This is a genomic window from Bacillus sp. FJAT-28004, assembly GCF_001280845.1.
GTDB lineage: Bacteria > Bacillota > Bacilli > Paenibacillales > Paenibacillaceae > Pristimantibacillus.
The window spans coordinates 882,006-997,348 of record NZ_LGHP01000001.1 but is presented as its reverse complement, the minus strand read 5'-3'; the positions used below and the strand labels follow the sequence as shown (position 1 = coordinate 997,348).

At 44.7% G+C, this 115,343-nt stretch carries 71 protein-coding genes and 2 pseudogenes (1 of these 73 only partly in view); 10 read left to right on the top strand and 63 right to left on the bottom strand.

The genetic code is table 11. The features are described 5' to 3' along the window. From AC787_RS04075 to AC787_RS04065, 3 genes are all read right to left on the bottom strand, one after another. Positions 1 to 339 carry the 5' end (the start) of an ABC transporter ATP-binding protein gene (locus tag AC787_RS04075; protein WP_054026893.1) on the bottom strand. It extends 345 nt beyond the left edge of the window, so 339 of the gene's 684 nt are visible here — the first part of the coding sequence; it begins with the start codon at positions 337 to 339; its stop codon lies beyond the left edge, outside the window. Positions 340 to 907: 568 nt separating this feature from the next. Further along, entirely contained in the window at positions 908 to 2,899 is a 1,992-nt protein-coding gene (locus AC787_RS04070; protein ID WP_235560895.1) for a glycoside hydrolase family 43 protein, read from the bottom strand. A 175-nt stretch (positions 2,900 to 3,074) separates the two neighbouring features. Further along, positions 3,075 to 4,646 (bottom strand): response regulator transcription factor, encoded by a 1,572-nt coding sequence (locus AC787_RS04065; protein WP_054023616.1) that lies wholly within the window; start codon positions 4,644 to 4,646, stop codon positions 3,075 to 3,077. Positions 4,647 to 4,766: 120 nt separating this feature from the next. On the opposite strand from AC787_RS04065, the gene AC787_RS04060 reads away from it, so the two are divergent. Continuing rightward, entirely contained in the window at positions 4,767 to 5,909 is a 1,143-nt protein-coding gene (locus AC787_RS04060; protein WP_200930694.1) for a glycosyl hydrolase family 8, read from the top strand. A 384-nt stretch (positions 5,910 to 6,293) separates the two neighbouring features. Here the strand turns inward: AC787_RS04060 and AC787_RS04055 are convergent, their stop codons facing one another. The 4 genes from AC787_RS04055 to AC787_RS04040 form a co-directional block, all read right to left on the bottom strand. Further along, positions 6,294 to 7,922 carry a helix-turn-helix domain-containing protein gene (locus AC787_RS04055; protein ID WP_054023614.1) on the bottom strand — a complete coding sequence of 543 codons (1,629 nt, stop codon included), beginning with the start codon at positions 7,920 to 7,922 and terminating at the stop codon, positions 6,294 to 6,296. Further along, a complete protein-coding gene (locus AC787_RS04050; RefSeq protein WP_414730930.1) occupies positions 7,897 to 9,666 on the bottom strand; it encodes a sensor histidine kinase in 1,770 nt (589 codons plus the stop codon). The genes AC787_RS04055 and AC787_RS04050 overlap by 26 nt, the downstream gene beginning before the upstream one ends. Positions 9,667 to 9,750: 84 nt before the next feature. Beyond that, positions 9,751 to 11,463 (bottom strand): extracellular solute-binding protein, encoded by a 1,713-nt coding sequence (locus AC787_RS04045; RefSeq protein ID WP_235560894.1) that lies wholly within the window; start codon positions 11,461 to 11,463, stop codon positions 9,751 to 9,753. A gap of 663 nt (positions 11,464 to 12,126) precedes the next feature. Then, complete coding sequence (locus AC787_RS04040; protein ID WP_054023613.1) at positions 12,127 to 12,921, bottom strand: alpha/beta hydrolase; 795 nt, start codon at positions 12,919 to 12,921, stop codon at positions 12,127 to 12,129. A gap of 459 nt (positions 12,922 to 13,380) precedes the next feature. Between AC787_RS04040 and AC787_RS04035 the strand changes: the two genes are divergently transcribed. Next, positions 13,381 to 13,773, top strand: a complete 393-nt coding sequence (locus AC787_RS04035) for a YmaF family protein (protein ID WP_054023612.1) — start codon at positions 13,381 to 13,383, stop codon at positions 13,771 to 13,773. Positions 13,774 to 13,917: 144 nt separating this feature from the next. Here AC787_RS04035 and AC787_RS04030 read toward each other — a convergent pair whose 3' ends face one another. The 18 genes from AC787_RS04030 to AC787_RS03945 all read right to left on the bottom strand — a co-directional run bounded on the left by AC787_RS04030 (position 13,918) and on the right by AC787_RS03945 (position 45,792). Further along, positions 13,918 to 19,359, bottom strand: a complete 5,442-nt coding sequence (locus AC787_RS04030) for a glycosyl hydrolase family 8 (RefSeq protein ID WP_054023611.1) — start codon at positions 19,357 to 19,359, stop codon at positions 13,918 to 13,920. Positions 19,360 to 20,119: 760 nt separating this feature from the next. After that, positions 20,120 to 21,082, bottom strand: coding sequence for a carbohydrate ABC transporter permease (locus tag AC787_RS04025; protein ID WP_321166098.1), 963 nt, complete (start codon positions 21,080 to 21,082; stop codon positions 20,120 to 20,122). 20 nt (positions 21,083 to 21,102) lie between these two features. Further along, on the bottom strand, positions 21,103 to 22,005 hold the full coding sequence (locus AC787_RS04020) for a sugar ABC transporter permease (RefSeq protein ID WP_321166097.1): 903 nt from the start codon (positions 22,003 to 22,005) through the stop codon (positions 21,103 to 21,105). Next, on the bottom strand, positions 22,002 to 24,551 hold the full coding sequence (locus AC787_RS04015) for a DUF5696 domain-containing protein (RefSeq protein ID WP_054023610.1): 2,550 nt from the start codon (positions 24,549 to 24,551) through the stop codon (positions 22,002 to 22,004). The genes AC787_RS04020 and AC787_RS04015 overlap by 4 nt, the downstream gene beginning before the upstream one ends. Before the next feature lie 12 nt (positions 24,552 to 24,563). Then, positions 24,564 to 26,657, bottom strand: a complete 2,094-nt coding sequence (locus AC787_RS04010) for a YIP1 family protein (RefSeq protein ID WP_054023609.1) — start codon at positions 26,655 to 26,657, stop codon at positions 24,564 to 24,566. Positions 26,658 to 26,678: 21 nt separating this feature from the next. Beyond that, positions 26,679 to 27,560: a carbohydrate ABC transporter permease gene (locus AC787_RS04005; protein ID WP_054023608.1), complete on the bottom strand. Its 882-nt coding sequence runs from the start codon at positions 27,558 to 27,560 to the stop codon at positions 26,679 to 26,681. 5 nt (positions 27,561 to 27,565) lie between these two features. Further along, positions 27,566 to 28,540 (bottom strand): carbohydrate ABC transporter permease, encoded by a 975-nt coding sequence (locus tag AC787_RS04000; protein ID WP_082360620.1) that lies wholly within the window; start codon positions 28,538 to 28,540, stop codon positions 27,566 to 27,568. An 18-nt stretch (positions 28,541 to 28,558) separates the two neighbouring features. Beyond that, a complete protein-coding gene (locus tag AC787_RS03995; protein ID WP_054023607.1) occupies positions 28,559 to 31,501 on the bottom strand; it encodes an extracellular solute-binding protein in 2,943 nt (980 codons plus the stop codon). Between the two features lie 84 nt (positions 31,502 to 31,585). Next, on the bottom strand, positions 31,586 to 32,902 hold the full coding sequence (locus AC787_RS03990; protein WP_054023606.1) for an ABC transporter substrate-binding protein: 1,317 nt from the start codon (positions 32,900 to 32,902) through the stop codon (positions 31,586 to 31,588). A gap of 380 nt (positions 32,903 to 33,282) precedes the next feature. Next, a complete protein-coding gene (locus tag AC787_RS03985; RefSeq protein ID WP_054023605.1) occupies positions 33,283 to 34,719 on the bottom strand; it encodes a response regulator in 1,437 nt (478 codons plus the stop codon). Beyond that, positions 34,709 to 35,872: a sensor histidine kinase gene (locus AC787_RS03980; protein WP_054023604.1), complete on the bottom strand. Its 1,164-nt coding sequence runs from the start codon at positions 35,870 to 35,872 to the stop codon at positions 34,709 to 34,711. The genes AC787_RS03985 and AC787_RS03980 overlap by 11 nt, the downstream gene beginning before the upstream one ends. Before the next feature lie 121 nt (positions 35,873 to 35,993). Further along, positions 35,994 to 37,583, bottom strand: a complete 1,590-nt coding sequence (locus tag AC787_RS03975; RefSeq protein WP_054023603.1) for a DUF4091 domain-containing protein — start codon at positions 37,581 to 37,583, stop codon at positions 35,994 to 35,996. A gap of 30 nt (positions 37,584 to 37,613) precedes the next feature. After that, positions 37,614 to 38,579 carry a metallophosphoesterase family protein gene (locus tag AC787_RS03970; RefSeq protein WP_054023602.1) on the bottom strand — a complete coding sequence of 322 codons (966 nt, stop codon included), beginning with the start codon at positions 38,577 to 38,579 and terminating at the stop codon, positions 37,614 to 37,616. Positions 38,580 to 38,839: 260 nt separating this feature from the next. After that, complete coding sequence (locus AC787_RS03965; RefSeq protein ID WP_235560893.1) at positions 38,840 to 40,444, bottom strand: response regulator transcription factor; 1,605 nt, start codon at positions 40,442 to 40,444, stop codon at positions 38,840 to 38,842. A 78-nt stretch (positions 40,445 to 40,522) separates the two neighbouring features. Beyond that, complete coding sequence (locus tag AC787_RS03960; RefSeq protein WP_054023601.1) at positions 40,523 to 42,250, bottom strand: histidine kinase; 1,728 nt, start codon at positions 42,248 to 42,250, stop codon at positions 40,523 to 40,525. Positions 42,251 to 42,369: 119 nt separating this feature from the next. After that, positions 42,370 to 43,893, bottom strand: a complete 1,524-nt coding sequence (locus tag AC787_RS03955) for an ABC transporter substrate-binding protein (protein ID WP_054026885.1) — start codon at positions 43,891 to 43,893, stop codon at positions 42,370 to 42,372. Positions 43,894 to 43,946: 53 nt separating this feature from the next. After that, positions 43,947 to 44,837 carry a carbohydrate ABC transporter permease gene (locus AC787_RS03950; RefSeq protein WP_054023600.1) on the bottom strand — a complete coding sequence of 297 codons (891 nt, stop codon included), beginning with the start codon at positions 44,835 to 44,837 and terminating at the stop codon, positions 43,947 to 43,949. 37 nt (positions 44,838 to 44,874) lie between these two features. After that, on the bottom strand, positions 44,875 to 45,792 hold the full coding sequence (locus AC787_RS03945; protein WP_082360930.1) for an ABC transporter permease: 918 nt from the start codon (positions 45,790 to 45,792) through the stop codon (positions 44,875 to 44,877). A 287-nt stretch (positions 45,793 to 46,079) separates the two neighbouring features. On the opposite strand from AC787_RS03945, the gene AC787_RS03940 reads away from it, so the two are divergent. Together AC787_RS03940 and AC787_RS03935 are read left to right on the top strand one after the other, a co-directional pair. Beyond that, positions 46,080 to 46,982 (top strand): alkaline phosphatase family protein, encoded by a 903-nt coding sequence (locus tag AC787_RS03940; protein ID WP_063847484.1) that lies wholly within the window; start codon positions 46,080 to 46,082, stop codon positions 46,980 to 46,982. Then, positions 46,975 to 47,943 (top strand): metallophosphoesterase family protein, encoded by a 969-nt coding sequence (locus AC787_RS03935; RefSeq protein WP_054023599.1) that lies wholly within the window; start codon positions 46,975 to 46,977, stop codon positions 47,941 to 47,943. The genes AC787_RS03940 and AC787_RS03935 overlap by 8 nt, the downstream gene beginning before the upstream one ends. 195 nt (positions 47,944 to 48,138) lie before the next feature. Here AC787_RS03935 and AC787_RS35280 read toward each other — a convergent pair. Next, positions 48,139 to 48,265 (bottom strand): annotated as a pseudogene (locus AC787_RS35280) (IS3 family transposase); the annotation flags it as partial. Between the two features lie 172 nt (positions 48,266 to 48,437). On the opposite strand from AC787_RS35280, the gene AC787_RS03930 reads away from it, so the two are divergent. The 3 genes from AC787_RS03930 to AC787_RS03920 are packed head-to-tail and all read left to right on the top strand — an operon-like array spanning position 48,438 to position 52,048. After that, complete coding sequence (locus tag AC787_RS03930) at positions 48,438 to 49,853, top strand: spore germination protein (RefSeq protein ID WP_054023598.1); 1,416 nt, start codon at positions 48,438 to 48,440, stop codon at positions 49,851 to 49,853. Between the two features lie 12 nt (positions 49,854 to 49,865). After that, positions 49,866 to 50,936: a GerAB/ArcD/ProY family transporter gene (locus AC787_RS03925; RefSeq protein WP_054023597.1), complete on the top strand. Its 1,071-nt coding sequence runs from the start codon at positions 49,866 to 49,868 to the stop codon at positions 50,934 to 50,936. Then, entirely contained in the window at positions 50,933 to 52,048 is a 1,116-nt protein-coding gene (locus AC787_RS03920; protein ID WP_054023596.1) for a Ger(x)C family spore germination protein, read from the top strand. Before AC787_RS03925 ends, AC787_RS03920 begins: the two co-directional genes overlap by 4 nt. Before the next feature lie 236 nt (positions 52,049 to 52,284). On the opposite strand, the pseudogene AC787_RS35150 reads toward AC787_RS03920, so the two are convergent. Then, a pseudogene (locus AC787_RS35150) lies at positions 52,285 to 52,422 on the bottom strand (transcription elongation factor GreAB); the annotation flags it as partial. Positions 52,423 to 52,827: 405 nt separating this feature from the next. On the opposite strand from AC787_RS35150, the gene AC787_RS03910 reads away from it, so the two are divergent. Further along, entirely contained in the window at positions 52,828 to 54,987 is a 2,160-nt protein-coding gene (locus AC787_RS03910) for a right-handed parallel beta-helix repeat-containing protein (protein ID WP_054023594.1), read from the top strand. 466 nt (positions 54,988 to 55,453) lie between these two features. Here the strand turns inward: AC787_RS03910 and AC787_RS03905 are convergent, their stop codons facing one another. The 22 genes from AC787_RS03905 to AC787_RS03800 form a co-directional block, all read right to left on the bottom strand. Then, complete coding sequence (locus AC787_RS03905; RefSeq protein ID WP_054023593.1) at positions 55,454 to 59,104, bottom strand: LamG-like jellyroll fold domain-containing protein; 3,651 nt, start codon at positions 59,102 to 59,104, stop codon at positions 55,454 to 55,456. 186 nt (positions 59,105 to 59,290) lie between these two features. Then, a complete protein-coding gene (locus AC787_RS03900) occupies positions 59,291 to 59,656 on the bottom strand; it encodes a glycosyl hydrolase family 95 catalytic domain-containing protein (protein WP_054023592.1) in 366 nt (121 codons plus the stop codon). A 397-nt stretch (positions 59,657 to 60,053) separates the two neighbouring features. After that, positions 60,054 to 65,789 (bottom strand): polysaccharide lyase family 8 super-sandwich domain-containing protein, encoded by a 5,736-nt coding sequence (locus AC787_RS03895; protein WP_054023591.1) that lies wholly within the window; start codon positions 65,787 to 65,789, stop codon positions 60,054 to 60,056. 54 nt (positions 65,790 to 65,843) lie between these two features. Beyond that, the gene (locus AC787_RS03890; RefSeq protein WP_054023590.1) at positions 65,844 to 67,091 is read right to left on the bottom strand and encodes an alpha-L-fucosidase; all 1,248 of its coding nucleotides are present in this window, start codon (positions 67,089 to 67,091) and stop codon (positions 65,844 to 65,846) included. A gap of 34 nt (positions 67,092 to 67,125) precedes the next feature. Next, a complete protein-coding gene (locus tag AC787_RS03885; protein ID WP_054023589.1) occupies positions 67,126 to 68,517 on the bottom strand; it encodes a hypothetical protein in 1,392 nt (463 codons plus the stop codon). Positions 68,518 to 68,605: 88 nt separating this feature from the next. Further along, positions 68,606 to 70,201 carry a hypothetical protein gene (locus AC787_RS03880; protein ID WP_054023588.1) on the bottom strand — a complete coding sequence of 532 codons (1,596 nt, stop codon included), beginning with the start codon at positions 70,199 to 70,201 and terminating at the stop codon, positions 68,606 to 68,608. 73 nt (positions 70,202 to 70,274) lie between these two features. Further along, positions 70,275 to 71,171, bottom strand: coding sequence for a carbohydrate ABC transporter permease (locus AC787_RS03875; RefSeq protein WP_054023587.1), 897 nt, complete (start codon positions 71,169 to 71,171; stop codon positions 70,275 to 70,277). Positions 71,172 to 71,184: 13 nt separating this feature from the next. Further along, on the bottom strand, positions 71,185 to 72,147 hold the full coding sequence (locus tag AC787_RS03870) for an ABC transporter permease (RefSeq protein WP_063847483.1): 963 nt from the start codon (positions 72,145 to 72,147) through the stop codon (positions 71,185 to 71,187). Between the two features lie 156 nt (positions 72,148 to 72,303). After that, a complete protein-coding gene (locus AC787_RS03865; RefSeq protein ID WP_054023586.1) occupies positions 72,304 to 73,965 on the bottom strand; it encodes a helix-turn-helix domain-containing protein in 1,662 nt (553 codons plus the stop codon). Continuing rightward, entirely contained in the window at positions 73,937 to 75,745 is a 1,809-nt protein-coding gene (locus tag AC787_RS03860) for a sensor histidine kinase (protein WP_054023585.1), read from the bottom strand. The genes AC787_RS03865 and AC787_RS03860 overlap by 29 nt, the downstream gene beginning before the upstream one ends. Before the next feature lie 332 nt (positions 75,746 to 76,077). Then, positions 76,078 to 76,557, bottom strand: coding sequence for an RNA polymerase sigma factor (locus tag AC787_RS03855; RefSeq protein WP_054023584.1), 480 nt, complete (start codon positions 76,555 to 76,557; stop codon positions 76,078 to 76,080). 8 nt (positions 76,558 to 76,565) lie between these two features. Then, positions 76,566 to 77,489, bottom strand: coding sequence for an ABC transporter ATP-binding protein (locus tag AC787_RS03850; protein WP_054023583.1), 924 nt, complete (start codon positions 77,487 to 77,489; stop codon positions 76,566 to 76,568). Positions 77,490 to 77,578: 89 nt separating this feature from the next. Continuing rightward, complete coding sequence (locus AC787_RS03845) at positions 77,579 to 80,362, bottom strand: FtsX-like permease family protein (RefSeq protein WP_321166096.1); 2,784 nt, start codon at positions 80,360 to 80,362, stop codon at positions 77,579 to 77,581. Positions 80,363 to 80,367: 5 nt separating this feature from the next. Then, positions 80,368 to 81,426, bottom strand: a complete 1,059-nt coding sequence (locus AC787_RS03840) for an efflux RND transporter periplasmic adaptor subunit (protein ID WP_054023581.1) — start codon at positions 81,424 to 81,426, stop codon at positions 80,368 to 80,370. Further along, positions 81,386 to 82,138: an ABC transporter ATP-binding protein gene (locus tag AC787_RS03835; RefSeq protein WP_082360616.1), complete on the bottom strand. Its 753-nt coding sequence runs from the start codon at positions 82,136 to 82,138 to the stop codon at positions 81,386 to 81,388. The genes AC787_RS03840 and AC787_RS03835 overlap by 41 nt, the downstream gene beginning before the upstream one ends. Continuing rightward, positions 82,138 to 83,637, bottom strand: coding sequence for an ABC transporter substrate-binding protein (locus AC787_RS03830; protein ID WP_054023580.1), 1,500 nt, complete (start codon positions 83,635 to 83,637; stop codon positions 82,138 to 82,140). The genes AC787_RS03835 and AC787_RS03830 overlap by 1 nt, the downstream gene beginning before the upstream one ends. A 153-nt stretch (positions 83,638 to 83,790) precedes the next feature. Beyond that, positions 83,791 to 85,113, bottom strand: a complete 1,323-nt coding sequence (locus tag AC787_RS03825) for a sensor histidine kinase (RefSeq protein ID WP_082360615.1) — start codon at positions 85,111 to 85,113, stop codon at positions 83,791 to 83,793. Continuing rightward, complete coding sequence (locus AC787_RS03820; protein WP_054023578.1) at positions 85,110 to 85,787, bottom strand: response regulator transcription factor; 678 nt, start codon at positions 85,785 to 85,787, stop codon at positions 85,110 to 85,112. Before AC787_RS03820 ends, AC787_RS03825 begins: the two co-directional genes overlap by 4 nt. A 397-nt stretch (positions 85,788 to 86,184) precedes the next feature. After that, a complete protein-coding gene (locus AC787_RS03815; RefSeq protein WP_063847482.1) occupies positions 86,185 to 87,372 on the bottom strand; it encodes a metallophosphoesterase family protein in 1,188 nt (395 codons plus the stop codon). 43 nt (positions 87,373 to 87,415) lie between these two features. Continuing rightward, the gene (locus AC787_RS03810) at positions 87,416 to 88,324 is read right to left on the bottom strand and encodes a fumarylacetoacetate hydrolase family protein (RefSeq protein ID WP_054023577.1); all 909 of its coding nucleotides are present in this window, start codon (positions 88,322 to 88,324) and stop codon (positions 87,416 to 87,418) included. A gap of 44 nt (positions 88,325 to 88,368) precedes the next feature. Next, positions 88,369 to 89,142, bottom strand: coding sequence for an SDR family NAD(P)-dependent oxidoreductase (locus tag AC787_RS03805; protein WP_054023576.1), 774 nt, complete (start codon positions 89,140 to 89,142; stop codon positions 88,369 to 88,371). Between the two features lie 139 nt (positions 89,143 to 89,281). Beyond that, entirely contained in the window at positions 89,282 to 90,031 is a 750-nt protein-coding gene (locus tag AC787_RS03800) for an IclR family transcriptional regulator (protein ID WP_054023575.1), read from the bottom strand. 812 nt (positions 90,032 to 90,843) lie between these two features. Here AC787_RS03800 and AC787_RS03795 point away from each other — a divergent pair. Continuing rightward, entirely contained in the window at positions 90,844 to 92,394 is a 1,551-nt protein-coding gene (locus tag AC787_RS03795) for a stalk domain-containing protein (RefSeq protein WP_054023574.1), read from the top strand. Positions 92,395 to 92,634: 240 nt separating this feature from the next. Here AC787_RS03795 and AC787_RS03790 read toward each other — a convergent pair whose 3' ends face one another. From AC787_RS03790 to AC787_RS03725, 14 genes are all read right to left on the bottom strand, one after another. Continuing rightward, positions 92,635 to 92,916, bottom strand: coding sequence for a hypothetical protein (locus AC787_RS03790; protein WP_054023573.1), 282 nt, complete (start codon positions 92,914 to 92,916; stop codon positions 92,635 to 92,637). Positions 92,917 to 92,924: 8 nt separating this feature from the next. Further along, entirely contained in the window at positions 92,925 to 96,104 is a 3,180-nt protein-coding gene (locus AC787_RS03785) for a right-handed parallel beta-helix repeat-containing protein (protein ID WP_054023572.1), read from the bottom strand. Between the two features lie 165 nt (positions 96,105 to 96,269). After that, positions 96,270 to 98,678, bottom strand: coding sequence for a hypothetical protein (locus AC787_RS03780; protein WP_152970576.1), 2,409 nt, complete (start codon positions 98,676 to 98,678; stop codon positions 96,270 to 96,272). Between the two features lie 131 nt (positions 98,679 to 98,809). Then, positions 98,810 to 100,741 (bottom strand): hypothetical protein, encoded by a 1,932-nt coding sequence (locus tag AC787_RS03775; RefSeq protein ID WP_054023570.1) that lies wholly within the window; start codon positions 100,739 to 100,741, stop codon positions 98,810 to 98,812. Positions 100,742 to 100,806: 65 nt separating this feature from the next. Beyond that, positions 100,807 to 102,234: a hypothetical protein gene (locus AC787_RS03770; protein WP_054023569.1), complete on the bottom strand. Its 1,428-nt coding sequence runs from the start codon at positions 102,232 to 102,234 to the stop codon at positions 100,807 to 100,809. Positions 102,235 to 102,249: 15 nt separating this feature from the next. Continuing rightward, a complete protein-coding gene (locus AC787_RS03765; protein WP_054023568.1) occupies positions 102,250 to 102,897 on the bottom strand; it encodes a hypothetical protein in 648 nt (215 codons plus the stop codon). After that, entirely contained in the window at positions 102,897 to 104,015 is a 1,119-nt protein-coding gene (locus tag AC787_RS03760) for a glycoside hydrolase family 88 protein (RefSeq protein WP_054023567.1), read from the bottom strand. The genes AC787_RS03765 and AC787_RS03760 overlap by 1 nt, the downstream gene beginning before the upstream one ends. A 24-nt stretch (positions 104,016 to 104,039) precedes the next feature. Continuing rightward, on the bottom strand, positions 104,040 to 104,942 hold the full coding sequence (locus AC787_RS03755; RefSeq protein ID WP_054023566.1) for an aldo/keto reductase: 903 nt from the start codon (positions 104,940 to 104,942) through the stop codon (positions 104,040 to 104,042). Between the two features lie 34 nt (positions 104,943 to 104,976). Further along, a complete protein-coding gene (locus AC787_RS03750; protein WP_054023565.1) occupies positions 104,977 to 105,954 on the bottom strand; it encodes a Gfo/Idh/MocA family protein in 978 nt (325 codons plus the stop codon). Between the two features lie 213 nt (positions 105,955 to 106,167). Next, positions 106,168 to 108,015, bottom strand: coding sequence for a heparinase II/III family protein (locus AC787_RS03745; RefSeq protein WP_054023564.1), 1,848 nt, complete (start codon positions 108,013 to 108,015; stop codon positions 106,168 to 106,170). A gap of 81 nt (positions 108,016 to 108,096) precedes the next feature. Beyond that, on the bottom strand, positions 108,097 to 109,611 hold the full coding sequence (locus AC787_RS03740) for an ABC transporter substrate-binding protein (RefSeq protein WP_054023563.1): 1,515 nt from the start codon (positions 109,609 to 109,611) through the stop codon (positions 108,097 to 108,099). Positions 109,612 to 109,712: 101 nt separating this feature from the next. Then, on the bottom strand, positions 109,713 to 110,567 hold the full coding sequence (locus tag AC787_RS03735) for a carbohydrate ABC transporter permease (RefSeq protein ID WP_054026881.1): 855 nt from the start codon (positions 110,565 to 110,567) through the stop codon (positions 109,713 to 109,715). A 108-nt stretch (positions 110,568 to 110,675) separates the two neighbouring features. Beyond that, positions 110,676 to 111,593: an ABC transporter permease gene (locus tag AC787_RS03730; RefSeq protein ID WP_054023562.1), complete on the bottom strand. Its 918-nt coding sequence runs from the start codon at positions 111,591 to 111,593 to the stop codon at positions 110,676 to 110,678. A gap of 185 nt (positions 111,594 to 111,778) precedes the next feature. Continuing rightward, positions 111,779 to 114,085 carry a helix-turn-helix transcriptional regulator gene (locus AC787_RS03725; RefSeq protein WP_054023561.1) on the bottom strand — a complete coding sequence of 769 codons (2,307 nt, stop codon included), beginning with the start codon at positions 114,083 to 114,085 and terminating at the stop codon, positions 111,779 to 111,781. 319 nt (positions 114,086 to 114,404) lie between these two features. On the opposite strand from AC787_RS03725, the gene AC787_RS03720 reads away from it, so the two are divergent. Then, the gene (locus AC787_RS03720) at positions 114,405 to 115,277 is read left to right on the top strand and encodes an AraC family transcriptional regulator (protein WP_054023560.1); all 873 of its coding nucleotides are present in this window, start codon (positions 114,405 to 114,407) and stop codon (positions 115,275 to 115,277) included. Positions 115,278 to 115,343 lie beyond the last annotated feature (66 nt).

The following is a 115,343-nucleotide window of genomic DNA, read 5'->3' as shown; positions in this document are numbered from 1 at the left end:
GCCCGCAACGCGCAGGCCGAATTCCACGTTCTCGTATGCATTCATGAGCGGAATAAGTCCAAATGACTGGAAGACGAGGCCGATTTCTTTGCGTCTCAGAGCACTTCTCTCCTTGCCGGGCATGCGCGTAATTTCTCTGTCTCGGAAAAACACTTGCCCTTCCGTCGGCTCGTCAAGCGCGCTGAGCATATTCAGCAAAGTCGTCTTGCCTGAACCGGACCTGCCCTTAAGCGCAACCATCGATCCGGCTGGTATATCCAAATGGACATCCGATAACGCGGTGACGGCGCCACTGCCTCTACCGAATACACGCTTAAGGCCAACCGCCTTCAGAATCATCCCGCCGATTGCTTCTCCCGGCAATTCTACCTTCGCCAATACCGCTAACCTCCTCATTTGTCCCCGTTATTACTATTTATTTTAACGCTTTCATTTCTGTAGAAGTACCTGTCCATTTCTTGTTCGTTTACCCTATAAACGATAGCTTTGGTTTCGATTAACTATTAAAAAACAACCAATTGAACCCTAAAGCGCAAGCTAAGGCCTCTTTTCGATTGATCCAGGAACTCCGCTAGCAAAAAAGCCTCTGCTTTACATCAAGGTAAACCGGCTGTCACCATTCCTTTGGCGGTGCTGCGCGATTCATGCCGAGAAAATAGAGAGACCGTTTGGCGAAATAATATACTTTCCTATATTTCAAAGAAAAGACTCGCAGCGAAGAGGCTGCAAGTCTTTTTCTGTTCGAGGAAGATGGATGAATTTCACTAAGAGTAATGAAGTAACGTTAGCGAAGCGAGCAAAATAGTCGAATGAGGCTATATATTTCCTCAACAAGGTACTTGATTTATCAATAACAGGCTGTTGGACTGGACGATTTGCACTCAATTAGTAAGAATGATCTATTCGATTATTTGGCAAACTGCCATGCACGAAATGTGAACAAATCCGTATCGGCCTTGCCTTTGAACACAAAATACAGATCGTGAATGCCTTCGGCGCCTTCAACCACCGTATTTACTTCTGTCCAGCCTGTCGATCCGTCTGCCTGTGGAACGGCAAGCGAACCTATCAAAGCGCCATCCGGACTGTCCAAACGAAGCTCTATGACGGCAGCTTCGCTTCCGCCTGCTATGAACGCCGAGAACGTAGAGGCGCCGGCGCCGAAGTCCACGCCTGACACGGCCGTCCAATCGCCGTTGTGAATAGCTCCGATTGCAACCTCTTCTACCGCCGTTCCGTTATCGTCCATCTTATGCGGCAACGCATCGATGCCTGCGCTCCAAGCAAGCGTCCCCGCTTCCACTCGCACGAACGGGTTAAGCTTATCGAGCTGCGGTACGCCTTTCAAGTCGGCTTCAATTTCTAGAATCGAGCCGTCCGCGCCGAAGCTCACTTTGTTCAAATGCGTCGATCGATAGCCTTTCGGTACACCCATCGCCTTTGACAATGTCTGCGCGTGATACGCAATGTACCATTCGTCCTGGAATTGGAACATCGCATGGTGATTATTGCCTCCCACGCCGAAGAAGTGGCCGGGATTTTTCAGAATGGTGCCTTGGTATGTCCACGGACCCATAGGATGCTCGCTTGTCATGTAAGCGATTTCTCCTGCAGGCGGGCTTCCTTCTGGACGAGTGCCGCCGTAGAAATTCGAGCAGTACGTGTAATAATAAGTGCCGCCTGCTTTATTGATGCCAGCATCCTCGAACATGAATGGCGCCGGAATGACAGCGGCTTCGCCGACGACGCTGATCATGTCGTCCCCTAGCTGCATAACGCGAGCCGTATCCGGCTTCTCGTCCTTGCCCTCTGGGATACCCCCGCCGAAGTAAATGTAACCCTTGCCATCGTCATCGACCAGCACGGCCGGATCGAACAGCCATGTCACGCCTTCTGCGGCCGGCGCCGATCTCGCAATTAACGGCTTGCCGATCGGATCGATCCAAGGTCCCGTCGGGCTGTCGCTCGTCAGCACGCCAATGCCACTGGCGTTATTCGCGAAGTAAAGGAAGAACTTATCCTTGCCGTCAATCACCTTATGCGCCGCTGCCGGCGCCCAGGATTGCGTCGCCCACTTCGCCTCCCCTTCGGGACCAGCGGCAACTACGAAACCATGATCCGTCCAGTTCATTAAGTCCGAGGAGGAAACGATCGACAGCCGTTTGATTGATCCGTAAGAGTTATCCTTCACCTCTCCGGCGGCGTCGTATTCTAGTACGTCGTAGGTACTGTAAATATAAACGCGGTCATTATATACGAGAGCATAAGGATCTGCGCCGAATTTATGGGATACGATCGGATTGCCGTTCTGCGGAAGCTTCCCGACCGCGCTGGCAGGCGGCTCATAGCTCAGCTTCGAGGTTGCCCGGAACACGTCATATGCCGTGTTATTATCATTGGACTCCAAGATTTCCAGACTGCTTACCTTCAATTCTTCTTTCATTTTCACAATCAACTCCCGCTTTTGTTTTAATGTAATCGTAGCCAGCGCTTTGCTGCCGTCAAGATTCGTGAATGAAACCTTGGAACCGTCGTCATTGCCGATCCAAAGCTCCAGCCCTTCCTCGGAAGGCTGAAAGGCGACTGTTGCCGCCGAAACATTATTGAGGTTCAGAACAATCGAACCGACTTCGAATGCAATCGGAATGTGAAGCAAGGCGCGAATTTGTACAACCTCCGCCCCGATCGGGAAATCATCCATGAGTAAATCCACTTCATATGCGCTATCCCTCTTCTTGCTAAGCTCTACCGTCTCTTCCTTCAGATAAGCCGACAACTTCACAGCAGGCCGTTGCTCCGATTCATTCCGGTTAACCTGCAATAGGCTGAGAAGGAATATCGCTGTGGCGATCACTGCAAGGGCGGCAATGAGTCCAAAGCGCTTCTTGCTTGTCAACAAGCTTTCACCTCTTTCCCTATTATTGAACATAGTAAGGTTAACCACGGCAAGGAACAACCCGCCAAAGTCTCAGTCATTACCCGTCAAGTTCTAGTTGTTATGCAGATGAATCCGATCACAAAGCGAAATAGCAATTCAAGCAGCACCGCCAACCATCATCCCTTGGTCAAAAAAACTATTGCAGGTTCCATTTATTTCGATATTCGGAAGGTGACATTCGCTCCAGCTTATCGAATTGGGTGATGAAATAATCGGAATTGTTGAATCCGACCCGCTCTGCCACCTCGTATATGCGCAAGTCTTTAATTCTCAACAATTTTTTCGCTTCTTTGATTCTCAGCTGCTGCAGGTATTCATTAAAGTACACACCGTATTTTTTTTTGAAGAGCTGTCCTAAATAAGCCGGATTCAAATAGAATTGACCAGCAATTATTTTCAAACTAATATTTTTGCTATAATTTTGGTCGATGTACGTTTTAATTTTTTGAATTCTCCCCTTTCCGTAGGTTCTGTATAGCATGTTGATCAAATCGCTCGCTTCGAAAACGAACGCATTAAGCAGCCGTTTGATCTCGTCTAACGTGACATTGTAATCATACCAATTAATGATTGGTTCAAAGGACGTCAACTCGGTTTCATCGCCTTCCATGCTTCTAATCGATATACAAATCAATAGCACGCAGTGTACGATGCCTGTTTGAATCGCCTCGGGCGAAAAACGTTTCTCGCGAAATTCAGAAAATATCCGATTAACGACCAGTTTGATGTCATATGAATCGTTCTCCTCGACTGCCTCTACCAACTTCCGACATAGGTCGTCGTCTAATTGTCCGTAAACCAATGTTGTTTCTTTCACTTCGTTATATGCAATGAAACACTCGGCGCTTCTGTAATACTTGCTAGTTACTGCTTCCTTGGCGCTTGCATACGATTCATTGATCTTATCCAATTGCTTGACCGTTGTTCCCGCGTAGGCGCGATACGGAAGCCCATAGCGATCTTCGAGCCGCATTAATAAAAGTCCCATAAACGTCTTTATGCTTCCTCCAACGCCAGCAAGATACATTGAGGGAACGATCAACCCATAGGTTCTTCCGTGCTCGTATATAAACGGCTCTGACGCTCTTGGGACGATTTGCCGTACCGCATCCTGAATGTCTGCCCGAAGTTCCTCCATTAACGGAAATTTCCTTCCGCTCCAAGGATGAACGTTATTCAGCTCAATTAACGTATATGTAAACGCCTCTGATCCGATTGCCATTTCCAGCACTATCTTCTCCTCTTTCGCCGCCCCCGTCGATTCTCCTCTGATTAATGTTTCGATCTGCTTCTGGCTCTTCAGCATGCGTTTTCGCGCTTGAAGCTGTTTTTTCTTCTCCAGCTTGTCGTGCAGCTTCACAAGTACATATACAAGGTCATCTTCGTCGATAGGCTTAAGCACGTAATCCAGTACGCCCAAACGAACGGCCTGCTGCGCATAACGGAAATTGGTATGCCTGCTTATAATAACGAACTCGGTATCGAGCTTATCCTCCTCCGCAGCTTGGATTAAGGCAAGACCGTCCAGTACGGGCATTCGGATATCAGTGATGACAAGATCGGGTTTTTTGTCTCTAATCATTGCAAGCGCGTCCTTGCCATTAGCCGCTTCACCGATCACTTGATAACCGTTGCCCTCCCAATCTATCATTCCAATAAAGTCTTTGCGAAAAAATAGTTCGTCGTCGACAATAATAACGCTATGCATGAGGCAACCCTCTCTTCGAAAATTGGAAAGTGCTATATTTTTTAAAGTAAACGCTATAATTCCTTAAGCATCGACCATGTTATGATATATTCAAAAAAATGTACTATGGAGGTTGTGACAATGTCAGACTCAAACCAAGGTGCTTTCCATACAGGCAGCTACAGAAATCTATTCAAGGAACTTGGGTATTCCTTTCAGGAAATCGAAAGCAAGCTGGAGCAGGCTTGGAACGAGCTGTTCTATGGCGATCCTGAAATGCGCATCTATTACCCTTTGGGCGACGACAAAGGTTATCTCCTAGATACCGGCAATCTGGATGTACGCTCAGAAGGCATGTCTTACGGCATGATGATGGCGGTGCAAATGAACAAAAAGGATGAATTCGACAGATTATGGAACTACGCGAAGACGTTCATGCAGCATAAGGACGGCCGTTACAAGCATTACTTCGCTTGGCATTGCAAGCCGGACGGCTCTCGTATCTCGCAAGGTCCCGCACCCGACGGGGAAGAGTTTTTCGCCATGGCCTTAATTTTCGCCTCGAACCGTTGGGGTAACGGGCCTGTGCCGTTCGATTATTCCGAGCAAGCCAAAACAATTCTGCGCGCATGCATCCATCAGGGAGAAAACGGCGAAGGCGACCCGATGTGGGATCCAGCAACCAAACTGATTAAATTCATACCTGAATCGCCGTTTAGCGATCCCTCCTATCATCTTCCGCACTTCTATGAATTGTTCGCGATTCATGCCGACGAACAGGACAGGCCGTTCTGGAGAGAAGCCGCCGAAGCGAGTCGCGCTTACCTGCATGCCGCCTGCCATCCCGTAACGGGACTCTCCCCCGAATACGCGAACTATGACGGAACGCCTGCGGTACCTCAGCGGCACGGCGACTTTCGGCATTTCTTCAGTGACGCTTACCGCGTAGCGGCGAATATCGGACTTGACTATGAATGGTTCCGCAAGGACCCATGGCAAATCGATCAGAGTAATCGCATCCAGGCGTTCTTCCGCAACATCGATGTTTCCGACTATCGTCGCTATACAATCGAAGGCAAACAATTTGAGGAACCGGCGCTGCATCCGATCGGCCTTCTCGCCACGAATGCAATGGCATCTCTCGCAGCGGATGGACTCGATGCCGCCCACTTTGTCCGCTTGTTCTGGGACACGCCCTTGCGTACCGGCGCTCGGCGCTATTACGATAATTGCCTGTATTTCTTCAGTCTGCTGGCATTAAGCGGCAACTACCGTATTTATTAAACAAATTCACAAGGTGAAACGGCTGTCGCCGTCCTTTGGCGGCGTGGCGCGTTTCATTCCGAGAAATATAAGACTTCTTTATTGTGTAAAACATATAAAGTCTTATATTTTAATAAAGAAGCGGCGATCGTCTCCCTTTCTAACACGTGGAAATGATCGCTGCTTTCTTCATCTTTCATCGATCCTCACGATTGCGATCCGCGGCATCGCTCGGCCTCTCGTTACATCAATTTATCGTCTTCAAGACGTATCCACAACCTGACGAATCATATGTTTTTGCCCCTCAAATTGCAGTACTGCAACAACCGGCTGCGCGCAGAAACAATAAACAAGGCGAAAGGATAAGAGAAACCTTATCCTTTCGCCTTGTTTATTGGAATTCATCTATACGCTGAGGGAATCGCGATACTCTTGGGGCGTCATGCCGGTCACCTTCTTGAAGAAGCGCGTGAACGAATGAGCCGCTTCATACCCGACTGACACGGCAACCTCTCTTACCTTCAAATCGCTGTCATGCAGCAGCTTTTTCGCTTTTCTTGCTCTGCAGGTGTCGATGTATTCGGATAAATTAATGCCCCGTTCCTGCTTGAAGAAACGCGACAGATAGGACGGATTGAAGTAGTGGATTTCCGCAAGCCGTACCAAAGAAAGGTCCTCTCTCAGATGATCGTCGATGTACTGGCAAATTCGGTCAATGACTTGCGAGGTTCTGTCCCGCTCGTCGCTCTGCTTGTATTGGAAAATCGCTTCCGCTGTTTGCTTCAAATACCCGAAACCCTCTTTCATCGAGGCATGGCAGTCCAGTCGCATCAGCTTCCCGTGATCGTCGAGGCGGCTTTGCAGCCCCAGCTTGTTCAAGCACGAGTAGAGCATCAGAGCAACCGAATAATAAGCTTCGATGGATCGCTGCGCTTGCTCGTTGTGAAGCAGCGCCACTCTCGACAATTGCTCCCAATCGGAATAAAACTCTTCCGCGCGGCCAGCCTCCAAATGTGCAGCCATAATCTCTACTTTACGGCTCGGCACGAATGCTTCTTTCCCCGAAAATCCGTCCATATTCTCGTCATGATCCCTTAGAATCATGCAAATGCCGGTTCCGATCCTGAGCTGCTGCAGTCGGCGCAGTCTTTCATATTGCTGGGTGATGGCCGTCCAATCGCAGCTCGCTCCGCTAATTGTCAACGTGATTTCCAGCTTGAGAGAAGAGAGGCAGGCTTCTTGGATAAGCTCGAGCACCCCCTCGATATAACAGGCAAAGTCGACGGCTGGTTTCCCACCACTTTCACTTCCAGGCTGTATGAACCACATAAGGTCGCCATGCCGATCGACAATGCCGATGCTCTCCACATGGTCCTTCAGCAAGGAATCCCATATTGTCCTGGCCGATGCAAGCAGCTTGCTCCTCTCCGTATACGTCATGCCGGACGGGTACGACAACCTAGCAAGCACAAGCATGACGGTTTTCGTTGGGTCCAGTCCGATATTCAAATGGCCGAATTCTACGATGACCTCCTTCTGCTCCGAACAGAGCGAATCGCTCTCTTGCAGCAGTTGCCTCATATAATCGCCTTGCGCCATGAACTCGTATGCATACTTCTGCTCACGCGATTGCTCCAGCAGCATATTCTCGACCGTGCTTCGCTGAATATCGAGCAAGGCGCCCCGGACGGCTTCCGTCACTTTAGCATAGCCTTCTGTCTTCAGCAAATAACGGACATCCGGCATTTGAAATGCCCGGTAGGCAAAATCGAATTCGCTGTGTCCCGTAAGAAAAATGACCTTGCATCTCGGCCAATACGTCAATATTTCTTCAGACAATTCCAGTCCGTTCTTACCCGGCATGGCGATATCGGTCATTACAATATCGATGCGCGTTCGCGACATCCATTCCAGAGCTTCCTTGGCCGAATATGCCTTGCAAACGTCCAATTGATCCGGCATAAGCTTGCTCAACACTTCATAAAGTCCGTCGGTTATAATCTCCTCATCATCGACGATTAACAACCGGTGCATCCCCATCCGCCTCCTTAGAATTTATGCGTATTTCGACTCGTAAGCCACCTAGCTCGCTTCTGGACAGAAACAAGCCGTTTCCTTCTCCATAGGTCAGTATAATGCGACGGTGGATATTGATGATCCCTGTCATTTCATGCGCTTCCCCATTGTTTGCCATTTGACCGTTCAAAGCATCGATTACAGTGTCGTCGATCCGGCTTCCGTTGTCTTCGACGACAATCATGGACTCCGACTCATTCCGCTCAAAGAAGATGCGTAGAAAGCCCTCCTCCGACATTTTCTCAAGACTATGCTCATACGCGTTCTCGATAATCGGCTGAACGATAAGCCTTGGTACGCGTATGCGCTCCATCTCCTTCGGCAGATCGTCGAACTGTACGCTTATTCGTCTGGAGAATCTAAGCTTCTGGATCTCGGTATACATCCTTGCATGTTTGATTTCCTCCTTAAGGAAGACGTTATCCTCCCCGTTGCGCGTAATGAATCTGAAATATTCGCCAAGCATATTGGTGAACAGCTCGATACGGTCCGTATCACCCGTTTTGGCTAGCGAATTAAGGATAAAGAAGCTATTGTAAAGGAAATGCGGGTTAATCTGGGACTGCAGCTGCTTCAGCTCCGCCTTTTGCATCATCAGCTTTTGCTTAAAATCCTGATCGATCAGCGCCTGCAATTTGTTCAGCATGTGATTGAAACGATCATACAAATAACCGAATTCGTCCTGCTTCTCGTGATCGATCTGAATATCCAGCGTGCCGCCTTCCATTCTGCGGAAGCTCTGAACAAGCAGCAGTAACGGTCGATGAACGAGCCGGTATGTCGAGAGAGAATAAACGACGATCGCAAGAATCGACGTACCCGTGAACAGCCAAGCCCATAGATTAAACTTGTTAAGCGGCTTCTTAACCGTCTCCTCCGGTAAATACGTAACGACTGAAAGCCCTAATTCTGGCGAATCGGCTTTATCGACATGATACGTTTGTTCCTTTACTTTCAATAGCAGGGAACTTTTTTCAGAAAGATGAGGTGTTTGCAAATATTTGTCCAAAATAACGCTAGACTTGTCGTTGCCAAGCAGTGTAAAATCCACCTCTTCGGCGATCAGGAAAGAACCACTCTCAGCATAAACGTTCAGTTGATTCAACGATTCCTTCAGTTTCGCCGTATCGAGCTCGATCTGCACGATGTAAAGCGGTTCTTCCCCCTTCCTTCCCCCGAACTTGGAGGCGCTTAGATGGAGCGAATCGCCTTGCCTGATAAGACGCTTCGACCCGTTTCGTTCCGACACGGCACGGATTTGGTCATACCTTCCTTGTTCGAGATCGTGAACGGCATTGCCGAATGAGAGCGTTTTCCCGATGGAGGGAACGTGAACGTATATGTCCTTCATATAAGCGCTGCTGTTTTTAATGGAGGTCAGCCTATGAACCAAGTAGTCCATGCTCTCCTTCTTCTCGACGCTGTCCATCATATCCCACGTTACCGCGATCTTCGTAAGCTCTCCCTCCTGCAGCATATCGAATTGCTGTACCTCCAACCATTCCACCTCGCGGTTCATGTCCTCAAGATACGATGACAGCTGCGCCAAGGTGTTTCTTGAAATGTCCTGGCTCGCGTTGGTGTAGCTCCAATTATATAAATAAACGCCAAGTAGGATAATAGGCAAAATAACGACGAGATACATGATGACAAGCCTTAAAAACAAGGCATGGCGCATGGAATTGACGGGTATCTTGAGCAATCTTACACAACTCCTCGTAATCAGCATTATCCATTGTGGGAACAAGGAATACAAAGGATCGCAATGAACGAACCCACTTCTTTTCTAGGATACACTGTCTTTCTGCGCATACCACTCGTTTACCTCAGCCGTCATCTGCGATCCGCCTAATCGATACCATTCTTCGACGAAGCGGTCAAATTCCTCGATAGGCCGCCCGAGAATAATGTTCATATATGTTTTATGCTTCAAATCGTCCAATATGGATTGCTTCTCGATAATCGCTTGCGTCGGAACGCCGACGAACTTCTCGTAGAGCAGCTGATTGTTTTTTTCATAATCCCTGAAGATGGAGAACGCCCCCTTGGGCCCGTAAGTACGTTCCCACCCCCAGCCGGTTACGCTGTTTTTAGTCAAATACGAATCGATGTTTTTTTTGATCGCTTTAGCCTCATCATGCAGCACCGCTTCGTCTCCCGTGGTCCGGAATTCATCCAACTGCAGAAAAGCCTCATAATTTTTGAGCAATGGCGCGGGAGTAAAAGGCGAAAGCTGCCATGCCGGATATGGAGTGCTGTAGTAGGTTTCGTATTCGGCCGTAACGCCCCAATTTTTCTCCAGATGCAAATTAATCATTTTCACGATCGCTTCGGGGTGCTCGACCCCTTTTTTGACGGCTAAAAACTGCGTAGTCGCGAAGCGAAGCGGTACTTTGGGCAACCGACCGCTATCTGACACAATGGGGTACGGCTGCCAGTCCGCATCGGCATCTTTCTCGTAGCTCGCTTGAACCACGAATGAACCCCATTGCTCTCCGTACATGATGCCGATTTTCCCTTCCGAGATCATCGCCTTCTCTTTGCGACCGTCCTTCAACGCAAATTCCGGATCGATTTGTCCGTCGCGGTACATCTGCTGAAGAACGGCGAGCGCCTTTTTCGCTTCCGGCTGAACGGCTCCATTCATAAGCTTTCCCGTATCATCCTCCAACCAAATGTTTGGGTAAGCGCCGTAACCCGCCATAAAGTCCAATGCCCCCATAACGGGATCCCACAAATATTGCGTGAGCGCCAGCCCGTATGTGTCGTCTTTGCCATTCCCGTCGGGATCATTTTCTGTAAACGCTTTCGAAATCGCGAGCAAATCATTCATCGTCTCTGGCGGCTTTAAATCGAGCCGCTTCAGCCAATCGGTCCGTATCCATAGATATTGGGCGCCTTCGATCGATGCCGACGTTTCTGGTATCGCCATCAGCTTCCCGTCAATCGTTGCCGCCTCAAACGGCCCCGTCCCTTCCTGGTTCAGCACATCCTTGGTGAACGGCGCTGCATACTGCTCGTACACACTGCTTAAATCCTGCATGAGTCCTTCGTTTGCCAATTGCCGTAACTGCTGCGCATTCACTCTAACGATATCGGGTATGTTGCCCGATGCTAACGCAGATCCTAATTTTTGTTGATAGAGATCCCTTTTAGCAGTCCATTCGTACTTAACCCGAATGCCAAGCACATCCTCGTAGAGCTGGCTCCACCGATTGTTATCGAGTGTCTCCCCCGGAAAATTGGCAATCAAATCAGTAAAATCTTCGTCTATTTCCCGTACGAGCGAAATTTCGATCGGAGGATTATATTTGGTTAAGCCTAAATCCGTATACATCGATTGTTCCGCACCGCCTGTATCCGGGTTCTCTGCCGCTTCCTTATTCTCACACGCCGTAAGCGTCTGCATAAACATGAATACGGCGAGCATGAGCGCAGCCTTATTCCATATTCGCTTCTGCAAGTTGACAACCCCATTTCTCGACAACGAATTAATCATGCATGATTATTATTCTCCATGATTGATCACCAAAAAATCAAGAGTCAATCTTTTATAATGTTACCTATTCTTTACTTGATGTAAAAAACGAGGCACAAATCGGAAGCCGATTGCCGACAGCATACAAAAAAACACGCCGGAACTGGCGTGTTTTCATGTAAGCCTATAATTCCTCTCCAAGCTTGCGCACGATTTGGAACGGCGGCACTTGCTCCGTTGTCGCGAAAGACATCTCGAACATGAAGCAGGTATTAGGAATTCTCTATCCCAGGTGATCTCATTTATTAAAAAGTTACCTCTTAACCTGATTTCCAAATATCATCCTCGTTGTCTGTTCTTCGTGTTTCGTCTCCATAGAGCAGACTCGATCTTGATCACTTTTGTCTGTCCGCTTCTATGCACAGATTTCGCCATACGCAGGTAACCTAGCTACGAAGGTAGCTTGGCCCCTCCTTCGGTTGAATGTTCACCAACTAGACGATATGCGCATTGAGATAACCAATACATGACATAACTCCCTTGGAGCACAAATTAAAGTGGAATAAAAATTACAAAAGCATCACCTCACTAAGGTGATGCCCCGATTGTTGAGAATCAAAATGACTATAAAACCATAGTTTTTATTTCAATGGTGTACCTCTAAGAGAACAGTCGCTAGACAGGTTATCTAAAAATGAGTTGGGAAAAATGGTATAAATCGTTTTTCCAAACCGGCCAATCGTGCCCGCCACTTTCCTCGTACCAAATATGGGGCACATGGTTCCTCTCCAAATACGCATGTGTCCGGTCGCTGACATGCTTAAGATTGTCCAGAAGTCCGCATGACAACCAGAGCAAACTCAGCTTAGCCGACGCATCTTCCGGATTCGGGACAAGCAACTCGGGTTCCTTCGTGTTTGGCGCAGAGGAAAAACCTCCAATCCAAGCGAAATGATCTAGATTGCCTAATCCGATATTGAGCGATTGTCCTCCTCCCATCGATAAACCGGCTAGAGCACGGTTCTCTCTCTTCGTCAGAACCGTATAGTTCGATTCCACATAAGGGATGAGATCATAAAGCAAATCGGATTCGAAATCCTCGAACGCCTTTAATTTGTCCGCGTCGAATAAATTGCCCTCCGCCCGGTCGTTCTGCATGGCACGGCCGTTAGGTAGAACCACAATCATGCGCGCAAGCTTGTTGTCAGCATACAAATTATCAAGAATCACTTGCGGACCCGCATGATTGTACCATTCCTCTTCGTTTCCGCCGATACCGTGCAATAAATAAAGAACGTTATATTCCCCTTGACCATCCGGGTAACCTGGAGGGATGTAAATCATCGTTCTACGCTTGCATCCTACTGTTTTAGAGAAATATTCAACCGTTTCAATTTTGCCGTGGGCAATATCTTCCCTGTACTGGTCATACCCGGTCGGAATGGCACGTCTTAGCGAATCATAGTGAATTGGACTCATCCTATTTCCTTCCCCTTCCTGTTTACACCTACTTAACTGCCAAAAGTATAAACTTTCCATACTGAACAAACAACCTGTCAATTGTTACTACTCACTTGTACGTTAAAGTTAGAGTTAGAAGGGTTCCAGAACCATAAGACTGTTTTATGTGGAAGAGATTTTCAAGCAAAAACGCGTATGGAAATGAATGTATAAAATTCAATCTAACGCTTAATTATTGCTAATTCGTAACTCTTCATTGAACCTGTTAGTCTCAGATTTATCCCCACAGGAAGAACTTGAATCTGGCAAGGTATTCAAAGATATTTTTACAATGATTTTAGCCCTAACTATTACATTGAAAATAAAAGCTACGAAAGCTCCCATCATTGTTTTCATTATGGGCTTTAGTCGCTTCCTGACAAACATGGTTCTTCATAGACTAATTCCGTACCTAACTCATTAGGAAGGGAGCAAAAAATGAATATTCCTGTTTCCGGATTTGTGATGAGAACTTCCGAAGAGGACGATAGCCATCATTCGCATAAGCTATATATAACGTCTTGGAATGGAAACCCTGTCCATGTTCATGCCTTTTTCGGTGAAACCTCCATCGATGACGGACATTCTCATCAATATGCGAGTTGGACCGCTGCTGCACCAACCGGGGTGCCTCATATACATGGATATCAAACTGTCACTTCACTGAATAACGGCCATACCCACCTTATTCAGGGAACGACCGGTCCAGCCATCGCTCTTCCCGGTGGAGGACACTATCATTTATTTGAAGGATATACCACTATTGACGGCACTCATCCCCATTCACATGCCTATCGCGGGAGAACTGGCAATGAAGTTAGTAGTATGTAAAAAAATTCACTGGATATAAAGGACATTCTACAATAATTAATAGAATGTCCTTCTTTTTTACCCTTGTATGCTGGGCGCACTAAGACGGAGCCGACTCATAAGGCGGCTCCGATGCAAAGCGTAAATGACTGTAAAACCCAGACATTATTTTTCCAATATTTCTTTCAATTTCAGCAGCACAGTAACCGCTTCAGCACGGGTAGCAACGCCATTCGGTACAAAATTATTACCGCTGCGTCCTAGTACAATACCGTGCTTTTTCGCCGTTTCTGCAGCATTCTTAGCCCATGCAGGAATAGCACTATCATCTGCAAAGCCTGTTTTACCGGTCGCATCTGCGTCAATACCAGTAACTTCTCCGATCATAGTAACCATTTCTGCTCTTGATATGCTTGCACTTGGACGGAAGCTGCCATCCTCATAGCCAGTAATAATACCAGCTTCAACAGCCTGAGCTACTGCCTTAACAGCCCATGCGCCGATTGCTGACTTATCCTTAAATAACAGCTCACTGCCGCTTGTTTGCGGCTTCAGTATTTGCATCATCATCACTGCAAACTCCGCGCGAGTTACTGAGAGGTTCGGCTTGAACGTGCCGTCGGAATAGCCATTAACAAAGCCTTCCGCCACTGCTTTTTGGATGTTTAGCTGCGCCCAGTGACCCTCAATATCCTTGAAGTTCAGTTGATTTTTATTCATAACCATTACAGCAAATTTCGTAAAGTGATCAACTTCAACTTCAATTTTATTGCCAGTCACTTTGCCTCCAATAAGTACCCATTTCTTATTCGTTTCATCGAAGTAGAATATACCAGCCGTTTGATTCTCTTTTAGCAGCGATGAATTAAATTCAAAGACGAGTGTAACTTTCTTGTTGAATTTACCTGAAATATTTTTCAACACTTCAAATACCGAGCTGAGAGGAAGATCATCCTTAGAGAAAAGCTTAGTCGTATCCAACAGCTCTTCAATGGTCAACATAATTTCCTTATCCGTTGCTCCAGCTGGGATAATGACTTTCATTTTCTCAACTAAGCTCACCTTTGCAGAAAAACCAGCAGGTATTGTTGCTTTTCCATTTGTGGATACAATTTCAGTAACACCTGTGCCGCCGCCTGTATTGCCGCCAGTTGACGCTTTAAGTGTAGTAATATTTCTCGCATTGCTGGCCTTTGAGAAATTATTCGTATGATCGAATGCGATTATATAATACTGGTAAGCTGTTTCTGAGTTTAACCCCGTATCGCTATAAGATGTGCTCGTTGTTGTTGCCAGCTCAATTCCATTGCGGAAAACTTTATACCCTGCTACTCCCAAAATGTCAGTAGAAGGTGACCACGTCAAATTAATTTGAGAGCTGGAAACCGCTTCTGCTTTTAAATTCGATGGATCAGAAGGCGCATCGGTATCAACGATGGTCGGTGTCCACCAGTTGCCGGATACGACAATCATGCTGAGCAAACGGAGATTATTGCCAAAATACAAATCATCTTCCGTCTTTACAGCAGTATTATATTCCCATAGTTTATTAAGCCATTCTTGATTGGACGAATCGATCATTGCACTAACCATTAGTGGAGCTGAGAAGGTGATATCTTGATAATCAGCGATCGCTTCCGATCCATCCAATTTATAGCCAGCCATAATTTTTTGCGGATCGTTATCCGTCGTTTTACGAATCCACTCATTTAATGTGCTTAACTGATCTTTTGCACGCTTTTCCCCTGTAATGAGATAATCTGTACCTATACGCCATGGTATACGGGATGAGTTATAGCTATAATCTCCGTCCGTTTCTGATTCCAGGAAGGACGGTGGTGCAGGTATAAAGCTTCCACTGTCTGTATCCTTCATGACAAAGTCTGGAAGCAGACCAGCGTTCGGACTGAAATTCTTATAAAGACTTTCCATCACATTATAGGTTTTGTCTACAACCTGATTCCAACGGCCATCGCCGGAAACAACAGCAAAGTCCTTCATATGCTGCAGCATGAAATCCGAAGGACGCGTAGCATTTTCATACTTACCGCTTGTTGCCCAATCGGCAATTCTTAATACCCAATCCGTTTGGTTGACTTCACTATCCATAATGGCTTTTATTACTTTACGAGCCTGAGCCAAATAATCGATTTCCCCGTCATTGCCCCATTGCTCACTCGCAAGAAGAAGTGCATAGGCAATATCCAAATCTCCATCCGTAGCTGAATCCACACCGTTAATGTCAATAATTGCTTTACCATTATCGGCTTGCTGCCAAGCCATTAGGTCTGGATTGATCTCGCTTGGATGTGCTCTGAAATAACGATACATGCCGTCAAAATACTTCTTCGCATCTCCATCATGACCTGCCATGAGAGCTGTGATCAGCATTCCATAGCCATGAGCTTCAGAAACTGTAATTTCATTCTCTTTAAACCAGTCTCCATCCGCATACCACACATAATATTGGCCTGGTATATATGGATTCTCTTTCAAATATTTCGCTTTCCACTCGTCATATAATCTCGACACGGTATTATCCATATCAGATTGCGTTATATGATTTGGTTTAATGGTGCCCTCCGCATAAGCTGTATGCTGAGGGAAAGCTTTGAGTGGGCCTTCACCCGCAGAGGCTGGCTTCGTCTTCACGCTAATCGAATTGCTTGCAAGCGATTCGGTTCCCTCATGATTATGTGCCTTCACTTCATACTTATAAGTGCTGTTTGCAGCTAAACCTGTATCAGAATAGGATAGCTTCGAGCTTGTTGTTGCGCCAATTTTCAGACCATCACGGTACACATTATAGCCTGTCACCACGATGTTCCCTGAGGATGCTGCCCACGTCAATTCGTTCTGATATGGGGATACGGCTTTACCAGTTAAGCTTGTTGGTGCTGAGGGCGGTTCATTCTCAGCCCCATTTTCAATCGTTGTTACTTCTACCGGAGCAGAGTTGTCTCTCGTTCCAACGGCCTTAACGATAAAATCATATTTCTTATTAGGATTGATGTCTTTAATTTCTAAGCTGTACTCTGTTTGATTTCCAGTCGTTGAAATATATTCGCTCCAGTGTGTTGCTACTTTATCGTTCTTCTCGTAGATTCTAAATCCTCTAACCGGCTCTGTTCCTGTAGAAGGCTTATTCCAAGATAGAATCGCTTTATTTCCGACCAGCTTCACCTTGACGTTCTCTACCTTCTCCGGCTTGGTATCCGTTCTTCTGATTCCGTAATCATCATAAGCTTTCAATCCATTTCCAACTGTATTTTCAGCTTTTTCGTCGGAAACAGCTGCTGTGAATGCGGTAAAAGCAAGCACTTTATCCGAAATAGACACATCCGTAAACATTTTTTTGAATGGTTGTGTGTCAATCTCAGCAAAGTAATCATCATAGGGAATGGGATTGCCGTTCTCATCCTTTATTTCTTGCGCTTCCCCATTTTCATCAATATAATGCTGGTTATTTTTTTCATAAAATTTATTTCCGAACGCATTAGACATCAGGTAGACTGTTCCTTTAGGGTCAATGGCATTGCCATTCTCATCTAATTTAAAATCTTTAATGATCTCATCATTTAACATTTGGAATGATCTCATATACATATGATCATGGGCTTCGAACACCATATCGATTCCCATTTGGTCAAATTCAGGAATGAGATATTTTTTGTAAAATTGAACTCGCTCATCTTCCCATTGCGCTGAATTGTCGCCAGCCCCGTAAGGCCCCTTATGGAAAGTAACAAACTTCCATTTCTTATCACTTTTCGCTACTGTGTTTTGCATCCATTCCACTTGATCCCAGAACTCTTTGTCCGCCCATTCTACATCTTTCCCATTCGCAGCAAGTCCGCCTTCATATTGGGAATTGAATACCATGAAAAGCGCGTCGCCGTACTCGAAGGAATAGACAGAACCTTCATCCGTACCGGCTACCGTTTGCTTTGGCAAGTTGAAGTGGTTATAGAAGTTATTATTAGGCGTCGTTACATCACCGTCATAGTCATTCACTTCATGACCGCCAAGTACAGGCACATAAGGAACATTCGTTAGAGAATCCTGTGCTAAGCCCAGCATCCACTGCCATTGCTCCTCCAAATCTCCATTGTCGACCAAATCGCCTGCGCTGATCAGAAACTTAGGATCGCCAATATAATCGACTGCTTTCCTAAATGTATCTGCCCATGGTTCAAAATTAGATTTATCAGAAGCCTGCGAATCCGATCCTGCAATAAAGCGGAAAGGTTGGTTAGCTGCTGTATCCGTTGTAAATGAACCAATAGAACTCCAGCTGCCCTCTTCTCCATTGCCAACTCGGAATTTATACACTGTACCCGGTTTCAGTTGGTTTGCGATTGCTTTGTGACTGATGAATTTCGTGAATGTCTTGGAATCACGATCACCTTCTGTCGCATAGGTTTGAATTTCCTCCGCCGTTCCCTTATAGTTAGCCGCTCCATCTGCCCAGAAGACATTTCCTGGCATTTTAGAAGCCTCAACGACTTGAACGACAGAGTCTGTCATCGTATCGGTATACCATGCTAGAGCAATACTCGTCTTGGGATCACCGTTAAATGTCATATTGATCATTTTCGGCAAGAAAGGCGATTCTTGTGTGCTAAAGCTCCATGTCAAATCGCGAACCTGAGCCACTTCGTCTGTACCTTTGATCAATGATTTCGGTACAGAAACCGTATACGTTTTGCCATAACTAAAATGAGGATGATTAATCTTGAGCGTGTTTCCACCTACAACTTCCAGTGAAACATCCGCTAAAGGATTATTCTCATTGTCGACGATGCTTACAACAGATGTTGTGTCTAGAGAAATGGCCTTATTAAACTTCACGGTCAATGGAGCATCCAACGATACATTTTCAGTCGTGTCCTTTGGAAGCTTAACCACATCAATAGTCGGTACACTAATGGCCGAGTTATCTATACGCTCCCCTTGAACCAGAATGTTTCTGATTTTGCTGGAGCCTCCGCCTCCAATTCCATCACCATTACCATTTGTGTTCTGTCCCGAGCTAACGACCCATCGAAGATACAGAAGCTCCTGATCATTCGCTTCACTTGGAATAGCAATGTTTTTCAGTTTGCATTCATCGTTAGGCGGGCAAATATAAACTCCTTTTGTCATTTTAACCGCAGTGTTCGGCACATCTGTCCATGTCGCCCGATCCGTGCTCATCTGCACTTTAAAATCACGCGGGCCGGAGCCGGAAGAGGTTTGTTCCGATGACAAGGTTAAATTTTTAAAGCCTTTAGTAGAGATCGTAGCAAGCCAATATTTTTGGCTAAAATCACCGCTCCAGCCTTGATAACTAAGATGCTTGTCGCTCTCGCTGTAGTATTCATAGGTTCCTCCGACATTTTGGAACAAGGAAGCCGCTCCGTAAGCACCGCCTGTCGCTAAGGAGATACCATTATCGCCTCCATTCGGAAATATCCATTCCGCAACCTTCTCTGCTCCATTGCTCACTGTTGATGGTTCATCCGCGGCAGCAGCAAAGCTGGAAAAAGTGGTTGTCAACATCATGAACGTTAATAACATACAAGTCATTACATGAAATGATTTTTTCCATTTCCTTCTGCTATGCATATACTTAACCTCTTTTCTTTTCCATAATGAAAACTAAATGTCAATAAACCTGAAAGTCCGTTTCTTTGAATACGCTGTCAAAAATATTTGATGCAGAATTCAGCATTTCATTTGTATTCACCCTTGGCTTCACCCCCTCATTTAGTGCAACATCCCCTTTCTAAAGTTTAAGCGCTTTAATCTTCAAAAAGAGTTTATCCTTTAAGGCAAACTCTGTCAATCACTTCCAAGGCTGTTTTCTTGATTAATTTAGAAGATATTTACCTGTTTATTTCAAGTTTCTCTCCTTATTTCTCGCTTTTATTCATCATTCCCAGAAGAAAAAGTAATCATATATTAATTTAAGTTAAAGCGTTTAAATTATTGTAAAGATTGAATGGTGTCGAAAAACAAGAAATCCAAGGACATCTTTTTTTAAAAAAAGAGAGCTAGGCTACACTTTAGAGATGATTCCTGCACTGAACGAGGCCACTGAAAAACTTACGTTTTTGTATTCCTGATAGTCTATTCAATAAAAATAGGCAACTTCCGATTCAAAATTGGTCGGAAATTGCCTATTTCTTTACCGTTTATCAGCAACAGATCCGTTAGCATTCCTGTAGAGCGTTAAATATCCGCTTTGCAAAAAAACGAGCGCCTCGGTACGATGGAAGTACGCAACGGGTCATAGCCCTAAAAATTCCATCATCCTCTTATGATGACTTATTCATTGTACACGAAATGGCTTTCCTGATAGGCTGATTTAACCTACCAAGATCATTTACCCTATCAATCCGCTGCGCTCAACGCTTTCTACGAAATAGCGCTGTGCAAACATATACAAGAGTACGATCGGTGCAATAAACAGCAGCTCGCCCGCGTTTTTAACCATATAGGCATAGAGTGGGTCCGTCATAGAGAAGGAAGCCCACATGACAGGCAACTTGGTCGATAGTACATCTGTCGATGTCAGGAATAGAGAGACGAAATAATTGTCATTCCACTGCCACACGAACGAGAACAGGACAACTGTAACGATCGATGGAATGGCATTAGGCAGCATGATGCGGTAAAACGATTGAAAAACGGTACATCCATCAATGTAAGAAACCTCCTCCAGCTCCATAGGAATGCCTCGGAAAAACTGGAGAAAAATGAAGATAAACAAACCGCTCTTTATTCCCATACCGGTAGCAGATTGAAGAATAAATGGCCAATAGCTGTCCAGAAGATTAATCCCCTTTTGTCCGGTGAACAACTGGATAAGACCGAATACATCAAAGTAACGATAATTGAGATAAGTTGTAATCATAATCGTTTGTACAGGCACGATAATAGTAAAAATAACGCCCCCGAATAAGATCTTACTCCCTTTAAAGCGCAATCGTGCAAATCCAAATGCCGCCAGAGAGCAGGAAATCACTTGCAGGAGAGTCGATACTCCCGCAATCGTAAATGAGCTCATGAATGTCTTCGGATAACTGAGCGCCTCATAGGCAATTTTTAGCGTATCCAATGTGAAGTTTTTCGGAATCCAAAGTACGGTTGTGTCATACAAATCCACACGATCCTTAAACGACACCGATAGCTTGAAAAACAGCGGATATAAAATCACAAAGCAAAAACCGATCACGAGTATCGTTCGAACAATCACCCAGCTCCAATGCTTACTCCAATTAAGGAGGCTGAATCGCCTTGCACGTTCTCTCCATGCTGTTGCGCTTGAACGGATGGCCAGCTTCACTGTATTCCCCCCTTTGCCTGTTAATCGTAATAAAATACTTTGCGTGAAACGAGTGTCATGGTCACAAGTAGAATGACGGATACGATAAGAAAGTACACCCAAGCCATCGCTGCGCTGAGGCTGAAATTAAGTGTTTGAAACGCCGTATCCGTTATCATCTGGCTTAATGCGTTTGTACTATAGGAGTCAATAACGGTATACACTATATTCGTCAGTAAAATAGGACTAAGCATCGGGAAAGTGATTTTCCAGAACGCTTCATAGCCGGTCGTCCCCTCAATTTTCGCTGCTTCATACAAAGATGGTGAGATCGATTGGAGCGCTGCAAGGAATATCAGTATCTGCACACCAGATGAGCTGATAATTTCATAAATCCGATCCACAGATCCTGTAATGTAGCTAATAATCCCATTACCTACACCCGCCTCAACCAGCATTCGCTGAAGCTCAAAGCTAGTAAAAGCAAAGCCTCCATCCTCACTTGAAGAACCCGTAATCGTCGAGGCGATGGATGCCATCTCGGAACTGTTCTCCAGTGATAGCACGGGTGCTGCAAGAAGTACCGGAAGAAAGAATACGGCTCGCGCAAATATCCTTCCTCTAAATTTCTGATTAATCAAAGTTGCGACAAATAAACTAAATATCGTAATGGACGGCACATTAATCAAAATATCAGAAATTGCCTCAATCAGCGTTCGATTGAACGTTGGATGCGACATAAATAGCTGCTTATAAAATGAAAATCCTTCATATTTGGTATCGAAGCCGCCCTTACCAAGAGTTAGCGTATTTAAGCTATACAGAAAGGACTTATACAGTGGAATGCTAAATAAGAAAACAAAGCCTAGAAACCAAGGTGTTACGAAAAGAATGCCTAGTCTAGACTTTTTCTGCTGCAGCGTCGGACTTTTACGCTTCATCATAATCCACCGCCGATCACGCGGTAGCCCTGTGCTTCAATAGAAATATCGTCTACTGTAACCGCTGATTTATTGTAGTTCACTATTATTTTTTTGCCTTGTTCAAACGTTGTTTCGAATACTTCATCAGCTAACTTGCGGTGGCCCTTAATCGTCTGATCCTGCACATCTCTTAAGATAGCGTTGGATTCGTTATATAGTTGAACGGCCTCCTCAAACCAATCTCCATAATGCGGAGAATATAAGCTGTTCAGCTTCGTATCACGAATAATAGTAGGCTGTGCGTAAAACCATTGATAAAATACATTGGATCCTGTCTCCAGCGTTTTTAGCAAGGCGGTTCTCTGATCTTGATCACGGCCGAGGTTTATAGGCGTTCCGGCATAGTCCACATATCCGTGCAAAACCATAGAGTAGAAGGGCACATCTTCGTCAGCAATATTAAATTCACTGCTCGTGAGCGGAGCATTTACGATCGTCTTTGCATACGGCAATGTGTAAGCATTCCCTCCGCTAAGCATGATCTTCCCGGTTTCTTCTTTAATCTTCTGCAGATTTTCACCTATAATCCCTATGGCTTCCTGGCGGTTAACGGTTTCATGAGAGGTAACATCACTGTTTAAATCCTCTCCCAAATCACGTAAGGAAACGCCATCGGAGTCAAATGATTCATAGTTCTTCAGAAACTTATCTACCACGCCCGTCAATTTACGAGGTGAGAGCAAATAGTAGAGCATATCTGAAGGATTGGTTGTTACAATATCATCATCAAAGCTTTTAGTAGATTTACGATTAAGGAAGCGCGTGGCATCTTTTGATGCTTTAAAGCCCTTGCCATTTTCATAAACCCTCTGAAAAGCAACGTCCGGATATACCTCGATATTGTTTTCCTCTGCATAATTTAATAATTTCTCAAACTTCTTTTTTCCACCAAGAATAGAATCCAGATTGATCGATGAAGGCAGCCTGTGCTGAACGCCCTTGTTAAACCAGCCTGAATATTTGAGCTGGATTTGGGATATGCCACGTTGCTTCAAAGACTCCAGTATTTCTATCGCCTGTGAATAAGTGGTTACCGCTTCAGTAGATTGATAAGGAATACCTACAAAGTTTTTACGAACAGGAATTGAACCGATTAACTCCAGAACGAATGAAGTGTCACTCCCGCTTTTATGCCGAGTCAAGCCATAGTGCTTAATCAGATAGTCTCTATAGTAATTAGCCATTCCCGTATAATCAGCAGAAGAATCTTCTAAAAAAGCATAGCGAATTTGAAGGCCACTATCATACATCTCCGAATATTTAGGAACCTGCTTGGTAACCGAGCCCGTTCTAAACACAACTGGTTCCATGTCTTTCATTTTAAAAGTGGCACCTACGCGATTATAGCTATTCAGCTTGCCGCTCGTATCCGCCGTTATTGTTGCCTGGGCATCGCCCTGTTCAATAATGGCAAACATAGCGTGATTCTCCTGTTTCATTCCAAAAACAGGAAATCTAGAAACCTGTGTATACTGAACTTGAGTTCTCGAATTTTGCAGCGGTGTCTGATCGATGCCATACAACGGAACCTCATAGGCACGTGCTGCATTGTTGTTATTGTTCAAATAAATGAGTGCTCCTGATCCATCCGGCACAAACATATAACCTTCAGTCCCATTATCAGCAGCTCCGAAAAATGGAAGTAATTGCATCGTATGAAGGGGGAATGCGTCCGAATCAGTCACCTCATCCGTAGCAATTCGTGCAATGAGATTCTCACCCTCAAGCTGATAGATAAGCGGGATAGTAAATCGAGGTGCCACATTTTCCGCCTGATCTCCACTCTCCACCATCTGGATATCCTCTTGTGCATCTTCGGCCGTATAGCCGATGGACTCAAGAACCGCCACGACGTCCTTTACGACATAATCCTGCATTTTTTTGCGCTCATACTGCTGCTTCTCCTCGTTGTAGAAAAAACGAGTACGAAGCTTATTTCTAACTGCTTCATCCGCAATTTTGTTCAAGATTCGTTCTTCAAACCGTTCTTTGCCGACAGCTTTCGGGATAGAACTTAGACCCTTCTCTGAGCTTCCGATTTCGTAAGTGATTTTGACGCCGTTATCAACGAGAGTAATCTCAAACTGATTCTTCTTAATGCTCTCTTCTTCATTGTTCATAAAGGACTCATGCCCTTTGTCATTGAAGTACGAAATAATCAGCTGTGAGGCTAGATTGGTTTTATTAATTGCCGTTGCAATCGTATCTTTGGCATGATCAATTGGATTGGTCGACCATACTTGCCCGTTGCGTTTCTCCCTCACACTGACCTCAGTCGTCTTCTTATCGATAAATAGCTGCAGATACTCATTCTCAGCAATCATACCCATTCCATCGGGAAGTGCGCTCATTTCGGAAGCGATAGTCACTTCGTGGTTATCTTTCTTCATTGGCTGACTCTCGTTCGCAGCCTCCATCTCGCTCCTGAACATGGTTTCGTATAGGCATGATGCTGCGATAAGACAGCATAGCATCATCAATATCGTCCGTTTCTTTCCCTTATTCATGTACGCACCTCCTCACGCTCTTGCCCTGATTTCTGAATAGATTGAAATGACGAAAGTGGTCATCTGCTGCAGTAAACTAAAGCAAAGGATGCATAGAAAAACAATAAAAACCATGACTACAACGGTGAGGAATAAAGTCAGTAGTGTTTTGAAAATAGAGTATTGGTGAATGGTCATCATACCCACGAACAACAACCACAAAAACCAGCAAATAGCTGCAGACTCAATCAAATAATAAAAAGGGGCTTCTTCATGCGTAATCATATTACTGAATACTACTTGCGGCAGGTACAAAATAATTAACGGCAGCAGCGAATAACCAACAGCCGTAATAATCTCAAGAAACTTTCCTTCACCGTCCATTAATGTTGTCAGTGACCAGTTAGCCACACAAAACAAAATAAAAGGCAGCACAATATAGATGAGCTCATCCACGCTGTTAAGCGTGCTTAGCTTATTGAAATTAACAACGAAGCCCGAGTATTGCCGCTTCAAAATCATCGTCACGACAAGAGACAACAGAATAATCAGCGCAATTTTCACTCGACCCTTCTGTTCATACTTCATCTCCCAGAATCCGTTGAAAGGTCTCATCATTGTATAGAAAGGCGCTTTTACAATATTGGTTTCAACAAAGTAGAGCTTCGGCTTTCTTTTGACCCAATAGATACGGATCGCAACGAAGAGCGCGGAAGCGGAAAGTAGAACCGTCATAATGGTACCGAAATGATCCCATACATATTGCTTGCGGTATTGTTTGAAAGCTTCTGAATAATACTTCCTGTTATTTCCATTTTTGAAATAATTCATGGCCATCTTGTTCTCGTTTTTCTTGAGAAACGCTTTGCCCATACTAATATAAGCGATATCGAAATTAGCGTTTAATTGAAGCACCTTATTCCATGAATCAGCAGCTTCATCCACCTTGCCCGCATAATGGGCCTTTACAGCTTGCCGGATTAGTTTGCCATAGCGAGTCGGCGCAAAAATCGTCATCCGGTTCATCTCATTATCCAGAACCGCTATTCGCTCTCCGAGCATTGAAAGGGCAACCGGTTTTTGAAAGTTATTAGCCTGTGTACCTATTCCCCCAAATTGATAGAGCAGGTTTCCATCGCGGTCATAGGTAAAGATGCGGTTGCGAGTGGAGTCTAAGCCGCTATACATGCCACTTTCATCGGATACTACATCAATGAATCTGGAGCTTCCTCTATTTTTGGGGTCAAGCACTACACTCTTTGTAGGGTCAAGACGAATAACCGAGATGTCTCCCATCGGAGGGAAATAGCCTTCACGGCGCAATATGTCCTCCCCACTGGGATTAAACCACTTAATTGGTGTATTCGAATTAGCCTCCGAAGATACGGCATAGATTAGGCCACGATCATCGACATCCAAATTACTGAATTCAACTGGCAGGAATAACTCCATTTTCCCGACTTGCTCCTTGGTCGATAAACGTTTCCACAGCAAGTCAGTTGGATTAAATCTCACTTTGTTCGTTCCGATATAACCTTTAAAACCACCTGAAGCGTCAAGCTCCATAATCCCCTCAAAGGCACCTTGCGCAATCACGTAAATCCGATCAAACTTATCAACGTACAGCTTGAAGGGGAAATATTGAAACCCTTCCGGGAGTATGCTGGACTCAGGAGCTCCAAACGATTCAATGAGAGTTCCATCATTGCTGAGCTTAACGATCCGATTGTTGTACGTATCCGCTACGTAAATATTTTGTGAAGCATCGACAAATACGCCATAGGGCTTGTTGAAGGTTTCCTTCTTGCCGTTATTGTCGAAGCCGTCTATCGTACGAATAAGTTTGCCATTCTCATCTAAGCTGACGATCCGATTGTTTCCTGTATCTGCGATATAAATCTGATGATCCTTGGCAACAAATAAATCCTGCGGAACATTAAAATGGCCAATACCAAGCTCCGATCCGTCCACATGCTTTTCGGCCAGATAAGGATACGGCGCAGGCTCCGCCTCTTCCCAGTAGGAATAGTTGTATCCATGATCAGGCAGAGCATAAGCCGGAACAGCGAAGCCGGTAATGAAGCACATAAGGATAAGAAATGATGCAATGCCCCTTATGGACGCCAATTGCGTTCCCCCCTTTCTCTTTTATTCTTTCAAGCCTGATGTCGACATTGTCTGAATAACGCTGCTTTGCGTCACTATAAAGATTGTGACCGGCACAAGCATCATAATGAGCGCAGCGGCAGCCATCGGACCTGAACGAGCAAATCCTCCGGACAAAATTTGGCTAAAGGCATAATCCATCGTTTTTAACTGTTCACTAAACACATAGGAAGCGCCTTGGCCCCCGCTGCCTGTTCCCCATAAGCCTTTAAAGGAGAAAATAATAAGCGTTAGCCACGCTGGCTTAACCATTGGCATTACTATGGTCCAAAAGATTCGGTACTCGCTCGCACCATCAATCTTCGAGGCTTCGATTATCGCATCAGGGATTTGCTCCATAAATTGCTTCATTAGAAACAAACCCAGCGAAGTTGCTAGAGCCGGGAAAATCAGCGCCCAATAAGAGTCAAGTAAACCTAGCCACGTAATCGTTAAATAGTTGGGAATGGAAGTTACCTGAGAAGCAAACATCAGCGATAGGATAACAATCCCGAATAGGATATTGCCGCCTGGAAGCTTCAGCTTCGCTAACGGATACGCTGCCATGGAAGCTAAAATGACGTGCCCGACCGTACCGGTTAATGCAACAAAGATCGTATTAAACACATAACGAGAAAGCGGTACCCATGAATCAGAAAAAATAAGTAACAAATCATAAAAATTATCCACTGTCGGAGAACGTACAATAAATGTTGGAGGAAACAGGAACATCTCATCCAAAGGCTTTAACGCAGTGCTGATCATGAAAACGAAAGGCACTGCCATGAATGCTCCCGCTCCTGCCAATATTAGAAATAGCGCTATATCAACAGGAAGGGAACGATTGAGTTTTTTCTCTCGACGCAAACGAAAGCTTATATTCATGCTCTCTAGTCACCCACCTTCCGAAGCAATTTCTGCACGACCAAGTTCGAGCCAAGCATAATAGCGAATAATACGGTTGCAATCGCACTAGCATAGCCCATCTCGAAACGTATCGTCCCGAAATCATTCAGATGCGTTACTATTGTATGTCCCGCATACTGCGGGCTTGGGAAGCCGACCAGGCTTGTTGCCACATCTGCGACCGCGAACGAAGATGTAATCTGCATAACCGCGCCAAACATCAGCATCGGACGCAGTGAAGGCAATGTAATAAACCACAGCTCCTGCCAGCGATTTCTTATGCCATCGATCGCTCCAGCTTCAATTAGCGTCATATCCATTCCTTGTAATCCAGCGATAAAAGCCAGAAAGGCTGTACCGAGGCTTAACCAGAGCTGAACCAGCATAATAATCGCCAGCATGTATTTGGGATCCTGCAGCCATTGAATCGGTTCAAGAATAAAACCCCATTTCATCAAGAATGCATTGATATAGCCGAAAGAATCGCCGGAGAAGGCAACTTGCCATATCAAATATACATTTCCTGAAATCGAGGGCGCATAAAATAGAAGCGTAATAACAGACCTTATCTTAGGTGAGAGCTCATTGATGAGCCATGCAAGAAAGAAACAAACGATATAGCTGAGCGGACCGGTTATCGCCGCGAACAGCAGCGTATTTTTCAAAGCAATTAGAAACACTTCATCCTTGACGAACAAGTTGGCATAATTTTCCCAACCCACCCAGCCTGGCGCTTCAAGTACATTAAAATCCGTGAAGCTAAGTCCGAATGCCATAAGGACTGGGAAGGCGGTGAAGATAAAGAAGAGTATGAAATATGGAGCAAGGAGTACATAGCCATGCCGTTTCACACTAATCTCGCCCCGTAGATGAGCAAGCCTCTTCCGCCTCTCGCTAGGCTGCTTCTTCAATCTGCTTGGACCCTGCAATTCAATGCTTGCTTGATTTGGGTCGGACAATACAACCGCCCCCTCTCTCTAGTTTGGCAAGCCGAACTCTTTTCGTTTTTTCACAATTTCCTCATTAATAAATTTCGTATAATGGTCTATCGCTTCACGTGGATCCTCGTTAGAGATAACGACGCTGCGGAACGCATTGTCAAGATGACGGCCAGTGAAATATCCGCCAGCAACCTCAGGCAATCCCTTTGCCCATTTCCACTGCTCCATTAATACGTTGTAATCCTTCACCTGCCAAGGAATCCGAGCCACCGCTTCCAGATTAGCTGTGGAAGTTCTTCCAGCCGGCCCGAAAATGGCTTCAATTTCAAGACTGTACTTCGCCTGCACGTCCGTGCTGGTCCACCAATCTAGAAAGGACCATGCTTCCTCCTTATGCTTACTGTCCTTCAGCATAATAGCAGCGGTTCCAGTTGCAGGCACTTCTCGGTGAATAGTGCCGTCAGCCTGCTCAAGTCCTGGAACAAGAGTAAAATTCCATAGTCCTTTCAGCTCCGGTGCAACGACGTTGATGAGATTGAATCTCGTATAGTCAGCAATCGCGATTGGCATCTCTCCACTGCGGAAACGGTTGACGAAGTCGGTCGTTAACGGCAGCTTATAGGTCGTATATAATTCCGTCCAATCGATAAATGATTTTACGGACACCTCAGTATCTAGTGCGCTGGCTTTATCACCTTTGCGATAAATTTCCCCACCGTTTTGGAACAGCATCGTACCAAAGGTAAAGTTAACCGGCAATGTAGCGTTATCTTGTACGTTCGCCCCCGTTTTCACCAAAACCTGAATAGGGAAGCCGAATAACAGGTTTTGCTTCTGCAGCTCAGGAATGATCTCAAAGACATCATCCCATGTTTGCGGAATCTCCAGATTCATTTCCTCGAGAATATCCTTCCGATAAAATAAAACCGGAAATTGCTGCTCAATAGGCAGTGCGAATGTTCCCTTATTGAATTCATAAGGAACGAATGCGCTCTCATGGAAGCGCTGCTTCACCTTGTTGAACCCAGGATATTTTGATAAATCCTCCACTGCATTCCGTAAGGCATAATTGATTGGCTTATCTTCCGGCAGAGCGAATGAAATATCAGGACCGCGTCCTGCCAGCATGGCTTGCATGAGCACGCCTTCACTGACCACTTTTATGTCGACGGCAACTCCGGTTTCAGGAGTAAATGACTCATCAATAAGTCGCTTCGCAATTTTTGCCTGATCAATACCCTGCGTCATCCACACCGTGATTTTTTTACTGCCTTTCTCCGTCGAACCGAGCACATTGTAATCGGTGAAGAAAGAGAGCATGAACGTGCCTACTTGATGCTTCATTCTTTTGAAAAACTTCGCTTTGACAGCAGGCATTTTCTTATCAGGAGAGGCGATGACAAGATAATCAATCGATAAAGGCATATAATTGATGGAATAAATCCAATCTCCTAATGAGCTCGTATTGGATTTGAACGTCTCTAACCGGCGTGCTATTGTCTCTGGAGCATCTACCATGTCTTGCAGCTGAAAAATGAGCCGATTCAATGTAGCTGTGCGATCACTGCTGCCACCAGATATTTTCTCTACACGCTCAACTATAGATTTCAAGACATCAATTTGTTTGGTGAAGACTTCAATCATCTCTGGAATTTTTTTATCAAGCTGATAATCCCGATATTCATCCGGTACCGTGCCCGTCACCATAATAATGCGCCGAAAAATATAATTTAGATCCAGCACGCTGGACTCTACTGTTCGCAGCAGCAATGCCATTTCTCCGAGTGTCACTTCAAGCTTAATCTCATGCTTGCCTTTCGTTAAATGAAACTGGTACGGACTCTTCCCGTCTCCAAGCTCATTCATTTCCCAGTTCGTTGAGAAACCAAAGGCAATGCCATCAGCCTCCTGAAACGGCAGCTTGCCGTCAATATACATCTTGCGATAAGAAATCATACCTCGTTGAAAGCTTTGTTTGTATTTAATGCCGATATTATAAAGTCCATCTTCCGGCACTTCTATATCCCAAGTCATCCACTGACCGGATTCCGCCCAGTTGAAGCCGCCAATCGTATTGAGTCGGATTTGAGACATATGATAAGGCTCGGTAGACGGGCTGCTGCGATCCATCATCGGATAAAGTACTTGACTTGACTTCAAATCCGCTAATTCCCCTTGAACCTTGATCATTACATCAGAAGCATCTTTATAACCATTCGATTCATATTCAGCGGCAACCGCTTCGTAATCCTTCGCTTGTTCAACTTGGTTCAGCTTGATAGAACTAATCAGCATCTTTTCCTTTGCGGAAACTAAAGTGATGCTGTGCTTCCCTGGTGTAAAGTAATATAAATAGGGTTCATTGTGGCGACCATCCGCACTTTGTGCGTACGTCTCCTGCCACATCGGCAGCTCTACCTGCTGGACATGGGTGTCATTCCCACGCTTATCACGTGCAATTTCCGCTTTGCTCGTCCACACTCTTCCGAACACCAAATTCTTACTCTCAGCAAACGGAGCTTCTCCATCAACCAGCAGCTCACGGTCAATATCCGCACCCTTACCCTCCATTGGATAAAAATGTATTGCAATATTATATAAGCCTTCATTCGTTACATCGAACTCCCATGAGATACTTCCCGTTTCATCCGATTCAACCGCATTGCCCGCCAATCCAGCCATGTCGTTAACGACGTTAGCCTTCATATCTACCACTTTAGAAAAGGTATCTCCTGGGATGATAATCTCTTGCTCAGGCCTAGGCGCATTCTGATGCTTCACCAAATATTGGTCGTATCCGTCCTCACTCTTACTACCGAGCATCTGCTCCGAGATGGCTTCAGAAGTATCAGCAGCATTAGAGGCTGCCTTTACCGTAGACATCCCCTTTGATTGAAAGCTCTGGGGCAGGATACACACAGCAGAAAGCGTCACTAAAAGTACAACCTTGACTATTCCATATTTATTGACATTGGCCATATGGAATCCCCCTTCCCGCTTATGAGCAGCACCCCAACCATAGAAATGAATTGGGGTGCGCGCAGCGTTTTATGCAACCAAATCCTATTTCTTCACAGTCACATCAATTGCAGCCTGAGCAAGCGGTTTAATTCTCGCAAGCTCACTTGCAGGTGTCGCTTTTCCTGTCATGATATTATTAATCGCTTCATTGAAATAGCCCTGGAAGCCATCATAGGCAAAGAACTGCATCACCGTTCCGTTACCAAGCATTTTACGCAGCGTATTGAGGCCCTCTTCACTTCTAAAGTTAGCTTCTTCTCCACGAATTACGCCATCATAGCCTTTTTCAGGGTTTCTCTCATAAAGCTCCTGCCAAACTGTCATAACTGCTTTTGGGTTTTCTACATCAGCCATCAGATGCCACATGTTTACAGTTATTGGAACAACATATTCGGTTGCTTTAGGACCCTTAGGAAAGAATACATAACCCCAGTCATCAGCCAAGCTGCCATTGAAATCTGCTGAAACCCAACGAGCTCCAGGATAGAATAGCGCTTTACCTTCCACAAAAGATCCGCCCACAACTTTATGAACATTGTATAAATCGGAGACAAACTGAATAGCTTCTAATGCTTCCGGTTCCTCGAATGTAATTTGGTCATCTTTCGTTACAGATCCGTTATTGGAGTAAATGAAAGGAAGCGTTAGGCTCGAAGCTGTATCATAGGGAGTTACGCCGAATACACCATCCTTCGTAGCGGCTTTGGTCATCGCTAGAAACTTATCCCAAGTCCATTCGCCCTTTTCCTGCAATTCATAAGGATCTTCTAAACCGAATTTCTGAATTAACGTTTTGTTATAGTAGAATCCATTGCCGTTATTGTCCTTGTCGGTGAAGCTGTACTGCTTCCCGCCGTAGCTACCATTCTTCAACATAACTTGATTCCAGTTAGGGTCTTTCATATCCACTAGGTCGTCAATATTGCGAAGATACCCCTCTTTAACCATCTTCGGAATAGCCCATTCCGTCGGAATCATAATAATGTCGGCAAAAGGCTGCCCTGCTACGGAAGTTGTTACTATTCTTGATTGAATCTCAGCGAAAGGTACGGTTACATACTCAATTTTCACATTGTATTTTTCCTCTGCTTTGCGTTGCATTTCCTTCTCTTCCTCATTCAAATAGTTTTCCATTCCCCACCATTGCCCGATGCGGATCGTTCCGCCTTTGAAGTCAATCTTCTCATCGACTGGCGCAGTTGAAGGTGGCGCTTCAGTTGCCGTCTCATCGACGGCCTCAGTTGTAGGAGCTGGTGTTGGCTCATCCTTAGGCGCATTAGATCCGGAATTTTGTGAGCACCCAGTAAATACCGCAAACATTGCTATAACCAGCATCATCGTAAATAATTTTAGCTTCATTCTTCTTTCCCCCTTGATATCATTTTTTGGATACATTCCTTACTAAACCCAAATGAATGATCGCCTAATGATAAGTATTGGAGTTTTATTTGAAAGCGGTTACATTTGGTTATAATACTAATTATAAGAGATAGGTTTAAAGCGAGGTATCTGTACAAATTCATACTTTTTCTACATAAAAGACCTAAACGATAAGGTCCATCAAATATCATAATAAATAACAATAGATTATCTAAAAATTTTACATACTACTACACCGTGAGCAGGTATACCCTCTAATAAAAGAATCACCCCATCCGTTAGAAACGAATTGGTGCGTTCACATGATTTCAATTTTCACATTGTAATTTTCTTCAGCTGCGGAAAACCGAATAAATGTACTACGCGAGCTTCATCTCCGCACGGAACCTTGATGGCGTGGTACCAACAACTTTTTTGAAAATTTTTGTGAAGTAGAAATAATCCTGATATCCCGCCTTTTCTGCAATTTCACCCACCATTAAATTAGTATTGCCAAGCAGCTTGCAGGCATAGGTAATGCGTAATTTGGCGATATATGCTGTAAACGTCTCACCTACTTCCTTCTTGAATAATTGACTGATATAACTAGGGTTTGTGTAAAACTTGATCGATAAGCTCTGTATCGATATATCTTGAATGTAATTTTGATTCACATAGTTCAGAATAGCTCTAAAGGTTTCATTGCTAATTTCTTGTGAGACGTTTTCGGTTGCTTCAAGAATATATCTGCTTACATATTGACGTAAACAATGAATCATTTCAGATAGGGAGCCAAAAGAAGCAAGCAGCAGTTCATTGCTATATAACATCTTATCGGACAGCTCTATTCCAAACTGGTACATGAATGAAAGTACGATATTATAAAGCTGGAGTGCATGGCTCATAGTCAGACTTCCTTCTCTGAACAGGACGAGTACTTGGTCAAAAGCAACATTCCCCGCAGCTATATCACCTATTCGAATAGCATCATCAATTCTCTTCAGCATTTCGTTAAAAGGTTTGCGTATCGGAGGTTTTTTGCGAAATATCGCTGCTTTTTCAGCAATAAAGTAATGATCAGCTAATGAATTCGCGATTTCAACCGATTCCTTTAGTTTCTCCATTTCTGTTATTTTTTCACTTACGCCAATTCCACGGATCCGATCAGGCATCCCTTTGCTTATTTCATTAATTGTCTCATCCAATTGAGCCCATGCCACGAGATACAGAAACTTTGATCTTCCGATCTTAACCTGCAAATACTTCTCTGAAGCCTGTACTGACTCATTACCGATAGTAGAACAGACGATTAGGCCAACTCCATCTTTAAAACCATCGATTAGGCCATATTGTTCAAGCTTGTGTGTAAGCCTATCGCGATTCGTTTCGTTTGGTTCTTCCAAAAATAATTGAAGTGGATTTTCAGCTGTCTCATGTTGTGCTACATTGTTTTTCTTGAATTTGCTTAGGATCGATATAATATCCTGTTCATCGAACGGTTTAAGGCAATACGCAAGCGCACCATAAGAGAGCGCCTTCTGCGCATAGGCAAATTCTGCATAGCCGCTAACGACAATAAATTGCGCTTTATGCGGAAGCTCGCGTCCTTTTTTGATTAGCTCCAGACCATTCATACCTGGCATACGGATATCGGTGAATACGATATCGGGAAGTATAGCTTCAAACATTGTCAGCGCCTCTGTCCCGTTATGAGCCATTCCTACAACCTCAAACCCATGAGCATGCCAATTAACACTCGCCTTAAGACTTTCAGCTACCCATGCTTCATCATCAACTAGCAGAACCTTATAACACATTCGAAAATTCCCCCTTCGTCGACAGCTTCACCGTTACCCGAGTTCCTTCACCTTCCTTGCTAGCAATATCAAGTCCATAATCTGAACCACAGATCAGCTTGATCCTTACATTCACATTGGCAAAACCGATGCTGTTATCTCCCTCGCCTATCAGCAATCCACTCGGCTCCGAGTTCGACAATGTAGATTGAACCCGCTCCAGTTGAGCTTGATTCATCCCTACCCCATCGTCCTCAATGACGATAATCAAGTCTCTGTACACATCCAGATAAGCACTTATGCTTAATAAACCATGCTTTTCATTTAACTCTAGTCCGTGATAAACCGCATTTTCGACAATTGGCTGCAAAATCATCTTCGGCACATGGCAGTTGCGGGCAAGACCATCGATATCAAATTTCACACTAAAGCGGGTACCAAAACGCAGCTTTTGAATTTGTAAATAGGACTCGACGATAGTTAGCTCCGTGTTCAGGGGAACATTTCCTCCCCCCTTAACGCTGTAATGAAATATACTTCCAAGCAAAGCGGCAGCCTCTCTAATTTCAAGAACCCCTTTTACTGCAGCCATTCCTTTGATCATTTCCAGCGTATTATAGAGAAAATGAGGATTAATTTGGCAGCGCAGGTATGCAAGCTCAGCTTTCTTCTTCTCTAGCTGCATGAAGGAAAGCACCGCATTTGTATCCAGAAGCTCTTTAGCTAAGGAATCGTTCTTCTTAAGCAAAATATTGCTTGTAATAATAGAGAACATTACTGCTACGAAAACAGCTCCAAACACAAATATCCAAATAAAAGAAAAGCGAATCGCGTTCATGTCGCGCATCAGTGCGTCTTTAGGGATCATATCTACAATCGAGCCTTTGAGCTCTGGTAAATACTCTTTGCTAGCGACATACGTATTGCCGTTCCAATCTATCTCGCTCTTGCTTACACCGGCTTGGTCATATCCCATACTCTCAAACTGAATCCCGATTGTCTTTGAGTCACTGCCGGACAATGCCACTCTCATCTGCTTATCGTTAAACTTTAAAAGCGCATTCATTTCGTTTGAAAACTGACTGGTGCAAAAGATGAAAAGTAAGACAAAGGTGATGGATAACGCGATTATGGATAACTGTGAACGAATCGAAAGCTTACGCAGCAAGGACACGTCTATCGCTCCATTCTCATGCGTAGGTTGATGAAAATGATGTGGGGACTCCCCACTAAGAAACTGATAAATAAAAATATCAAGTGCTTAGCAGGAAGTTATGGTGTTAGTAGGGTGTCAATCAGATGGATGCGGCTTCGAGCAATCGTCGATGTACTTGCTGAAATGCTGCTGCATCGGTATTTGCTTCTGTAAAGCTTGTCATGCAGGAGATTACTAGCTCATCCGCTATTTTACGGTCAGCTTGAGCTATCTGTTGAAGCAATTCATAATCCTCAATTCCCATCCTCATCGACTCCAGCCTCATGCTTAGCCAAGGTCCATCCGTACCCGGATAGACGATATGGGTATCGCCGGCAGGCACCCTTTTGCTGTGAACGCCTGGAGCAAGCATGGGATTCGTCAATTCAAATGGATCTTGGCCTTCCAGGTAATAATTCAATCCCCAGTGGAGATAACCATCCATTTTGTATAAGTAATTGCCCCAGTGCAGAAATCTTGTTTTGAGAAGAGGAATATCTAGAAAGCGATTCATATAATGACCGCCTGGATTCCAGCATGTATAAAACCATAACGTATCGCCGCCAGCCTGGATTCTTTCGTAAGCCGATTTGTTACGATCATAGTCCCTATTCGTCGGCACCCAAATATCTAATGCTCCTTCCAGTTCCGTATGAATGATTGCGTCAATAAGTGGAACTCCCGGCATGAACTTTCTAACTATGCCTGCCAAAACCCGATAATCTTGAGCCGACTCTTCAAGCGGTTCATCGGCAATATGCTGTACGGTTAAGCTCAACCAGCCGTTAGTGGCAAGGAACTTGTTCCAGGAAGATAGGTATTGCGATATAAATGTATAGCCTTCCGAGCTTGTTGCTTTTATGTTGGTATCATAGCTTAAAACGAAAAACGAATCGTCCCAGCCTCTTCGACTAGCTATATGCCCGCCTTCTATACGGGTGAAGCCCAGACCTAGAAACATTTTGATTAACGTCTCGGCACGTGAGAAGTCAAATTCATAGCTGCCGCTTCCCGTTTCCTTGATATCAACCAATTCCATGCCGACTAAGAAATGAGTTTGACGAGTCCGGCGCATCGCTTCTCCGTATTGGTAAACCATGTTCCAGAAGGGCTCCGACCATTTTTCGAGGTTATGCCACTTTGCAATATTGCCAAATGAGAACCAATTCGTAATCGACAGCGTTTCCTCTTTTGCAACTTTAGCTTTAAAGACCTCGATTTCAACAGGAATGACATAACTATTGCCATCAATATGAAAACGGAGCTCCCCGACATGCTGATGTGGATTTGCGGATTCGTCCACTTTCCAGCAAACATATAGGGCCTCTTTCTCATCACGCACTTGGAATTCCTCGCCGACCGGCTTTAGAGCATCGTATACACGGAACGGCGCAAGTCGTGTTACATAATCGGCTGGAGTGCCTACAGGTACGGTGGAATAATCAGGCCCTGTATTCTCATTCACCTGAACATCAATTAGTTGATACATGGACGTATTCTTCACAAATTCAGACTCGGCCGAGACATATTCCCATGTTATTTTCGCATTAGAAGGGAGTCCCTCCAACAATATTTGGCAGCCAACATAGGTGCCTCGCGCCGTCTCTAGATTAACGCTTCTCGCCCCTGCATCTGATAATTCAGTATCCGGATAAACCCACTCATTCACATCGAATATTTGCCAATTCATCGACAAGCCTCCTCGCACAAGCTTTTATAATTAGTCGGACTGGTTCGGATGATGCTCAGGCAAAACCGCAACCGTTCCGTCATTTTGGCGAATCCATGTATCGAAATCCCACTCGCCTGCCTTTAATCGGATAACTCTTGCCCCCGTTTGAAAATGATCCTTGCGGACATTATCAACATAACTCACATATCGTGTAGATCGGCCGTAACAAAGGCGGATACCATGCAGCGTTCCGCTAAAGTCATTCGCATGATCATGACCAACAAACGTCCCCATAACATCTCCCATCTCCACCATCGCCGAGAAGAAACCGGAATTTATAATCGGTGCGCTTACTCCATCAAAGCAGTGTCCCAGACAAGTCTGATTATTCCATACCTCTTGATACTCCGGCAGCGGAATATGAAAGAACGCCAATGCTGGTAAGGGCGAATCGTTGTTAAAGGACGACAATTTCTGCGATTCGGAGACATACCATTCAATTTGATCTCTTCGAATCCAGTCATAGCCGCCAACCGAAGGGTTAGAAGAATAATCACCGCTGTCGAGGAAATACAAAGCAGCGGCCGTTTCATCATTTTGGTCAAGAAGAGTAATGATATAATTACCAGACCCGCTTACTTTCGGTGGATCTGCTTCAGCGACACAGTAGCTGTGGGCTAGCTGTTCTTCATGCATTTGCTCACGAGAAACGGCTCCTTCTGAATCATGATTGCCGAATACAGCTGCCCATGGTATGCCGCTCTCCTCCGCTACCGCGACAGCATCGCGTAAAGATTGAATCGGATCATTTCCTCTGGCGCTAGCTGTAACATCACCGGCAAATACGATTAGATCCGGCTTCTCTTGTTTGATAACGCTTTCCATTGTCGCCCTCGTCATGCGATTAAATTCCGGTGTATCCGGGTCATAATCTCCTGCGTCTATAAACTCCACATCGGAGAATTGGACAATGACAAAGGTACCATCCTCACGAAATTTCATTTTTTTGCTCATCCGGCTAATCTCCTTTCATGTGCTAGTCGCCATGACGTACAATCACTCACTTTCTATCCATTTAATCGTACATACTATAAGAGATTTAAATCTTCTTCACTGAAAAGAATGCTGTACTTGAATTGTATGAACACAGCCCATTTCACTCTACCAGAATAATGACTATCTACTAACAGACTGGTGACTTCATTGCTTTCTATAAGCTGCGGCAAAAAAAAACCGCCCAATTAATCGGGCGGTGATGAAAAACAACGAAAAATTTAGCTATTCGAGCTGCCTGACAGCTTCCTAAACTGCTGGGGGTTCGCTTGATAGACACGCTTGAACATTTTAGAGAAGTAGGAAAAGTTACTATATCCTATCGATTGAGCGATCTCTGAAATCGGCATTGTCGAGTTGGCAATCAACGCTTTGGCAATCCGCATCCTCTCGTTAAGCAAATAATCCGTAATACTCATCCCTACCTCCTTTTTAAACAAACGGGAGAGATAAGCAGGATTGAGATGAACGTATTCTGCGAGCATTTCCCGGGTGATATTCTCACTGAGATGATCAGCAATAAATGCTTTAAGACGCGGAATGACTGACTCTTCCTGAAAGAGATAACAATATACCTTTTGAATCAGATTTATACCCCACTCTTCCATCTGCTCGAGCGTACGCGGAGGTGCTTTAATTTGAGGGACGCTAGTGTCTTGAAGCAGTTGATGGGCAGAGAGACCTTTCTTCTGCAGCAGGTAGTGAATCATCTGCAGAAATCCCTGATAATAGGCTTGCAGCGCGTTTGCTCCAAATCGTCGATCCGAAGCCAGCTCCTGAAGACTATTCCTCAGCTGCTGAACCAGTTCTTTTTCTTTGCCGTTTTCGAGCAGCAGCGCCCAAGCCGTAAAGTCAGGCAAGCAGGGATCTGGAACAGGATCTGGACTCTGCTTGCAAAGCCAGTTAAGCTGATTGGACTCACTGAGATTATTGTACTCCATGGACAACAGCGTCTTATACATCACCGTTAGCTCATGCAGTCTCACAGGCTCACCGATGTAGCAGGATACCGTACAGTTTAAGTATTGACTGCAAGCATCAATATACATGTTGCATCTATCACCAATACTATCACGAAGCGTGAACTCCTCTTCCGGTGAGAAGTAGAGGATAGCTAGCGTGACACCGTTCTTGGTCTGAACGACCTCTCCTCGTGAGTCGGCAATCAACAGTTCGGAGGATGATTGACGAATGGCGTACTCCATCACTTCCTCATCCCGCGTGCTGAGTTCCCGCTTCCAATTTTCTACGCTGACTATGACTGGAAGCAGTCGATCATCCGGCTTTAATGTTATGCCGTATTCAGCTGGCAGGCTGCAGTTGTCATTCTCTCTAGCCACAATACGTTCTGACAGCAGATCGTACCAGAAACGTTCGCTAAGCAGCGTCTTTTTTTTGTTCCACAACTCATAATATGGCTTGTATTGTTCGCTCTGTACCAGTTCTGCACTCTTCTTATTCACACTAAGAATAGCTTTCCGGATCGCTTCTTCCAAGACTTCATATTCCACAGGCTTCATCATATAGTCAAAGCTGCTGAGCTGGACGGCCCGCTGCATAAACCTAAAATCGTCGTGAGCCGTCAAGAAGATCGTCTCCGTATTCGGGGAATTCTCGTTTACCCACTCTAGCAATTCAATTCCTGTGTTTTTCGGCATTTCGATATCACTAATCATGATTTGAATTTCTTGCTCCTGAAAGATCTTAACAGCCTCCCTCATGTTATAGGCATCGAATACCGCAGATACACCTAGTGCATCCCAGTTGATTGCATCCTTTATCCCCATGACGGAGTACATCTCATCATCAACAATCAGAACCTGCAAGCTCTTCGCCTCCTGCTATAATGATAAATCTATTGGAATCAAAAACCTGGCTATAATAATCCGAGTCAACGCTATACCCTAATCTACTGGAGCCTCGACAGGAATCTCCAGCTCTATTAGAGCGCCGGAGTCAGCGCAATTATCGAATTCCAAGCGAAAGATGTTGCCGTAAAGAAGCTGCAAGCGATGATAGCTATTCCAGATGCCCAAATGCTGGTCATTTGTTTGATGGAAATAGCGACCACTCCGTAAGGAGTCCAGCAGCTCTTGCGAGAATCCACAGCCGTTGTCAACAATCCGAATGCGGCAACGTTTTTGATCGGTATCTATTATGGCATGAATCTCAATATGAAAAGGATCATCCATGAAGTCGAAACCGTATTTGATTGCATTCTCGATAAAGGGCTGCACGATCAGGGGAGGAATCTGAACCTTCTTTGAGTCCTCATCCATCACAAACCGATAGGTTATCCTCTCGGGAAAGCGGAGCTGCTGAATACGCAAATAACTGTCCATATGTTCCATCTCTTCGGAGAGAGTAACAAACTGCTGGCTCGTTTTGGTCGTAAAGCGAAAGTATTTCACTAGATTAAGGCACATCGCTTGAATTACAGAATAATTTTTGAGCTGAGCAAGGTTATAGACCACATTAATACTGTTGAGTAGGAAATGCGGATTAATTTGCAGCTGTAAATGCTTAAGCTCCGCCTTATGGGCTCGAATATGTTCTTCATAAACGTTAATTTTCAGTTTTTGAATTTGATGCGCCATGTCATTGAAGGTTTCATTGACCATATAAAACTCCCTAGAAGGAGAATTGTTCAGCCTATATGCCCAGTCCCCTCTTTTGAGAGTGCGCATGCCCTTTAATAATTCATTCATCGGCCTGAGAATAATACCGTTAAGATAAATCAAATAGAGAGAGAGCAGCACGACGGCAAATACCGGAATCCAAGCAATAATCATACGAAAACGAGCAAGATTATGAAGCATTCGCTCTTCCGGAATGAACGCAGCCAGCGTAACATCTGTTGAGATAATTGGATTACTGACGACAATGTAGGTATCTTTCTCTCCCATAATCCTCTGGTATTTCTCGTAGAAGTCAATAAGAGGCGGATCGGCGAAACCGCCAACATCGAAGCTTCCGGTGATCAGTTTCCCCTCACTATCCGCGAGAGCAGCAAAGCCTTCTCTTCCAAGCTGAATCAGATCCAGAGGAATCATCAGCTTTTCAAGGCGAACCCATGCTCCCAAGTATACACCCGCGCCCGAATCCACAATGCGTACTAAGCCATGTATGTTACCAGTGCTAACTACCCTCCACCCTGAAAATAATGGGCTGTCAGGCTTTACTGTGTCAAGCAAGTCCTGAAGGCCTTGCTTGATGGCCAAATTTTCATCGTAAGAGGCTGTTTTGATATTGGTATGAATCAGATCAAGGTATGCGTTAGAATAGGCGAACTGAATATCTACAGTGCTGTCAAACCGATTATATCGGCTTAAGCTGTTCAGGATTCGCATCTTGGTCAATGTATATTCATTAGAGTTGTAGACCAACTTGTTCAATGACAGAATATCCACATCAGAGGTTGCTAAATCGTATAGAAAATTAGTTTCTATGCCAAGAGCAGTCTGGATCTGGTTAGAATATAGTGTAATCATACTTTTGTTGGACTCCGCCGCTTGTTCTCGTACGGAATTGGAGGCCGTGTAATTACTGTAAAGCAGCAGACAGACTAGAGGCAACGTAATGGTGATAAAGCCGACAGTTAACTTGAAACGCAAAGAGCCTTTAGGATTCATCGCAGTTCTTCCCCTATTCCTTCATGTCGGTATACCTTCTGCATTTTATTATGGCATATCTCATCAGGTTGGAACAGAAGGAGGAGTTGGAGATTTACTCTCCAACTCCTGCATATAACTTATTTAGTATTCGCTTTGGCCCATTCGTCTAGCTGGCGCTGCTGTTCTTCCAAAATTTTCCGGTATCCCGCAGCATTACGCTTAGCTTTATACTTGGCAAGCGTTCCTTCCACATCATCGATAGCACCTGAGTTCAGAACCATCTGGAACTCTTTATCTACGTTACCGACTGCAGCCTTCTCAGCCTTAACTGGTGCCTCATCGAAGGTAAAGCCAAGAGCGATAGAGCGTTCGGAACTTTCGTTGAACTTCTCGAATTGTTCCCACTTGTCAGAGTCTTCGTTTGCCCACAGGTATGAGATGAACTGATTTCCGAACATCCAACCGCCTGGGCTCGGGTAGCCTTGTGTCTCAGCTGTTACGCCTTCTGGATAATCAATGACGTTGTCTGCTGTTTTAACATAGTGCGTACCTTCAATTCCCCAATCCAGCATATTAAGAAGCTTAGCATCCGTATACAGCATATTAAGGAACATCATTGCTCTCTCAGGATCTTTGGAAGTACGGGAAATCGATAGCAATGCTCCATTTGCTTCACCTGTTGTTGTATAAGGTAGAGCTGTCTCAACTTGTACGAGCGGCAATCCCATTGTTACAGACATTTCTTTATCTTTACCAGGCTTCAATGATGAACCGATTGCAAAGGCTTTGCCTGCTTTCATCATGTTCTCTGCTTGACCGCTTGAATCTGAAGTCATAACATCCTTATCGAACCAACCATTAAGATTCCATTGTCTCATACGCTTAAGAAAATCAATAAATTTAGGATCTTCTAGGTTATCAATAGCTTTCAACTCTTTGCTGTCACGTGAAATAATACCGTTATCGTAATTAGCTGCTCCCCAAGTGTTTGCAAATTTATTACTTACAACGGGTACTATACCTTGTTCTTTTTCTTTAATCACTTTAAACATTTCTTCCATTTCCTCCAGAGTTTTAACTCCTTCAGTATTGAATTTATATTTATCAACCAATTCTTTGTTTAGAAGGAAACCAAAACCTTGTGCGAATTCCTTTTTGGTAGGGACGCCATAAGTCTTGTTGCTAATTTGTGCGCCTTTCATAAAATCATCGCCCAAAATGGTAGGGATATCTTTACCGTGTTTTGCAATAAGATCTGTCAGTTCTACAAATTGTCCTTTGGATACGTCTAATCCATAACCAAACCATCCGGCAGTAAAGATGAGATCAAAGGATTCGCCGGAAATTTTCATCAGGTTAGTCTTGTCTGTCCAAGAGCCCCAATCAATCGGTTTCAATTCGATAGTTGCGTTGATTTTTTCTGTTAAGTATTTACTCATTTCATCCTGAACAAGCTTTAGATCCTTAGGCACAGCACCAGGATAAATCAATGTAATTTTGTAAGGCTTTAGACTTGCAGCATCACCAGTCTCATTGGATGGTGTATTATTAGTATCCTCTTTTGGAGTATTGGAACCTCCTGTTTTGTTCTGTGCGCATCCGGACAGAACTAGCATAACAATGATGATCAGGGTTAATCCGATTTGTAGCTTTTTCTTCAACGTAACCAATCCCTTCTTCTCTTTGTTTTTATCGGAAACCTAGATGCGTATTCTTAACCTTTAACCGCACCGCTGGTGATACCGCTGATGTAGAATTTTTGAAAGAATGGATAAGCGACCAGGAGCGGCGCGACGCCGATAATGGCGAGTGCCATTCGAACACCTTCGGTTGGCATTTTGGAAAGAAGTTCGCCTACCTGACTGGATGTATCAGCCTTCATAATTAGAAACTGTACATTATTTAGCGTTTTGGTCATCAGGTACTGGATATTCATCAAATCTGGTTTATCGATAAACAGCATACAGTTGTACCAGTCATTCCAATAAGCTAACAAATTGAAGAGGGCGACTGTTGCCATAATTGGAGCTGAAAGCGGCACCACTAGCTTCATGAAGATAGTCAGCTCGCTCGCCCCGTCGATAGTGCCTGACTCAACGATAGATTCTGGTATCGTGTTGGCAAAAAAACTACGCATCAACAAAACGTTAAAGGCACTCAGTAACAGATTGGGTATAATCATGCCAAACAGTGTGTTTTTGAGCCCAATCATTGTCACATAGGTGATATACCAGGGCACCATACCTCCACTAAACAACATGGTGAAAAATAGAAGAAATGACATCGAGCGGCGCAGCGGCAAGTCTTTGCGTGATAACGGATAAGCGAAGAGCGCCGTTATAAACAAGCTGACCGTTGTTCCAATAAGAGTTACGAGAATGGTTACTCCATAAGATCTCGCAATCTGACCAAAGTCATTAAATAAGAACTGATAAGAGGCGAAATTAATTTTGCTTGGAAATAAGTTGTATCCGTTCTGGGCAATAGAACTCTCATCTGAAATGGAGACCATGAATACTAGAATGAACGGGAATAGTGACGCTATGCTGAAGAGCACAAAGAACAGATGAATAAGTGGAGATCGTAAACGTGATGTAACTGGCATCTGCTTGATGCCTCCTCTCATTATGAATTTTTATCGATTAGAATAACGCGTCATCCTTGCTGATTCGTCGAACTGCGAAGTTTGCCCCTAAGATCAAGAAGAAGCAGACAACAGATTGATAAATACCAGCGGCAGTCGACATTCCAATGTCCCCACGCTCAATCATTGCTCGGTAGACAAATGTATCGATCGTATTAGTAGTAGGCATTAACGGACCTGAGTTCATCGGCACTTGATAGAATAGACCGAAGTCCGAACGCATAATCGAACTGATCGCTAGCAGCGTCATGATGATAATCATTGGCGAGATGAGTGGCAAAGTAATTCGAGTCATCTGTTTCCACTTGTTAGCACCATCGATGGTTGCCGCTTCGTAAAATTCCTTATCAATACCGATAATGGCCGCAAAATAAATAATTGCCAAATACCCTACATTTTTCCACGCATTCACAATAACCAAAATATATGGCCAGTAATCCGGCTCATTGTACCAAGAGATCGACTCGGCGCTAAACCATTTGTCTAACTGTCTATTGATAAGTCCGCTATCTGTATTTAGAAAACTGTATACCAGATAAGCGACAACTACCATTGAAATGATATGTGGCAGCAAAAACGTGCTCTGGTAAAAACGGGTGATGACTTTATCTTTGATCTCGTTGACCAACAGTGCGACAAGAAGCGCAAAAGTGGTATTCACAACGATGAAAAATACGTTATACATAATCGTATTTCTCGTTATCAGAAAAGCATCGGGAGAACTGAACAAAAACTTAAAGTTGTACATTCCAGCCCAAGGACTACCCCAAATGCCATCTACATAGTTCAGTTCCTTAAAAGCTAAGATAACTCCGTACATAGGAATATAATTGTTTAAAATTAAGTACGCTAGCCCAGGGACCATCATAATGAGTAAAGCCCTGTATTTCTTTATCTTTTTTTTGAAAGTTCGCATTCGGCTACTCATAGTTGTGGATGTATCGTTTGATGCAAACGCCGTCATAAGGCTCACCCTTTCATGTTGTTGTTCTCTGTCTCTCATTATAGTGGGCCGTTAATCTAGTGAACTACTATAATAATGACATATCTTTATCACGCTAATGACTAGTTGTCACAGAGCTTGAATTAGGATATTGACGGTTATAGCGGGTACTCGTATGCTAAAAGCGTGAACTGGTCGTGCCGTTCCCTGTTAATGGAAGACACGTCCTTCACGAGAGATTTAATATGAGGGAGTGAAATATGATGATGCAAGCTAAGGCTGTACAGCGGGTATTTATTCTTGGAATGGATGGTGCGGGTAATTTCGTACAGCAAGCAGAAACACCGAATCTAGATGTTTGGCTTCCACGTGGATCCTACACCTTCGATGCAAAGGCAGAAATGCCGACGATCAGTGCAGAATGTTGGGGATCTGTGCTTCATGGGGTACAGCCTGACAAGCATAAATTAAATAATGAGAAGGCGGCAACACTATCCTATCCGAGTGATTCTCCCTTTCCTTCTCTCTTTCGACTAGTAAGAGAACAACAGCCAGAGGCTAAGCTTGCTTCCTTTAGCAGTTGGAGTCCGATTAACTCCGGTATTATTGAAGATAATCTCGGCGTACATAAAGTTTCTTTGCCGGATGCGGAGCTTGTCTCTTCTCTTCTCGTATACATTGAAGAGAATCAGGACGTTCGTCTGTTATTTCTACAACTGGATGAACCGGATGGCTCTGGACACCGTTATGGCTACGGAGATGATTGTCCGGAGTATTTAGCTGCGATAACTACTTGTGACGAACTAATCGGCAGTGTGTTAAAACGATTAGAGAAGTTAGGTCTTATGGAAGACAGCTTAGTTGTACTTCTCACTGACCATGGCGGAGGCGGAGATAACAAATACAGCCATGGCAGCGCCCATCCAATGGATCGTGACGTATTCTGGGGCTGTATCGGACCTGGGATTAATAGTGGACTTCTAAAAGGACCTGTATCTATTACAGATACAGCTGCAATTGCTGCACTTGCGCTAGGATTAACCTTGACTCAGCAATGGGATGCTCGCTTACCAGAGGGATTGCTTGATGACACATGGGCCTCCAAGAGCATCACTATCGTCGATAACAAAACAGCTGCCGCTGAGGAGTCCCACAATGGCTAAGTCGTTGCGGTTTCGAGAAGATGGGAGCTTCAAAATTGTGCAGTTCACAGATCCCGAATTTTCTTCAAACGAAGCGGAAGAACAAAGGATGGTAGCTATGATGCTATGTATCCTGAAAGACGAGCAGCCTGATCTGGTCGTCTACACAGGAGATGTCATCGCTTCAGCTGGTCACCCTAACCCGGTACTCGCATTTCGACGCGCTTGCTCAGTGCCTGAAAGCTTGAACATCCCTTGGGCTGCTGTGTTTGGCAACCACGATACGGAAGGAACAGTCACGCGGGAGCAGCTTCATGCGCTGCAGCTGACCTACCCACATAATTATGCTAAGCCTGACCCACCTGGCATTCATGGCTCCGGTAATTATGTCCTTACCGTAGAAGGTAAAGAGCGCGAAACGGCCGCAGCCCTTTATTTTCTGGATTCAGGCAGCTACTCTCCGCTGGAATATAGCAGAATGGGCTATTATGATTGGATTCGCCGTGATCAGATTGATTGGTACACTCGTGAGTCCTATCGACTTACCGGAAGCAATGGCGGAACGCCGCTGCCCTCCCTCGCCTTTTTTCACATACCGCTTCCAGAATACAACGATGTATGGGACTTCGGTGTCTGCTACGGAGAGCGTAATGCTCCTTTCTGCTGCGCGCCTTGGGTGAATTCCGGCTTCTTCGCAGCTATGATCGAGATGGGCGATGTCATGGGTACCTTTGCTGGCCATGACCACGGTCACGATTTCTGGGGCGATTGGCATGGCATCCGTCTTTGCTATGGACGGACGACCCGTAACGCATACCTGGATCGGCCCTTTTTAACAGGAGCGAGGGTCATTTCCTTGAAAGAAGGAGAAAGAAGCTTCGATACCTGGCTGCATTTAGAGGATGGAACGGTGCTGTCAGAGCAGCCTAAGCATGAGCCTGAGGGACGTACACCGGAGAATGTTGCTATTTACTTAACCTAAGCAGCACCGATTCGATAAGAAGCTATTTTATGTATTTATAGTCATTAACGAGAGTTGCAATTCATTTAAGGAATTACTGTTTTCTTCCGTCCGGCTGATGTTCGACTTGGTGGCCAATTCAACTGTTATTTATACAGATATTACTCCTTTAAAATGACCCAATAATGGTAGTCAGCTTATTTTATTTGGCGATCGTTAGGCATGAGTTCGGTACTGCACCGAACCCCTGCCTTTTAGTTTTGCTTTAATTAGCTTGTGAATGTAATAATCGATGTATGTAGAAGTGTTCTTGTTTAAAATGTTCGATACTTTCAAATTCCTTTAATGAAGTTCTTAGCTTATTACGCTAAGTTTTTTTCGCTGCTCTCCGTTAAGTGGGAAATAGATATACAAAAGGCGATCGGTAATCTTCCCGATCGTCTGTTTGATTTGGATGATTGTAGCAAAAGATGTGCATACTCAACCTAATTAGAGAACATTCAGGAGGGATTGAGATGGGGACACAACTTGATTCTTTGCTAATCTCCGTTGATTTGGAGACCAATATTCGCAACCTTACCCAGTCTTTCAATGCTCCTGCAGATATACATACCCGGGAATTCTTTTTGCATGGAATCAAAGGCTGTTTGCTTTATCATATTGCGTACACCGATCGGGATATCTTGCAATCCAATGTGCTAAAGCCTCTCCTTAAAGCGACTGAAAAACGTCTTGAAGATGTGCTTCCCATCTTGGATATCGAGCGCGTATACGAGTTGAAGGCGGCAGCTGCAGGGATGCTTAAAGGCAAATGCGCCATCCTTCTTGATCAAAGCACGGATATTCTGCTCGCGGATGTCAGCAGTAGAAACGAGGAAAGCGCCTCCGCACCTCAAAATGAACAAACGATCCGCGGCTCTCACGAGGGATTTGTTGATGATGTGGATTTTAATAAACAGTTGATACGTAGACGATTAAAAACGACCAACCTTGTTGAACGGAATTTCATAATAGGTGCTAAAAGCCCCCATAAAATTTCAATGATGTTTATTAACGATCTTGCCGATCCGAAAGTAGTAGACGAGATTGCAACCAAAATAGCTTCCATGTCCATTGATTTTGTTAAATCTGCAGGACAGATTACCGATTTATTGGAGAGCAGTGTATGGTCGTTATTCCCGCAAATGCTTTACTCCGAAAGAACCGACACCACAGTGTCCCATTTGATGGAAGGAAGAATCGCCGTGCTGGTAGATGGAAATGCATCCGCTATTATTCTCCCTGTAACGTACTTTATGTTTTTTCAGGTCTCGGATGATCTTATTCTGAGATGGTGGAATGGGACATTCCTACGTATTCTTCGGTTTTTTAGCGTGTGGATTACATTGATGCTGCCGTCCTTATATATTGTTATCGTATCGAATCACTTTGATATTCTTCCGATCGATTTGGTTTTTTCTTTGAAAGCATCGGTGGAAAATATTCCATTCACTCCGCTCGCTGAAGCACTGTTTATGATAATCGTGCTGGAGCTGCTTCGGGAAGCTGCCATTCGGCTTCCTAAGCCGATTGCCGCAACCTTGTCCATTGTAGGCGGTCTAGTCATCGGTAGGGAGGTTGTTAGTGCGAACTTAGTCTCCACGACGATGATCGTGGTCATTTCTCTTAATGCCGTCGCTTCCTTTAGTATACCTTCTAATGAAATGCGGATTGCGCTTCGGCTTATTAGCATACCCATCATGTTCACTTCTGCTTTATTCGGTTTGGCCGGACTCGCTTTTAGTTTCAGTCTATTGCTCATGCATTTAACTAAACTCGAAACGTATGGAGTCCCCTATTTTTATCCGCTCTCTCCCTTAAATCCAGCGCAGCTTTTGCCAGCACTTATTCAGCTGCCAAGACGGTTATTCGGCCGGAAGACATCCAAGTAGGAGGGTTTCATTATGTCACGGTTTCAATTATTCGGATTTATCCTGCAAACACAAATCGGGATCGGCCTTCTGGCTTTCCCATATGAATTGCATAATGCATCCGGAGTGGACGGCTGGATCTCGCTCCTTCTGGCCGGAGGGATTATACAGCTATTGCTGCTCGCTTACATTGCTCTTTGCGGACGGTTTCCAAACCGCAATCTATTCGAATTTGCCCCTCTTCTCCTCGGCAAATGGTTCGGAAATTTGGTCACGATCCTATATGTCGTTCATTTTGCATTAACATCCTGCTTCATTCTGCTATTGGAAATGGTATTAATCCAACGATGGATTCTGCCCTACTCGAATCTTTGGCTAATTATGGTTGCAAATGGGGTCATCCTTATCTATTTTGCCAAGGAAAATATTCGGATCATTGCCCGTTACCACACGATGATTTCATTTATCCTCATATCAATGATGGCTCTTCTTTTTATTGGTCTTGATAACTTAGATTACCGGTATATGCTTCCTATCGGTGAGCAGGGCTGGCAGGCTTTAATTGCGGGCATTAAACTTTCTATATTCTCTTTTCTGGGATTCGAACTTTTTCTCGTTGTTAGTTCTGATGTAAAAACGAGCGGAAAAAGCTTGATCGCTCCCATGTTATGGGCAAATGGGGTGGCATATTTCATATATCTCATTGTCGTACTCATATGTTTCCTCAATTTTAGTCCTGAAGCCATTAGTCATGTCCCAGAGCCAGTCCCCTTTTACCTAAACGGTATTTCACTGCCTTTTGTGGAACGATTAGATCTGATTTTTCTATCCATATGGCTAGTGAAGGTAACGGCATCGTTAACGAGCTATGTCTACGCCACGGGCAAAGGTGTGGGCTACTTGTTTCATCGCAATAAGCATCAAAAAGCGATCTATTACGTGGTTCCCCTGATCTGTCTATCCGGATTGTTTTATAAATCGGAATCGGGCATTGAATACCTTACTAAATTAATTAAAATGGAATGCTATGTTGTGTTAGGTTTGCCGGTTGTACTTTTACTACTGGCTTGGTTGACCGGCAGACGGGAGGAACAGCCTGCATGAAGCGATTCATTCTTATTGGGCTAATGGCTGTTATGGTTCTACCGGGTTGCAATCATCGCAATGATTTGAAAAACTTACAACTCATCTATGCAACAGCGCTCGACTTGAATGAAAATAATGAAATTGTGACAACGGTATCGATTCAATCACCAGTCGGTAAGCAGAAAACCTCTCCGACGCAAGAGGTTGTTTCAGCTTCTAGCCCTACAATGGAAAAATCTATATATAAAAAAATCGCCATGCAGTTAGCAGGTCCGTTGAGCTCATCCAAAAATCAAGTCATGTTGATTAGCGAGAAGCTTGCGCGAAGAGATCTGGCCGCTCTTCTGGATTCTGCATTCCGCAATTCTTCTGATACCATGCTTGCATTAGTGGCGATTGTGCCTGGGAAGGCCAATGATCTGATTAGTCTCAAGCGAAGCGGTACGGACACAACAGGTGAATATTTAAGGAAAATTATTATAAGCTCCCGTGATGAAACAGTGATTCCACACGTGACCTTACATACCATTTACCCCGTTTTTTACGATCTGGGACGCGATTCTTTCATTCCGATTATTAAAAAGGTTGGCGAGAGTGCAGAAGTTGATGGCGTGGCCCTGATGCATGATCGAAAGTATACAGGTTTTTCCTTGAACGCGGATCAAACCACCTTATTACTCTTATTAAGCGGAGAACGTGGTGAACTATGCGAGATTATCCGAAAAGTCGAGGAAGAGCATTCTAAACAGGATCCTTCTCAATATATTTCCGTTAACATCGTTGGAATGAAGCGAACCAAACGCGTCTGGATAGACTCGGAAGGGAAGGTTAACGTCCGACTGCATCTCAAGTTGAAAGCTACTATTATTGAATATGGGAAAGATCACTTGACTGACAAACGGATAATTGATCAATTGAACAAGCGTTTATCGGAAATGTTAACCACTGAGACAGAGCAGATTACGAAGATTCTTCGACAATCGCATTCGGATGTGCTAGGGATTGGCCGTGATTTGATCGCTTTTCACCCCAAGTACTGGAAAAACATCGATTGGGAAACCGTCTACCCGAAGACTAATTTTCAAACTTCTATAGAAGTGAAAATTATTTCTAAAGGGATTACGAATTGATTTGGGTGAAGAAGGCCGTCAGAGTAACCTTCTCCTTCGTGTTGGCAATATCGACAAGCTCAGCGGCTTGTGTGGGAGCTATCGTGTCCATGAACTCCGTCGCCACAAAAGTAAATAAACCCCCGACGATAACAAATGCGATAGACGCGCCGCTTTCAAATCGAGTAGGAGGAGGCGCTTCTCACACCACCATACATGCGGGTCCGCATACGGCGATTTCTAAAAGGTTAACAAAGCTACAAATAACGAGAAAGCAGACTTTTCAGCCCTTTCGCTTCCCAGTAGGAAGTTGGAAGGGCGTTGTTTGTGTTTCGAGACATTTCCCACGCTCCTCTCCTGGAATTAGCCATGACAAAGCAAGCCCATTCCGGGACACATTGGAAAAAATCGAATAACATCTCATACAGAATTATCACGTTAATGCTATATAAATTACTACTGTAATAAATGAAATACACTCTACTTTTCCCCCTGTACAATGCCAAAACCACTGTATGCACTGCCTTGCGGATGAGCAATAAAAAATCTGTGTCTACTTTCTTGACCTAATACCATTTCACAAACGGAACCATTGGTAAACTGTAAATTTAATTGAATTGTACAGTTTATTCTCATTTTTACAGTATTACACTCTCTACAACTATGCCATGATTAAATTATCCGGACAAAAGGGGGAATTTTATGCCGCTGGATCGAGATTAAAGTTGGCAGCGTTTTCAATCAACTCGAATGCGGATTTATTTCGAAACCAAGGTACATAGAAGGAGGAAAGAATAATCATGAATAGAAAGATTAACAAGATCATTATCTGGATGGTTTGTTTTACGATTTATCTCTTGACGTTGGTTCCCGGCGTATTTGCAGAAAAGAATGTGAGGGATAAGGAAATGACTTTTATTGTCGCATCTAACGGAAACGATGACAACCCAGGAACGGAAGAAGCTCCTTTTCGAACATTGGAAGCGGCAAGAGACGCAATTCGTCAGCTGAGGAGCGGTTCCGGCTTGCCGAAAGGGGGCGTCAAAGTTTATATTCGTGGCGGCGAATACAATATTGACAAAACGTTTTTGCTAGAAACACAGGATAGCGGGGAGCCGGGAAAACCGATCGTGTATTCCGCTTTTCCGGGCGAAAAGGTACAGTTGATGGGCGGTGCCAATCTTCCTGCAAATTTGTTTGCTCCGGTAACGGATGAAGGAATACGGCAACGATTGCCGGCCGAATCGCGTGATGCGATCGTCCAGCTGCATTTGCCGGATCTCGGGATAACCGAGTACGGACAGATCCGCCAAGGCGGCTTCGGACCATTCAAAAACATCGTCAATCCTGAATTGTTTTTTAACCAGCAATCGATGCAGCTTTCCAGATATCCAAACTCCGATTACGTTAAAGTCGGTAATGTGACTGTTCTTGGCGGAAACCCGCGCAACTTCGCGCCGGACACACCAGGAGGAAGCGATGCCAAGGTTCAGGAAGAATTCCTAAAAGGGCATACGTTCGTTCATAGCGATCCGCGTGTGAACAACTGGATGAATACCGGCGATATATGGCTTGCCGGCTATTTTTACTGGGATTGGGCAGACGGCAACCTGAACGTCTCCAACATCAACAAAACGAATCAAACCATCTCCACGAAGACGGCGAGTTATTACGGTATCCGCGCCGGACAGCGATTCTATTATTATAATATTTTGGAAGAAATCGATCAGCCTGGCGAATGGTATTTGGACCGGACAACGGGAATTTTGTATCTCTACCCGCCATCGGATGTCCAGCAGGCGAAGATTGTCCTATCCTTATTGGATGAACCGTTAATCAAGCTGCAGGGTGCTTCATATATTAAGCTTGAAAAATTGGAATTGGGCTATACACGCAGTTCTGCAATTGAAATGGTTGGCGGTACCGACAATTTGATCGCAGGCAGCACGATTGTTCAAACCGGCGGATTTGCCGTTGTCATCGACGGCGGCACCAATAACGGGGTCATCAGTTCCACGATATCCGACACCGGTATCGGCGGGATTTCCCTGGCCGGAGGCGACCGGATCAGCTTGACTCCAGGGAACAATTATGCAGTTAACAACGAAATCTTCCGTTTTAGCCGTCTCAAAAAAACGTACAGTCCGGCTGTACAATTATCTGGGGTTGGTAACAAGGTCGCAAACAACTACATACATGACGCCCCGCATCTGGCAATATCGTTTGGCGGCAATAACCACCTGATCGAACGAAATGAAATTTACAACGTTCTTACCGAGACAGGAGACGCTGGAGCCATTTATACGGGACGCGATTGGACCGCGCAAGGGAACGTGATCCGTTACAATTATTTGCATAAGCTGAAAAACGACTCGGCCAAAGACCAAGTCGGGGTCTATTTGGACGACATGGCGAGCGGGACGACCGTATACGCCAACCTGTTCGATCAAGTATACCGGCCCATCCTTGTCGGGGGCGGAAGGAATAATGTCATCGATCACAATATTATTCTAAACTCGGTGCGTTCCATCTGGGCAGATGAACGCGGTTTGAACTGGGCCCACTATCATGCGAAGCCCGGCGGAGCACTAATGGTAAGTCTCCTTAAGATCCCTTATCAGACACCACCATGGAGCACATCGTACCCGCATTTAGTCAATATTTTGGAGGATCAACCGGCCACACCCAAATATAATGAAATCACGAACAACTTAATTTACAACACGACCATAAATTTGGAAATCGCGCCGACCGTGACGACATACGGCAAGATTGAAAAGAACTACTTTATCCTGAATGGACAAAGCTTACCGGAGGATGCCGACAAACATTTGTTCTCCGAAACGGTTAAAGTGTTTGCAACCGGCAAAGTCGGACTGTATCCGGACAAGTATCGCAAGCACGTAGAAAACAACAACAACCATTCACTCGTCAAATTGATGAAAGATTTGAAGCCTTAACGGAAACAACGCCACACATAAAACTTCAACAAAAATGAAAAAGCCCTTGCCTCTGCAGCTGGACAGAGGTAAGGGCACTTGCTCTTGCTCAGGGAATCCACGAATAGCAGGATCGAGGTCTGTTCTTACTCCATCGGATCTTCTGTTATCTCAAACCGAATTTCGCATTGAATATCCGGCTTCGGAATTTTAAGATGCAGCAGCAGTCGGTAAAATCTATTTTCGGAATGCGACCAAAGCATAAATCGGGTACCATCCAGCCAATTGGCAGGTATATCTTTCATTACCGCAATAGTTTGGAAACTTGATCTTGTTTACAGCTGTTAGGGAGCAATTTTGTCACGCGGGAGAATCGAATAACAAGATTGTCTTGTGCTCTGCTCAGTATCGCACTTCCTGCAATTCGCCATCTTCTCTCGATGAATCGGGTTACTTCCTTAGTCAGCATTGAGCCTTCTCGAAAGATTTAAAATCCATATTTACTTAACAGATATGCATCTATACTTTGCCGATCTGCATCAGATAGAGCTGAATTGTACACGAACACTTCAGCGATATCGCCGTTTATTGTATTGACATTATTTAACCCTAAACTAAAACCTGTCCATGATGCAGGGTTACTTAATCTCTTAGAGGCAAGTTGTGTTCCATTTTTAAATAATTTAGCGGATCCACTATTAAATACATAAGCAAACTTAGACCAATTATTTGCTACCAGCGTGTTTGCCCCAGGTCCATCTGTTGGCGTAATTCTGGAGCTCGTACTCGTTCCAGTATAGACTTGGCCTGTTGAAGTGGATTGAAATACAAATTGTCCCCATCCGCCGGTTGCTTGGATGGTCTGGTTATAATTCGTCACAGCTTGCGGTCTCAGCACAAATATGACTGTATTGGTATTCATATTACCTGTAACTCCCGAAGATAGGAGACTATCATTTGCCCCATCGAAACGAATAACTGGATTCCCGTTTATAACATTATTAACAAAGGTTGGCTGATACACAGCCGTGTTTTGAATCGCGTTGTTGGTATTACCAGACTGATCGGCCCAAGCACTGACCTTACCGTTGACGTCGGTTGAAATACCTGCATCAGCACTAAGCCATAGCTTGAGGTTTGCACTCGCAGGTGGCGTGAATGGTGTTGGTTTTGGTAATTCAGACTGAACACTTATGTCATCGAAATAAACAGGACCCGTCTCACCACTCCCCCAATAGTCCCCTAATCGAATGACGTTAAAACCCGTTTGAGCCGTGGAAGTTGTAACATGTATTCCATCTAAATATAATTTAACATCCGTGCCAGAACGGTAGTCGAAAGCTAAACTATGCCATCCTGTTGTTCGATCGATAGTGGTCGGGGTGTTCGAACTGCCAACGCGGTAAACATAATAATCCGTTGTTGTAAGGGTATCTACACCCATGCCGACTGGGGTGGATGACGTGCCTTTATCGACAAAAGCCGATGTTCTCAAAGTGTTATCGTCTGCATTATCGTAAAACCACACAACGCCGACTTGATTAGTCGTTGCACCCATCGAATGTTGGATGACATCTATGTCTTGATTTACTTCGTAGCTATTGCTGCCCCCATGCTGTACATAAGTGCTCGTACTTGCAGTACCGCTAACGGTTGTCCAGTTGCTGAAGCCGAGTTCAAATCCGTCAGTGAAGACTGGAGAGGTTGGTGGTTGAAGAACATCTGTAATACTGACATCGTCAAAATATACAGGCCCCGTAGTTCCATTCCCCCACCAATCCCCAAAGTTAATGGTATTGAAGTTGGTCACACCGGTTGGCGAAGAAACCAGTATCCTATCGATATATAAATCGACTTTAGTGCCCGATCTATAGTCCCATGTGAACTCGTGCCATCCCGTTGTCCTTTCTTTCTGAGTTATTGTGTAGGTATCATCAACACGTACGACATAATTTTGCAGCGATGTTGGAGTGTTCACACCAATAGCTCTATAACCCGATGATGTTACGTTGGCAAGTGTTTGCATAGATAGATCGGAACTATCATCATAAAACCAAAGAGATACCACTTTATTATAGTTAGACTCGAATTTTTGCCTAATCACATCCGTGTCATCATCTAATACATAACTGTAACTGCCTGAATGTGCTTTAGTTGTACTTATTGCTGCATTGCCAGCCTCTGGAACCCAATTCATTAGACCGTTCTCGAATCCTTCAAACTCGTATATGGATTGATATCTACTAAGTGGTGCAGGTCCATCTCCTCCATCTACTCCAGCGTTATCTATAATCGCTTGTGCAGTAGTATCCCAAGCATTGTTGTCTACTGCATAATTATTTGCTACAACGTTGGTTCCACCTGTTTTCCTTGTTGACATCCCCGACGAATAATAATTATAGAAAGCATCATTATAGTGTGAATTTAAAAAGTCAGGTGTGTATCCAGAATTGGTCATGTACCAAGTAGAATTAACAGAGTTCAAATTACTAGTTACATTGTTGGTTGTATAAAAACCCTCACTTCCATTGTCAAGATAGATATAAGCATTGCTATTTTTTTGTCCATACATGTAGTTATTGTAGATTTGAGACCCTTGCTGAATGCCAAGTGTATAGATGGCTCCACCATCTTTCTTTACTTTCAAATAATCGTGTATAAGGTTATGACTGATCCTATTATTTTTGGCAATTGTTGGCCCAAATTGGTCAACGGCTCCCCACCCAAATCCGATAGAAATTCCGGTATATGGCAAATTGTACAAGGTATTATGTGTTATAACTGTACCTTCTGTGAACCCAACAAAAATACCAACGTTATCAGCGTACTCCACACCTATATTGGTTATCATATTATGTGAAACCATGTTATCTTTCACAATATACCTTGGATCTGTTGGGTGATGATCGATATCAGGATGAACCCCGCCAATGTTAATACCATTTCCAGAAAGGTCCGAAAAGTAATTATGATCAATCTTATTGTTCTGACTGCCTTTATCCATATTGAGGCCTGCATTCCCCATGTGTGTAAACGTACAATTCTGTACGGTAACATTCTTTGCAGAACTAAATGTCACTCCTGCAGGTGTTACAAATTTGTGATTGTTAGCATCTACTTGACTAAACACAACAACTCCTGCTTGATTATCCGGGTAGCTGTAATCCCCGTTAGGCATTAACCATGTATTGTAAGAAAACGTAATACCATCTAAAGTGATATGTTCAACCGGGTTATCTACGGTTCCAGCACCGGAAACTAATGTTTCGAGGGTTGCAGCGACGATAGACGAAGAAGCCATGTTCTCCCCAGTACGAGGCTTATAATACAGATATCCAGAAGTACGATCCAGATACCATTCTCCATCTGAATCTAATAATTCATAAGCATTCTCAACCCAAGCGGCGCTAGTTGGTTTTCTACTATCTTTTATAGCATTAAACCCAAGTGGTTTGGCTGTTATGGATGTACCACTAATAGAGCTGACTCCGAAGCGAAAACGCTCCCAATCATTTTCGGAAACAATTTCAATATTGCTGACATTCCCCCAAGCTTCCATATTCGAGTAAAATCCAGTTGATGGCGTTGTATATCCAATAGTTCTTGTTACAGGTGGTGTTCCAGTAGTTTCAGTTGCTATATTAATTCCCGGATTGTCTTCCCCCCTTGCCCGGACAGCTCTAACACCATCCACATACAGTTGTCTTGTATCCAAGGAAGTACCCACATTTGCTTTATAAATAGTGTTGCCTGCATCATGGAGGGTCCACTCTGTAACTGTAGTTCCACCACTTATGATAGGCGTACTACCGGTATTAGCTTTGTATATGACATTAAATCCGCTCGTACCAGAATCCTGGGAGGTGAAGATTAAGGTAGAAGTCAAATTGTAGGTTCCCCCCATTAGAATGACTTCAATATCTCCTGTCATATTGCTATTAATAGCTCTTACAGCCGTTTGTGCCTTTTCTATGGTCTGAAAAGGTTGTGATTGGGTACCTGGATTCGTGTCATTTCCAGTAGGCGAGACATAAAATGTCGATAGTACCGAAGCGGAAACCGGCATAGGGACAATGACTGAAGTGAACATACACATGAATATAAACACGGGCATACAAGTTAGAAAAAATTTTCTCATGTATTACCTCTCCTTTAAATATGATGAAAGCGATACCAAATATTTGAAACGATAGATATCTATCTAACAACCTCACCTCCCTCTAACACAATGACTTATGTCCGACACGAGTCCCATTGCTCGTATCGGGCTATTTTTCGTCTCAATGTGCAGGGAACGTCAAACAGGTTACAGTGCTGCTTTCAATCAAGAAATCATTGTTATTAGTAAGGTAGATCCTTTGGCGGTGGGAAAACGAATTAACCTCTCGTCGAGATAAATAGGGGCAACCAAAGACGTACGTCCCGTTGCCCACACATTGGTTAAAGCATGCGCAACAAAACCGTTTGCTCCGTAAACTGTTTTGGCCGTTTTACGCCCATTGATTTGCAATCGCTCCAAGAAATCAAACAACGGCTCGTGGCACTCTGACAGATTGCAGGACTCAGCAATCCAGTAATTCATTTGCAGTTTAATATTAAGATGATAATCCGATTCCCATGGCGGAGAAAAACTCTCATTCCAAATCCTTTGCAGGTTGGTCGGCAAACAGCCCGGTCTCGAGCTGGCCATGAGCAAATAGCGGCATTATTGGAAGAATAACGCCTCCAAACCGAGATCCTTCTCGCCTAACTACACGCGCTTCAATCCTTCGTTTGTAGGCATTTGTGATAACATATCCACGTCTTCATCTGTAAGCTCCAACTCTACTCTGTCGAATAAAGCCCGGTGGTCTCTAAGCCATAGTTTAAGGTTCGAACTTGCAGAAGCTACATATGGAGTCACTTGCACTTCAGTCAATGACAGAATGTTGGAGCCGGGACAATGTTGCATCGGCAGGAGCACTGCAACCGTATGCTGTTGTAAAGGTAAAGGCAACGCCGGAATCTACATCAATCGCATTGAAGCATACCTTCGTATCCTTGTTGACCCATGCCTGCTGCGCATCATCCGTTGTAATCCGGAGGCGTCAAGTCTGCTGATTCACTGCCCCATACAATCTAAGTTCAGCCATATTACCGAACCATCCACTCGGATTGTAAATACGGATATAACGGTACGGCCCGGAGCCACTAATCGCCAATTTTTGCCACTCCGCTGTAGACACCGCTGCATTCGAGAGAGTCGTCCAATTCGCGTTATCGTTGGATCCCTGGACCACTGTTCCATTAATTCTGGTATATAAATTTTGGTCTTGTCTTCCCAGCAGCTCTACACTCGAAAGCGTGGCTTGATTGCCTTCCTTAAAATCAAAGGTAATATAGCTTCCCGATCCGCCGCCGTTTAAGCGGAAATCGGAATTCGTACTTGAATTATAATCGAATAAAAAATTCACCTGTTTCAATGTTTCTGCTGCAGTTCTTCCTGAAGTAGAATCGACTAAATTGGCGATATTCGACACATTACGAATCAAATCCGACTCGTCGGCAAGGTACAGAGTGGCGTCAGCTGCTGTAGAAACCGCCGGGTATCCATCCGTTCCATCTTGTAGCTTGTAATTAATAGCGTATGTTACCGGTCCTGTTGCTACATTCGGATTCAAGGTCGCCACTGCGGTCCAGTTGATATAGTCTTGCGTGCTAACTGTTGCGTCTTGGCCTTGAATCGCAACCTTGACGTTATTAATAGCTTCTCTTGCATTGAAGGTTAATTTTACCGTGTTGCCTGGAATAATCCTGTTTTTGACGTTTTGAATTGAACGCATCGAAGCCGATGCGATTTTGTTGTGGAATGTAACAATGCCATGAAATCTCAGCTCAGCCATATTGCCAAACCATGCATTCGGATTGTACATACGGATATAACGGTACGGTTCGGAGCCGCTAATCGTCAATGTTTGCCACGCCGCTGTAGACACCGCTGCATTCGAGAGAGTCGTCCAATTCGCGTTATCGTTGGATCCCTGGACCACTGTACCATTAATTCTGGTAGATAAATTTTGGTCTTGTCTTCCCAGCAGCTCTACACTCGAAAGCGTGACTTGATTGCCATCCTTAAAGTCAAAGGTAATATAGCTTCCCGCTCCGGAACCGTTCAGACGGAAATCGGAATTCGTGCTTGCATTGTTGTCGAATAGATAAGTCACTTGTTGCACGGTTTGTGCTGCAGTTCTTCCTGAAGTGGAATCAATTAGATTACTGAGATAAAGCGGTGCTGTAATTGTATCAAGTGTACTGATGGTTTGTCCGCTAATCGTAATCGTTGCGGAGCCTTTTACACCGCTGCCGTCAACGGCTGTTACAACCACCGTCACTATCCCGTCTTTTGAAGCTGTCAGCAATCCATTGGAATCGATCACTGCTTTATCTGTCGCTGTTGTACCATCTTCTTCGTAGACGCTCCATGTGATACTTTGGTCCACGCCTGCAGGCAGAACATTAGCCTGCATTTGCAGCGAACCATTCTTGGCAGAGATCGCATTCGCGCCTCCTGCTCCATTTACAGAGATCGAAGTAGCCAGAGAATATTTGGTTTTCAAGTATGCTTCTACACGTTGCCTATCGGAATCCAATAAGGCGGTATTGTAAACAAGCACCTCCGCGATATCTCCGTCTATCGTGCTGCTATTATTTACACCTAGCTTAAATCCAGTCCATGGTTCAGCTAAATATAAAAACTTATAAGCAAGCTGATTTCCATTCTTGTATAATTTCGTTGATGCGTTGTTAGTTACATACGAAATAGTAAGCCAATTATTCGGGACTAACGTATTAGCACCAGGGCCGTCTTCAGGAATCATCCTCGAACTCAATCTAGGTCCGGTAAATATACTCCCATTGGCTGATGTAGTAAATGAATATTGTCCCCATCCGCCTGCTGCACCAATGGTCTGGTTAAAACCCTTCACAGTCTTAGGTTTAAGCACAAATATCACTGTAAATGAATCCATATTCCCCGTAACACCACTGGATAACAGATTGTCATCTACACCATCAAACCTGATGACCGGGTTGCCATTAAATCCATTGCTTACTAAGGTCGGCTGATACCCGGCAGTTGCTTGAGCCGCATTGTTGGCACTTCTTGATTGATCTGCCCATGCACTTACTTTGCCATTCCCATCACTTGTCACTCCCGCATCCGCTCGAAGCCATAGTTTAAGGTTCGAACTTGCAGGAGGCTCATATGGAAACACTTGTACTTCAGCCAATGACAAATAGTTGGTGCCGGTTAGTTGAATTTTGACATATCTACCTTTTACCCCTATTGCATTTACTGTCGTACTTGGATTCGGATAGGTCGTCTGATGGTTGGTCCATACCGTATTTTGGTTTTGATCCAGTATAGAGACATTGTAATCGCCTAGTCGGTTCATACAACAAACATCGGTTCTATTGAATATTTTAATATTGCCAATACTTTGATTGCTTCCAAGATCAACCATCCACCATGGCTGGGCTTCATAAGTCGAATGCGTAACCGAACCGCCGTTAAAAGTACTGTTCGTATTTCCATCTACAGCAAGGCTTGCATGTTTGCCATAGAGTGTTGAGCTTTGCGTGGCAGTTTTGCCATTAGCTAGATTTATAGGACCTGTAACCGCTGCGCTCAGTTCGTTCGAATTGGCACTTACCCCCACAGCGCTGTAGGTAGATATAACAAAATAATAATTGCCGGATATCAAGTCCGTGAAGGTGTAGTCAGCACTGATATACGGTACGGTGATCGTATAATTGTAGTTTCCAGGCGTTGTGCCGTACTTAATCTTATAACCCGTTGCGTTGCCGTAATTGGACCAGTTCAACGTCACTTGTCCGTACTCTGATGTTGCAAGGTTTAACGTAGGTGTGGCAGGCAATGCCGGAGCTCCAAACTTAAATTTGGCATTGAACGTTTTTCCGTGTGATCCGTTTACATTCACCGTCATTTTAATTGTTGGACTCAACTGGGTTACCTGGATTCCCGGGTCCAGCTTGATGATGCCTGTAGCGCTCTTATTAATCTCAATGTTGATTGTTCCTGTATTGGCCTGCGTCGGGTCAGAAACCCCTACATCGATAGTACCTGTCGATTGCAACGTTGTGACCGATGCTTTTTTATCGCTTGTAAGGAAGCTCGATCCGTTAACGTTCACCGTCTTGGTGATATCGTTCCAAAAATTCGCTCCTACTGCGTTCAGAGACGTATCGTGCACAGCCTGCACATCCGTTGAATTTTCCAGGATGTTGATATCCGGATTGCTTGCATAGCTGGCCATATCCGCAGCGCTCTTATTCGGCAGCACTGCATAGGCATAGGATGCGTTCGTCGGGTTCGAGCCGTGTTCGAATGCAAGACTCATAAAATGATTCGTATACTGAGTGCTATTTCCAAATGATCCAATTTCGGACCACGCGCCCGTTCTTGACTCGCGCAACCCGTAAAGATTAGTCGTTCCTGGGAAATAGTAGCCGATATCGGATCCAGCCACATTCCCTTCCAGATGCGCCCAGTTCACGCCGCTCATCGTTTCCGACCATCCGAGCGCATTCGATTTGGTCGTTCCGTTTACCGTCAGCGCGTTGTTGCCGTTGCTATTCAGCATGCGGTTTTCGACAATCGTCTCCACATTGGCGTTGTTTGTATTCGTAATGCCTGCTCCAAGAGCGACGATGTTATCTCCGAACATAAACCACGATTTCTTCCCCTGCAGCGGGCTGCCCGTAACCTTGGTAAGGGAAAATTGCATGCCGGCCGTACTGTAAAGCCCCTCAACCGATGATCCCCCCGCCCAATTATAAGAGTTGAAATAAGGGTGAGATTGTTTCGGGTTCCCGCTCGTGCCATCTGTTGTCGTTCCCGGCAAACGGTAACTATTGACAGTCGGCCAGTAATTACTTGAATACTGAGTCAAATCATTGTTATACAGGTTGGTCATGCCAAGGCCGGTCCAATAGCCTTTAAGGTTCTCACCGTTCATAACTTCTGCAGCTGAGATACGATCCGAAAACAAGCTAAGTCCGAATCCAAAGCCTGGACGTCGATGAATTGCGCGATCCATACTTGCAAATACTTTGCTTTGGATCAACTCGCCGCCCGGCGTAATCAGAGAATCGTTCATTATCGATTTCAGAAGCGTAATATCAGAAATAGAGCCACTATAGGAGAAGGTGGTGTCTTCCTGAATCCATGCTTTAGCCATACTATTGAATAATGCCGCTTTATCCGGTGGCGCTGTTTGAGCCAAGCGTAGAATCGAAATGATTATCGCTTTGCCAGCCCCATGATCTCCCGATCCTGGTCTCGAAATCGCTCTCCCTCGTACCATGTCCATCGTGGCGCCTTTATACATCAGCGGTTGTACAGATTCCGTCACCAATTTATACATGTAATTGACATTGGGATCGGTAACTGTCCATGTTGAACCATGTAATAGATACAATATTTTAGACACACTATCTAATAAAACACTCCCGTAGCTTCCTGTATACGGAACAAAATTGTGGAAAACATATGAACCGTCCTTATAATATCCATCTCCTGCGGTAACATCTTTGAAAATCGCGCTGAGTGAATCCCGGGCAGCGCCGATTTTGGCACTGGACTTGCCGAGTACACCCCGAAGAGCTACAATTAATGCTCTATCCGCTCGGTTGGCCCCTGTAGATACATATCCCTCCCAAAGGGTCGGATCGGCTGCAAACCGGTCAAGTGCCCTAATATAATTGCTAACTTGCGTTGCCGTTAATTGATCATACATAAGAACCATGGTATTGGCCAATGTAAGAGGTGCACCAATCTCCAAATCCCAGGCGCTACACACAGCGCTGCTCACAGGCGGTATATTCTCATTATATTTATTCGTATATATCCAGTCCAAAGCGTTGATGATGTCAGTCTTTAACTCCTCGTTTTGATAGAGGGCGGAGCCTTTTGTGGCATAGGCATGCGCCAATCCTCTTAAACGTGAGAAATTTGAGAGTGGCGAACAATTGGCTGCTGTATCACTCCATAAATAGGTCCTGTCCGAAGCTGTATTCAGGGTATCCCAGAACCCCGAAATGACCAACTGCGGTTTAAAGGAAGCGCTTTCTTTACTGTTTAAAGAAATCGTCTTGTCTTCGTCTCCATCGGTGAATAGCATAAATGAAGCGGCGCCTTCCAATCTCTGACTACCAACAAAACCGGTTACATCAAATTCATAGTAGCCGGCCGTGTTGTTGACATAAACTGACGATAATACGGAGGATGCGGTAGTTGGAGCGTTATTCCAAGTAATCCCCGATTCGGTCCAGTCATTAGAGGTGCCTATTACTTTTACTGCAATACTCGTCGTATCCTGAATGTTGCTGCCGTATACTCTCAATGTGACTGAGCTTGCTGCCATAACAGTGGAGAGATCGAATTTGAGATACGTTTTTCTGCTGTTATCGGTAACTGTACTATCCTTGACGATCAACGAGGTGTCGCTTCCATAATTCGTATCACCGTACGAACCGTCTCCAACATAAGCATCAGCCGAAGGCTCTAATACATTATTGTATGAGACACCATAGGTGATGCCTGTAACTGTATTCGCAATATCCGGATCCGTAATAGGTGTATTGTAACGAGAGTTTCCGGTGAATAAGTCGAACCACTTCATCCGGAGCGTATCATATTCGTCAGCAGCGGCGAAAGCTTTCTCTGTGAATGCTTCCCTTGTAATAAAAGGTATGAAAAGACCCGTAAGCATCGTCATGAGAACAACAACACTGATCCTCTTTAGATTGTATTTGAGTGTCATCTTTGAACCACCTCTCAAATTAATAAATTCAGGAGCCAGCTTTGGATAGCATAATTAGTAGAGAACCTCCGCCACTCGCACCACATAATCCACCCCATAGGGATAACCTGTCGCTTGCAAGCAAAGCACGCCTTCCTCCAAATTTTGCACAAATGAAAGCTCTTCGCGGTTGTCAAGCCAGACGATCGACTGAATCGGCTGCTTCAACCCTTGAAATACTCTCGGACCAATTCCACTATTACCTACCGTAACATTGGCATGCCCATCTATCTTCAGATGATAGATAAAAAGAAATGTACGTTCGGCAGATGTCTCAAGCGCAAAATCATCCCCGCTCCCCGCAATGCCGCAGGGCATTCCATCGTATATGGCCTCTCCAAATACATCGACCCATTCACCAATGGTCTCTAGAATTGCCGACTGAAGCTTGGGTATCGCTCCACTCCCGGTGGGCCCTATATTAAGCAGATAGTTAGACCCTACCTTCCGGCTAGCGCATAGCGTCTCGATGAGCTCCTTGGGAGATTTTACATTGAAGTCAGATCGACCATAACCCCAGTGTCCGTTGATCGTCTGACACATCTCTGTAGTTACGTACTTGCTCATCCCTTCCCGGTTCAGCGGTGCCGGACATACTTGCTCGAAAGTAACACTATCTAGCTCAGGATGTCCAAGCTCTCCCTGATTGGATAAGCCGGTATTATTTATGATCATCGCATTTGGCTGATAACGTCGTATCATCCCATAAAGTGCATCCTCCTTCCAGTCCTCCCCCTTCCGGCTCCAGTTCCCATCAAACCATAAGCCGCCGATTTCCCCATAATTTTTGCACAATATCTCGACCGACTGCTGTAAATAATTCAGATAAGCGTCGAAATCCCCATTAAACGAGTCTTGGTACCAATCCAAAGTCGTATGATAAAAGAATGGTATAATCCCTTCTGCCCGACAGCCTTCCACAAATTCCGCAATCAGGTCACGCTTCGCTGCACTATGCGGTGCATCGTAATCATTAAGCCCCCTCGTATCATATAAAGAGAAGCCATCGTGGTGCCGCGTGGTCAACGTAATGTATTTCATCCCCGCCTTCCGGGCAAGCTTGGCAATCGCTCTTGCATCAAACTCCTCCACGGTGAAAGTATCCTGCAGCTTGCTATACTCTTCCTTAGGGATGCGATTAAGGTGCATCGCCCATTCCCCTTGTCCAAGCTGTGAGTAAAGCCCCCAGTGGATAAACATCCCGAAGCCCAGTCGCTCGAAGCGGCTTACATGTTGAGATGGAATTGGAAAATTTAAACTCATATCAAAATCCTCCTTCAAATTACAAAATATTGTATTATGTCCGGACCTTACTCAATCCACCTAGATCGGAGTTAGCGTGAATCCTGCCCGGGCCCGGGATCAAATTGGCAGTGAAATCGTCATCGATTGATACACTGGCGGTCGTATTTAATTGAATCTCTTTATTTTCCACACTGTTCACAACCAAATCCATTAAGCCTTTCTGGTTAAAAACGCATCCGACCAAGTTGATTCTGGTTTTATAATACTCTGTCATGGCCTTGTTTCCATGGAACGAGATACTATTATTTTTAAAGCTGGAATTTGTAATGGTTAACACATCAATCGGTGTATTAATCGAAGCGAAAGGAATCTTTTGATCATGCAGCACACGAATATTTTCGAATACCAGTTGCTCCTGGTGAGGGACTGGAGCACCAGGATAATACGAACGACTGTACTTGTCATTGTCAAAATGTACAGAAAAACCAATTCTCGCTTTATATAAGAAAATACTCCTGAACGTCACATTTCGAACCCCTGCGGTGTAGACCACATCATCTTGAACCACGGTCCAATTGATATCGTCAATGACCATAGAGCCACTCTGATGAACGGGCTGCGTATTCGATACGTAAGCCTTATTATCAGCGTCTGCTTTGACACGGTATAGACGGCCGCTCGAAACCACCGTATCCGACTTTTGTACAACCATTCCCGTCTCCCAGTCCTTCCAAGCTCCAGCTAAAATACGGCAAAAAAATCCCATTGCATCATTTTCCTTACTTCGAGCCAAGTCATGACAATTCTCAACAACACCATCCTCAATCCAGCCGAGTTCCGGATTTCCGACGTCGTAATCATGTGCGTTTAGCGCTACGGCATCGTCATAGGTTTGAAAGATTCCATTGCAAATATGAAAGCGTTTTCCCCTTCCGAGATGGACCCCGTCTTTGTCACCTTTGATCATGACATCATGAATTATGATGTCTTCAAATGTGCATATCTGTATGCCATACTGCATTTTACCTAAGTCCATGCAGCGAAAACGCTCAATTCTCACATCTTTAACATAGAAAAGAGCAAGTTGCCCATGCAAGCCAAAGACGTCATCAAACGTTCGAATATCCATCCCATTCACAACAATATGAAGATTCTCGATCGAGATCTGCTCGTCGTATGTTTTGGTTAGAGCCCCTTTGTTCAGGATGACATGAGAGTATGGGCCCTCCTCGTCTTCCTTTTGCACAAAAACATTATTTCCCATAATCAAAGTCGTATAACTTCCAATGTAAACGGTCCGTGCCAGCTTGTAAGTACCCGGACGACTTACCATGATCGTTCCGGACGCATCCAGAGCTTTTTGAAGAGCTATGGCGTTATCGATCCCCGTCGATTGAGGCGAGAATCCAAAATCAGCTGCATCGATAAATAGACTCATATTCATATCTCGTTCATCCTTTCAATCAGTCATTTTTTAAAAATAGCAGGCTCTATCTAAGTAGAGCCTGCTATTTACTTCACTACTTCTGCCACTACTTCAAGTAAAGACGATTGGCTGCCTCTGTTGCTTCATTGCCCCATTCTTTCTTCCATTGTTCGATAAATTTGTCGAAATCGGCAAGTGATTTGGAGCCAATGATTACTTCAGCAAACATCCGATGCCACTCCTCATACTTGGTCTTTCCTTTAACATCCAAATTCTCTCCCGATGGGGAAGTTAGAGGGCCATTCACTCGACTAATTGCCCAGTCATTATTTGCTTGAGAATAATAACCGGCAGGATCCTCAGCATGTTTCTCAAGATTATCCAAGTAGGTCTTATTTTTGGTTGTTTTTACCAAATCCCAGTTTACACCAGGTGATCCACTTGCGAAGAACCATCCAAAACCTTCCTTTACATTGCCGTCCGCATTGTTCAACTCTTTCTTGATAACAGGTATTCCATCAACGATATCATACGTTTTTCCTTGTATTCCGAAGTTTTTTAGCATGTAGATTTCTTCATCGTTAAACAATTTGTCAACGACACCCATTACGGCATGCAGCTTGTCCGGATCCTTCTCAAGCTCTTTGCTAAAGCTGACTCCTTGTTTGCCAACAAGCTCGTAAGCGTTAAGTGCTGGCTTAACACCATCCTTCCAATTAGGATATGGAGCCCATTGAATCTTGACCTTTGGATTTTTTGCAGCTAATTGATCGAACATGGATCCTGGGGTATAAGGTGCAGTAATAACATTGTCAAGCTTTGTGTATTGGAAGGAAACTGTATTCCCGTTAATCCATTCATTATTAAGTGCAGCTACATCCATGGTAATCCATTCGGGATTAATATAACCCGCCTTGTACCAACTAGATAGAAGCTCAAGTGCATCGCGCATTTCTGGAATAAAAGGTCCAAATACTAGCTGGTTGTCCTTTTTTTGCCACGAATCGTAGGATGTTCCGAAAGCAGCGATGAAAGTATAGAACGATTGGTAGATCAAGTCTTTGCCTCGAGCTGTAATGGGATATTTGTCAGGATATTTTTGTTTATATGCTTTAAGGAACACTTCCCAATCATTAAGCGTTTTGGGCAGCTGCAACCCAAACTCATCCAACAAGTCCTGACGGATGACAAGGCCATAGGGGTAAGTCAACTCTTTATTCCCCATTGAGATCGTTGCTAATTTTCCGTCAACAGAGAAACGATCCCACATTTCCTGTATATCGTAACCATATTCCTTATATTGTTTGGTCGCAGCCTCATACATAAGCGGCATGTATTTTTCCAGATCCTCTACCGTAAATTTCGCTGTCCCGTTCTTCTTTATTTCTTCTGATGTGATCCCAAAAACGTCCGGCAAATCGTTCGAGGCATAGTAAAGATTCAGCTTATCTTGGTAGCTGGTATCAGGGACTGCCGTAACCTCCAAATGATGTCCGAGCTTCTCTGAAATAGCCTTCATGGCCTCCGAGTCTGGATTCGGTTGGATGCGTGAAGAAAAGATTTTAATCGTATACTTTTTCGGATCTGCTGGCTTATTTGTTTCTTCAGTCTTTGAAGTATTTGTTCCTGAGCTGCAGCCGGCTAACAACCCCATGGCGACTATCATTGCCATTATTGCTGATACCACATTTTTTCTCTTCATTGTTTGACCCTCCTCTATTGATTTTATTATATAAAGGCTTTGCCCTTACATATTGCTTAAACTTGCACAGGATTCAGCCTTTGACGGCACCAACCATGATCCCTTTGACAAAATATTTTTGTAAAAATGGATAGACGCATACGATCGGCAAGATGACGACCATAAGAATTGCCGCTTTAATCGATTCGGGCGTATACTGCTGACCTTGCATATCGGCAACGTTTGCAGCAAGCAGAGGATTCATCCCCGACATCTGGTTGGCATCGCTAAGCACTTCACGCAATACAATCTGCAACACTTTGATATTGTTGTTCGTTATATAAATAAGGGCATCAAACCATGCGTTCCAATGGCCAACCAGTGTCCATAATGTAACGGTCGCAATGACAGGAGCGGAAAGCGGGATAATGATCCGAAAGAAAATGAACAGATCATTGGCTCCGTCCATGCGCGCGCTCTCCTCCAACTCATCCGGAATGGAATAGTAAAAATTTCGTAATATGATGATATTCCAAGCGGTTACAAGACCAGGCAGGATAAGAGCCCATACTGTATTCGTAAGGTGGAGGTTCTTAACCAAAAGGTAAGTCGGAACCAAGCCTCCCCCGAAAAACATCGTGAAAACCACGATCCACATCCAAAATTTCCGTCCCCAAAAATATGTCTTTGCAAGCGGATAAGCCATCATCGAGGTCACGAGCACAGTGAGCAGCGTACCTACGATCGTACGATAGGTCGTCCAATAGTAAGCCTTGAAGATCGTATCCCCGGAAAATATTCGTTTGTAGGCGTCAAGTGTAGGATGCAGCGTATAGAGATGCAAACCGATGAGCTGCGCTTCGGCCGGTTGGCTAAAGGACAGAACCACTTGCTGCCAGAAGGGATAAAGAATTGTAAGTGACAATAACATAAGAATCGTAATATTCATGAAATCGAAGATCTTCTCCGATTTGTTCTTTCGTATTTTCATCGATTGCTCCTTTCTACCAGATCGAGTGGTTAGTGAATTTACGGACAAACCAGTTACTTAATACAACAAGAATCATTGCAATGACCCCCTTACAGAGTCCTACTGCCGTTCCGAAGCTATATTGAAAATCAGCAAGCCCAATACGATATACATAAGTATCGATAATATCCGCCACGCCATAAACTACTGGATTGTATAAGTTCATTACTTGATCAAAGCCTGCATCAAGCACATGCCCAAGCTGCAATATAAACAGAATGCTGATTACGGGAAGCAAGCTAGGTAAGGTAATATGCAGCATTTGCTTTAACCGACCAGCCCCGTCTATTTTTGCAGCCTCGTAAAGTTCTCCGCTTATACTGGCAATAGCTGCCAGGTAAATAACACTTCCATAACCAAACTCTTTCCAAATGTTTGAGGTCACTAAAATGGTAAGAAAAGGACCAGGCTGTGTGAGCAGAACCTCTGTTTTCCAATTGAATAGGTTAGCAATCAATCCATAAAGACCATAGCTGGGCGATAATAATTGAAAAATCAATCCAGAAATAACGACCCAGGATAAGAAATGGGGTAAATACGCAATGGTCTGAAAAATCCGTTTTGCTTTCTCACGCACCACTTCATTTAACATTAATGCAAACACTATAGGCGCAGGAAAAGCAAAAAGCAGATTTAATAAACTGAGCCTTAGCGTATTGAAGAGCACGTGCATGATGGAATCTGATTGGAAAATCCGATCGAAATATTTCATACCTGCCCAAGGGCTCCCTAGGATCCCATCCATCGGATTAAATTCCTTGAAGGCTAACACCACTCCGTACATAGGGATGTATTTAAAAACAATAAAATAGATCAATCCCGGCAGCAGGAGCAGAAACAGGTACTTTTGCCTGGCAAGCTGGTTAAATGTTTGGGCCAGCTTCGTCTTGGGCACAACCACGGTCTGCTTATCTACTTGTGCCAACTGTTGGTTCATCAGCGGTTCCTCCTTAGCTTTGTACCTTATTTTAACAATCAGCACACTTAATTGAGAATGATCGTATTATGCATTTCATGATCGAATCATACCTGACCACATCTTTTTGCAGGTGACGATACGAAATAAGACCCCAAATGGGGTCTCAATTTCAAGCTATCTTGGTTTTCCGCTTGAGAATTCTTTGGGACTGATGCCCGTTACCTTCTTGAACATGCGGCTGAAGTGCTCGGTGCTTCCGTAACCGACCGCTTCAGCGATCTCGTAAATTTTATACAATCCTTCCGTCAGCAGTACTTTGGCTCGCTCAATCCGGTATTGATTCAAGTATTCAGAGTAGTTCACACCCAGTTCCTTCTGAACCAGTCTGCCAAGATAAGCGCTGGATATACCGAGATGCTCTGCAGCAGACTGTAAAGTGACCTCATCTTTGAAATGTCCTTGTACATATTTGATTAGTTGCCTGACCTGACTGTTCCCGGTTTCCATCCCCTCTGCGATTCGTTCCAGAATTTCTTGCAGTCGGCGATTCAAATCTGGTATGGCTTCTTGATCGTAGATATACTCGTTAAAACTTTGAATCAGGTCATCGCATACATTTCTCATCCCATACTTTTCTACGAAATCCGTCAAAACAAAGGTATATTTCTCATAAAGTCGCAGCATATCGCGAAAGTTTTCCGGAGTCACATGATCAGGATGTACAAATAAAGATTCCGGCGTTTTCAATAACAGCTGAGGATGGAACGCTGACAACGCATTGCGCAGAAGTTCCACTCTTTCGTAACTATTATATGGAGCAGCAACATTTTGTCCTACCCCTGTTTTTTGAATATCCTCATCAAAAAATAACTTGCCTTTTCCCTGAATAAAACGGAATTGACATGCCTCCATCGCTTGTACATATAACTTAGGAACGGTGTCTACTCCCGGTTTCTCCATACCGAAGCCGCCTGAAATCCGAAGGCGGAAGTAATGTTCGAGCGAGGACGATAGACTTGAAAACAAATGTATCCATCTTGATTTTTCTAGGTCGCTCTCTAAATTCACGATGTTAATTAGAATAACGAACGTTCCGGATCCGTTGTAGAAAAGATCTGCTTCCCCTGCATTATCCAATATTTCTTCCATCACATTCGTAGCCGCAAAAGCTAACAGCTGCTCATTTCCATTCCATCTTAGTTCAAGCAGTTTATGAAAATTATCTGCCGCCACGTAAAGCATGGCATGGCGCCCTCGGTCATAACGAATATTTAAGTAGTCCTTCCTCTGTGCCAGAAACTGTTCCTCCGTCACATAACCGATACAGAATCCACGAAGAAGCTGCTCTCTGATGTGTCTCCGATTGCGGAACAGCTCATTGTCCGCATCCTTCAAGCGGTTCAAATCTGCCTCCGAAAACCCTTCCAGCTTCACAAGCTGGTCCAGTTCCTTGCGCTCTGTATCTAACTGCCTTGCGAGTGTGTTCAACAAGGTAATAAAGGAGCTTGGATCCAGCTCCGTCTTTAATATATATTCCGAGGCACCCAGTCGCATGGCCTCCCGAACCAGTTCAAAATCATTATAAGAGCTCAGGATCACCGCTTTGGCATCACAGCCCAGCTGCCTTACTTGTCGAATGAGTTCAAGACCGTCCATGAAAGGCATTTTGATATCGGTCACTAGCAGATCTGCACCGTTAATTTTTATTGCCTCCAGTGCTTGTACCCCATCAAAAACTTTGGCAGTGACCACGTAACCATGTTGTTCCCACGGAATAAGCTGATAGACTGACTTCACCACCATCCGATTATCGTCCACTATAATGACTTTTTTCAAGGGATGGCCCTCCTTCTTTGTATATGCAGGGCAATCGAACCAAGGCCTCTGTACCCTTGCTTGGGATACTGATCAACGTTACCCCATACTGGGGACCGTAATACAATTTCAAGCGTTTGTCGACGTTCTGAACCCCGATTTTGTTTAAACGGTCTGGCAGTCGATCCTCCCCTGACATAATTTCTTCGATTCTTTCTTTACTCATTCCCACGCCATTGTCACAAACAGATATGACTAGCTCCTCCCCCTCCTTCCTTACCTTTATGGACAAGATAGGATCTGCTGGGGCCGAATTTAAACCGTGAAAAAGCGCATTTTCTACTAACGGCTGCAAGAGTAGATTCGGCATATATACATCCGTTACCTCGTCATTTATCTCGACCTCGAATCCCATCTCACCCATATATTGCATCTTATGAATCCGAATGTAATCTTTAATATTAGCTAATTCCGATCTTACGCGAATCAGCTGTCCTGAGCTTCCAAGGGTCCTCTGAAACAACCTGGCCAACACATGAAGCACCTCGGCTACCTGATGGGCTCCTTGCGTAAGGGCATATAATCGAATAGAACCTATTGTATTATTCACAAAATGAGGATTGATTTGGTACTGAAGCATATGCAGCTCGATTTCACCCCTCCGTTTCTCCTCATCGATAAGCCGTGCAACGGATTCCTTCAACCGAACGGCCATATAATTAAATGAACTTGCCAGAATATTAAATTCATAATCAAAGTTTGGCTCGATCTGGATATCAAAATTTCCATTCTGCATCTGCCTCATCGCCACTATCAGCTTTCGTACTGGTCTTGAGAGTTTTCGTGCGATAAACCAAGATAAGAATAGTAAAACAAGAAACAGCAGGACACTGAGAATCACAGTCGAATTGGCAATGGGCCGAATCTTTCCTATAAACACATCTTGGGGAATGATCTGAATGACCTGCATATCCCATTGTGGAAGACGGTAATACCCTATCATCACCTGTTTCCCATTCACTACCGAGGGGTAGCTTCCATTCATCGTATGCTCTGGCAATCCCGTAACTCCCTCAAAATTCAGGCGACTTCCAATCTTCTCACTATCCGTATGGGAAAGAATTTGTCCTCTTAGGCTGCTGATCATAACGATATTCTCTCCTTGTTCATTTCCCATTCGAAAAATATCCGAAAAAAACTTTTCTGGAACAAATAAGAATACACCTGCGTTATAAGCTTCTTCCTCGTGACGATCTATATTGTCGTAAAGTCTTCTTCCGAATATATAGTAGTTTTCCTTTCCTCCAGAATCCTTATTGATCATTTGCATCGTATGCATCTGAACTCTGCCTTTGTGTGACATCACGGTTTCATACAAATCTGTATTACCAAGGCCCTGCAGATCATTGCTCTGAACTCCCTTGAATCTGTATACCAACTGATTATTTTTATATAAAGCGACCGCTGCGACAGACTCTTCGCGTAGAAATAGGCCGTTCATGATAATGTCTAGTTTTCGGTAAACATCCCAGGTCTGAACCGTCGTCCGGTTAAAATCGCTATTATAAAAAATCGCTTTGAGATCAGTCGAAGAGACCATATAATCCATGTATTTTAGGTACATCCGTTGTTGAAAATCAAGGTTCTTGCCTATTTGTTCGAGGGCTGCCTGCATCGCTTGTCCGGCATTCTGCTTCGCGGCGTTAACGGATATCCAATAAGCGTACGTCCCCATTGTAATTACCGGCAGTAAAGTTACGACTATAAACATAATCAACAATTTGGATTGAACCGTTTTCATAACTCAGCCGTCCTCCCCTCTGTGTTCACCTTCGCTGTGAATCTTTATTATCACGTAAAAACTGTACAAATTAATACTGTAATAAATGAAATACGCTGTACTTTTCCCTCGTACAATACCGAAAACACTATAATTTTATCAATATATGGAAAAAGCTTTCCGAGGTACGTATGTACCTTGGAAAGCTTTTTCCATATATTATTTTGTCGAGATATCTTAGCCTCCGGAAACCACATTGCTATTGAACATCATTTTTGTTTGAAAACCACGCAACACCAATCATAATTCCTCCGAAAAAAGTTTGTTTTAAAAAGCGGCTGCTTAGTGCCAGCTTACAGCCACTTGGACAATTGTGCTCTGCCGCGGCGGATGTAGGACTTCACCGTGTTTTCGGAGCAATCGAGCAGGCTTGCAATTTCTTCATAGCTGAATTGCTTGTATATACGCAAGTATAACGCAGTGCGCATTCGTGGCTTGAATCGCAAAAGCAGTTGATACACAAGCCTTTCGAATTCCATATCGAGAACGGCTTGCTCAGGTGTGGTCTGGCTCGACACGGTATAATAATCAATCGGCAGAAAGGAAACCCGCTTCGTGCGGCGCCATTTGTCGATGAACAGTCGGTATCCGGTTTGAGACAGCCATGATTTCGGATTATGGGGCAAGCTGTCCTGCAGGCATAACCGCAAGAAAGCCTCCTGCACCAGATCAGCCGCTTCCTCGCGATTGCGGGTCAAATAGTACATTGATTTGTTCAAATAGACGGAATGCGCCGCATACAGATCATTCAGATCGGCTGCTTCCTGTTCCATGCGTCCACTCACCTCCGATCCGGCGAGGCGGAGGATGGCGAAGCTTCAATTGGTCCGAGTGTCACCCGTTTGCCATCGAATTCAAGCACCGCTTTGCCATCTACGTTCATCGCTTCCAAATAAGCCTTCGGAATTTGCAGCCGGCCGACGCGGTCAATGACTACATATTCTTTGTGCTGCGCGCCGAAGCGGGAATCGGTGACTCCCTCTGCCAAAGCGCTATTGCTGGCTATGCCTGAAGGAAATTCACCTGCTGCCTGCTTGATCCATTCCGAGCTGGTTAAGCCGTCGCGGATCGCAACGACCCGATCCACCTTGTCTGCAACGGAGAGATCATGCGTGACGATGACGATCGTGACTCCCATGTCACGGTTCAGGCGGCGGAATATATCGAGAATTTGCTCGCCCGTTGCGCTGTCGACCGAGCCAGTCGGCTCATCGGCGAGTACGAGCTGCGGGCGATTGGCCAGCGCAATCGCGATTGCCACCCGCTGCTGCTCGCCGCCGCTCAGCTGCGTAAGCCGGCTGCCCATCCGATGCTCAAGACCAACGGCGGTGAGCAGTTGTTTGGCGTAAGCCGAATCCACCTTGCCTTGGATAATCATCGGAAGCTCGACATTTTGCAGGGCGGTGAGGTAAGGAACCAGATTCCTCCCGTTATTTTGCCAAATAAAACCGACCGTTTTACGCTTGTATTCGATGAGTTGCTCTTTGGTCATCTTGAGCAGATTCCATGAACCTACGACCGCATGCCCTGCGGAAGGCCGGTCGAGGCCGCCCAGAATGTTGAGCAGCGACGATTTGCCGCTGCCGCTGTTGCCGATAATCGCCATCATTTCGCCCTGTTCGACTGTCATGTTCAGGCCCTGCAAGGCAACGACCTCAATGTCGTCGGTTTTAAAAATTTTTACCAATCCTTCGCAATGGATCATCGCAGAGCCTCCTTTGCCGTGTTGTTCATCAAATTGCGCTCAGAATACTCTTCATGAATAAGTTAAGTTGGAGAATCATTTGCATCAGGCTATCGTTCTTCGCCCAGCTTAACGGCCTGCGTGATGCGCAAACGCCGCATTTGCAAAATAAGCATGCTCACGCCAGCCGCCAGCATGATGCCGGTGGCGATATACAGCTTGAACGTATCCGCCGCTTCGAACACAATCCGGAAAGGCGGAACCTGACGCGATCCAAGCTCGCTTCCGCTTTGCAAAAACGGTAGGAAAAGACGGCTGGCCAGCGTGCCAAGTCCGATTCCGACCGCTACCGACAAGCCGATAGTCAGCAGCTGCTCAAGCAGCAGCATGCCCGTCACCTGCCCGCGGGATAGCCCCATCGCCCTCAATATACCTAACTGGACCACCCGGCGCGCCAAGGTGAAAAACCAGAAAATCAAATAGCCGAGCAGAGAGACAAGCAGCGAAATGAGAAAGCCCAGGCTAAGAATTCCGAACACGCCGCCTTGAGCCGGATGGTTCCGGCGCTCTCTGAGCTCGCCTCGCACATCCTCCACCTTGGCGACCGAGAAGCCGCGATCCGCCAGCGTCTCAAGTATCGGCACAAGCTTGGCGTCTTCCTCCAGCTTCAGCCATACATCATAAGGAGTTTTTTCGACCTGCTGATAAATATAGTCGAGGTTCGCTATGAGGAAATGCGCCTCCTCCGAATACAGGCTCGGCCAATAACTGACGATGCCGACAATAACAAAATCAACAGGCACATTATCGTATCCAACGATCATGCGCAGCGGGTCGCCTTCCTTTAATCCATGTTTCGCTGCAAAAGCATCCGATACCAGCGCGGCTTGCTCCGCCGTTCCTAGCGCATCGAGATATAGGTAGGGATGAACGGGAAATAAATCCTCGCGGAACCATGCCGCCTTGGCAAAATCATCGTTGTCGATGCCGACAAGCTTCCCCGTGCCAGCCGCCTTGCCGCTAATCTCGAATTTACCGGTTGCTTTCATGACCCGAGCGGCCCCCTCCACGCCATCCAGCTTGCTGAATGCCTCGAAGGACGGCTCGGTATAATAAATTTTATCTGGATCTTCCTCATCCTGAACGCCTTCCCATGCCGCATTGAGCACAACATCGCTTCCATATTGGTAGTGCGTGCGGTCCGACACGTTTACGTCAATCGTCCGGGCGGCCGAGGCATTGTAAACGCCAAGCCCAATCGTGAGGATAAGCAGGATCATCAGCGGATAATAGGAGACAGCCGACCTAGACATCTGAGTAAGCGTAAGATAAACCGGAACCGGCATGCTGTTCTTCATGACCCTGTTCCACAAACGGAGCAGCAGCGGCCAGAATCGCAAGCTGAGAAGCCCCGCTGCAAAAATAAGCAGTGCCGGAATGACGAAGATCACGGGCTGTATTTCTGCAGCGCCGCCGCTCTCGCTAACGGAAGCGATTTGACCGGTATGCAGCAAGTACCAGCCTGCCGCCGCCAAACCGCATAATGCAACGTCCAGATACAGCCGCTGCCAAAACGGCGGTCTGTCGGCTCTAGCCCGCTGCTGCGTATGCTGTATGATGGAATCGCCTGCGTACGCCCGAATCGGGGCAACGGTAGCGAAGACAGCCAGCGCGGTTGCCCCGATGCCAAACAGCCAGGAATCCCTATTCCATCCGACAGGAATCGACTTGCGGCCGACGAACGAAAGGAAGCCGCTGGAGGAGCCGATCGTTTTGGCCATCAGCCAGGCGAGAAAAAGGCCAATCAGCAATGCGGCGCAGCCGAGCAGTATCGCTTCGATTGCATACAGCATCGTTATCTGCTTTGGACTCGTGCCGCGGCTTTGCAGCACGGCAATGTCGCTTCGCTGCCGGGCGAGAGATTGCTGCGCGTTTAGCGTTATAAAATACATCACCATCGCCAGCACCGGCGCTGCAAGCGCGAACAGCATCGCCTGCAGCATCAGGCTCTGCCGCTGGAAATCGTACAGCATGTCAATAAAATTCAAATTAACCTTCGTGTTCTCCAGCATTTGGTGCAGATTGATCTCCAGCCGCTGCAGCTCGGATATCAAAGGCGACAGATCGCTAATCCGAATATCCTGCAGGTCGAACGCATAGAACCAGCCGGCAGAATCTAGATTAAACTTGTTTTCTGCAAGCAAGGTATCGATCATTGTTTTATGGTTAACGATTAGCGAATCGGCCAGTTTTTCTTTCCCGTCAATGGCCCAGCGCAAATCCGTCTCGTCTTGCAGCTTGTAGGCTCCTACAATCCGCACGCTCAGCCGCTTGGTACTGCCGCCGCTATTTTTCGCATCATAATAGAAGGAATCGCCGATCTTCCAGCCGTAACGGCTAAGCGTCTCGTTCAGCACGATCGCTTCAATGACGCCGCCTTGCATACCGTCGCGAGGCAGCTTTCCCTCCACGAGCTCGGTCAGCTCGGGAATCCCGCTCTGCGACGCAAGCTCCATGCGGACCAATCGGTTCGTGCCTCCAGCTTTGGTATTGGCGGATCGCACAGTAGACATTGGCAGGCTGAATCGGCTTGAGGATCCTTGCTCGGGAAAGCCTATCCTTCCGGAAAGCTCATCGCTAATCCATCGTTCCGCTTCGGCAAGCCCCGCCAAATCGGTCCCGCCATTGCCATCCGACTGATATTTCATGTAGAGCGAACCCGCAGGCAAGCCTTTTGTCTTTTCCTGGAGCGATTTGACGACAACCCGCTTCAGTGTGCCGTCCGCATACATCGGAATGCTCATGGCAAACGCCGCCGCTACCGTCAAACCGACCAGCGTGCTTAGCGTGAACCAGCGATTTTGCCACATTTTCAGGAGGAGATAAATCATCATTCGCATTATTTCCCCACAACCTTCTGGTTCTCCTGAAGCCCTTTGATAATCTCCACTTCCGATGAGGTTTTGATGCCGATTTCCACATCCACCTCGCCTTTGCTGCCGTCCGCATTCGCCACAAGCACATAATTGCGGCTGTTTTGCGTCCTTAGCGCCGCGAGCGGAATGGTCAGCGCATCCTTGCGGCGCTCCATAATAACGGAAGCGGACAGCGGCGTGCCATGGGCAACGCCCTTAGGCAGCTTCGGCAGATCAATCAGCGTGAACGAATCAAGCGAATTCTGATCCTTATTCTGATCCCCGCTCTGAACCGGAAGCCTCCTCACCGAACCTTTATGATCACCGGCCGTATTTATGCTGACTAATGCCTCCATGCTCGGCGCAATGCTTTTCAGATCCTCCGAACTGAATTGGACGGCGACAACAAGCGAATTCATATCCGCGATCTGGCCAACTTTCTCGTACGCCTTCGTCATATCGCCTTTCTCTGCCGTAAAATTAACGATCGTTCCAGCGTATGGGGCGGTCAGCTTCGATCCTACCAGCTTGCTGCGCAAGTCGCCCAGCTCCTCCCGCAGCAGCTCGTAGTCGAGCTGCAGCTTTTTGAGCAATACCTCATCAGCTTCTTCATTGCGCATCATTGCCTTCAGATCGAGCTCAGCTTTCTCCACATCGATCTCTTTTCTGCGGATTTGGCTTTTTGTATCGCCCATATTCAACACAGCCAGCACTTGTCCTTTTTTCACCTGATCGCCGGCTTTCACGTATACTTCTGAAACGCGCAGATTTTCCTCGGTAAAAAGCAGATTTTCCTCCCGCTTTGACATCAGCTTCCCGGAACCGCTCACCTTCAATTCTAAAGTGCTGCGTTTAACCGGATACTCTGGCTTCTGCGAAATTTTTGGAACCTTAATAGCTGGCAGCTTCTCCTGCTCTTCCTCCTGTGGAAGCAGCGAACAGCCTGCAAGGAGCGACACGGACATCGCCGCGAGCAGCAGTTGAGCCGCACAACTTTTTGCTTTATTGCGGCACGATTTGGCCGTCAACCATTTGGTATACAACGTCGGCCACCTCCCATAAAGTGGAATCATGTGTAGTCATACAGATCGCGATGTTCTCCACTTCGATAATATCCCGGAATACCTTGATAATGCGTGCTGCCATTTGCGAGTCCAGCTCGGCTGTCGGCTCGTCCGCGAGCAGAAGATGGGGCTTGTGGGCAATCGCTTTGGCGATAGCCACCCGCTGCTGCTCTCCGCCGGACAGCTCGAACGGGCGATGAGACGCCCGTTTCGTTAGACCGACGAGATCAAGGCAGTGGTCGACCCGCATTTTCCATTCCGCCTTTGGAATGCCCGCCATGCGCAGAGACAGCTCGACATTCTCCCATGCAGAAAGCATCGGCAGCAGCGCAAATGATTGGAAAATAAATCCGATCTCCCGCCGCCTTATGACGGTCAACCGCTTGTCGGGCCATGCGTGAAGCGGGCGGCCGCGGAAATTCACCTCGCCTACCGTCGGCCGGTCGAGCCCTCCCAGCAAATTAAGCAGCGTCGTCTTCCCTGATCCCGATCGGCCCCGAAGCATGGTAAGCCGGCCCTCTCCGATCGACATCTCAATTCCTTTCAACACCTCGATGCTTCGGCTGCCGGATACGAAGCTTTTGCGGACGCCCCGTACGTTCAGAAGCGGCTCGCTGTTCTCCCTATCGGCTGCAACAGGCGAAGGCGCATCCGCCTGCCGCTTCAGCAAGTCAAGATTTAAGTCGGCCATTACTTCGTATCCGCATCAAGAATAGATTGCGTCAGCAAATCTTGCCCTTGCGACTGGATCGTTTTCAGCGCATCATCCACCGATTGACTTCCTTCCACAACCTTCTTGATCTGCTCCGAAGCCAGCTTCGAGAGAGAATCGTCGAAGCCCTTCGGCAAATCCTGCATCAAGCTTTGCTGATTCACGCCAAGTTTATAAAAGGCATCTACGTTTTTACCGTCCACTTCTTTCTTAAAAGCGGTCCGCGCCGATAGAGAAGGCGATGACAGTGAATTCGTCTTGGCTAATTGTTCGCCATTCGCGTATTTCAAAAACTCCCATGCGGCAGCCAGGTTATCAGTCGATGCGTTGATGGAGAAGACGCTATCCAGGCTCGTGCCCCCGCTTACATCAGGCTGGGACGGGTCAACCGGCACAGTCACGACATCCCAGTTGACATTACCAAGCGGTTGGAAATTGCCGCCGGGATTGCTCGTAGAAGAGCTCGAAGAAGAGCTTGAAGAGCTAGAAGAGCTAGAAGATAGACCGCCCCCCGACCCCATGTTCGCGCCCATGCCCAACGTACCCATCAACATTGGACCATCGATCGTCATTGCTGCTTGACCGGTCATAAACCTCATTGAATCTGGGCTGAGATGAATCACCTTTCCTCCCATCCCACCCGTAGAGGCTGCTCCTCCTCCTCCGCCGCCCTCAGAAGGCATAGAAATGCTGCCCGATTTATACCCGTTGATCACGGATTCAAAAATCGACTTCCACTCCGGCGTCTCAAGCGATACGGTCTTCGTATCCGCATCGGCATAAAGCAGCCCTTTCGCTTCGCCGATCGTGCGGATGAGCGCAAACGGATCGAGCGTCTCGGATGACTGGAGCAGGCCGTTCAAAGCATCGTCGCCATCTTTCTTTACTGGAAAACGGGACGCGAGCTGCATCATTTCCTCCCAGCTCATCCCATCGGTCGGATATGAAATGCTATGTTTGTCGAACATATCCTTATTGTAGTAAAGTGCCTTGCTGGAGAAATTCGGGCTTAACCCATACAGCTTGCCGCCTCCCCGCGCCTTTAGCAGATCGATGACAGAGGGCTGGAAGTTGTCTAGGTCGAACTCATCCTGCTTCACAACCGCATCCAGATCAAGCAGCGCGCCATCCTTAGCCAGTTCGGCATACTGATCTTCCCACAAGAACATCACATCCGGCTGCTGCTCCTTCACAATCCGCTGCATCTCAGCTAACGGGTCCTCCGCGCGAAACACCGATTCTGTCGAGACGACTTCCAAATCAACTTTCGGAAACATCGCCTGAAAAGCGTTGCCATACTGCGTATAAAAGGCTTGTTCGTTAAAATAAGCAATTTTGAGCGATCCGGCTTCTTCCTTATTCATTTTGGGTACTTCTGGTTTATCCTTGCTGCCTCCCTGCGACGTGCAGGCCGTCAAAGCAACCATTAATGACAGCGTCAAAATCAATAGCCCCGTTTTCTTTTCCCGTTTTCTCATCTTTCCATCACCCTTCAATTGTTAATAGCTTCATTGCCTAGTATGACGCCGGATTCTTAGAAAGCGGTTAGAGAAGCTTAAAGGAAGCTAAAGCGACGCTGAAAAGAAAATAAAAAAAAGCCCAAAGGCTGCTCCCTTTGGACTTTAATCTTGTTATTTTGGCAGGCTGATGAATACTTTGGTTCCCGTGGATCGTATGCTCTCCACCCGTATTTTGCCTCCATGATGCTCTACGATCCACTTTGCAATAGCCAGTCCAAGGCCTGTGCCTCCTTCTTGGCGGGTGCGGGTTTTATCTCCCCGATAAAAGCGGTCAAACACATGAGGCAAATTTTCCGGTTCGATTCCGATTCCAGTATCCTCTACCACGAGTTGGACAGAATGAGCCAGATTGCGGCATTTGACACGGACTAAGCCGCCCTCCTGCGTATATTTGATCGCATTGTCCAGTACAATCACAAGCAGTTGGTGAAGGCGCTCCTCATCCGCATTCATCGGAATAGACGAATTAATTTCGGTGTGCAAAATAATGTCCTTAATCTCCGCCAGCATCTGCATCTTGCTTACGCAGTCCTGAACAATTCGGTCGAACTGGACCGGATTGATGTCAAGCTCCAGTTGGTTCGAGTCCGACCGCGCCAGCATCAGCAGGCTGCTGACTAACTTGCTCATTTGCCTCGCTTCCTGCAAAACGGTCGATATATGCTTGCTATCCTGCTCAATTGTATGCTTGGGATGACGCAACATTAGCTCGGTGTGCGCTTGAATGACCGACAGCGGCGTACGCAGTTCGTGGGAAGCGTCCGCTACGAATTGCTCCTGCTTGTCCATCGAGATCCGAATCGGTATAAGCGCGCGGTTAGCCAAATAATAGCCGGCAGCGACGGCGATCACAAGTCCCACAATACCTCCACACAACATGATGTAGGCTAAGCGGCGTAAAATTCCGACTTCAGCGGAAATATTTCTGAGCAATTGCTGCTTCGCGACGATGTACGAACCGCTGCCGGTTCCGTCAGTAGACGAAACGTTCAACATCCCCGTAAGCTTTGGCTTATCCACATTTAATACCCGGAAAGTCTGATCGCCTATCTTTACCGATTGCAGCTTCTTCCCGAGCTTGCTGGGAGTAAGCAGCTTCAACTGCTCCGCATCAAATTGGCCTTCGCCTGGCAGCGGAATTAGCTGCTCATCTCCCGTCCAATACAACTGGATGATCGGTCGATCCATCCGACCCGCCTGAAACAGAACAGATTTCACTTCAGTAGCATCCGAAGTCGAAGTCGCATTTATCTGACTTGGCACGGTAGTAGTCATCATCGTCTGATCTTGTGTATCCGTTAATGAACGGTCAATTTGGTCAAGCAGCATTTGTCTTGTGATCAAAAAAATGGACATATTGAGTGCGATCAAAATGAAGGATAACACAGCAGCATTACGGATTGTAAGTTGAATGCGGATTCGGTTAAACATCATATTGTCTCCTTCATTAAATAACCGACTCCACGGATGGTATGAATGTAGCGGTCGCAGCCGGATGGGGCCAGCTTCTTGCGCAAATAATGCACATAGACGTCAATGACGCCGAGTCCCGCACCGGTATCGATCCCCCACACCCGGTCCAGCAACTGCTCCTTCGTCAAAATTTGTTCCCGGTTAAGAAGCAGATACTCCAAGAGCTCAAACTCCTTCACCGTAAGCTTAAGCGACTCACCGTTCGCATACCCTTCCATCGTCTGGCATTTCACGGTGAGTTGGCCGTATTTCAGCTCTCCGTCCGGCGCTCCCCCTGACTGCCTCCGGAATAAAACCCGAATCCGCGCCAGCAGCTCCCGTATGGCAAATGGCTTGACGATATAATCGTCAGCCCCGGCATCAAGCCCCTTCACCCGATCCTCCACGCTGTCTCTCGCTGTCAGCAGCAGGATAGGCGTCGTAATCCCTTGCAATCTCAGGCTATGGAGAACAGAGAGCCCGTCCATGCCGGGAAGCATAATATCCAGCACAATTAAATCTTGAATTCCCTGCTGCGCCAAATATAAGCCATCCAAGCCATTTTGCGCCTCATCGACTTGGTATGCTTCTTCTTTCAGCACCGTCACCACCGCATCAAGCAGCGGGCGGTCGTCTTCCACCACTAAAATTCGCAATTCACCCGCCCCTTTGTTAGTATTCTTGACATGGGTTAGGCCTATTTTACACTACGAACCTTAATGAAAGGTTAGAAAAACAGGTTATTCACTCCGCCAGGTTGAAAAAACCTATACCAATTTTTGCAAACAAAAAGAGGCTTTGCATCCGTTCGATGAACGGATGCGAGGCCTCTAGTTTAACGTGTCGTTGACTAAAATGTGACAGACCGGGCTTATTTGTCGCCCTGATACTTCTCGATAAAGTTCGTATCAAATTAATATTTGGCGATGAATACAGGGTATTCATTACAAGTAATTTACACAAGAGCACGGCAGTGTCCATATTTATTCCAGAAAATATAGACGTACAAGAAATCGTGTAAGTCGCTGAAATGGCAATAGCCGGTAAAGAGTCTCATGACTCATTACCGGCTGTTGTTACATCAAAAGGCATACGAGCCATCTCCGTGTTCAACGTTTCCCCCAAATAAATCATATCGTAGCTTCCAACAGGAAGAGTCAGATCACTGAAAAGCACCTTCCCATTTGGCTGGCTAACCGTATTTGTCTTAATACAGGCAATTGGATTAATGGGATCAGTCTCACTCGGCCTTGCACCTCTTATGTAAATGCCGAATGCATCTTCTCTCAGCGAACCTACATATGTGACCTCAATTTGTTCGTATGGATGATACACAGCTTTGTTCATGTTCATTATCGGTTTACTGAGTGTAAGATCGGGATCTACGGAAGGGTCCACCACAGGAATTGTCACAGGAAGCTTTACTGTGTATTGAGCATCAGCAACCCATGATTTCGAGGCAAAATTCCTTCCTTTTACCACTACTTTATCATCCCACACTTCTACGTAATATCCCTGAGAACCATCCTTCAACACATTGTTATCTGTCCATAAATACGCTACGGAAGCTGCATTAAACATGGTTGCATACTTGGCGTTGTACATCGTATCCCTCGCACCCAGTTCCCAGTGGGTATGACCGGTAAATACGATGGATTGAGGGTGTTTGGCGAGAATCATCTTCAATTCTTTGTCCTGCCTGATACCATGCCAGCCGAACTCGTTTTGCGATCCTGCGACTGTATCCTTTAAAGGTTCATGAACAAAAATAAACTTCGGTTTCTCCGCCGATTCATGCTCGGACAACTTATGATCCAACCACTCAAGCTGGGACTCTGATAAATAAGAGGAGTCTTTCAACCCTATCTCTGTTCCAAGGAATATAAAATGATACCCCTTCATCCAAAAATCATAATACTTCTTATCTATCCCTGTGTTTGCTATGAATAAAGAAATTTGCTTATCAAAGTCTTTCCAACGCACATCATGGTTGCCGTAAGTAAAATACAGGGGCGGCAAACCCTCCATGTTGTCCTTCCAAATACATGCCATAGTTTCATATTCCGCTTGTTTTCCATTTTCCGTAATATCACCGATATGCATGATCCCGTGACTATCAGGAAAAGTTGCCACTATATCTTTTAAAGCCTGATCAAAATTCTGGGAATATGTCCCCTCTAAAGAAGCTTCAACATGTGTATCTGTAATGACTATGAACTTGAGATTTGGTTTCTTAACCATTCACTTTCCTCCCTTGGACATGTCATTATCCGAGCTACAGACGCTACACTTGTTCATTAACCATACGATTCGTCAAAGCGCCTAATTTTTCAATTTCTATCGTGACCACATCGCCATGCTTTAAATAGATACGCTGATCCTCTGGCTGACCAAGTACTACGCCTTCCGGTGTTCCCGTCAAAATAATATCGCCGGGATGCAGCGTCATATGCTGAGAGATGTAACTCACGATTTCATCGCAGTGAAAAATCATATCCGACGTATTAGAATGCTGCCTTGTCTCTCCGTTCACCGTGCACTTAATATCTAGCCCATTAGGATCTCCCACTTCATCCGAGGTAACCAAATACGGCCCTAGAGGACTAAACTTGTCGCAAGACTTCCCTAACAGCCATTGCTGCGTGCGCATTTGCAAATCTCTCGCAGATAAATCATTCACATTGCAATAACCAAACACATGCTCCAGCGCCTGCTCTTTGGGCACATATTTAGCCTGTTTCCCGATGACGATAACGAGCTCAGCTTCATAATCTACCTGATTAGTGACCCGATTAGGTAGAGGGATGTCAGTCAGATGCCCTGTAAGCGTATTGCTGAACTTATTAAAAAGAATCGGATACTCCGGAATCGGGGCATTCGTCTCTTCGGCATGCTTGCGGTAGTTTAATCCTACGCAAATGATTTTTGCAGGATGCGTAACACAAGGTCCATAACGGATCTGCGATTCCTCAAAGAGATACGGTTGCGCATCCACTGCGCCTTCCATTACTCTCACAACATAACTTTCAAATAAAGGGACATACAAATCTGCATTCCCGATAATTGTCATGATATCAACCGGCAGTCCCTCTTCAGGAAACACCTTCAAAGCTTCCGTTATATCAAGGACATATTTCTCTAGCTTAACACCTAGCCTATAAACACCTGAATGATCAATAGTTACGAATTTCATAAAAGGTAACATCCTCTCTGGTAATTGAATATAGAGCGCATTAATTAAGCGTTCTTGCCGAAAACAACACCGCCATCAATATAAAGCGGCGAACCCATCATGAACCTTGACTCATCGGATGCAAGAAACAGGGCAGCTTGTGCAACATCCTCCGGCTTGCCAAGATCGTTGCTAAGCTGTCTTCCTTTTAGTGAGGCAATAGCTGCTTCAGGGTCATCATACGAAGTTTTCAAATAGTTTTCGACAAAAGGGGTTAAGATCGTTCCCGGAAGCAGTGCGTTCACTCGAATCTGGTAGGGTGCATAGTCTACTTGCATCGACTTGGTTAAAGCGAGAATAGCGCCTTTGCTAGCCGCATAGGAGGCACGCTTAGCAAGCCCCATCTCAGCGATGCAGGATGACATATTGATAATAGAACCTCCGCCCTGCTCTATCATCAGAGGGACGACATATTTGGAAGGGAGATACACACCACGAATATTCACTTGGATGACGCGGTCCCACTGATCAGGCTCCACTTCATGCAAAGCGCCTATTCCGCTAATACCTGCATTATTAAACAGCACATCGATTCGCCCACACTGTCTTACAGCGCTCTCCACCATATTTTGCACAGAGGCTGGGTCTGTCACATCCGCATGCAGGAATATAGCCTTACCACCATTAGCTTGTATCTCTGCGACTGTTTCTTCTCCCTTAGCGGTATCTATATCATTGACAACCACAAAGGCTCCCTCTCGGCCAAAAAGATGTGCAGCACTCTTACCGATTCCTGAACCGGAACCTGTAATCAATGTTACTTTATTTAGTAATCTCACCTGCAATTAACCCCTTTTAAGTTTATTATAATAAACTTAGTTTTATATTATAACTATATGTTTGATTTTAGCATTTGCTTAAATAAGCGTCAACGCAAAAAAACATCCTACTACCTTAACAGGTAAAAGGATGTTCACTCTAAATAACTGCAGATAATGCTTGTGCTAACTGCTTAATCTCTTGTACGGCTCGTTCCTGTTTACTAGGCCAATGATGAACAGACATCGAGCAGCTGACTGCCGCAATCATACTGCCGTTTCGATCAAGAATAGGCGCCGCCACACAACAGAAACCAATCGCTACTTCCTCTAGGTCAACTGCATAACCCCTGACTCTCACAGCCTGTATCTGTAGGAGCAGCTCCTTGCCGGTCTGCACAGTGTTAGGCGTAAAAGCTTGGTAACTGCCCTCTTGATACAATTCCGCAATGTGTTCATCCTCCAATGCGGAGAGCAGCACCTTCCCCATTGCAGTAGCGTACGCCGGCAAGCGCATGCCAGGCTCAGAAATCAATCGGACATGAGTAGCTGCCTCTTTTTTTGCCAAGTAGACGAGCTCGCCCTTTTCCAATCTGGCTATCTGGATCGTCTCGCCCAGTCTCTCTACGGAAAGCACTGCTTTCTCTTCAAATAGCTTCACCAAATTCATTCCCGCAAAATAAGCATTGCCAAGAACTCCAAATACAGAGCCCAACGCATACGTATCCCCTTTTTCTTTAATAACCCAATTCAGAGCCTCCATGGTTTGTAAAAGGGAGAACATGGTGCTTTTATTGATCCCCGTTGCTTTGCTTAAATCCATAAGCTTAAACTTGGAGGGCTGCCCCGCCAGCAGCATGAGCACGTCGTTCGCTCGCTCTAAAGCAGGAACCCAATACTTTCTTTCCATATCAATACCTCACATCACTCATGTGCTAATATGTCTTCTCTGTTAAATCGATCTTTATGCAAGTTTTGATAAATGTGGCCTAAATAATCTGATTTATAGAGCCAGACATAGCTAGGCTTTACCAAACGCTATCAAAATTGTTCACATCATAACTATCTTAGGGAATTTTTTATTTTTTTATTATTAAATAAACTTGATGATGTTCATTCCTAATATTATCATATAAAATCCTTTCTTAGCTATGACCGTTGACGGGGAGATACCCAAATGTAGGTGACGTATTTGTCCTGGCTATTGTTCCATTACTAAAAATACTTTTATTTCATAAAGAAAATTTATATAAAATAGATCCTTTTAGGAGACTTATTCGTCTATATAGCATGAAAGGAGGATACACGACAAGATAAGCAAAAGTGCTCTTATCCCACCATCCCTTGTGCCAAATTGATAGCTGTTTCCATTACTTCTTAGATGCACTTCTCCGCTTGGACCAGAGTTATATCATCTCGAAAAGATATTGTAATTACCTGTCATCCCTAAATCCGTTGCCGTATTGATCCATGCAGCAAGCTCAGACTTACATAATTACTTGTACCGTTAAAATTATGTCCATCGCTGCTCTATCCAGTTTTCTAAGAAACACCATTAACGGTACCATTATATGATTTCCGGTTGCAATTATTAACTTCCATTGCAATGTAGATTCATATCTATGAAAACCGTTTTCATAGATAATTTGTAAAATGGGATGGTATGACGAACGTGGAATACACTTCATGTAAAAAAGTAATAATTTAGGAGGATTTTGTTTCGTGAAAATTAAACTTATTCAGTCTTTGCTTTGTTCGTTGCTTGTTACAGGCTTACTTCTTGCTCCGCTACCTGGGCTGGGCGATGCGTCCGTGTCGGCAGCCGGACTTACGACGAAAGCGGCCGCAGTCAACACGCAGCACCTGCAAGTATTTGTAGACGGCAAGAAGCTTTCACTATCTGCACCTGCGTTTGCAGAGAAGGGCGTAACTTTCGTTCCGATGCGCGATATATTCAAGGCACTAGGTGCAACTGTTACGTGGGATAGCAAAACCGAATCTTTTATCGGTCGAAAGGGCAACATCTCTATTTCTCTCAAAGTAGGAAATAAAGAAGCGGTAGTTAATGGTAAGACATTGAAGCTCGCTGCTCCGGCTGTCGAGCGCAGCGGCGTTACTTTTGTGCCGGTTCACTTCATAGCGGATTCCCTTCGTGCGAGTGTGAAATGGGATAGCGCCGCTAATGCGGTCCGCATTACATCACTAGAAGCCGCTGAACAGGCAGAGTACGAGAAATGGCTCGAGGCGCAGAAAAAAATGCCGAAGTTTACATCTACTGAAATTGTAAATAAATACGACAAAAGCATTGTTCTAATTATGACGAATCGCGGACAAGGAAGCGGTATTGTCATCGGCGATCAATTAATTCTTACCAATCACCACGTCATGGCTAATACCACCTCGGCAACGGCTCTTTCCATTAAGGGAGACGAGCTGAAAATATCAGGTGTCGTTAATTATGATGCAAAAACCGATCTTGCGATTGTTAAAACGGAGAAGCCGATCACTTTGCCGGCAGTCGAGGTCGGCTATGGTTTGAATTCGCACAAAGGCGACAAGGTGGTCGCGATCGGAAGTCCACTGGGTCTGCAAAATACCGTTTCAGATGGTCTAATTAGCAATATATTGAACGAAGGCGGCGTCCGCTATATTCAGACAAGTACACCCATCGACCGTGGCAGCTCTGGCGGAGCACTCTTTAACGAATTTGGCGAGCTAATCGGCATAACAACATCAGGCATTTCCAATACGAATGCTGATTTGAATTTTGCAGTATCGGTCATGCATGCGGCAGCTCTGAAAGGTGCAACCACTGATGCGCAGGTTAAGGATGCGAAATTTCCACCTTCCAACTTGCTTGGGACACTCGTCGGTGCTCCGTTGACCGATATTCAGAAGCTCATGGCACAGCAGTATTCTTCACTGCAAACAACGGAAGGAACAGCGTCCTTTACAAAATGGAATGTAAAGCGCGACTCTGATGGCTGGCTCATCCTGACGGCTGACATTGACCCGCTGTTCTACATGTATTACGGTCCATTGACTGCGAAGGAGCTTCGCATTTGGTCCATTAATTTAGGACATGAGCTTCACCGATTGCTTCCGGATGAACGCATCCAAGTTCTTATTTCATTTGAACGCGAATACGGATTTGAACCGCGCGGCTTTGAAGCCGACGAGGTAACTTCAATCGGCAACAACAAATGGCGCGTTCGTTACCCCGTCATCGATATGCAGCTCAAGGATCAGCTTCACATAAAAGTCAGAAACTAATTTATGCGAGGTGTCTATTGCCGAGACACCTCTTCTTTTTTGCGTTTTTTCGGTACAATAGAAGGCAACTTAAAAAAATTAGGTTTACCTCATTCACTGAAGTATTTTTTATTAAAACACAAAAACCCGAAAGACGGGCACTTTTTCTAAAGTGTCTATCTTTCGGGTTACCGTTCAGGCTGAGATTAAGAAAATTCTATTTTTCCAATGAGCTCCGGATGCTTAATGTTACTCATGCTTCTAATAAATAACTCCTTTAACTGCCTCTATGAAGCCGGTTGGATCCGTATTGATTGAGTAAGAAAATATTCTATTCTTTGTATGCAAATAGAGGATGCCTTCCACGCCGCCCAACTGTCGATATGAAATATCAAATATATCCCGAATAAGGAACTCATGGTATCTAGTAGTGATTTTCTTCTCATACAGTTTAATGAACCTTTCATCCACCACCGTTAATTGCTCATTGCCGATGATTTTTCGCACCACTTTATAATAGGGTATTTCTGCAATACAATTCATATTTTCTCCTATTGTAATTTCACATCGTCAAAATATACATTACCTGTCAACCTGTTAGCCCACCAATCGCCCATGGAAACCTGATTAAAGCTTGTTATTCCAGCCTCTGAGGAAACGAGCTCCCCATCGATATACATATCCACCTTGGTGCCTGAGGTGTAATCAAACTTGAACTCATGCCAGCCTGTTGTCCGATCTACCTCGGTCGCTCTGATTGTGCTGTTAACGCGATAGGCATATTTTGTTGTTGAAGTGCCGGTTGCTACTCCTATTCCTCTCCAAAGTGAGCCGTTGTCCCATTGTGCGTTATCCACTTTAGTGAACACTTGCATGTTAGTATTGGCTGCATTGTCATAAAACCAAAGTGTCAACACTTTATTTTGATTCGAGCTGAACGTATGCGTAATGACATCCGTATCCTCATTTAGAACATAGCTATTACCTTTAGGTATCGGCGCAGTACTTGTTGATGCGGTTCCTTTTGACGAAGACCAGTTACCCAACCCACTTTCGAAATCATATTTATCGAATAGTGGGGCATCTGTCACATTAACATCGTCAAAATATACATTACCTGTCAAACTGTTTGTCCACCAATCGCCCATGGAAACCTGATTAAAGCTTGTTATTCCAGCCTCTGATGAAACGTGCTCCCCATCGATATACATATCCACCTTGGTGCCTGAGGTGTAATCAAACGTGAACTCATGCCAGCCTGTTGTCCGATCTACCTCGGTCGCTCTGATTGTGCTGTTAACGCGATAGGCATATTTTGTTGTTGAAGTGCCGGTTGCTACTCCTAATCCTCTCCAAAGTGACCCGTTGTCCCATTGAGCGTTATCCACTTTAGTGAACACTTGCATGTTAGTATTGTCTGCATTGTCATAAAACCAAAGTGTCAACACTTTATTCTGATTCGAGCTGAACGTATGCGTAATGACATCCGTATCCTGATCTAGCACATAGCTATTACCTTTAGGTATCGGCGCAGTACTTGTTGATGCGGTTCCTTTCATCGAGTTCCAAATAGCAACTCCGTTCTCAAAACTTTCGTTAACCAAGCCACCGAATATTTTAGCGGATTCATTAGAAAAGTCACTAACCAGGCCAATTGAAGTTCGAGCTACCACTACATAATAATACGTTGTTCCTAGTGTTACTGCTGTATCAATGCAGGAAGTGCTTGTTACTGCACTACACACTGTTGTTGTATAAGGCCCGCCCTGAACCGTTGAACGCATTACGTCATAGCTGACAGCATTCTTGACTCCTTGCCATGACAAATTGATTTGCGATCCCGATGAAGCTGACGACAAACCTGTAGGCGCTACTGCGTATGGAAAGTCGTTCTTAATTCCGATGTTGGCGTAATCCATTAGGGAATCATTAAATCCCGCTTTCCAACTCACATTTGTGAGTACTTGATTTGGAGAATTAGTCTGAGTACGGTAAGGATTCCATTGACTATTAGTAACTTTAATATTTGAGAAAATTGTGCCACCCGTACCTCCATCCATAAAGACACCATTTGGCGCGTAATCCGTCATAGAGGAATGACCACGTGAATTATCTATTGTTATTTGCTCGAATGTGTTCACATTATAGGTGGTCGATGTTTCTAGTGAAGTGGAAAACGCATATAGTGCTCCCGTGTCACCGCTATCCTGTGTCATATTATAAATCTTTAGGTTCTTTATTACGTTATCATGTGCGTAAAGATCAGCATTAGGTATGCCAACGTAGCCATAGATAGTAACTGCAGTTCTTGGACTATTATAAATTTCACTATAAGAAACCTCATTATGACCACTGTTGATGAGCGAGATGCCAGATGCATGACCCACGAGTTCTCCAACATCGTGAATTAGGTTATTCGACAATACATTATCTCTAGAAACGTCCCCTTCACCGGGATATCTGCCCTCGAGATATATACCTGAATATCCGGTATGTTCAATCAAGTTTCCTTTAACCAAATTACTTTTGTTATAAAAAAGCATATAAATAGCTGAATATCCACTGTTTTTAAAATGATTATTCAGTATCGAAATATTCATGGTATTTTCCATATACAACATCCCGGTTCGATGCTGAGTCATATTGATTACGCGATCATAGGCAGGGTAAGTATGTGATTCCCCAGAGTCTCCACCTGTTACCCAAGCATATCGATACCAATCTGTAAAATCGGAAACTTCCATGCTTAAACCGTCAAAATGAATATCGTGGACTAAGTTAGTTTCGGATGAACCGATCAGTGAAATCACTCTTTTGACTTTCGGAGCTATAATCGTCTGGCTGCCAATTGCCCCATCCATGGCGTTGTAATAGACATAACCGGATGAAGAATCTAGGTAGAACTCTCCTGGTTGATCTAACAAATCTTGTACCCCTTGAATGTAGTAGCGAGAACCGTCTTTATGATAGTTGGTCTGGTTTATAGGATATCTTGTCGACTGCTGAAGTGTGATTTGACGTGTAGTCGTATTTATGCTGGAGATCGGCACGGTATCTGTAAACCAATCCCAATAATCTCCTGACCAAATATATACTTGCGCCTCAGACAAATTCCAAGAGGTTGGATTTAGATCTCCGGCCTTGTATTGAAGAACTGTCCTTGAACTATAAACTCCCTCACTACTCAGATAGTCCGCTTGTGAAGCCTTGAAGCTGCTTCCGGGATTCTTATTAGGGTAGCGCGCTTTCCAAGCCCGCTTTCCATTCTCATACAGCGTTTCGAAAGTCCAGCCCGTACCGACATAAGCTTTGTAGATATTGCCTGAATGCTGTGTCCAGTTCGTTATCGGCTGTCCACCAATGAAGTGTGCGCTGCCTACCTCATCTTTATTTTTATACTTTATGCTATAGCCATTGCTGCCGGAATCGCTTTCATTAAATGTTATCGTAGAATCTACATAATAGTCTCCCGCTGCGATATATACATCGATGTCACCCGTCATGTTCGTATTTAACCCATTGGTTCGGATATAATCACGGGCTTTTTGTATCGTTGCCCAAGGCGATCCGAGTGAACCATCTCCAGTAGTGTCACTGCCGGCGGTCGATACATAAAACGAGTTTTGTACTGCAGCACTCACGGTTTGAACCGGTACGATTCCAACAAACATGGTCAAAATCAATAAACTCGAGAGAAGTAAGGAAATCGCACATTTCGTAAACGTTTTCATTTTTCATCCTCCTAAAAATTATTGATGGTGCTTGAAGACAAATTCTCGTCCATCTGGTCTTACTTGAACCTAAGCTCAGCTCCTCCTCTCCTTCATTAGTCAAGTAATAGGTGATAGGCTGTTCATGTAGCAAGGATACACGAGCAGCCTCTATCACCATCCTTTTTACTTCTCAAGCAATATGCTTAATTCATGATAGCCGTGATCCGGCAGCAATACATCGACAACAGCTGCTTTTCGGCCCGAATTAAATTGTACCTTTACGTGCTGTCCATCTATCATACACACAGGCTCAGCATCCGCATTAACACGAATACGGCTGGTCCCGTACCCTTTGATTTTGACACGAATATGTCCATCGGTGTATTCAAACTCGGATAGCTCCATGCCATTAGCAGACTGTAATTGAAGAGAACTACTCTTAACATTTGTTCGATGTACCTTAATAACACCACTATGCTGATATACCTCAGATGGAATTTTACACGTCCCTTTATAGACCTTCCCGTGCGCTTCTATCGTATCAATAAACGAACCTTCGCCTAGAAGTTCAATATCGTAGATATGACCACGGTAATGTAAACCGTATAAAGCCAACGCCTCAACTGAACTCGGCTTCAAACATAATCCACCAGCCTCAGACTCGATGCCCACAATGCCATGTACGGCAGCTTGATACCACCCTCTCATGGAATAGCCCTGCCAAGTGCCAGAGAGACAATTCCATCGATCGAGTTCCGGCTCCTCTGTATCGATATAACAAGAAATTCCTTCCGGACATAAGAGTTTGCCTGTCCAATAACCGACCCATCCGATCCATTGTTCCATCAGATCCGTACGATTATGGTGGTTAATTAGCTGCATATAATATTCTCCAGTAACCGGCCACCAGCAGTGTAATTGATTTCCATCACGATCATAGGCGTCGTCCCACACTGGAATTTCTCTTAATCCTGCTTTGCTTACGATATTCTTTTCAAAAAATGAAAGATTGGCTTCAAGCGTAGGTTCGATCAAATCTCGGCAGTAAGAATTTTCCCATTTTACCGAATTTGAATTGAAGCAATTACGTTTCTCCAGCGTGGTCGCATCAACTGAGGATACGATGAAGCCCTTGTCCTCATCATGAAACAAAGGAAGAAAATGCTGTTCCATCTTCCTAAACATCGTCTCGGCAAGTTTACGCGTTTCCAGGTCTCCAACAACATCCGCTAAGTATTCCATTGACCGCACGGCACAATAAAAAATGGTGTTGTTAAAACTACTCAAGTCGTTCCCGGTTTGCTTCATATAATTAGGATAGTCCGGAAACATGGATGTTCCTTTGCCAAATCCAGTATCTCCTACCTCGAGATTAACTATCATATTGAATATCTTCTTGGCAAATCCGTAACGATTCCGTACCGTTTCCTCATCCCCAGTATCCGTAAAATAATACTGCAATAAGCAAATATACATACCTTGAGAAGGTGGGGAGCTAATACTTGCCAAACTCATATCATAATTAAAAAATAGACCTATCCCCTTATCAGGATGTGCGGTTTCCTCATAGAATTCGAGCATATCTTTAAGGAACGCCGAATCACCCCAATAGTTGGTAGCCTGGTTGGATGTCATCCCATCCCATCCCCAAACCCAATAATAGGTGCTCTTAGCTCTTATGGCTCCAGGGTGAGCAGGAGCCTTGAGCGATTCATGGTACATCGGTGCAAGCGCAAAGAAATCATTGAGTTGTGAATAGGGGCTTTTGAGCACAGGCATACGGGAGGCAACCTCGCGATATCGCATATGCTGTTGATCAATTGCATCTTGTGCATCGTTACATAAGCGCCGGCATTCTTGCTGACCTTTCATCATATTCGGATTGAATGTCATGACAAAAACGACTTCGTCTCCAGCTTTTAAATCACCCGTTTCCAAAATGTGATTCCTGGGACGGTGTATGTCAACGTTTGATCCAATATGAAAGTATAAGGGGATTTCTTCATCCGATACTTCCTCAACGAGAGACTCATTAGTAACGTGTTTATGCCCCTCATACATCTTTGTAGGTCGATCAAGCAACTTGCCCTGCAGCATAGAAACATCGGATTCGAATATCCACGGACTCCAGGTACGCTCATATTTGCGGTTTAAATACCGCCAGTCTACAGGGTCGCACCCTATCAAACCATTCACTTCATAAGTGGTCAGTTGAATTTTAACAGACGGTTCCTTGCATTCACAAACTTTAAATCGCAAGATGATGGCATCCTCAACCGTATATAAAGCATGCTCAATATGGACACGGGATTCCTGCCATTCTGCCTCATAGCCGAACGGATATAGCGAAACATTCTGATAATTGGGTCTCAAAATAGATGAACCCGAGTTAGCTAAAAACCGAATCCCGTCAAATACTTTCCGAATGTAAACTGTTCGTGCGTTATTCGTAGCATCTGGATTAAAATAATCGATCTGCGAAATGCCTTCTTCATCATATTGAACAGCCAACCTACCATCGGAAAACCAGCGGGGAGCGTGTGGTAATCCTTCTACGGAATGAATGATACCTTTGTCTATCCGATAACTCATCGTATTATCCTCCACAGTACTGATGAATTTATAATGGGAGGAAATGTACATACATTTCCTCCCATTTGTTTAGGCTGTTATTACATAGATATGAAGCTGATTGCATCTGCTGCGAAGTGTACTCTGGGGTACTAAAGCTTTCTACCTTCGAGCAAAATGTTCTTATCACTATCTGACCACGGCATATCATAGGAAGGTGGATTCACATACCGGTCCATGTTTAATTGCAGTGTTGCTCCAGTGCCTGCCGGAAGATTGACTAGCAGCCATTTATTGTTAACTGGGCTGTCCTCTATAGTAGATCCTTCCTCGTTCAACAAATGAACTTCCTTGAACTCGTGCTCGCCAAATGTACCTGCTTGGATGATGATCGAACGTTTTTCAAACAAACTTATATTCACTAGTTCTATAGTGACGGTATGAGCTGAGAGTTCCTTTACCAGCGCAGCAACAGACTCCGGAAGTCCCGGTCGTTTAGCTTCAGCATCATAATAACGAACCCTGGCATGTTGTAATCCCCCATGAGAAATATGCATTGGACCGCCTAAGGTCAACTGAACGAGACTTTCCATATAAACCGGACACATTTCCTGCCATGCGTGAATGCTTGAGAAATCATCCTCACTATATTGATTCGTCCAATTACGAGGGTCACCGGTGTCTGAACGCATTTTCATTAGCTGCTGAGTTACCAATCTGCAATTTGCATCTAATATCTGTTGCGGATAATCCGGATTCATGCCCCTGATATATTGGAACCACGGCTGTGTGTTGCCAATATAATGCTTGGTATTTCTTCCGGTTTTTTTGTCTGTGCCAGATAACTTCGGAACAATAACCTCATTCCAATCATGATCTCTCGGAATACGTTCAATTCGTTCCAAATCTTCATCAGCCATCGACATCGTCCACAAATACACAGGGTACTGCGGTGTGGCTTTGCGATAATCAGTCCACCCTGTATCAAAATATTTATACGGGACAACCCATTGACCTTCTTGCTCCTTACGCAGCGCCCAGTTCTGATCCAGCTGATTGCGGGCTAAATCGAGCTTGCGCATATCCCCAGTGAGAAGCACAGCGTTCATGCAGGCATTCGTTAGTGGTTCAATGATCGTCATGAACCCATGAGGCCAACGCCAGCCGTAATAACCGCCCCACCATTTGCCGTCGTTGTATTGTCCGATTTCGCCGGATAGGCCTACATTATCCGGAATAATCCCGCCATTTTGCTGCGTTCTCTCCTCCCAGACTGATAAATAATCCAGTACCCAGCTTCGATACTTCGCGTCGCCGGTGTGAAGAAAAGCGTTGGTCACAAGACCCGTTGCATTGAGATTAAGCGGCACATCCCCGCGGGTCATGCGTTCATTCATCATTCGGATGATATGCGCATACACCTCATCGTTCGACCAGGGACATTTACCGCTTGCAAAATCCACGCCAGGTATGTCCTCATAAGGCGCCAAATAATCATCTAAAATACCTCTGTGGGTGCTCCAATCCTCTGCAGTCAGCTCAAATTGCGGCCCCCGGCTGCCCGTAATCGGCGAACGGATCAGCTTGTGCTCAGCATCATAATTAAGAGCCTCTTTGTCCTCTCCTATGTACATCCCTGCGAAGCGTACAGCTCGCTGACGATCCTTCAACGTTACAGGACCTGCGAGTCCAAGGAAATAAACATACAAATACCCTTCCCCGTGATGCATCCAGTCATAGTAAGCATCAAACTCCCGGTGAATTTGGCCGTATTCCGTCCACTGCCAAGTAATGCCCTCCCAGATTTTACGTGCTAGCTCGTGCAGCTCGCTGCTTCCGCCCAGCATATATAAAAGAGCTAGATTCATAAAACCTTCATATGGATCGTCCGACCCGTCCATACCCGGCCAATCCTGACGCCATATTAAGGTTCCATCTGCTTGCGTGTAGCGCGCGACAAATTCTAAAGCCGCCTGATTCAATTGATCGATTAATAGACGCTCCGTTAATGCCCACTGTGGCGGAACCACGTGACGGACAGCCGAAATTTGTGGAATCGATTGGCGGATTTCACCCATATTCATGGTTTACACTCCTTGTTTCTAGAAATGGCAAGGATGAAATTGTTTCCTCCTTGACTTGATATTCCTCATTCCCACAAGCCTAAATAAGGCAAAGCAGCGATGTTGCTCACGTCAATCTCTTCACTCCCCTTAGGATCTGCTTTTAAATAAATGCCTTCATCCGTTTTCACAAATACAGGCTGGTTCGGGAACAAAAAATGCTTCGGAAGAGCACGTTCTCCACCCACCCAACCGACATCGCGACCAAAGATTGCTTCGTCCTTACGGCCAATCAGCTTGTGGACATCTTGCCAATAATAATCATTGATCGCCCAGTGTTCGCCGTCTTCCACCCACATGCATTGATCTCCAAGCAAGACAGATATAGAGCGATAAGGCTTCATAAGTCGATCGGCCATATTTTCTTCAAATCCATGACGGTTCAGCAGATAATAAAAATCATGAGTGTGCCAAGCCGAGCTGGGGGCAACATCAGCTTCGTTCTGCCAGCCGGTTGCCGAAGCAAAATAACCTCTTGGTGTTTGATAATAAGCATAGGTCTCATCACATTCTTGCAAAAAAAGAGCCAATTCCTCATCATTCTTATGCTCGAGGTAGCGCTCTATGCCATATAGCGACATCCCCATTCCGGCGATAAGCATTGGACCGTTCATCTTTCTCCACTCGGTTCCGCTCGGCAACCACATGCGATGAAATCGTTTCTGCTCCCGATGATCTCTCCAAGCACAGCGAACAACGTGCCTGCATAGAGCGCCGGCGTGATTCAGATATTTGGCATCTCCAAAACATTCGTAAGCGAGCACTAATGGAGCTATCATCAATCCATAATATTCGGCAGGCTCAATAACCGTTGAATCCCCCAAATATCGGTAAGTGGCTTCACAGTCCTGATCAGGAATTCCGCTTATATGAAAATGCTCAATCATAAAGTCCAACTCAGATTGTATGTCACAAGGCCACGGTGAATCCGGAAATGCCGATTGAAAAAGCAGCTTCCCCCACAGACGACAGTACTCCTGATTGCTAATACACCTCGTTTTTTTGAATGGATAAATGGCATCACATGCATTCATATTGTGCAATATAGCTCTCCGAATGCTTTCCAATGCTTCCGCAGGTAACCATGAGCGGCCGTTTATCGCCGTGAGCCCCAAAGCGACGTTCGGCATCATATTATGAATTAAGCCCTGATTTAGCATCTCACCAACCTGAAAACCAATGTGCTTGTATTGCCCATCTTCCTGAAACCGCGTGGTTTGAAAATGAATCATTTGCATCACTTGTTCTTCAAGCATTGGATTCCACTGCTCGGCGGCAATTCGGCTAAAAGCCGCCATCAACGGACTGGCCCATGTGCTGTGTCCGCTTGTAAAGTCAGCCCATCTGTACGGATTAGAGCCCCACACCGAATGATTATGAAAACCGTGAATAGCACCGTCCTTTTGTACCCAAGACATCAGCCAATTCCCCAGAGCGCTTACATTCGGTTTCATTGACGTCTTCCTCCTTTAAAATCCATAAATTAATTCTGCTTGCTGCCAGTATTCTTGCTGATCCCCCCCATGCTTCCACGGCTTAAAATGAGGCTGCATGACAGTATGCCAATCGGAAGGCGCAGGTGAATTATTCGTCGAAAGGATTCCCTTTTTCTTCGTTTCACTCAAGCTTGAAGGCCTTTCATAGTAGGAGAAAAGTAAAGGGCCATGCGCCCCGATGATATATGTTTTGTTGAAGCTCTCAGGCATTTCTTCCTGTTTTTGAAAATGGTAAAACACATAGCTTGCCGCCATGTTCGGGTTTAACCTTGCAAACGAGCCGATCCTCTTATCCACATGTCGATTTCCTCGCCAGGAAGCAGGGTCCGTCGGCATTCCGTCGTGGAAAATGTCCAGCATTGGTATAGAATAACGGGGTTCATTTTCACACGGCCATCTCTCCAGCCACATCCGATACCAAGCCGGCCAATCCCACTCATACTCGTCGTCCAATGATTCCAAATACACACCTAAGCGGCATTCACTGATGAAAAGTGAAAAGGTCAGCACTCCCACTGATTCTAATTGAATCCTCAACGAGTCTCCTTCACGTTCAATAGCAGAACGAAACTCATCTATAGCATCTTTTCGCAATTGTGCGTAAAACAGGTTTCTTTTCATTACCAGAACAACTCCGTACGCCCGCGCAGCTTAGTAAGAGCCTCAGCAAAGAAGTAATCTCCATAAATGATCGGAACATTCACAAAGGATCTCTTCGGAAAATTCGCTGTAGCCATCGTTAAAATCCCTTCCTCATCTTCACCCCATGAGGCATATTGCTCCATTAACATGCGTAAAATACGCTTCGCTGCTTCTGTATATAATTGCGCTTCATGCTCAGAGACGAAGCGGCTGATCTCAAGCAGTCCGCTTGCCGCGCAGGCAGCCGCAGAGGTATCATACGCCTTCTCTTCCTCATTCGGCGCACGAAAATCCCAATATGGCGCACGATCCGTAGGCATATTCGCTAAGAAGAAGTGGGCAACACGCTTTGCCGCATCCAAATATCTGACATGACCGGTATAGCGGTAGCTAAGTGCCATCCCATACAAGGCCCATGACGTACCGCGTGACCATGCCGAATCCGGCGAGTATCCCTGCCCCCCTCTCGCCTCGATTCTTTCCCCAGTCTCAGGATCAAAACATACAATATGATGAGAAGAACCGTCTGGGCGAATAAATTCGCGCAGAACCGTATCCGCATAAGATACAGCGATATGACGGAAACGTGGATCGCCCGCTGTTTCACTTGCCCAATAAAGCAACGGCAAATTGAAGAGGCAATCGATAATGGCCCAGCCTTGTTGACTCTCCCCGTTCCATGCCCTTATAAAATGCCCATTGGCATTGTAACGTCCTGCCAGATGACTCGCTGCCATCAGTCCTCGCCGTTTTGACATATCCGTACCAACAAGCTTGTATTGAGCTACAGAAGTCAAGCTCCACATAAAGCCTACATCATGATGCAGCTTCTCGTATCCTAACAGAGGTTCATCCATTTGATCTTCACAGGATACGGCGATGTTTAGTAATTCCTTGTTCCCATTCTCTCTGTAGATTAGCCAGAGCAGTCCTGGCCAGAATCCCGATGTCCACCAAACCGCTGATTCTGCATTATACTTGCCGTTTATAGAGGCATAAGGGAAAGTGGCTCCAATCCGCTTGCTCGTTCTTTCTACTTTGGCAACAACCTTACCCCATGCTTCCTCAACCCATGGTTCGCTTAAGCCAGTTTCCATTTCTAAATCCTCCACTTCATTCTGTTAAAATAATCGTTGCCCCGAGAACAACGTATATAGCTTCTCTATCTCTTCAGGTGAGAGTCCTATCCCATCGCAATAACTCGCATTCAAATGCAAGGAGCGGATCGAAGTCGTCCCCATTAACGTAACCGCAATGTCGGGACATGTTAAGGAGAAACGTAATGCTGGCTCGACCAAGCCTTTCGGATCACTTTTACGCAAAAATTGCAGCTGCTCCATTCTTCTCTTCGCTTCTTCCAGCAAAGCTGTATTAGGCAGCAAGAAGGGCGCCGGCTGATCTGCTAATATCCCCATCGCCAGAGGGCTGCCATGAATGACACCGATATTCTTTTCCTTGGCAATCGGCAGCAGCTCGTCCTTAGCCGTGTAATCAATCAAAGTATATTTAGCGTAAGTCTGAATGGTATCCACCAAATCCTCTTTGATGAAAGGCAGCAGCAGCTCAAGCTTACCCGCATTCACACCTATCGCACGAACTTTTCCCTGTTCCTTTAGCTTAAGAAAAGCAGGCAGCGTCTCGTTCATTGCCTGTTCATACGTTGTTTGTTCCAACTCATGCAATTGAATAAGATCAATATAATCCGTTTGAAGTCTATGTAAGCTCTCTTCTACCGACTTCATCGTATTTGCATAGGTGTAAGGGTCTCCTCGCATAACTGCCTTCGTTGCCAAGATCACTTGGTCTCGTTTTCCCTTCAACGCCTGCCCAATTCTCCGCTCACTTGCTCCCCGGCCATACAAAGGAGCTGTATCGATAAAGTTGATACCTACATCCAGAGCTGCATCAATAACACGAGTCACGTCTTCATCCGTTGTCTCGCCAAAATCACCGCCGAGCGGAGCACCACCGAGACCGATCCGCGAAACCCTAAAGCCTGTTTTCCCTAAAATGGCGTATTCCATCGTTGCTCATGCTCCTTTCTATAAAGTACAAAAATCAAATGTCAACTGGCTTCCCCGTTTTCACGGATTCCAAAGCTGCTTGAATCATCCGAATCACCGGCTGAAAAGCAAGGATATTCAAACTCGACTTCCGTCCATTTTGTAAGGCTTCTATATATTCGTTAACGACAGCTGCACGTAATTCATAGCCATACGAATCGCAAGGTGAAAGAATTTCCTCTTCCCCTTCTTTATTTATAAATCTTAGCGTACCATCACGAAGCTGCAGTGTACCCTCCGAGCCATCGATTTTAAAATCACCGAGCCAAGAAGTAACCGCACCATGAGCAGCCCATGAAGCATAGTAGTATAACTGTAAGCCCTCATTACTCTGTGTAATCAGACATACCACCGATGGGGATTTCTCCTTCGACCAAGCAGGAAGAACCGAGGTTGCATATACCTGATTGAAGCACTCTGCACCGATCAGGTAATGGATCACACCGAGATGATGATAAGTTAAATCCTCTAGCATGACATGCTCATAATCGTTCATCCATGGCGCCTCGATATTAGGCCGGCGACAGCTCCATTCGATCAACCCAAGCTTACCCAATCTACCGCTATTAATTTCCTTTTTGGCTCTTTCTACAATCTGATCGAATCTATAGGACTCTCCAATAGCAACCTGTCTACCGGTACTGCGGCAGAGAGACGACAGTATCGATCCGTCTTCCCAAGAACGAGGCCTAAATTTTTCAAGAAACACATCGTAACCGCTATCCAGAACCATTTTAATCGTATCCAAACACGTTTTCTGGTTTGGCGGAGTCACCATCGTCACGAGATCAGGCCGAAGTAACTTTAAAGCATTAGGGATATCTTCAAACTGTGGCAAATAAGCAAATGGAGAGTCTACCTCATGATAAATATCTGCTGCTCCTACAATCTGCACATCAGGACGAGAAACCCAGTGCGAAAGCCAGTGTTCCTGCAAGCCAATGCAAAACACTCGGAGTGGTCGATTTTCCATTGAGTCTCTAACACCCTTTCACTTTATGGTAATCATTTTGAATACCTATATTATCACGTAAATTTTCCACATATTACTACTGTAATAATTAAAAAACACTCTACTTTTCCCCCATACAATGCGGAATACACTGTGTTTTTACATGGATGAATCGCTTAATACGAAAAAAACCAGATACAAGTCGTATGACTCGTATCTGGCTGCGGCTATCATTCACTTTTCAATGATTTCGAAACGATATTCAGATGCTAGCTCCGTCTTCGGATTTTTGCAGTTCAGTAACACACGATAAAATGGATGACTTACTTGCGTATATGAATCTGCCCGCACGGCCTCAACATCAACATTCCACTCCTCCGGATTGTAGTTCAACGTCACAGATTTCATCTGTATTCGACCAGAAGCTGTTTCCTGAGGTAACACACTGCTTATGAACACTTCTTGAAAGGATGTGGGCGCTTTAGAAAAGGTCGCCTTATCTGAGATCACTAACTGAGGGATTTCGTTCCTCGAGCGGCTCCATACAAATTTACGGGTAAGACGTTGTAATGAAACACAATCATAGGCTTTCGTTAAATCTATGATAACTTGAACTTCATCTTCAGATATTTGGCTGTATAGTATATCCGAGTGATAGTTTCTTCCAAATCCTTGTCTGCAACCATCTACGATGGGGACAGAATGTCCATGAGAACTTGCGTTTATCATCTCGTACCGATATTGAGGTTGAAAATACTGTTTGGTGTAGACGCCGATACCGATGTCCGCCAGTACATTCTCACCATCGACATGTAAAATAAAATGACCCAGATCATTATGGTTGTGAGGTTCTTCATTATGTCCGCCTTTGGCTGCGAATGCATACATCCGCCCTTTCGGATGGCTGACTTTAGAGATCACCCACTGATTCCCGGTGAACAATTGCTCTTGAATCCCTTCAGCATTTTCTTCGGAAACCAGCTGATCCGGTGTCCAAAGGATGAGTCTTGCTGTATCCAGCCAACTAATTGGTTGCATATTCATACGGTAAGCCTCTGAAGGGAGCCTTAGAGAAGGTACATAGTCTTGCAAACGATGAATGAGCCCTGTATTAAAATGCACTTCATCCGATGAATCCGAGAAATTGATTACTTTTCCACCAGATAGAATACACATTTGAGGGAAAAGCGAAATGTTTTTTACCTTCTCGTCTTCGAGGAGCGAGATTCGTCCCAGTGTACGTTCCTTTAACAATTCAGCGAAATATACAAAATGAGAGAATCCATACTGCCAGTATGCCGGCCCCTCCGGTGTCGCCCCTTGCTCATCAAAGCCCGAAAAGTAATTACGAAATACACCCAGAACACGCCATAGCATACCCGCAAGCTTTTCACTGTCCTTAATCAAATAAATCGCTGCAGCTCCAATACTAGCTGAACAGACCGCAGGCCAATTATTGGTTTTCAACTCCCAGTTTTGCGGAAGGGGGCTATGGAAATAAACTTGGAAAATGCGCCGATCTATTTCCTCTTTCACGCGATCGACCACCCATGGGTGAAGCTTATCTCCCTGCAAATGGACAATTTCCGCAAGGGTAAATGCGGTTATAGCAGCCACAAGGTCCACGGTTTCACGAGGGGGGAGCGGCTGATCCCAGATTCCGTTCGGATATTCATTATGATATAGCCCTACATGCGCTGGCAGTACCCAGGTATATTCGTTACATACGTTCCAAATGGCATTGTTTAGTCCGGTCCTCCATTCCGGTTTTTCTTCAATCATGTTGAGCATGCCGAATATATGAAGCCCGGAATATAATTGATCTCGCTTCTTCTGATAAATATTCCTGTCACCCGTATCACCAAATAAAGTAAATTCGGAGAAAAGAGGCGGACTAACCGGATTTTCCATTAATTGTGCCGCTTGTTCCTTCAACTTCTCCCAAAATGAAGAATAATGGGCAGCTTCCCTCATTCGTTTCCAGCGTTCGGGGGAGCTTGCTTCCGCAAAGAGTGTTTGTGACTGATGCTGCGTCTCCTCCAAAGCATTCTTGAGCTGCCGAAATGTCAGTTGGTTTAACATGGTGATCCGCCTCCCATTTCAAATATGAAACATGCGCACAGCAACTTAGAAAATCCTTGTTGCCGTACGCATGTACATTTTTTACTTCGTTTCCTTCCATTCTTCCAACTGTTTCTGCATTTCGGCAATAACCTTGTCGCTGCCGGCTTGCTTCAACTTATCTTGAAATTCTTTTAATTGCTCATTCGCATCAACAGTACCTGTTTCTAAACCGGGTTGGTATTGGTCGATAACAGTAGCCAAATTAGCAAATTCTGCAGTGACTGGCGTATTGTCGAATTTAAATCCTATAATTGGAGACGGTATAGCTGTTTCATTTTCTTTTATCGTTTGATCCACAACGTTTGGATCCGCATCCTCAGGCAGAAAAGCATTGAACGTGTTACCAAATACCCAGCTAGCATTAGGGACATAGCCGGCATCTTTATTAATTTGAATAACGTTTTCGGATACCTTCGTGTAGTGCTTTCCTTCTATACCATAACTAATTGTGTTATAGAGCTCTTTGTCCGTATTCAACAAATTGATAAACATCATAGCACGGTCCGGATTTTTGGAATTCTTATTTATCGCCTGCATAGTGGTGATAATAGAACCGGTAGATGTGTACGTATCTGTGAGAGGTACATAAATGACGTCAAATCCACCGTTTGCTAATTTTGCTGAAACTTCACCACCTGGTTTTAGAACGTTATGATACGCGACAACAGCGTTACCTGTTTTTTCGATATCAGCTTTGTTTTTGAGCGTAGCCGCATTGTCATTGATATAGCCTTTGGTATACCAGCTTCTCATCAAGTCCAAGTATTGTTTATACTGCGGGGTTTCATAGACGTTGACCACTTGATCAGGGTTCGTCAGATCTATTCCCATTCCCCCCGCACTTGAAATTAATTCTAATCCGTAAGTCCGCATCATATTACCGAATCTTCCTTTGCGTTCGTTGAGGAATGGAACAATGTCCTTGGATTCGCCAGCTTTCACTTTCTGAAGGAAAGGTTCGATGTCTTCAAGCTTTTTAATTGAAGCGACGTCCAAGCCGTACTTTTCTACGAACCGCTTTTGGATGACAAATCCTTCTTTATTCGTTACCGTTTGATAATTCGGAATTGCATAAATTTTGCCTTGAACTTTGGTAGCATCCCAGACGAATTGCGGCATTGAGTTCATAAGAGTAGGTGCATGTTCGCTGATCAGATCATCCAGTGGTAAGAATGCTCCTTTGGATTGATTTTGCACGTAATCCCAATTCCAATTGGACACCCAAGCAATGTCGTAATTTTCTCCGGAGGCAACCACTGTATTCATCTTTTGCTTGTAGTCTCCGAAGGTTTGCGGCAAAAGCTTAACCGTTGCATTAATTTTCTCCATCGTGATTTTGTTGACTGCATCCTGCACGCTTTGCATATCCTGGGGAATGGCGCTTAAAGGGAAATGCCAAGTCAACTCGACAGGAGCCAATTTTGCCTCTGCCGTATCTGCCGGCCTCGGTTCGGAAGTTGGATTATTATTATTCTTACTACCACCACTGCAAGCCGTCAAAACCATCGCGATACTCAAAGCCCCAGCAAATACCTTCATCATTCTTTTCTTCAAATCGATTACCCCCTACGTTATTTTTTCATTATAGCTAAAAGCATATATATCAACTGCAGCATCACATATAGCATGCTGCTATTTGATATCGATCGTCTTGATTAACCTTTAATTGAACCAACCGTGAGTCCGCTAATGAAAAATCTTTGGAACATCGGGAAAACAATCATCATTGGACCCGCCGCAAGCACCGCCATTGCCATTCTTGCCGATAAACTTGGGAAGTCTGATAAATCCACGCTGACATTGATTGTTCCGATATTGTTCGACAAGAAATCAATTGTACTCATGACCCGATAAAGCAACAGTTGGAGCGGAACAAGATTCTGAGTATCGATAAACAACAAGCCTAGCCACCAATCATTCCAATATTGGAATGATATAAACAATCCGATCGTGACGAGAACGGGAAGTGAAAGGGGCAGCACCATGGTAAAAAAAATTCGCCATTCATTCGCTCCGTCAATTTTTGCCGACTCTACAATTTCGATCGGGAGTTTGTCCATGAAGCCTTTCATCACAAGAATGTAGAATGGACTTAGCAAATAAGGAACGATAAGCGCCCATATCGAATCTTTCAAATGTAAATACTGTGTCACTAGAATATAAAATGGAACAAGTCCACCGCTAAACAAACTTGTGAAGAAGACGTACAAAGTCAAGATCTGGCGATATCGGTAATCGCGCCTCGAAATCGTATAGGCTGTTAAGCTTGTGAACAGTAAGCCGATGAATGTTCCAACGACTGTAACTAGAATCGTAATCCCATAAGCATTTAGCAACGTATCAGGGGCATCCAAAATGATTTTGTAAGCTTTTAAGCTGAATTCCTGAGGAAACAATCGGAATCCATTTTTGAGTAAAGAATTTTCATCCGTAAGTGAAATGGATATAACTAGAACAAGAGGCACGATAAACGCCAGAGACAGTAAACAGAAGAATACATTGATGACCATTCCAGACCAATTAGGTCCGTCTTTCTTTAATCCGCCCCTTGTTATGTTACCTCTTGCCTTCCTTGGCTCTATTGCATTTTGCGAATTAGACATCGACATTTCCCCTCCTTACCAGAGCGCATTATCCGCGTTTATTTTTTTGATAATCCAGTTAGCCAGTAGAACCAGTATAAATCCGACGACCGCTTGATATAGACCGATTGCGGTAGACATCCCTATATCACCGACAACCCGCAGCGAACGGTACACATACGTATCAATAACATCTGTCGCATTATACAGGAAACTCGTGTCGTTCGGGATAAAGTAAAACAATCCGAAGTCTGCACGGAATATTTTGCCCACATCTACAATGAATAAGATGATGATTAGCGGTGTCAGTAAGGGAATTGTGATTCTGCGAATCATTTGCCATTTGGAAGCGCCGTCAATTTTGGCAGCTTCATAATAGCTCGTATCAATAGAAATGATTCCCGCGAAATAGATGAGCGTTGAGAACCCGACGGCTTTCCATATTTGCGTTAATACGATAATAAACGGCCAATATTGCGCCTGCTCATACCATTTAATTGGCTGTTGGCCGAGCATTTCCAATAATACATTCATAAACCCATTCTTGTGGTCCAGGAACCCGAGTACAACGTAACCAACAACTACCCAAGATAGAAAATAAGGCAGGAATAAAATCGTCTGGTGAAGCTTGATCCATTTTCTTGATAATTCGTTCAGTAGGATAGATAAGGTCAACGCAATAACCAGTATCAAGAGGATAAAGGAAAGATTGTAAAGAATCGTATTGCGGGTAACCGTGAACGCAGCATCCGATTTAAAAAAGAACTGGAAATTTTTGAATCCAACCCATTCGCTTGCCCAAATTCCAAGATCGTATCGATAATTTTTAAAAGCAAGCACAAGTCCTAGTAAAGGTAAGTAATTGAATATCAATTTATACACAATTGCTGGCAAGGACATCACGAACAATTCCCGATTACGCTTTAAGTGTTTCCACTCCGTTTTTAGCAGCATTAGCTTTCCTCCTTGCGGTGTTCAACCGTCGTTTAGGTCTTTATTATCACGTGAAAACGGTACAGAAAAGTACTGTAATAATTGAAAAATGCTCTACTTTTTCCCCGTACAATAACGAAAACACTGTATTTCCATCTTTAAATCAAATAAAAAAGCTTTCCAGGTACTTGCGTACCCCGGAAAGCTTATTCATGAACCACTCTCTTGAAACGATATTCTTTGGGGGTTGTACCAAATTTCTTCTTGAAAAGCTTAAAAAAATAACTTTCATTATTATAGCCGACCGTTTCCATTATACGATTAATACTGTAATCGCTCGTCTCAAGCAGCAGGAGCGCCTTACGCAGCCGAACATCATTAATATATTCACTAATGGATATCAATTCATATTGTCTAAATTGTTTACTCACATGAGCGGATGATAGCTTCATTGCGGCAGAGATGCTTTGAAGGCTCAAATTAATATCCTCATATTGTTCCTCGATCATTTCTTTGATGGTATCGATCAAGATCTGATTGGACTGTACCTTAACATCTTGTGAACGCTGTTTCTGGATTTCTTGATAGGTCTCTAGGAAAAGAGTGAAAATCGGTTCTAGCGTTTCTGACTTCAGTAAGTACTGAAACTGCCATTTAAAGTCCAAATTGACCTGTCTAACCGTTCGACTATTCATTTCCCTCACCGCGTTGTTGATGAGAGCTAGGAGATGAAGAACCGAATACATCATATTGTTATAATGCAGTTCTCTAAATTGTAGAAACAATATTTCCAACTGATCCTTATAATCCTTTTCTTGTCCGGACTTAATCGCTTCCGTAATTTTTTTCTCTACATCCGTTGGAAACTGAAAAGAAATATTTTCTCTATTGCGTTGTACGAGATCAGGTGTGATGATGCTGCTCTTTCCGAAAATCATACGATAAGACGAGTTCTCCATGACATAACCATATTGCTGTGAAATCTGTTGGTATTGATCCACCTCATCCCCAATTGAAATGGTAAGAGAAATCCGGTAATACTGAAAAAGTGTTTGTTGAAGTTCCTTCAATATGATAGACAAGTTATCCGAACCATCGTTTGGATGTTCTCCTTGCATATTTAAGAGTAGGACAAAATGATCATTTCTCATGGATACGACTTCACATCGTAAACTTTTGGTCACTAGCTCCTTGGCGATGTTAGCGATAGCGAACTTGAAAAGCCTCTTTTCGGAATCAATGGTCTTCGATTCAAACTCGTGGAAATCATCGATCAGGAGCACACATACACGCATCCGTTGCTGCAAATCAATGTCCCATTCCACCTGCTGCATTTCTTCCGAAGTGGACAAGCTTGCATCTGATATTAGTTTCCGCAAAGCATAGGTTTTGAGCGCATCTTTGTTTGTATGCTCTTCCTTTTCGAGCTTCACCAGTTTGTGCATCGCATCTTGATACTCGTTTGAAATGAATTTCAATTCATCCAAATCAGATTGGGTTTCCAATCCTTTGCGGCGGTTGCCTGACATTTGCTTTAGCATATTTTCAATCGGACGATATAACCGGTAGGCCACAATTAACGAACCTACGATGGAAAGGATTAAGAATCCGATGATAATGCCCAAAGAAATCGTTCTCATCTCGCTCAGCTTTCCGATAACGACGCTGTATGGCTGAACGCTTGCTGTGATCCAGTGGCTTTTGCCTGACGACATAAAGCTTAGAATATATTTGTCTTTTCCCGTTCCGTACACAAAGTAGTCCTGCGTAACACCGGTACTAATTTTATCTCGAATTACCTGCTCAATGGCTTCAGAGGATGTGTGGTCCCCCCGTAGCTGTGCCATCAGCGGGATCCCTGCCCTATCTGTAATAAAAACAGTACCTCGCTGTTCATCTGTAACTTTGTTGATATTATCTACGTTATCAAACAGCCAAGACGGATTAACTGTTACAATTAGTTTACTACCTGACATGTTATCGTAAAGAAACATCGAGAATACTGGCGCATCCATTTCATCATCAGTAAGCGGGATAAATGTAAGCATTGGAATGTTTGCCTGTGAATGTACATACTTATCGATCAAACCATTCAATCCGTCATCCTGACAATTCAGACTGCTCAAGGTAGAATAATAACATCCGGTTTTGGCGTTATAAATGGTTATACTTTCCAAAAATATTGAGCTTGTAACCGCTTTCTCGAGTCTGTTCAATTTTTGCGAAAGCTCGCCTTTGTCCATAACAGCGATATTTGACAAATAGACAACGTCAGGGTCAAAGTAAGTCGATACGGCTATATTTTTAACTGTTTCGTGCATATAGTCAATATTATAATTAATTTGCGACAGTACCTTTAGGTCCGCTTGCTGCTGCATTTGAAGCATGGTTTTATCCGAATTGTAGTAGAGTAGCGTAGTACTTACCGTTAAAAACGCGACCATCAGCACGGTAATGGAAAGGAGCAGCCGAATCAAATATTTTCTTGATTTATACATGCGAAGTATATTCATGTGGATCCTCCGTAACTAACATATTTAAAATCAATATACCACAATATGTAAATTATAAACGATCAACTTTGCATTTTCTTTCATTTCATCATGTAATAATATAGCAATATAAAATTATTTTCAATATTTCATTCGTATAAATTGTTACATTTCATGAGAGCTGTCCCCCTATTGCTCTAGACTGAATTCATTATATTAAATCTCTCGATTTCAAAGTTACAATCCATTGCATGGAATTGTTGTTTTCTTGTCATGTTTAAATATGCCGTGTTAAACTATTCTGAACTAATCATCGAAGTGTTCAGGAGGACTGCACAATATGAAATACTTTGAAGACGTGGAATTACAAAAAATCCCCTACCGCTTCAGCTATCGCAAGATAACGACTGAGAATTATAAAGGGTTCTACCATTGTCATCAGGGTATGGAATTTTTATATGTGCATCAAGGCTCTGGGCAAATTGTAGTAAATCGCAAATTATACCCGATTCAATCTGGCACCTTCCTCTACTTTCAACCGTATCAACTGCATCACATTCAAGTTGATGTACAGCCAGATGCCCCTTACGAACGAACGATTATCACCTTAGAGCCCTCTATATTTGAACACTATTTTGCTTCATTCCCACACTTGAATGTTTATTTTCAGCATTTATGGAAGAACGAAGTCGAGGAGCAGGTGCTCCAACATATTGATAACATGAGCTTTATCAGCCAATTATTTCAGCATCATGATACTGTGTTCTCCAAATACCAGCACCATGCAAAAGAGCAGAATTTCGCCTTACTCCTACTCCAGCTTTTTGAATATCTTTATGCAAAAGGGTTAGGAGATCCGATTGAAAATGGATTAAAGCCGCAAAGACAGCTTCGTTATTCAGAGAAGATCATGAATTGGCTGGAGGGGCATTATTCAGAGGGAATTTCGCTCGATAAGTTAGCTGATCATACGCATATATCCAAATATTATGTGTCTCGTATCTTTAAACAAGAAACCGGCTCTACTTTGATGGAATATATACTTGCAAGGCGAATCAGACAAGCCTGTCTGTTATTAAATACTAGCAACAAAGGGATTGAGCAGATCAGTATTGAGGTAGGAATGAACAATTTCTCTTATTTCTGCCAGGCTTTCAAAAAGCTTGTAGGCATGACACCGATGGAATACAGAAAAAAAACTACGACAGCATGATTGACAAAGTCTCTATAGCTTTAGACAATATACTCTGAAATAAAATAGGCATCCTCGAGAGATTAT

Bases quoted from the DNA above. Each gene is read 5' to 3' on its own strand.
- AC787_RS03945 (WP_082360930.1), bottom strand. From the start codon at position 45,792: ATGCGAACTTTCAAAAAAAAGATAAAGAAATACAGGGCTTTACTCATT.
- AC787_RS03890 (WP_054023590.1), bottom strand. From the start codon at position 67,091: ATGAGTTTAAATTTTCCAATTCCATCTCAACATGTAAGCCGCTTCGAG.
- AC787_RS03780 (WP_152970576.1), bottom strand. From the start codon at position 98,678: ATGAGTTATCGGATAGACAAAGGTATCATTCATTCCGTAGAAGGATTA.
- AC787_RS04055 (WP_054023614.1), bottom strand. From the start codon at position 7,922: ATGCACCGGTTGTTAATCGTCGATGATGAGGAGATTATAACCGACGGA.
- AC787_RS03935 (WP_054023599.1), top strand. From the start codon at position 46,975: ATGGCTAAGTCGTTGCGGTTTCGAGAAGATGGGAGCTTCAAAATTGTG.
- AC787_RS03790 (WP_054023573.1), bottom strand. From the start codon at position 92,916: ATGAATTGTATTGCAGAAATACCCTATTATAAAGTGGTGCGAAAAATC.
- AC787_RS04030 (WP_054023611.1), bottom strand. From the start codon at position 19,359: ATGCATAGCAGAAGGAAATGGAAAAAATCATTTCATGTAATGACTTGT.
- AC787_RS04035 (WP_054023612.1), top strand. From the start codon at position 13,381: ATGAATATTCCTGTTTCCGGATTTGTGATGAGAACTTCCGAAGAGGAC.
- AC787_RS03970 (WP_054023602.1), bottom strand. From the start codon at position 38,579: ATGAGCAAAAAAATGAAATTTCGTGAGGATGGTACCTTTGTCATTGTC.
- AC787_RS03830 (WP_054023580.1), bottom strand. From the start codon at position 83,637: ATGAGAAAACGGGAAAAGAAAACGGGGCTATTGATTTTGACGCTGTCA.
- AC787_RS03725 (WP_054023561.1), bottom strand. From the start codon at position 114,085: ATGAATATACTTCGCATGTATAAATCAAGAAAATATTTGATTCGGCTG.
- AC787_RS04045 (WP_235560894.1), bottom strand. From the start codon at position 11,463: ATGATTAATTCGTTGTCGAGAAATGGGGTTGTCAACTTGCAGAAGCGA.
- AC787_RS03940 (WP_063847484.1), top strand. From the start codon at position 46,080: ATGATGATGCAAGCTAAGGCTGTACAGCGGGTATTTATTCTTGGAATG.
- AC787_RS03765 (WP_054023568.1), bottom strand. From the start codon at position 102,897: ATGAAAAGAAACCTGTTTTACGCACAATTGCGAAAAGATGCTATAGAT.
- AC787_RS03730 (WP_054023562.1), bottom strand. From the start codon at position 111,593: ATGCTGCTAAAAACGGAGTGGAAACACTTAAAGCGTAATCGGGAATTG.
- AC787_RS03835 (WP_082360616.1), bottom strand. From the start codon at position 82,138: ATGGCCGACTTAAATCTTGACTTGCTGAAGCGGCAGGCGGATGCGCCT.
- AC787_RS03975 (WP_054023603.1), bottom strand. From the start codon at position 37,583: ATGAATTGGCAAATATTCGATGTGAATGAGTGGGTTTATCCGGATACT.
- AC787_RS03960 (WP_054023601.1), bottom strand. From the start codon at position 42,250: ATGAATCCTAAAGGCTCTTTGCGTTTCAAGTTAACTGTCGGCTTTATC.
- AC787_RS03950 (WP_054023600.1), bottom strand. From the start codon at position 44,837: ATGCCAGTTACATCACGTTTACGATCTCCACTTATTCATCTGTTCTTT.
- AC787_RS03775 (WP_054023570.1), bottom strand. From the start codon at position 100,741: ATGAATATGGGTGAAATCCGCCAATCGATTCCACAAATTTCGGCTGTC.
- AC787_RS03880 (WP_054023588.1), bottom strand. From the start codon at position 70,201: ATGAAGAGAAAAAATGTGGTATCAGCAATAATGGCAATGATAGTCGCC.
- AC787_RS03815 (WP_063847482.1), bottom strand. From the start codon at position 87,372: ATGGTTAAGAAACCAAATCTCAAGTTCATAGTCATTACAGATACACAT.
- AC787_RS04020 (WP_321166097.1), bottom strand. From the start codon at position 22,005: ATGATGAAGCGTAAAAGTCCGACGCTGCAGCAGAAAAAGTCTAGACTA.
- AC787_RS03720 (WP_054023560.1), top strand. From the start codon at position 114,405: ATGAAATACTTTGAAGACGTGGAATTACAAAAAATCCCCTACCGCTTC.
- AC787_RS03745 (WP_054023564.1), bottom strand. From the start codon at position 108,015: ATGTTAAACCAACTGACATTTCGGCAGCTCAAGAATGCTTTGGAGGAG.
- AC787_RS04005 (WP_054023608.1), bottom strand. From the start codon at position 27,560: ATGAATATAAGCTTTCGTTTGCGTCGAGAGAAAAAACTCAATCGTTCC.
- AC787_RS03755 (WP_054023566.1), bottom strand. From the start codon at position 104,942: ATGGAATACGCCATTTTAGGGAAAACAGGCTTTAGGGTTTCGCGGATC.
- AC787_RS03985 (WP_054023605.1), bottom strand. From the start codon at position 34,719: ATGTGTTATAAGGTTCTGCTAGTTGATGATGAAGCATGGGTAGCTGAA.
- AC787_RS03910 (WP_054023594.1), top strand. From the start codon at position 52,828: ATGAATAGAAAGATTAACAAGATCATTATCTGGATGGTTTGTTTTACG.
- AC787_RS04015 (WP_054023610.1), bottom strand. From the start codon at position 24,551: ATGAATAAGGGAAAGAAACGGACGATATTGATGATGCTATGCTGTCTT.
- AC787_RS04040 (WP_054023613.1), bottom strand. From the start codon at position 12,921: ATGAGTCCAATTCACTATGATTCGCTAAGACGTGCCATTCCGACCGGG.
- AC787_RS03810 (WP_054023577.1), bottom strand. From the start codon at position 88,324: ATGAAATTCGTAACTATTGATCATTCAGGTGTTTATAGGCTAGGTGTT.
- AC787_RS03870 (WP_063847483.1), bottom strand. From the start codon at position 72,147: ATGAACCAACAGTTGGCACAAGTAGATAAGCAGACCGTGGTTGTGCCC.
- AC787_RS03990 (WP_054023606.1), bottom strand. From the start codon at position 32,902: ATGAAGCTAAAATTATTTACGATGATGCTGGTTATAGCAATGTTTGCG.
- AC787_RS03770 (WP_054023569.1), bottom strand. From the start codon at position 102,234: ATGAAACCGAATGTAAGCGCTCTGGGGAATTGGCTGATGTCTTGGGTA.
- AC787_RS03785 (WP_054023572.1), bottom strand. From the start codon at position 96,104: ATGAAAACGTTTACGAAATGTGCGATTTCCTTACTTCTCTCGAGTTTA.
- AC787_RS03845 (WP_321166096.1), bottom strand. From the start codon at position 80,362: ATGATGATTTATCTCCTCCTGAAAATGTGGCAAAATCGCTGGTTCACG.
- AC787_RS03860 (WP_054023585.1), bottom strand. From the start codon at position 75,745: ATGAAAACGGTTCAATCCAAATTGTTGATTATGTTTATAGTCGTAACT.
- AC787_RS03925 (WP_054023597.1), top strand. From the start codon at position 49,866: ATGTCACGGTTTCAATTATTCGGATTTATCCTGCAAACACAAATCGGG.
- AC787_RS03760 (WP_054023567.1), bottom strand. From the start codon at position 104,015: ATGGAAACTGGCTTAAGCGAACCATGGGTTGAGGAAGCATGGGGTAAG.
- AC787_RS03930 (WP_054023598.1), top strand. From the start codon at position 48,438: ATGGGGACACAACTTGATTCTTTGCTAATCTCCGTTGATTTGGAGACC.
- AC787_RS03905 (WP_054023593.1), bottom strand. From the start codon at position 59,104: ATGAGAAAATTTTTTCTAACTTGTATGCCCGTGTTTATATTCATGTGT.
- AC787_RS03750 (WP_054023565.1), bottom strand. From the start codon at position 105,954: ATGGAAAATCGACCACTCCGAGTGTTTTGCATTGGCTTGCAGGAACAC.
- AC787_RS03895 (WP_054023591.1), bottom strand. From the start codon at position 65,789: ATGACACTCAAATACAATCTAAAGAGGATCAGTGTTGTTGTTCTCATG.
- AC787_RS03855 (WP_054023584.1), bottom strand. From the start codon at position 76,557: ATGGAACAGGAAGCAGCCGATCTGAATGATCTGTATGCGGCGCATTCC.
- AC787_RS03995 (WP_054023607.1), bottom strand. From the start codon at position 31,501: ATGGCCAATGTCAATAAATATGGAATAGTCAAGGTTGTACTTTTAGTG.
- AC787_RS03920 (WP_054023596.1), top strand. From the start codon at position 50,933: ATGAAGCGATTCATTCTTATTGGGCTAATGGCTGTTATGGTTCTACCG.
- AC787_RS04060 (WP_200930694.1), top strand. From the start codon at position 4,767: ATGTCAGACTCAAACCAAGGTGCTTTCCATACAGGCAGCTACAGAAAT.
- AC787_RS03825 (WP_082360615.1), bottom strand. From the start codon at position 85,113: ATGATGTTTAACCGAATCCGCATTCAACTTACAATCCGTAATGCTGCT.
- AC787_RS03900 (WP_054023592.1), bottom strand. From the start codon at position 59,656: ATGGCCAGCTCGAGACCGGGCTGTTTGCCGACCAACCTGCAAAGGATT.
- AC787_RS03850 (WP_054023583.1), bottom strand. From the start codon at position 77,489: ATGATCCATTGCGAAGGATTGGTAAAAATTTTTAAAACCGACGACATT.
- AC787_RS04065 (WP_054023616.1), bottom strand. From the start codon at position 4,646: ATGCATAGCGTTATTATTGTCGACGACGAACTATTTTTTCGCAAAGAC.
- AC787_RS03735 (WP_054026881.1), bottom strand. From the start codon at position 110,567: ATGGTCATCAATGTATTCTTCTGTTTACTGTCTCTGGCGTTTATCGTG.
- AC787_RS03800 (WP_054023575.1), bottom strand. From the start codon at position 90,031: ATGGAAAGAAAGTATTGGGTTCCTGCTTTAGAGCGAGCGAACGACGTG.
- AC787_RS03875 (WP_054023587.1), bottom strand. From the start codon at position 71,171: ATGAAAATACGAAAGAACAAATCGGAGAAGATCTTCGATTTCATGAAT.
- AC787_RS03885 (WP_054023589.1), bottom strand. From the start codon at position 68,517: ATGAATATGAGTCTATTTATCGATGCAGCTGATTTTGGATTCTCGCCT.